At 65.9% G+C, this 115343-nt stretch carries 89 protein-coding genes and 1 tRNA gene (1 of these 90 only partly in view); 49 read left to right on the top strand and 41 right to left on the bottom strand.

Translation table 11 applies throughout. From position 1 onward, the window contains the following. On the bottom strand, positions 1–102 hold the 5' end (the start) of the coding sequence (locus ACWGIC_RS06215; RefSeq protein WP_452074827.1) for a nuclear transport factor 2 family protein. Its footprint begins 354 nt before the window's first position; 102 of the gene's 456 nt are visible here — the first part of the coding sequence; its start codon is at positions 100–102; the stop codon falls past the left edge of the window. A gap of 193 nt (positions 103–295) precedes the next feature. Between ACWGIC_RS06215 and ACWGIC_RS06210 the strand changes: the two genes are divergently transcribed. Further along, positions 296–787, top strand: coding sequence for an ATP-binding protein (locus tag ACWGIC_RS06210; protein ID WP_452074826.1), 492 nt, complete (start codon positions 296–298; stop codon positions 785–787). A gap of 138 nt (positions 788–925) precedes the next feature. Here ACWGIC_RS06210 and ACWGIC_RS06205 read toward each other — a convergent pair whose 3' ends face one another. Together ACWGIC_RS06205 and ACWGIC_RS06200 are read right to left on the bottom strand one after the other, a co-directional pair. Then, complete coding sequence (locus tag ACWGIC_RS06205) at positions 926–1552, bottom strand: DsbA family oxidoreductase (RefSeq protein WP_452074825.1); 627 nt, start codon at positions 1550–1552, stop codon at positions 926–928. Between the two features lie 23 nt (positions 1553–1575). Then, positions 1576–2433, bottom strand: coding sequence for an EamA family transporter (locus ACWGIC_RS06200; protein WP_452074824.1), 858 nt, complete (start codon positions 2431–2433; stop codon positions 1576–1578). A gap of 84 nt (positions 2434–2517) precedes the next feature. Between ACWGIC_RS06200 and ACWGIC_RS06195 the strand changes: the two genes are divergently transcribed. Both ACWGIC_RS06195 and msrA read left to right on the top strand, forming a co-directional pair. Beyond that, the gene (locus ACWGIC_RS06195; protein WP_452074823.1) at positions 2518–3405 is read left to right on the top strand and encodes a LysR family transcriptional regulator; all 888 of its coding nucleotides are present in this window, start codon (positions 2518–2520) and stop codon (positions 3403–3405) included. A gap of 38 nt (positions 3406–3443) precedes the next feature. After that, positions 3444–3944, top strand: a complete 501-nt coding sequence (msrA, locus tag ACWGIC_RS06190) for a peptide-methionine (S)-S-oxide reductase MsrA (RefSeq protein WP_452074822.1) — start codon at positions 3444–3446, stop codon at positions 3942–3944. A gap of 4 nt (positions 3945–3948) precedes the next feature. Here the strand turns inward: msrA and ACWGIC_RS06185 are convergent, their stop codons facing one another. Next, the gene (locus ACWGIC_RS06185) at positions 3949–5169 is read right to left on the bottom strand and encodes an MFS transporter (protein WP_452074821.1); all 1221 of its coding nucleotides are present in this window, start codon (positions 5167–5169) and stop codon (positions 3949–3951) included. 321 nt (positions 5170–5490) lie between these two features. On the opposite strand from ACWGIC_RS06185, the gene ACWGIC_RS06180 reads away from it, so the two are divergent. The 4 genes from ACWGIC_RS06180 to ACWGIC_RS06165 are packed head-to-tail and all read left to right on the top strand — an operon-like array spanning position 5491 to position 10431. Further along, the gene (locus tag ACWGIC_RS06180; protein WP_452074857.1) at positions 5491–7071 is read left to right on the top strand and encodes an ABC transporter substrate-binding protein; all 1581 of its coding nucleotides are present in this window, start codon (positions 5491–5493) and stop codon (positions 7069–7071) included. Next, positions 7068–8027, top strand: a complete 960-nt coding sequence (locus tag ACWGIC_RS06175; RefSeq protein ID WP_452074820.1) for an ABC transporter permease — start codon at positions 7068–7070, stop codon at positions 8025–8027. Before ACWGIC_RS06180 ends, ACWGIC_RS06175 begins: the two co-directional genes overlap by 4 nt. Then, positions 8020–8844: an ABC transporter permease gene (locus ACWGIC_RS06170; protein WP_452074819.1), complete on the top strand. Its 825-nt coding sequence runs from the start codon at positions 8020–8022 to the stop codon at positions 8842–8844. Before ACWGIC_RS06175 ends, ACWGIC_RS06170 begins: the two co-directional genes overlap by 8 nt. Before the next feature lie 3 nt (positions 8845–8847). Continuing rightward, positions 8848–10431, top strand: a complete 1584-nt coding sequence (locus ACWGIC_RS06165; RefSeq protein ID WP_452074818.1) for a dipeptide ABC transporter ATP-binding protein — start codon at positions 8848–8850, stop codon at positions 10429–10431. A 2-nt stretch (positions 10432–10433) separates the two neighbouring features. On the opposite strand, the gene ACWGIC_RS06160 is transcribed toward ACWGIC_RS06165, so the two are convergent. After that, positions 10434–11408, bottom strand: coding sequence for a quinone oxidoreductase family protein (locus ACWGIC_RS06160; protein ID WP_452074817.1), 975 nt, complete (start codon positions 11406–11408; stop codon positions 10434–10436). 95 nt (positions 11409–11503) lie between these two features. On the opposite strand from ACWGIC_RS06160, the gene ACWGIC_RS06155 reads away from it, so the two are divergent. Continuing rightward, positions 11504–12526 (top strand): LLM class flavin-dependent oxidoreductase, encoded by a 1023-nt coding sequence (locus ACWGIC_RS06155; protein WP_452074816.1) that lies wholly within the window; start codon positions 11504–11506, stop codon positions 12524–12526. 25 nt (positions 12527–12551) lie between these two features. Continuing rightward, positions 12552–13331 (top strand): nitroreductase/quinone reductase family protein, encoded by a 780-nt coding sequence (locus ACWGIC_RS06150; protein ID WP_452074815.1) that lies wholly within the window; start codon positions 12552–12554, stop codon positions 13329–13331. Here ACWGIC_RS06150 and ACWGIC_RS06145 read toward each other — a convergent pair. Continuing rightward, complete coding sequence (locus ACWGIC_RS06145; protein ID WP_452074814.1) at positions 13328–14188, bottom strand: aminoglycoside phosphotransferase family protein; 861 nt, start codon at positions 14186–14188, stop codon at positions 13328–13330. The two genes, ACWGIC_RS06150 and ACWGIC_RS06145, sit on opposite strands and share 4 nt — an antisense overlap. Before the next feature lie 142 nt (positions 14189–14330). Between ACWGIC_RS06145 and ACWGIC_RS06140 the strand changes: the two genes are divergently transcribed. The 3 genes from ACWGIC_RS06140 to ACWGIC_RS06130 all read left to right on the top strand — a co-directional run bounded on the left by ACWGIC_RS06140 (position 14331) and on the right by ACWGIC_RS06130 (position 17133). After that, complete coding sequence (locus tag ACWGIC_RS06140) at positions 14331–15446, top strand: LLM class flavin-dependent oxidoreductase (RefSeq protein ID WP_452074813.1); 1116 nt, start codon at positions 14331–14333, stop codon at positions 15444–15446. 16 nt (positions 15447–15462) lie between these two features. Beyond that, positions 15463–16785, top strand: coding sequence for an NtaA/DmoA family FMN-dependent monooxygenase (locus ACWGIC_RS06135; RefSeq protein WP_452074812.1), 1323 nt, complete (start codon positions 15463–15465; stop codon positions 16783–16785). Positions 16786–16863: 78 nt separating this feature from the next. After that, on the top strand, positions 16864–17133 hold the full coding sequence (locus ACWGIC_RS06130) for a hypothetical protein (protein WP_452074811.1): 270 nt from the start codon (positions 16864–16866) through the stop codon (positions 17131–17133). A gap of 36 nt (positions 17134–17169) precedes the next feature. On the opposite strand, the gene ACWGIC_RS06125 is transcribed toward ACWGIC_RS06130, so the two are convergent. The 5 genes from ACWGIC_RS06125 to ACWGIC_RS06105 are packed head-to-tail and all read right to left on the bottom strand — an operon-like array spanning position 17170 to position 21320. After that, a complete protein-coding gene (locus tag ACWGIC_RS06125) occupies positions 17170–18180 on the bottom strand; it encodes an amidohydrolase family protein (protein WP_452074810.1) in 1011 nt (336 codons plus the stop codon). Between the two features lie 2 nt (positions 18181–18182). Further along, positions 18183–18707 carry a 3-hydroxyanthranilate 3,4-dioxygenase gene (locus tag ACWGIC_RS06120; RefSeq protein WP_452074809.1) on the bottom strand — a complete coding sequence of 175 codons (525 nt, stop codon included), beginning with the start codon at positions 18705–18707 and terminating at the stop codon, positions 18183–18185. Continuing rightward, positions 18704–19129, bottom strand: a complete 426-nt coding sequence (locus ACWGIC_RS06115; protein ID WP_452074808.1) for a RidA family protein — start codon at positions 19127–19129, stop codon at positions 18704–18706. Before ACWGIC_RS06115 ends, ACWGIC_RS06120 begins: the two co-directional genes overlap by 4 nt. 2 nt (positions 19130–19131) lie before the next feature. Continuing rightward, complete coding sequence (locus ACWGIC_RS06110) at positions 19132–19866, bottom strand: 2-keto-4-pentenoate hydratase (RefSeq protein ID WP_452074807.1); 735 nt, start codon at positions 19864–19866, stop codon at positions 19132–19134. Continuing rightward, positions 19863–21320: a 2-hydroxymuconic semialdehyde dehydrogenase gene (locus ACWGIC_RS06105; protein ID WP_452074806.1), complete on the bottom strand. Its 1458-nt coding sequence runs from the start codon at positions 21318–21320 to the stop codon at positions 19863–19865. Before ACWGIC_RS06105 ends, ACWGIC_RS06110 begins: the two co-directional genes overlap by 4 nt. Positions 21321–21507: 187 nt before the next feature. On the opposite strand from ACWGIC_RS06105, the gene ACWGIC_RS06100 reads away from it, so the two are divergent. The 3 genes from ACWGIC_RS06100 to ACWGIC_RS06090 all read left to right on the top strand — a co-directional run bounded on the left by ACWGIC_RS06100 (position 21508) and on the right by ACWGIC_RS06090 (position 24023). Next, positions 21508–22344, top strand: a complete 837-nt coding sequence (locus ACWGIC_RS06100; RefSeq protein WP_452074805.1) for an alpha/beta hydrolase — start codon at positions 21508–21510, stop codon at positions 22342–22344. Between the two features lie 35 nt (positions 22345–22379). Further along, entirely contained in the window at positions 22380–23306 is a 927-nt protein-coding gene (locus ACWGIC_RS06095) for a LysR substrate-binding domain-containing protein (protein WP_452074804.1), read from the top strand. 72 nt (positions 23307–23378) lie between these two features. Beyond that, complete coding sequence (locus ACWGIC_RS06090; RefSeq protein ID WP_452074803.1) at positions 23379–24023, top strand: cysteine hydrolase family protein; 645 nt, start codon at positions 23379–23381, stop codon at positions 24021–24023. Here the strand turns inward: ACWGIC_RS06090 and ACWGIC_RS06085 are convergent. Next, entirely contained in the window at positions 24020–25183 is a 1164-nt protein-coding gene (locus ACWGIC_RS06085) for an FAD-dependent monooxygenase (protein WP_452074802.1), read from the bottom strand. The genes ACWGIC_RS06090 and ACWGIC_RS06085 overlap by 4 nt on opposite strands. 68 nt (positions 25184–25251) lie before the next feature. On the opposite strand from ACWGIC_RS06085, the gene ACWGIC_RS06080 reads away from it, so the two are divergent. Continuing rightward, on the top strand, positions 25252–25815 hold the full coding sequence (locus ACWGIC_RS06080) for a TetR/AcrR family transcriptional regulator (protein ID WP_452074801.1): 564 nt from the start codon (positions 25252–25254) through the stop codon (positions 25813–25815). Positions 25816–25860: 45 nt separating this feature from the next. On the opposite strand, the gene ACWGIC_RS06075 is transcribed toward ACWGIC_RS06080, so the two are convergent. Next, positions 25861–26538 (bottom strand): phosphonatase-like hydrolase, encoded by a 678-nt coding sequence (locus tag ACWGIC_RS06075; protein WP_452074800.1) that lies wholly within the window; start codon positions 26536–26538, stop codon positions 25861–25863. Continuing rightward, positions 26535–27524, bottom strand: a complete 990-nt coding sequence (locus ACWGIC_RS06070) for a phosphotransacetylase (RefSeq protein ID WP_452074799.1) — start codon at positions 27522–27524, stop codon at positions 26535–26537. Before ACWGIC_RS06070 ends, ACWGIC_RS06075 begins: the two co-directional genes overlap by 4 nt. A 208-nt stretch (positions 27525–27732) precedes the next feature. Between ACWGIC_RS06070 and ald the strand changes: the two genes are divergently transcribed. From ald to ACWGIC_RS06045, 5 genes are all read left to right on the top strand, one after another. Next, positions 27733–28848: an alanine dehydrogenase gene (gene ald / locus ACWGIC_RS06065; RefSeq protein WP_452074798.1), complete on the top strand. Its 1116-nt coding sequence runs from the start codon at positions 27733–27735 to the stop codon at positions 28846–28848. A gap of 92 nt (positions 28849–28940) precedes the next feature. After that, the gene (pdxR, locus tag ACWGIC_RS06060) at positions 28941–30404 is read left to right on the top strand and encodes a MocR-like pyridoxine biosynthesis transcription factor PdxR (RefSeq protein ID WP_452074797.1); all 1464 of its coding nucleotides are present in this window, start codon (positions 28941–28943) and stop codon (positions 30402–30404) included. A 96-nt stretch (positions 30405–30500) separates the two neighbouring features. After that, positions 30501–32165 (top strand): amidohydrolase, encoded by a 1665-nt coding sequence (locus tag ACWGIC_RS06055; protein WP_452074796.1) that lies wholly within the window; start codon positions 30501–30503, stop codon positions 32163–32165. Next, positions 32162–32410 carry a DUF3311 domain-containing protein gene (locus tag ACWGIC_RS06050; protein ID WP_452074795.1) on the top strand — a complete coding sequence of 83 codons (249 nt, stop codon included), beginning with the start codon at positions 32162–32164 and terminating at the stop codon, positions 32408–32410. Before ACWGIC_RS06055 ends, ACWGIC_RS06050 begins: the two co-directional genes overlap by 4 nt. Further along, the gene (locus tag ACWGIC_RS06045; RefSeq protein ID WP_452074794.1) at positions 32404–33840 is read left to right on the top strand and encodes a sodium:solute symporter family protein; all 1437 of its coding nucleotides are present in this window, start codon (positions 32404–32406) and stop codon (positions 33838–33840) included. Before ACWGIC_RS06050 ends, ACWGIC_RS06045 begins: the two co-directional genes overlap by 7 nt. Here ACWGIC_RS06045 and ACWGIC_RS06040 read toward each other — a convergent pair. The 3 genes from ACWGIC_RS06040 to ACWGIC_RS06030 are packed head-to-tail and all read right to left on the bottom strand — an operon-like array spanning position 33837 to position 37313. Further along, the gene (locus ACWGIC_RS06040; RefSeq protein WP_452074793.1) at positions 33837–35513 is read right to left on the bottom strand and encodes a cobaltochelatase CobT-related protein; all 1677 of its coding nucleotides are present in this window, start codon (positions 35511–35513) and stop codon (positions 33837–33839) included. The two genes, ACWGIC_RS06045 and ACWGIC_RS06040, sit on opposite strands and share 4 nt — an antisense overlap. Continuing rightward, entirely contained in the window at positions 35510–36454 is a 945-nt protein-coding gene (locus tag ACWGIC_RS06035; protein ID WP_452074792.1) for an AAA family ATPase, read from the bottom strand. Before ACWGIC_RS06035 ends, ACWGIC_RS06040 begins: the two co-directional genes overlap by 4 nt. 13 nt (positions 36455–36467) lie before the next feature. Then, positions 36468–37313 (bottom strand): IclR family transcriptional regulator, encoded by an 846-nt coding sequence (locus ACWGIC_RS06030; protein WP_452074791.1) that lies wholly within the window; start codon positions 37311–37313, stop codon positions 36468–36470. A gap of 145 nt (positions 37314–37458) precedes the next feature. On the opposite strand from ACWGIC_RS06030, the gene xsc reads away from it, so the two are divergent. The 5 genes from xsc (at position 37459) to ACWGIC_RS06005 (ending at position 44457) form a co-directional block, all read left to right on the top strand. After that, positions 37459–39297, top strand: a complete 1839-nt coding sequence (gene xsc, locus ACWGIC_RS06025; protein WP_452074790.1) for a sulfoacetaldehyde acetyltransferase — start codon at positions 37459–37461, stop codon at positions 39295–39297. 200 nt (positions 39298–39497) lie between these two features. Beyond that, entirely contained in the window at positions 39498–40862 is a 1365-nt protein-coding gene (locus ACWGIC_RS06020) for an aspartate aminotransferase family protein (protein WP_452074789.1), read from the top strand. Between the two features lie 295 nt (positions 40863–41157). Beyond that, positions 41158–42522 carry an amino acid permease gene (locus ACWGIC_RS06015; RefSeq protein ID WP_452074788.1) on the top strand — a complete coding sequence of 455 codons (1365 nt, stop codon included), beginning with the start codon at positions 41158–41160 and terminating at the stop codon, positions 42520–42522. Positions 42523–42944: 422 nt separating this feature from the next. Further along, a complete protein-coding gene (locus ACWGIC_RS06010; protein WP_452074787.1) occupies positions 42945–43691 on the top strand; it encodes a sulfite exporter TauE/SafE family protein in 747 nt (248 codons plus the stop codon). A 46-nt stretch (positions 43692–43737) separates the two neighbouring features. Continuing rightward, positions 43738–44457: a sulfite exporter TauE/SafE family protein gene (locus tag ACWGIC_RS06005; protein WP_452074786.1), complete on the top strand. Its 720-nt coding sequence runs from the start codon at positions 43738–43740 to the stop codon at positions 44455–44457. Between the two features lie 694 nt (positions 44458–45151). Here the strand turns inward: ACWGIC_RS06005 and ACWGIC_RS06000 are convergent. The 3 genes from ACWGIC_RS06000 to ACWGIC_RS05990 form a co-directional block, all read right to left on the bottom strand. Then, positions 45152–45769, bottom strand: a complete 618-nt coding sequence (locus ACWGIC_RS06000) for a transposase (RefSeq protein ID WP_452074785.1) — start codon at positions 45767–45769, stop codon at positions 45152–45154. 397 nt (positions 45770–46166) lie between these two features. After that, the gene (locus ACWGIC_RS05995) at positions 46167–47330 is read right to left on the bottom strand and encodes a HigA family addiction module antitoxin (RefSeq protein WP_452074784.1); all 1164 of its coding nucleotides are present in this window, start codon (positions 47328–47330) and stop codon (positions 46167–46169) included. Next, positions 47327–47584, bottom strand: coding sequence for a hypothetical protein (locus tag ACWGIC_RS05990; protein ID WP_452074783.1), 258 nt, complete (start codon positions 47582–47584; stop codon positions 47327–47329). Before ACWGIC_RS05990 ends, ACWGIC_RS05995 begins: the two co-directional genes overlap by 4 nt. A gap of 295 nt (positions 47585–47879) precedes the next feature. On the opposite strand from ACWGIC_RS05990, the gene ACWGIC_RS05985 reads away from it, so the two are divergent. From ACWGIC_RS05985 to ACWGIC_RS05970, 4 genes are all read left to right on the top strand, one after another. Then, positions 47880–48881 carry a CBASS oligonucleotide cyclase gene (locus tag ACWGIC_RS05985; RefSeq protein WP_452074782.1) on the top strand — a complete coding sequence of 334 codons (1002 nt, stop codon included), beginning with the start codon at positions 47880–47882 and terminating at the stop codon, positions 48879–48881. Positions 48882–48883: 2 nt separating this feature from the next. Next, the gene (locus ACWGIC_RS05980; RefSeq protein ID WP_452074781.1) at positions 48884–49402 is read left to right on the top strand and encodes an HORMA-1 domain-containing protein; all 519 of its coding nucleotides are present in this window, start codon (positions 48884–48886) and stop codon (positions 49400–49402) included. A 16-nt stretch (positions 49403–49418) separates the two neighbouring features. Then, a complete protein-coding gene (locus ACWGIC_RS05975; protein ID WP_452074780.1) occupies positions 49419–50342 on the top strand; it encodes an AAA family ATPase in 924 nt (307 codons plus the stop codon). Between the two features lie 70 nt (positions 50343–50412). Beyond that, a complete protein-coding gene (locus tag ACWGIC_RS05970; RefSeq protein WP_452074779.1) occupies positions 50413–51654 on the top strand; it encodes an SAVED domain-containing protein in 1242 nt (413 codons plus the stop codon). A gap of 59 nt (positions 51655–51713) precedes the next feature. Here ACWGIC_RS05970 and ACWGIC_RS05965 read toward each other — a convergent pair whose 3' ends face one another. Both ACWGIC_RS05965 and ACWGIC_RS05960 read right to left on the bottom strand, forming a co-directional pair. Then, positions 51714–52019, bottom strand: a complete 306-nt coding sequence (locus ACWGIC_RS05965) for a hypothetical protein (RefSeq protein WP_452074778.1) — start codon at positions 52017–52019, stop codon at positions 51714–51716. Between the two features lie 161 nt (positions 52020–52180). Next, positions 52181–52339: a hypothetical protein gene (locus ACWGIC_RS05960; protein WP_452074777.1), complete on the bottom strand. Its 159-nt coding sequence runs from the start codon at positions 52337–52339 to the stop codon at positions 52181–52183. A 1519-nt stretch (positions 52340–53858) separates the two neighbouring features. On the opposite strand from ACWGIC_RS05960, the gene ACWGIC_RS05955 reads away from it, so the two are divergent. After that, positions 53859–54260: a hypothetical protein gene (locus ACWGIC_RS05955; protein ID WP_452074776.1), complete on the top strand. Its 402-nt coding sequence runs from the start codon at positions 53859–53861 to the stop codon at positions 54258–54260. On the opposite strand, the gene ACWGIC_RS05950 is transcribed toward ACWGIC_RS05955, so the two are convergent. Further along, positions 54242–54325: transfer RNA gene (locus tag ACWGIC_RS05950), tRNA-Leu, on the bottom strand. The genes ACWGIC_RS05955 and ACWGIC_RS05950 overlap by 19 nt on opposite strands. A gap of 439 nt (positions 54326–54764) precedes the next feature. Here ACWGIC_RS05950 and ACWGIC_RS05945 point away from each other — a divergent pair. Further along, positions 54765–55145, top strand: a complete 381-nt coding sequence (locus ACWGIC_RS05945) for an XRE family transcriptional regulator (protein ID WP_452074775.1) — start codon at positions 54765–54767, stop codon at positions 55143–55145. Between the two features lie 1100 nt (positions 55146–56245). Here the strand turns inward: ACWGIC_RS05945 and ACWGIC_RS05940 are convergent. Together ACWGIC_RS05940 and ACWGIC_RS05935 are read right to left on the bottom strand one after the other, a co-directional pair. Continuing rightward, complete coding sequence (locus tag ACWGIC_RS05940; protein ID WP_452074774.1) at positions 56246–56536, bottom strand: hypothetical protein; 291 nt, start codon at positions 56534–56536, stop codon at positions 56246–56248. A gap of 114 nt (positions 56537–56650) precedes the next feature. Next, the gene (locus ACWGIC_RS05935) at positions 56651–57646 is read right to left on the bottom strand and encodes an ornithine carbamoyltransferase (RefSeq protein ID WP_452074773.1); all 996 of its coding nucleotides are present in this window, start codon (positions 57644–57646) and stop codon (positions 56651–56653) included. A gap of 1147 nt (positions 57647–58793) precedes the next feature. Here ACWGIC_RS05935 and ACWGIC_RS05930 point away from each other — a divergent pair. The 5 genes from ACWGIC_RS05930 to ACWGIC_RS05910 all read left to right on the top strand — a co-directional run bounded on the left by ACWGIC_RS05930 (position 58794) and on the right by ACWGIC_RS05910 (position 65081). Next, positions 58794–61145 (top strand): AfsR/SARP family transcriptional regulator, encoded by a 2352-nt coding sequence (locus tag ACWGIC_RS05930; RefSeq protein ID WP_452074772.1) that lies wholly within the window; start codon positions 58794–58796, stop codon positions 61143–61145. Positions 61146–61457: 312 nt separating this feature from the next. Further along, a complete protein-coding gene (locus tag ACWGIC_RS05925) occupies positions 61458–62513 on the top strand; it encodes a hypothetical protein (protein WP_452074771.1) in 1056 nt (351 codons plus the stop codon). Positions 62514–62590: 77 nt separating this feature from the next. Beyond that, positions 62591–62980, top strand: coding sequence for a cobalamin B12-binding domain-containing protein (locus ACWGIC_RS05920; protein WP_452074770.1), 390 nt, complete (start codon positions 62591–62593; stop codon positions 62978–62980). Further along, positions 62977–64278, top strand: a complete 1302-nt coding sequence (locus tag ACWGIC_RS05915) for a methylaspartate mutase (RefSeq protein ID WP_452074769.1) — start codon at positions 62977–62979, stop codon at positions 64276–64278. Before ACWGIC_RS05920 ends, ACWGIC_RS05915 begins: the two co-directional genes overlap by 4 nt. After that, a complete protein-coding gene (locus ACWGIC_RS05910) occupies positions 64275–65081 on the top strand; it encodes a thioesterase domain-containing protein (RefSeq protein ID WP_452074768.1) in 807 nt (268 codons plus the stop codon). The genes ACWGIC_RS05915 and ACWGIC_RS05910 overlap by 4 nt, the downstream gene beginning before the upstream one ends. A gap of 51 nt (positions 65082–65132) precedes the next feature. On the opposite strand, the gene ACWGIC_RS05905 is transcribed toward ACWGIC_RS05910, so the two are convergent. The 10 genes from ACWGIC_RS05905 to ACWGIC_RS05860 form a co-directional block, all read right to left on the bottom strand. Next, positions 65133–68273, bottom strand: coding sequence for a non-ribosomal peptide synthetase (locus tag ACWGIC_RS05905; protein WP_452074767.1), 3141 nt, complete (start codon positions 68271–68273; stop codon positions 65133–65135). Then, on the bottom strand, positions 68270–68395 hold the full coding sequence (locus tag ACWGIC_RS05900) for a hypothetical protein (RefSeq protein ID WP_452074766.1): 126 nt from the start codon (positions 68393–68395) through the stop codon (positions 68270–68272). The genes ACWGIC_RS05905 and ACWGIC_RS05900 overlap by 4 nt, the downstream gene beginning before the upstream one ends. 215 nt (positions 68396–68610) lie before the next feature. Further along, on the bottom strand, positions 68611–69645 hold the full coding sequence (locus ACWGIC_RS05895) for an isocitrate/isopropylmalate dehydrogenase family protein (protein WP_452074765.1): 1035 nt from the start codon (positions 69643–69645) through the stop codon (positions 68611–68613). A gap of 4 nt (positions 69646–69649) precedes the next feature. Next, the gene (locus ACWGIC_RS05890; RefSeq protein WP_452074764.1) at positions 69650–70828 is read right to left on the bottom strand and encodes a pyridoxal phosphate-dependent aminotransferase; all 1179 of its coding nucleotides are present in this window, start codon (positions 70826–70828) and stop codon (positions 69650–69652) included. Then, a complete protein-coding gene (gene leuD, locus ACWGIC_RS05885; RefSeq protein ID WP_452074763.1) occupies positions 70825–71460 on the bottom strand; it encodes a 3-isopropylmalate dehydratase small subunit in 636 nt (211 codons plus the stop codon). Before leuD ends, ACWGIC_RS05890 begins: the two co-directional genes overlap by 4 nt. A 9-nt stretch (positions 71461–71469) precedes the next feature. Beyond that, complete coding sequence (gene leuC, locus ACWGIC_RS05880) at positions 71470–72870, bottom strand: 3-isopropylmalate dehydratase large subunit (RefSeq protein WP_452074762.1); 1401 nt, start codon at positions 72868–72870, stop codon at positions 71470–71472. Next, positions 72867–74033 (bottom strand): LeuA family protein, encoded by a 1167-nt coding sequence (locus ACWGIC_RS05875; RefSeq protein ID WP_452074856.1) that lies wholly within the window; start codon positions 74031–74033, stop codon positions 72867–72869. Before ACWGIC_RS05875 ends, leuC begins: the two co-directional genes overlap by 4 nt. A 114-nt stretch (positions 74034–74147) precedes the next feature. After that, positions 74148–80480 carry an amino acid adenylation domain-containing protein gene (locus ACWGIC_RS05870; RefSeq protein WP_452074761.1) on the bottom strand — a complete coding sequence of 2111 codons (6333 nt, stop codon included), beginning with the start codon at positions 80478–80480 and terminating at the stop codon, positions 74148–74150. 19 nt (positions 80481–80499) lie between these two features. Beyond that, entirely contained in the window at positions 80500–83811 is a 3312-nt protein-coding gene (locus tag ACWGIC_RS05865) for an amino acid adenylation domain-containing protein (RefSeq protein WP_452074760.1), read from the bottom strand. 10 nt (positions 83812–83821) lie between these two features. Next, positions 83822–84043 (bottom strand): MbtH family protein, encoded by a 222-nt coding sequence (locus ACWGIC_RS05860; RefSeq protein WP_452074759.1) that lies wholly within the window; start codon positions 84041–84043, stop codon positions 83822–83824. A gap of 271 nt (positions 84044–84314) precedes the next feature. Between ACWGIC_RS05860 and ACWGIC_RS05855 the strand changes: the two genes are divergently transcribed. Beyond that, positions 84315–84911 carry a helix-turn-helix domain-containing protein gene (locus ACWGIC_RS05855; protein ID WP_452074758.1) on the top strand — a complete coding sequence of 199 codons (597 nt, stop codon included), beginning with the start codon at positions 84315–84317 and terminating at the stop codon, positions 84909–84911. Between the two features lie 633 nt (positions 84912–85544). On the opposite strand, the gene ACWGIC_RS05850 is transcribed toward ACWGIC_RS05855, so the two are convergent. Further along, entirely contained in the window at positions 85545–86648 is a 1104-nt protein-coding gene (locus ACWGIC_RS05850; RefSeq protein WP_452074757.1) for an inosamine-phosphate amidinotransferase 1, read from the bottom strand. Between the two features lie 332 nt (positions 86649–86980). On the opposite strand from ACWGIC_RS05850, the gene ACWGIC_RS05845 reads away from it, so the two are divergent. From ACWGIC_RS05845 to ACWGIC_RS05830, 4 genes are all read left to right on the top strand, one after another. After that, positions 86981–90262 carry an amino acid adenylation domain-containing protein gene (locus tag ACWGIC_RS05845; RefSeq protein ID WP_452074756.1) on the top strand — a complete coding sequence of 1094 codons (3282 nt, stop codon included), beginning with the start codon at positions 86981–86983 and terminating at the stop codon, positions 90260–90262. A 665-nt stretch (positions 90263–90927) separates the two neighbouring features. Continuing rightward, entirely contained in the window at positions 90928–91986 is a 1059-nt protein-coding gene (locus ACWGIC_RS05840) for a pyridoxal-phosphate dependent enzyme (RefSeq protein ID WP_452074755.1), read from the top strand. Next, positions 91983–95174: a non-ribosomal peptide synthetase gene (locus ACWGIC_RS05835; protein WP_452074754.1), complete on the top strand. Its 3192-nt coding sequence runs from the start codon at positions 91983–91985 to the stop codon at positions 95172–95174. Before ACWGIC_RS05840 ends, ACWGIC_RS05835 begins: the two co-directional genes overlap by 4 nt. A gap of 18 nt (positions 95175–95192) precedes the next feature. Further along, positions 95193–96134 carry a TauD/TfdA family dioxygenase gene (locus ACWGIC_RS05830; protein ID WP_452074753.1) on the top strand — a complete coding sequence of 314 codons (942 nt, stop codon included), beginning with the start codon at positions 95193–95195 and terminating at the stop codon, positions 96132–96134. A gap of 748 nt (positions 96135–96882) precedes the next feature. On the opposite strand, the gene ACWGIC_RS05825 is transcribed toward ACWGIC_RS05830, so the two are convergent. Further along, the gene (locus ACWGIC_RS05825; RefSeq protein WP_452074752.1) at positions 96883–98142 is read right to left on the bottom strand and encodes an MFS transporter; all 1260 of its coding nucleotides are present in this window, start codon (positions 98140–98142) and stop codon (positions 96883–96885) included. A 632-nt stretch (positions 98143–98774) separates the two neighbouring features. On the opposite strand from ACWGIC_RS05825, the gene ACWGIC_RS05820 reads away from it, so the two are divergent. The 6 genes from ACWGIC_RS05820 (at position 98775) to ACWGIC_RS05795 (ending at position 105835) form a co-directional block, all read left to right on the top strand. Then, positions 98775–99893: a hypothetical protein gene (locus tag ACWGIC_RS05820; RefSeq protein ID WP_452074751.1), complete on the top strand. Its 1119-nt coding sequence runs from the start codon at positions 98775–98777 to the stop codon at positions 99891–99893. A gap of 453 nt (positions 99894–100346) precedes the next feature. Beyond that, positions 100347–101459: a thiamine pyrophosphate-dependent dehydrogenase E1 component subunit alpha gene (locus ACWGIC_RS05815; RefSeq protein ID WP_452074750.1), complete on the top strand. Its 1113-nt coding sequence runs from the start codon at positions 100347–100349 to the stop codon at positions 101457–101459. Continuing rightward, complete coding sequence (locus ACWGIC_RS05810; RefSeq protein WP_452074749.1) at positions 101456–102430, top strand: alpha-ketoacid dehydrogenase subunit beta; 975 nt, start codon at positions 101456–101458, stop codon at positions 102428–102430. Before ACWGIC_RS05815 ends, ACWGIC_RS05810 begins: the two co-directional genes overlap by 4 nt. Continuing rightward, the gene (locus ACWGIC_RS05805; RefSeq protein ID WP_452074748.1) at positions 102430–103170 is read left to right on the top strand and encodes a ferritin-like domain-containing protein; all 741 of its coding nucleotides are present in this window, start codon (positions 102430–102432) and stop codon (positions 103168–103170) included. Before ACWGIC_RS05810 ends, ACWGIC_RS05805 begins: the two co-directional genes overlap by 1 nt. A gap of 202 nt (positions 103171–103372) precedes the next feature. Further along, positions 103373–105187 carry a RiPP maturation radical SAM C-methyltransferase gene (locus ACWGIC_RS05800; RefSeq protein WP_452074855.1) on the top strand — a complete coding sequence of 605 codons (1815 nt, stop codon included), beginning with the start codon at positions 103373–103375 and terminating at the stop codon, positions 105185–105187. A 12-nt stretch (positions 105188–105199) separates the two neighbouring features. Continuing rightward, positions 105200–105835, top strand: a complete 636-nt coding sequence (locus ACWGIC_RS05795) for a DUF5825 family protein (protein ID WP_452074747.1) — start codon at positions 105200–105202, stop codon at positions 105833–105835. Positions 105836–105837: 2 nt separating this feature from the next. On the opposite strand, the gene ACWGIC_RS05790 is transcribed toward ACWGIC_RS05795, so the two are convergent. The 4 genes from ACWGIC_RS05790 to ACWGIC_RS05775 form a co-directional block, all read right to left on the bottom strand. Then, entirely contained in the window at positions 105838–107046 is a 1209-nt protein-coding gene (locus ACWGIC_RS05790) for an MFS transporter (protein ID WP_452074854.1), read from the bottom strand. Between the two features lie 2007 nt (positions 107047–109053). Beyond that, the gene (locus ACWGIC_RS05785; protein WP_452074746.1) at positions 109054–110100 is read right to left on the bottom strand and encodes a GNAT family N-acetyltransferase; all 1047 of its coding nucleotides are present in this window, start codon (positions 110098–110100) and stop codon (positions 109054–109056) included. A gap of 39 nt (positions 110101–110139) precedes the next feature. Further along, positions 110140–111054 carry a sporulation-delaying protein SdpB family protein gene (locus ACWGIC_RS05780; RefSeq protein ID WP_452074745.1) on the bottom strand — a complete coding sequence of 305 codons (915 nt, stop codon included), beginning with the start codon at positions 111052–111054 and terminating at the stop codon, positions 110140–110142. A gap of 11 nt (positions 111055–111065) precedes the next feature. Next, positions 111066–111479 carry a hypothetical protein gene (locus ACWGIC_RS05775; RefSeq protein WP_452074744.1) on the bottom strand — a complete coding sequence of 138 codons (414 nt, stop codon included), beginning with the start codon at positions 111477–111479 and terminating at the stop codon, positions 111066–111068. 619 nt (positions 111480–112098) lie between these two features. On the opposite strand from ACWGIC_RS05775, the gene ACWGIC_RS05770 reads away from it, so the two are divergent. Beyond that, complete coding sequence (locus ACWGIC_RS05770; RefSeq protein WP_452074743.1) at positions 112099–115200, top strand: BTAD domain-containing putative transcriptional regulator; 3102 nt, start codon at positions 112099–112101, stop codon at positions 115198–115200. Positions 115201–115343: the final 143 nt, after the last annotated feature.

The following is a 115343-nucleotide window of genomic DNA, read 5'->3' as shown; positions in this document are numbered from 1 at the left end:
GCGGAACAACTCGCCCACCCCGGCCAGATCGCCCGCGTCGATGCGTGCCGCGTAGGTCATGATCAAGTCCTGGATGGCCCACCGGGCCGATTCTGCCGACACCCGGCCAGCATAGGAGTTCCACTGTGGACCCGTCCCGGCGAAGAGCCCCCGCTCCGCCCGAAAACCCGCCCGGACCTGTGACCTGCGCTTCTCCCGTACACCGCCCTCCCGCCGAAACCCGGCCCGGCGGCGGTGGCATGATGCCCGCACGGTCCCGGCCGATCGGACCGCTCGCCGAGGAGGAGGGTGACGCTTGAGCACGCGCACTACCCAGGTGGACGACCTCCGGCTGGTGGCGCAGCCGAGCGCGGTCCCGTGCACCGAGCTGTTCGTCCGGCTGATCCTGACCGACTGGTCCCTGATGCCGATGCTGGACCAGGTCACCAACGCCGCGGTCCGGCTCGTCGGCGACGTCGTCGACCAGAGCAGCCCGTCCGCGCCCGCGTTCGTGACCGTCCGGCTCCAGCTGCGCGGCGACCGTCTCGTGGTCGAGGTGGACGACGACCTCGTCGCCCCGGCGCCGCCGCGAGACGAGCGGATCGGCGTGCGCCCCGGCGACCGCGGCGGCCGCACCACGTGGTGCGAACTCCCGCTGCCCGGCGGGATTTCCGCGGGACAGGTCCGGCTGCCGCGCCGAGGCGACCGGCGCACGCTGGTGGACGAGCCCGTCTCCGGCGAACCGGTCACCGCGGACCCGCAGGTGCTGGAAAAGCTGCTCAACCGCCTCAGCACCTGGTCCGACTGACTGTCGTCGCAGGCGGACTGTCCCCCTGCCGGTGAACCCGGACCGCCTCACGCCAGCGAGTCCGGGAACTTCCCCGGCAGCAAGCGAAAACACGGCCGCAGCAACCGCCGAGCGCACCCCAGCAGCCCACCCCGGCGATCACCCGGCAGAAGCCTCCCAAGCCTTCTCCAGCGCCTGCGCGAAAACCTCGACAGACTGCCCACCAGACACCCCGAACCGCCGCCCCAGCACGAAAAACGGCACCCCGCCCGCACCCAGCTCCGCGGCTTCCCGCTCCTCAGCCCGGACCGCGTCCGCGTACCGCGAAGAATCCGCCAGCACCGCTTCGGCGTCGGCGCGCGGCAATCCGGCCTCCTCGGCGACGTCCGCCAGCACCTCGCTGGTGAACACCGCGCGGGCCTCGGCGAAATTCGCGCGGAACAGCGCCGAAACCATCTCGTTCTCCAGCCCCTTTTCGCGAGCCAGGTGCAGCAGGCGGTGCGCGTCGAAGGTGTTGCCGATTTCCCGGTCCGTCCGGTAGCCGAGGCCCTCCGCCTCCGCGAGCCCGGCGACCCGCTGCTCCATCTCCCCGGCCTGCGGCCCGTATTTCGCGGTGAGCATGTCCAGCAGCGGCTCGGTCCCGGTGCGCCCGGGGTCCAGTTCGAACGACCGGTACGTCACGGTCACCTCGTCCCGGTGCGCGAACCCGGCCAGCGCCTTCTCGAACCGCGCCTTGCCGAGGTAGCACCACGGGCACACGACATCGCTCCAGATCTCTACCTGCATGCCGCCAGCGTAGATCGCGCCGGCTAGACGGCGGTCTTCACCGGCTCCCGCGCCCCGGTGCGCTCCGCGCCGATGCCCGCGGCCACCACGAACGCGATCCCGGCCACCGCGGCGGGATTCGGCACCTGGTGCAGCACGATCAGCCCGAGCACCAGCGCGATCGCCGGTTCCAGGCTCATCAGCGTGCCGAACGCGGACGCCGTCAACCGGCGCAGCGCCATCATCTCCATGCTGAACGGCACGACCGGCACGAGCACCGCGAGCCCGAGCCCGGCGAGCACCAGCGGCCACGTCACCTGGCTGACGACCGCCGGGGCGTGCACGACGGTCGCGACCAGACCGGCCACCGGCATCGACACCGCCAGCCCGCGCAGGCCGGACACCTCGTCCCCGACTCGTTGCGTCAGCACGATGTAGGCGCCCCAGCAGACCGCCGCCGCGAGCGCGCAGCCGAGGCCGATCAGGTCGGTCCCGCCCTGCCACGGTTGCGTCAGCAGCACCACTCCGGCCGCGGCCAGCACCGGCCACACCCGGGTTCCGCTGCGGCCGCGCACGATCGCGACGGTCAGCGGGCCGAGGAATTCCAGCGCGCTCGCCGTGCCCAGCGGCAACCGGGTCGCGGCGACCATGAACAGGATCGTCATCCCGGCTGTCGCGAAACCGAGCACCACGCAGGTCAGCAACGCCGGGCGGCGGAAAGCCGACGGGCGCGGCCGCACGAGCACCAAGAGCAGCACGCCGGCCCACGCGAGCCGCAGCCACGCGACGCCGGTCGGCCCGATCTGATTCGCGAGACTGACCGAAACCGCCATTCCGAACTGGACGGACAGCATGGCGCCGACGGCGAGGGCGACACCGGTCCGGGGAGTGGAGGGAAGCACGCTGACCAGGAGAACGCATCCGGACCGTTCGTGTCCACGTGCCAATCCTGGACGTACCGTCCGGATATCCTGGACAATCAGTGGATGGAGACTCGCAGGCTGCAGTTCCTTCTCGAACTGTCGCGGCTCGGTTCGATGCGCGCGGTGGCGGACGTGCTCGAAACCACAACGTCGACCGTCTCGCAGCAGATCTCGGTGCTGGCCAAGGAAACCGGCGTCGCTCTGCTCGAACCAGACGGCCGCCGCGTCCGGCTGACTCCCGCCGGGCGGCGGCTCGCCGAGCACGCCGTGACGATCCTGGCCGCCGTCGAGGCCGCCCGCGTCGATCTCGACCCCGAAGCCGAACCCGCCGGAACCGTGCGCGTCGCCGGGTTCGGGACCGGGGTCCGGCACGCTGTGCTCCCGATCGCGGGTCTCCTCGCGCAGCGGCACCCGCAGGTCCGCGTGGTGATCAGCGAGCACGAACCCGCCGAAGCCCTGGCCCAGCTCAGGACCGACGACATCGACCTCGCGCTCACCTACGACTACAACCTCGCGCCCGCGACCGCCGATCCGTCGCTCGCCGTCCGTCCGCTGTGGGCGGAGCCGTGGGGCCTCGCGGTGCCGCGGGCAGACGCGAACCGCCTGCGGGGCAACGGAACCCTGGACGTGTTCGCCGCGTTCCGCGATCGCGACTGGATCGGCAACTCTCGCAACGGCGCGGACGAGACGGTCGTCGGGACGCTGGCGTCGATGGCCGGGTTCTCGCCGCGGTTCGCCCACCGCGCGGACAACCTGGACCTCGTGCAGGACCTGATCGCCGCGGGCGGCGGGGTCGGCCTGCTGCCCGAATCCTGGCCGACCCGGCCCGACGTCGCCGTCCTGCCGCTCACCGGCCCCGACGTCCGGCTGCGGGCCTTTGCGTGCACGCGGCGCGGGCGGGACGCGTGGCCGCCGCTCGCCCTGGTCCTCGGGCTGCTGCCCGGCGACTAGCATGGCAGTCGAAGCGGTTCGAGCACGGAGGAGGCGAAATGGCCACGGAGAAGGCGATTCTGGCCGGCGGGTGTTTCTGGGGCATGGAGGAGCTGTTCCGCCACCAGCCCGGCGTCACCGCCACCCGCGTCGGCTACAGCGGCGGCGACACCCCCAACGCCACCTACCGCAACCACGGCTCCCACGCCGAAACCATCGAAGTCACTTACGACCCCGAAAAGACCGACTTCCGCGCACTGCTCGAGTTCTTCTTCCAGGTCCACGACCCGAGCACGAAGAACCGCCAAGGCAACGACATCGGCACCAGCTACCGCTCCGCCATCTTCTACACCACCGACGAGCAGAAGCGGATCGCCGAAGACACCATCGCCGATGTGGACGCCTCCGGACTTTGGCCCGGCAAGGTCGTCACCGAAGTCACCCCCGCCGGAGACTTCTGGGAGGCGGAGCCGGAGCACCAGGACTACCTGCAGCACTACCCCAACGGCTACACCTGCCACTTCCCCCGTCCCGGCTGGAAGCTGCCGAAGCGCGCCTGACGCGTCAGCGCGCCATCGCGGCTTCCGCGTCCCGGAAGGCCGCCGGGGACAACTGCCGCCACACCAGCGAGGTTCCGAGCAGCTGGACCGCCGCGGCCATCACCCATACGCCGCGCAAGCTCCAGTGCACCGCGACGAACCCGCCGGCGAGCGCGCCCAGCGGCGTCAGCCCCCAGGCCAGCGCCCGATGGCTGGTCAGCACCCGCCCCAGCAGCTCGGACGGCGTGAACCGCTGCCTGCTGGACTGCGAGCAGACGTTCCAGATCAGCGTCGTCCCGGTCAGGAAGATCAGCACCGCGCCGACCAGCGCCGGCCACGGCGGCACGATCGCGATCAGCAGCTGGCTCAGCACCGCGCACGCCTGCGCGATCCGCATCGACGTCGAGTAGCCGAACCGCCGCACGAACCGGTCCACGAAGAACGACGACGCTACCCAGCCGACCGCCAAGCAGGCCAGCAGCACGCCGTACCCGAACGGCGAAAGACGCAGTTCCTTCGTGGCGTAGAGGACGAGCATCGAGTTGCCCGCGGCCGCCGCGAACGATCCCAGCGCGACCGTGACGGTGATCGACCGCAGCAGCGGCGTGCCGACCAGATAGCGCAGCCCGGCTGTCACGTCCTTCAGCGGATGTGCGGGCGTGCGCACCGGCTTGGCCGACGGAATCCCGCGCGCTAGCAGCAACGCGACGAGCGCGGCGACGGCCGCCAGCCACGCGGGCAGTCCCGCGCTGATCCCGATCAGCAGCCCGGTCGCCGGGGGCACCACGAACTGGACCATGCCGCGGTCGATCACCTGCAGACGGGAATTCGCCATGTTCAGCTGATCCGGTGCGACGACTTCGGGGACCAGCGAACCCGCCGCGCCGTCGCCGAAGACCTGCGCCGTCGTGAGCACGAAGGCCACCACAAGTAGCGCGGGCAGGCTCAGCGAACCGGTGGAACCCAGCAGCGCCAAGGAAAGCGCGGCGACGATCTGCACCGCGTACGCCGAGGCGAGCACCGTCGTGCGCCGGACCCGGTCGATCACCACTCCGGCGAACAGCGAAAGCAGCAGCCACGGCGCCTGCCCGGCCACGTTCACGAGCGACACCGCACGCGGGTCGGTGGTGATCGAGACGGCCAGCAAAGGCAGCGCCGCGAGCAAAAGCCCTTCACAGGTCGAACCGGACACTGCCACCGCTTGCAGCCGGACCCAAGCCGACCCGCTCCCACCCCGCCCCGCCATGTCCGCCAGTGTCTCGGACCGCGCAACCGGTTTTCCCCAGCACACCGCCGCTCGCTCTCGCTCTCCGGACCTGCTCGCCGAACAAAACGCCGCCGGTTATCACGCGGGCGCGAGCCACGCTTTCCCTTGTCCGTCAACCGGAATCCACGCGCCCGGCCGGATCGCGGGACACCGGTTCACCTGCTGGGACGGGCTTCAGCGAACCGCCGCGAACGGTTGAGCTGACCGCATCCGATCCGTCCCCGCTGGAGGAACTCCGTGCCCCGCCACACCCCGCCCCGACCCGGCCGCCCTGCCCGCGCGCGGTCCCGTTCCGCCCTCGTGCTGGCCCTTCCGCTGCTGCTCGCCGCCTGCGGCACGGCGGGCGGGGCCAGCCCGCAGGACGCCGGTCCCCCGCGTCCGGGCGGGACGCTGCGGCTGGGCATCTCGTCCAATCCGGACTGCATCGACCCGCAGCAGGTCAGCACCAACGCCTCGGTGAACGTCGGGCGCCAGCTGGTCGATTCGCTGACCGACCAGGACCCGAAGACCGGCGCGATCACGCCGTGGCTCGCCGACCGCTGGACGGTCAGCCCCGATTCGACGAGCTTCACCTTCCACCTCCGCGCCGGCGCGACGTTCTCCGACGGGTCCCCAGTGGACGCCGCCGCGGTGAAGACCAGCTTCGACGGCCTCAAGGCGCTCGGCGCGAAGGCGCTGCTCGGGTCCAGCTACCTGGCCGCCTACCGCGGTGCGACGGTCGTCGACCCCGCGACGGTCCGGCTCGATTTCACCCAGCCCAGCGCGCAGTTCCTCCAGGCCAGCTCCACGATGTCGCTGGGCGTGCTCGCGCCGGCCGCGTTCCGGCACACCGCCGAGCAACGCTGCCAGGGCACCGGCCTGATCGGCTCGGGCCCGTTCGTGTTCACCAGCTTGAAGCCGAACCAGAACATCCTGCTCAACAAGCGCACCGGCTACCGCTGGGGTTCGCCGTTGTGGCGGCACCAGGGCGAGGCGTACGCCGACAAGATCGACTTCCGCGTGGTGCCGGAGCCCGGCGTGCGGTCGGGCAGCCTGACCTCCGGGCAGCTCGACGCGATCACCGACGTGCAGCCGGTGGACGAACCGCAGTTCTCCGGCAATGGGTTCGCCGAACCGGTGCGGCCGAACCCGGGCATCGTGTTCAACCTGCACGCGAACGTCACCCGCGGCGTCCTGGCCGACCAGAAGGTGCGCCAGGCGGTGTCGAAGGGCGTGAACCGGCCGGAAGTCACCAGTACGGTGCTCACCCCGAACTACAAGCCCGCCACGAGCATTCTGGGCTCGGCGACGCCGCTGTACACCGATCTGTCCAAGGAACTCGCCTACGACCCGGCGGGCGCGCAAGCCCTGCTGCAGTCCGACGGCTGGCTTCCCGGCCCGGACGGCATCCGGACGAAGAACGGCCAGCGGCTGACCGCGTCCGTGCTGTTCTCCCCGGTGTTCAACCAGAACCAGAGCGTGCTGGAGCTGATCCAGCAGCAGCTGCGCAAGATCGGCTTCGACCTGAAGATCCAGCTGCACACCAACGCCGAGGTCACCCGCCTGCAGCAGGCCGGCGACTACGATTTCCTCTGGTACAACGTCACCCGCGCCGACCCGGACATCCTGCGCCAGCAGTTCTCCACGAAGGCGAACAACCGGAGCAAGCTGTCCGCGGACAATCCGCTCGACGCGTCGCTGGCCGAACAGTCCGCCACCGTCGACCCCGCGAAACGCAAGCCCGCAGCGGAAAAGGCGCAGCGGACCATTGTGGAGCAGGCCTACTCGATCCCGGTGTTCGAGCTGACTCAGGTGCTCGGCGTGGGCCCGAACGCGCACGACGTCGGCTTCGAGGCTTCCTCGCGGCTGCAGCTGTTCGACGCCTGGGTTTCGGCCTCGTGAACGGCTTCCCGCTGCTTCGCCGCATCCTCCAGGCCGTAGTGGTGCTGTGGGCGGCGTTCACGCTGTCGTTCGTCATCCTGTACTTGCTGCCCGGCGACGCGGTGCTGACCAAGCTCGGCTCCGCCGAGGGCGGGCCCAGCGCGTCGCCGGAGCAGATCGCCGCCCTGCGCGCCGAGTACGGGCTCGACGATCCGGTTCTCGTGCAGTACGGCAAGCATCTCCTCGCCGCGCTGCACGGCGACTTCGGCACCTCGGTGGCCACCGGCGACGACGCGACGCACCAGGTCCTCAGCGCATTGCCGCCGACGCTCGCGGTCTCCGGGCTGGCGCTGGTGCTCGCGATCGTGTTCGGCGGCGGGATCGCGGTGCTGGGCACCTTCACCCGCACCCGCTGGGTGAGCCAGCTGCTGCTTTCGCTGCCGCCGCTGGGAACTTCGCTGCCGACGTTCTGGGTCGGGCTGCTGCTGATCCAGTTGTTCTCGTTCCAGTTGAGGTTGTTCCCGGCACTCGGGTCGACCGGCTTCGCGTCGCTGATCCTCCCGGCGATCACGCTCGCCCTGCCGACCGGCGCGATCATCGCGCAGGTTCTGGCGAAGAGCCTGCAGACACAGCTCGCCGAGCCGTACATCGAGGTCGTGCGGGCGAAGGGCGCTAGCCGTCGTCGAGTCCACTTCGGACACGCGCTGCGCAACGCCGGGCTGCCCGCGCTCACGCTGGTGGGCGTGGTCGCGGGCAACCTGCTGGCCGGTTCGGTGGTGACCGAAACCGTGTTCTCGCGAGACGGGCTCGGCCGGGTGACCGCCTCGGCGGTGACTGCGCAGGACGTGCCGGTGGTGCAGGCGGTGATCGTGCTCGCCGCGTTCTTCTTCGTCGTGCTCAATCTGGCCGTCGACCTCGTCTACCCGCTGCTCGACCCGCGGGTGTCCGTCCGCAAGGAGGTGCCCGCGCATGTCTGAAGCTGTTTTGCCGCAACGGTTTCTCGTCCGGCGGCCCGGCCTGGCGCTGTCCGGGCTCGTGCTCGCCGCGGTGCTGATAGCGGCCTTCGGACCCGCGCTGTTCACCAGTCAGGACCCGATCACCGGCGTCCCGTCCGAACGGCTCCAGGGGCCGTCGCTCGGGCATCTGTTCGGGACCGACGAAACCGGCCGGGACGTTTTCGCCCGCGTCGTGCACGGGGCCGGGCTGTCCTTGCGGGCGACCGTGCTCGCCGTCCTCGTCGCGTTCGCCGCCGGTTCCGCGCTGGGGCTGCTCGCCGGATTCCGCGGCGGCTGGCTCGACGCGGTCGTGATGCGGATCGTCGACGTCCTCCAGGCGGTTCCGGCGATCCTGTTGTCGCTGGCGCTGGTGACCGCGCTCGGGTTCGGCACCACGAACGTCGCGATCGCGGTCGGCGTCGCGAACCTCGCCGCGTTCGCCCGGCTGATGCGCGCCGAGGTGCTGCGGGTGCGTTCGGGCGTGTTCGTCGAGGCCGCCCGGGCGTCCGGGGTGCGCTGGGGCGCGGTGCTCGGGCGGCACGTGCTGCCCAACGCGCTCGGGCCGGTCCTGGTGCTGGCCACGGTGACGGTCGGGACCGCGGTGCTTGAAGTGTCCGCGCTCAGCTTCCTCGGCTTCGGTGCGAGCCCGCCGACGCCGGAATGGGGCGCGCTCGTGGCGGGCGGACGCAATTTCCTGGCCACCGCTTGGTGGATGACCACGTTCCCGGGCTTGACCGTCGCGGCCGTCGTGCTGGCCGCGAACCGCGTGTCCCGGGCTCTCGACAGCGAACGGAGCTGACAAGTGCTGGAGATCAGCGAGCTGGCGGTCTCGTACCGCACCTCGGGCGGCGTGGTGCCTGCCGTGCGGGACGTGAGCCTGCGAGTCGGGGCGGGCGAGATCGTCGCGGTGGTCGGCGAATCCGGTTCCGGCAAAAGCACCACCGCACACGCCGCGATCGGGCTGCTGCCGCGCGGCGGGCTGGTGCGGCGCGGACGGATCACCTTCGGCGGACGCGACCTGACCACACTGTCCGAAAAGGACTGGCGGCAGGTGCGCGGCACCGGCATCGCGCTCGTGCCGCAGGATCCGACGGTGTCGCTCAACCCGGTGCGGCGGATCGGCGAGCAGGTCGCCGAGGTCCTGCTGATCCACCGCCTGGCCGCCCGCGGCGATGCCGCCGCCCGCGCGGTGGAACTGCTGCGCCGGGCTGGCGTCGACCGGCCGGAGCTGCGCGCGCGGCAGTACCCGCACGAGCTGTCCGGCGGCCTCCGGCAACGGGTGCTGATCGCCATCGCGCTCGCGGGCAAACCGCGGCTGATCATCGCCGACGAACCGACCAGCGCGCTCGACGTGACCGTGCAGAAGGAAATCCTCGACCATCTGGCGGGACTGGCCGCCGACGACGGCACCGCGATCCTGCTGATCACGCACGACCTCGGCGTGGCTGCCGACCGGGCCGGGCGGATCGCCGTGCTGTCCGAAGGACGGCTGGTCGAAGAAGGACCGGCCCGCGAACTCCTCGCCGCTCCGACGCAGGCGTACACGCAACGGCTGCTCGCTGCCGCGCCGAGCCTCAGCCGCGAACCGCTCCGTCCCCGCCGCGCCGAAGGCCCGGAAGTCCTGCTGTCCGTGGACTCCGTCTCGAAGACCTTCGCCTCGTCCCGGGCCGGTTCCGTCCGTGCCGTGGACGACGTGTCGTTCCAGCTCACGCGCGGCCGAACCCTGGCGCTGGTCGGCGAATCCGGCTCCGGCAAGACGACCACCGCACGGATGGCGGTCGGGCTGGAGACCCCGACCGCGGGCACGGTCAGCTTCGACGGCCAGGACCTCACCCGGCTCCCAGCCGCCGAATTGCGCCGGCTGCGGCGTCGGTCCCAGCTCGTCTACCAGAACCCGTACGCTTCGCTGAACCCGCGGTTCTCCATCGCCGAGGTGATCGGCGAACCGCTGCGCGCGTTCCGCGTCGGCGGCCGGGCCGGACGCGTCGCCGAGCTGGCGGACCAGGTCGCGCTGCCGTCGTCGGTGCTGCGCCGGAAGCCCGCCGAACTGTCCGGCGGGCAGCGCCAGCGCGCGGCGATCGCCCGTGCGCTGGCGCTGCGCCCGGATCTCGTCGTGCTGGACGAGCCAGTGTCCGCTTTGGACGTTTCGGTGCAGGCGCAGATCCTGAACCTGCTCGTGGAACTGCAGGACGGACTCGGCCTGACGTACCTGTTCATCACGCACGACCTGGCCGTGGTGCGGGAAATCGCCGACCAGGTCGGGGTGATGCGGCAGGGCAGACTGGTCGAATTCGGCCCGGCCGACGACGTCCTGCTGCGGCCGCGCGAGCAGTACACCCGCGACCTGCTCGCCGCGATCCCGGGCGGCGAGCAGGTGCGCGCGTGAGGTCAGGAGTTGGCGAGCACCAGCCGTCCGACCGCCTCGCCCGCGTCCATCCGGCGGTGCGCCTCGCGCGCCTGGGCCATCGGCAGGACGGTCACCGGCAGCCGGATCCGGCCGTTGGTGTACAGCGGCAGCACGGCCTCCGCCGCGGGACGAGCGGGCGCGGGGTCCACGGCCAGGAAACCGCCCACGTTGAACCCGACCACCCCGATGTTCTTGCCCCAGACCGCGTTCGAGTCCACCAGCGGCGCGGTCTCGCTGCCCGCACTGCCGACGACGAGCATCCGGCCCATCGGCGCGAGCAGGTCCAGCGATTGGATCCGCAGGTCCCCGCCCACCGGGTCGACGACGACCTCGAACGGCTTGTCGCGCAGCTCGCCGAGTTCCCCGGACAGCACGACCCGATCGAAGCCGAGTTCCTTCGCCGCCTCGACCTGCTCGGGACGCCGGACCGTGCCGACGACCTCGCGCGCACCGAGAAGCCGCGCCACTTCGGGATACACCGAGGCGAGACCGCCGAGCGCACCGTGCACGAGCACGCGCGCGTCCTGCGGCAGCCGCACTGCCTCGGTGAGCGAGAGGTAGGCCGTCACGGTGTTCGCCAGTCCGGCCACGGCCTGCGCGCGCTCCACTCCGGTGCCGGACAGCGGCACGACGAGACCGGCAGGCGCGAGCTTGACGTCGGCATAACCGCCCATTCCGGGCAACGTGAGCGTGACGACCTCGTCCCCGACCGAGAAGCCGCTGTCCGGCCCGGCCGCGCGGATCGTCCCCGCGACCTCCAAGCCGGGCACGAGCGGCGGCTTCGGTGCGTAGTCGTACTCCGCGAGCGTGCCGCGGCGGATCAGCGCATCGATCAGCCCGACGGAGGCGTGCGAGACCGTGATGGTCACTTCGCCCGGCCCCGGAACGGGTTCGGGCACCTCGATCTCTTCGAGGACTTCGGGACCGCCGTAGCAGGTAATGGACAAAGCGCGCATCGTGCGTACTCCCCAGTGTTCTGTGTCAGCGAGCCGGAACAACCTGGGCCTGCCCGGGGTTATTCCGGCCCAGTTCACCCGAGGAAGGAACTTCCGTGCCGAGCGAAACAAACCCCCTGCGCAAACTGGGTTTCCTGACGATCGGCCTGTTCGACGGCGACGACCCGCGGCCGGGGCACGAGTCCACGCTGCGGGTGCTCGAACTCGGCGAGCAGCTCGGGTTCGACAGCGCCTGGGTGCGCCACCGGCATCTGCAGTACGGCATTTCCTCGCCGGTCGCGGTGCTCGCCGCGGCCACCCAGCGCACCAGCCGGATCGAACTGGGCACCGCGGTGATCCCGCTCGGCTGGGAGAACCCGCTGCGCCTGGCCGAGGACCTGGCGACCGTGGACGTGCTGTCCGGCGGACGGCTCAACCCGGGCGTCAGCGTCAGCCCGCCGATGCACTACGAGGACGTGCGCGGTGCGCTGTACCCGGACACCGGCGACCGCGAAGACTTCGGCTACGACCGGGTGTCGCGGCTGTTGTCACTGGTCCGCGGCGAACGAGCGTCCACGTTCAGCGGGGTCGAAGGCATCGAGACGTTCTCCGACCGCGTCCAGCCGCATTCGCCCGGCCTTGCCAGCCGCCTGTGGTACGGCGGCGCGAGCACCCGGTCGGCGACCTGGGCCGGGCAAGCCGGGATGAACTATCTGACCAGCAGCGTCGTCCGGGCCGAGGAGGGCTCGACGGACTTCGAGAAGATCCAGCTTTCGCACGTGCGAGCGTTCCGGGAGCATCACCCGGACGGCGCGCAGGCCCGGGTTTCGCAAGGCCTGGTGGTGATTCCGACCGACAATGCCACCGCTGAACAGCGCGCGAAGTATGAGGATTACGCAGCGAAACGCCTGCCCCGCACGAAAAAGCCGCAAGGCTCGGGCGGTTTGCTGTTCTCGCGCGATTACGTCGGCACTTCCGCCGAAATCGCCGAGCAGCTGTACCGGCACGCCGCGTTCCGCGAGATCGACGAGGTAGCCTTCGCCTTGCCGTTCACCTTCGAGCACGAGGATTACGTGCAGATCCTCACCGACCTCGCGACCCGGCTGGGCCCGGAGCTGGGATGGAAACCGGCGTCCTGACCGCCGCGGGTGCTACCGTGGCGGGGTGCCGGATTTCACGTCCACAGTGGACATTCCCCGTCCTGCCGGAGACCAGCGCGACGCCGTGGCGTGGGCCCGGGCGGTCTGGGAGGAGGCCCCGGCTCCGCTGCGGGCCTTCCTGCGCACCGGGTGGCTCGGCCTGGGCCTGACCACCCGGCTGTCCCCGGACCGCGTGCTGGGCTGGGAGATCGCTTCGGCCGAGCCGGACCGGGCCGTGCTCGAAGCACCGTCGCCGCTGATGACGACGCGCAACATCGTGCACCTCGACGAGCACCGGGTGTACTGGACCACCGAAGTCGGCTACGACCGGTTCCCGGCCCGCCAGCTGTGGGCCCTGGCCCTGCCGATTCACGAGCTGGTCGTCCCCGCCCGGCTGCGGCAGGTCGCCGGCCAGGCCCGGCCCGGCGACCTCCAGCACCAGCTCGTCACGACGTTCCAGCGGCGGCTCGGCAACCCCGTGCTGTCCCGGCTCCCCGGCCAGACCCTGCTCGAAACCACCGGCCGCAACTCGGGTCTCCCCCGGCAGACCCCGATCGGCGGTCGCCGGACCGGCCGGGAATTCTGGCTGGTGTCCGAATTCGGCGAGCGATCGCAGTACGTGCGCAACATCCAGGCCGACCCGCGCGTCCGGCTGCGGCTGCACGGCCGGTGGCTGCGCGGGGTCGCGCACCTGCTCCCGGACGACGATGCCCGGGCGCGGCTGAAGTCGTTGCCCCGCTTGAACAGCACGGCGGTCCAGGCGTTCGGCACCGACCTGCTGACGATCCGGATCGACCTCGACTAGCCGCCGGCCAGCACGGCCTCGATCGTGCGCCGCGCGTTCGCCGCCAGCACCGGATTCGTCTCGCGGTAGTACGGCAGCTGGATCAGCGCGATCGACAACGCCCAGCCACGGCCGCGCTCCCACGTCGCGTCGTCGACCTCCACCGCCTCCCGGAACACCTCCCGCTCAGCCGCCGCGAAGGTGTTCCACGCCGGGATCACGTCGACCGCCGGATCTCCGATCCCCACTCCCGCGAAGTCCAGCACCGCGCTCAGCCCGCCGTCGTCGACCAGCACGTTCCCCGGTGACAGATCCGCGTGCAGCCACACCGGCTTCCCGGTCCATTCCGGTGCCGCGAGCGCCTTCTCCCAGGCTTCGAGATACGCCGGATCACCGCCGAGCTGCGCGATCGCCTCCCGCGTCGACGCGTCGCGAGTGCGAAGCGGCCGTCCCCGGCTGATTTCCGGCGCGCCGGAGATATCGAGGCGGCGCAACGCTTTCACGAACGCACCCAAGTCGCGCGCGACCTGAGCGTCGCCGAAGTCCGGGTTGACGCCGGGCAGCCAGCGCAGCACCGTCCAGTCCCACGCGAAGCCCTCGCCCGGCCGTCCTTCGGCCAGCACCTCCGGCACCGCGACCGGCAGCCGCGGCGCGAGCCAGCGCAGCCAGCGTTGCTCGTGGCCGATGTCGGCGGCCCCTCGTTCCAGCCGCGGCAACCGCGCCACCAGTTCGCCGCCGAGCCGGAACATCGCGTTTTCCGTCCCCGACGAGGCGACCCGCGAGACCGCCAGCCCGGCCCACTGCGGAAACTGGGCCGCGACGAGGCGACGGACCAGGTCGTCGTCGATTTCCGCTTCGTCCGCGTGCATCCGTTTCATCGACATCGAGCAAACCGCGTCCGTGCGACGCCGGGCAACCGGTTTATTCCCGCTCCCGCCGACTGTCCCAGACGCTGGTTACCGTCGCCCCGGCCCCGGCTTCCGCGCCACACTGCTGGCATCCACGGGGAAAGGACGCAGCATGACAGGGCTTACCGGACCACGGCTCGCCGTCGCGCTGGAAGGCGCCGGCTGGCATCCGGCCGCGTGGCGCGAACCGGACGCCCGCCCGGCCGACCTGCTCACCGCCGGATACTGGACCGGACTGGTCCAGGAAGCCGAAGCCGCACACCTGGACTTCGTCACCTTCGAAGATTTCCTCTCCTTGCGCGATCCCTCCGAGCCGGCGGCCCGCGCCGACCGCGCGCAAACCCGGCTGGACGCCGTGCTGCTCGCCTCGCGGATCGCGCCCCTGACGTCGCGCATCGGCCTGATCCCCACCGCCGTGGTCACCCACACGGAGCCATTCCACCTGTCGAAGGCGATCGCGACGCTCGACTACGTCAGCACCGGCCGCGCGGGCGTCCGGGTGCAGGTTTCCGCTCTCCCGGAAGAATTCCGGCACTTCGGCCGCCGCACGCCGCCCGAGACGGCCGAACTGTTCGACGAAGCCGCCGATTACGTCGAGGTGCTGCGCCGGCTGTGGGACAGCTGGGAGGACGACGCCGAGATCCGCGACGTCGCCACCGGCCGGTTCATCGACCGGGAGAAACTGCACTACATCGATTTCGAGGGCCGCTGGTTCTCGGTCAAGGGCCCGTCCATCACGCCGCGCCCGCCGCAGGGCCAGCCGATCGTCGCCGCCTTGGCGCACGGCCCCGACGCCTACCGCCTCGCCGCCCGCCAGGCCGACCTGGTGTACGTGACCCCGAACGACCGCTCGCATGCCCGGTCGATCATCGACGAAATCGGTGCCCCCGTTCAAGTTTTCGCCGACCTCGTGGTCTTCCTCGACGAAACCGAACAAGCCGCGGCCGACCGCAAAGCCCGCCTGGACGACCGCGCCGAGTTCACCTCCGACGCGCACGTCTTCACCGGCACCCCGGCTCAGCTGGCAGACCTCCTGCTCGACTGGCACGCCGCCGGCCTGACCGGTTTCCGGCTGCGCCCCGGCGCCGTGCCGCACGACCTCGCCGCCATCACCCGCGCGCTGGTCCCCGAACTGCGCGACCGGGGCGCGTTCCGCTCCGGCTACGAGGCCTCGACCCTGCGCGGGCTGCTGGGCCTGCCCCGCCCGGCCAACCGCTACGCCGCCTGATTCCCGGGAGATCCCCATGACTGCCAAGCAAATCCACCTCGCCGCGCACTTCCCCGGGGTCAACAACACCACCGTGTGGAGCGATCCCGAAGCGGGCAGCCACATCGAGTTCAGCTCGTTCGTCAAGCTGGCCCAGACCGCCGAACGCGCGAAGTTCGACTTCTTCTTCCTCGCCGAAGGCCTGCGGTTGCGGGAACAGAACGGCGAAATCTACGACCTGGACGTTGTCGGCCGCCCGGACACCTTCGCCGTGCTGTCCGCGCTGGCCGCCGTCACCGACCGCCTCGGCCTGGCCGGGACCATCAACTCGACCTTCAACGAACCGTTCGAGGTAGCCCGTCAATTCGCCTCCCTTGACCACCTTTCGGCCGGCCGCGCCGCCTGGAACGTCGTCACGTCCTGGGACGCCTTCACCGGCGAGAACTTCCGCCGCGGCGGCTTCCTGCCGCAAGACCAGCGCTACTCGCGCGCCGAAACCTTCCTGCGGACAGCGTGGGAACTCTTCGACTCCTGGCGCGGCGACGAACTCCTGGCAGACAAGGAATCCGGCCGCTTCCTGGCCGACGGCGGCGCCTTCTCGCACCACGACGCCCACTTCGACATCTCCGGCCGCTTCCCGGTCCCGCGCAGCCCGCAAGGCCGCCCGGTCACCATCCAAGCGGGCGACTCCGAAGAGGGCCGCGAATTCGCCGCCGCCACCGCCGACGCCATCTTCACCCGGCACGGCACTCTCGAAGCAGGCCAAGCCTTCTACGCGGATGTCAAGGGCCGCCTGGCGAAATACGGCCGCTCCCCGCACGAGCTGGTCATCCTGCCCGCCGCCACCTTCGTACTGGGCGACACCGACGCCGAAGCGCACGAACTCGCCCACGAGGTGCGGTTGCAGCAGGTCAGCGAACAGACCGCGATCAAGTTCCTCGAACAGCTCTGGAACACCGACCTCAGCGACCACGACCCGAACGGCCCGCTCCCGTCCTCCGACCCGGTCGTCGGCGACCTGATCTCGAAAGGCCGCGCGAGCGTCCGCATGCACCGCGACCCGATCGCGACCGCCAACGAATGGCGTCAGCTGGCCGAGGCGAAGAACCTGTCGAGCCGGGAGCTGATCATCGAGGTCACCGGGCGGCAGAACTTCATCGGGTCCGCGGAAACGGTGGCGTCGACGATGAACGAACTGGTGCAGGCGGACGCGTCGGACGGGTTCATCCTGGTGCCGCACGTGACGCCGGGCGGGCTGGACCGGTTCGCCGACGAGGTGGTGCCGAGGCTGCAGGAGCGCGGGGTGTTCCGGGAGGACTACAGCGGGCCTACTCTGCGGGACCACCTCGGGTTGTCCTGACCTGCCGGTTAGGCAACCTGGCGGCGGGAACACCCCTTCTGCACGGAGGAAGAACGGAAGGACTTCGACAACGTCGGCATGCTTGCCTGTGTCCTGGGCTGCGACAGCCTTTTCGAACGGGGCTGTATTTCGGTCGGCGAGAACGGCGAAATCCTCGTCAGCGGCGTCGTGGCCGACTCCTCCGTCGTCGCCGAGTTCGTCCGCAACCGACTCGAGGGCCGCATCAGCGCGTGGTGGAACACTGAGCGAGACAAGTACTACGCCTGGCACAGACAGCACGTCTTCGTCGCGGTCCACAACGGCACCGCACCCCGTCCCGCACCTGCCGACTCCCCGACCTCGGTCTAAGCAGCGCCAGGATCACCTACGCCGCCGCAACGGCCGTCACCCCTGCCCGGAAGAAGAAGCGGCCGCCGAGTCGCCTTCCAGGAACCGCTCCGCATTCCCCCGCAGCAACAACTCCCGCTCCGCCTCGTCCAGGAACTCCGCCCGCCGAACCACCCCGCCAGCGGGCCGCTCCCCCAGCGGATACGGATAATCACTCCCCACCATCACCTGCCCCGCCCCCAGCGTATCGACCAGATTCCGCAACGCCTCCTCGGTGAACACCACCGAATCGACACTGAACCGCCCGACATACTCCGACGGCGGCAGCTCCGACGTGGCAATGATGTCCGCCCGCTGATGCCAAGCGTTCTCCAGCCGCCCCAGCCAAAACGCGAACGACCCGCCCCCGTGCGCGAAACAGATCCGCAAACTCTCCGGCACCCGATCGAACACCCCGCCGAGAATCATCGCGATGATCGACAGATGCGTCTCCGCGGGCATCCCGGTCAGCCACCGCGCCATCCACCGATCGAGCCGAGGCGCCAGCGGCATGTCCCACGGGTGCACGAAAACAGGCACCCCAAGAGACGCCGCGTGCTGCAAGAACGTCACCACACCCGCGTCGTCGAGATCGCGGTCGCCGACGTGATTGCCGATCTCCACCCCCCGATGCCCAGCCGCGACGGCGCGATCCAGCTCGCGGCAGGCGGCGTCGGTGTCCTGCAACGGAACCTGGCAGAACGGGATCAGCCGCTCCGGCGCGGGCGCGCAGATCTCCAGCGCGAGGTCGTTGAAGACCCGGGCGATCTTCTCGCCCTGCCCAGGGCTGGTCTCGTAGCCGAAGAACACCGGCGTCGGCGACACGACTTGGGCCTCGATGCCGTCGGCGTCCATGTCCCGCAGGCGGACGGAGGTGTCCCAGCAGTCGGACCGGATCCGGCGGAACTCCTCCGAGCCGACCATGATCATGGCTTCACGTTCGGTTTCCGCGCGTAGCCACGGCATTCCCTCGCCGAGGTCGGGCCAGCCATGCGGGACGAAATGGCTGTGGACGTCGATCGCGCGCACGCTCAGCCCTTCCCCGGGTGCAGCGTCCCGCAGCTGCCGCAGGTGCGGGCTTTCTCGGACGAGTAGAACTGCTCGAACACCGGCGGCAGGTCGTCGACGATGTCCCGCACCTGCAGTTCCACCTCGTGCACCTTCGCGTCGCACTCCAGGCAGAACCACACGAACTTCTCGAGCGTCCCTTCCTCCCGGATGCGCTCGATCACGATCCCGATCGACCCTTCCTGCGGCCGCTGCGGCGAATGGTGCACGTTGCGCGGCAGCATCCACATCTCGCCCTCGCGGATGTCGACCCGCCGCGGGCCGTCCTCGGTCATGAGGTTGACGTGCATGTCGCCCTTGTACTGGTAGAACCATTCCTCGTACGGGTCGAGGTGGTAGTCGGTGCGCTGGTTCGGCCCGCCGACGACCTGCACGATGAAGTCGCCCATCGGGGCCCACATCTGCTTGTTGTTGACCGGCGGTTTCAGGTCGTCCTCGTGCTCTTCGATCCACGCGGCGAAATCGAACACGGGCGGGATGGCGGTCATCGTTCCTCCTTGCCGGGGATCCGGGCGATCGCCTGGATCTCGATGAGCAGATGCGGATGCGGCAGCTGGTGCACCGCGACGGTCGTGCGCGCCGGGCCGGTCTCGTCGAAGAACTCGCCGTAGACCTCGTTGTACCCGCCGAAATCGTTCATGTTGACCAGGAACACCGTCAGCTGCGCGAGGTCTTCGAGCCCCGCGCCCGCCGCGGCCAGGATGTCGCGGATGTTCTCGAGCACGGCGCGCGTCTGCGCCCGGATGTCCAAAGCGGTCACACCGAACTCGTCGGCCTCCGCTCCGGCGAAGGTGTTGTCCGGACGGCGGCTGCTGGTGCCGGAGACGAACACGAGGTCCCCGACGACCTTGACGTGCGGGAACCGCCCGCGCGGCGTCGCCTTCCCGGCGACGACATGGGCTTCAGCCACGCTCATCCCTCCTCAGTGCGAACAGAAACCGAACCGAGCCCGGCGACCCGCGCCTCGACGTGCGTTCCCGCTTTCAGGGCAACGGCCGCGGTCGCCGCCCCTGCCAGAAGCACCTGCCCGTCGACCAGACGGTGCCCGTACGCGGCGGCCATCCGCTGCGCCGCGGGGAGCGCCCGCAGCGGGTCGCCGAGGATGTCGGCGGTCGATCCGGACGCGACGATTTCGCCGTCGAAGAGCAGGTCGACGGCCAGCGCGTCCACCTGGCCGATCGGCGTCCACGGCCCGAGCACGAAGGCGGACGCCGAGGTGTTGTCGGCGACGACGTCGGCCAGGCTGAACCGGAAGTCCCGGTACCGGCTGTCGATGATCTCCAGCGCTGGCGCGACGGCGATCAGCTCAGCGTCCGGGCCGAGCCGGAAGGCAACCTCGGGTTCGATCCGCGGATGCACGCCACGACTGACGTCGAACGTCCCGCCGTCCTCGATCCGCATGCGGTCGGTCAACGAGCCGATGATGACGTCGGAGACGCCCATCTGCTCGGCCTTCGCCTTGCTCGTGAAGCCCAGTTTGACGCCCGCCAGCCGCTCCCCGCGCCCTTCCCGCAGCGCGATTCCGGCGTGCTGCACGGCGTAAGCGGTCTCCAGGCTCATCGGCTCCTCGCTGGTGAGCTGCGGAATCGCCTGTCCGGTGGCGATCGCCTGGTCAAGCAGCGCCGCGCGGTCCTCAACAGTGGTCATAGCTGCACGCACACATTCGTCGGCTGGGTGTAGAAGTGCATCGAATGCACGCCGCCCTCGCGGCCGATGCCGGAAAGCCCGACGCCGCCGAAAGGCGAGCGGAGATCGCGGAGATACCAGGTGTTGACCCATGCCATCCCCACCCGCATCTGCTGGGCGACGCGATGGCCGCGTTCCAGGTTCGTCGTCCACACGGCTGCGGCGAGCCCGTAGTCGGTGTCGTTCGCCAGCCGGACGGCTTCGTCCTCGGTGTCGAACGGGATCAGCGCCGCGACCGGCCCGAAGACCTCCTCGCGCACGACTCGCGCGGAGTTGTCCAGCCCGGTCCACAGCGTCGGCTCGATCCACGAACCGCCCGCGAGCTCCGGCCCGAGGTCCGGGACCGAACCACCGGTCAGCACCGTCGCCCCTTCGGCCACCGCGAGGTCCAAATAGGACTGGACTTTCTTCCGGTGCTCTTGGGATATCAACGGCCCCGTCGTGGTATCAGGATCGCCCGGCCGGCCCAGCCGCAACGCCGCCGCCCGTTCGGCGAGGCCGTTCGCGACCACGTCGAAGACCGGCCGCTCGACGTAGACCCGCTCGGTGCACAGGCAGACCTGCCCGGTGTTCAGGAAAACCGACCGGGCGAGCCCGTCGAGGGTCTTCTCCAGGTCGCAGTCCGCGAACACCACCGCCGCGTTCTTTCCGCCCAGTTCGAAGGAAACCGGCCGCACCGACGGGGCGACGGCGCGCATGATCGCCGAACCGGTCCGGGATTCTCCGGTGAACGTCACGCCGTCGATGCCGCGGTGCGTCGTGAGGTACTCCCCGGCGGAGTCCGGTCCGAAGCCGTGAACGACGTTATACACCCCGGCCGGCGCGCCGGCCTCCGCGATCACCTCGGCGAGCAGCGTGGCAGTCGACGGCGTCTCCTCCGACGGCTTGACCACCACCGCGTTGCCGCACGCGAGCGCGGGCGCGACTTTCCAGGTCAACAGCAGCAGCGGCAGGTTCCACGGCACGATCACCGAGACCACGCCCAGCGGCTTGGGCACCGCGTAGTTCAGCGCCTTCCGGCCGTCCGCCAGTTCGGTCAGGAAGGAGTCGAGACCGGCCGCCGCGATCGTGTCGGCGAAGGAGCGGAAGTTCGTCGCCGCACGGGCGACGTCGAGGTCGCGCGCCAGGTGTTCCGGCTTGCCGGTGTCGCGCACCTCGGCCGCGACGAAGTCCTCGAACCGCTCCTCGATCCGGTCGGCGATCCGGCGCAGCAACGCGGTGCGCTCCGCCACCGAGGCGCGTCCCCACGGACCGTCCAGCGCGGCGCGCGCGGCAGCGACCGCGGCGTCGACCACGTCCGGCCCGGCCTCGTGGACGTGCGCGACGAGCGACCCGTCGACCGGGTCGATCTTCTCGAAGGTGCGCCGCCCGGCGACCCGGGTCCCGCCGACGACGTTGTGGAGTTCCGCAGCCATGAACCTGACCGTAGGGACGCCAGGAATGCCTGGCCAATGCTCTTTGCCGCCGCTGCCATGACCGTCCGGGCATAGCTGGTACTCATGCTCATTCCGGCATGGCTCTCACCGGAATGAGCATTGGCCAGGCATGGCCGCCACTGCGCAAGATGGCTCATTCAAGCCGTCCGAGCAGGAAGGAAGGCCCGTGACCCCTCCGGACACCGATCGGGACTACAGCGCGCAAGCCACCGTCACCGAGGCCGAGTTCGACGCCGTGATGGCCCGCTACCGGTCCGCCTCCGAATCCGCCACAGCCAGCCTGGACGGCCGCCCCGGCCTGGCCTTCGACCCGCTGAGCAACGAGCGGCTGGACGTCTGGGGCAGCTCGCCCGGACAGCTGCGTCCCGTCGTCGTCGCCATCCACGGCGGCTACTGGCGGATGCTCTCGCGGCACGACACCGCTTTCATGGCAAGGGTTCTGGCCGACGCGGGGATCGCCACCGTCGTGCCCGACTACACGCTCGCGCCGACGGCACCGTTGGAGGAGATCGTGCGCCAGGTCCGCGCCGCGGTCGCGTGGGTGTACTGCCACGGCGCCGAGCACGGCCTCGACCCGGACCGCATCCACGTCGTCGGCAGCTCAGCCGGCGGGCATTTGACGGCCATGACCGCCGTCGCCGGATGGCAGCGCGACGCCGGCGTGCCCGGAGACGTCGTCAAAGGCGCGATGACGATCAGCGGACTCTTCGACCTCCGCCCCCTGGTCGGCTCGTTCGCCAACGCCTGGCTGACCCTCGACGCCGCCCGCGCGGAAGCCCTCAGCCCGATACTGGCCCCGCCAGGCACCGCGCCCCTGCACGTAGCGGTCGCCGAGCACGAGGCAGCCGGATTCCATCGGCAGAGCAAGGCTTTCCACGCGCACTGGCCCGCTGCGCGATCTTGGACCGCCGTGCCCGGCCGGAACCATTTCGACGTCTTCCTCGACCTCGCCGACCCCGGCTCCGCGCTCAGCCGCGCTCTGGTCCGGCTCGCCCTCTCGTGACGCCGGAATCCACCCCGGACAGTAATGTCGCCGGAATGGAGATGCCCCGCCTGCTCGACGGCCGCCTCAAGCTCAGGCACCTCGTGCTGGTGGACACCCTCACCGAGCAGGGCAGCGTGGTCGGCGCGGCCGCCGCCCTGCACGTCACGCAGCCAGTCGTCACGCGCGGCCTGCACGACCTCGAAGCCATCCTGGGCGTGCCGCTCTACGAACGCGGCCCGCGCGGGATCACGCCCACCGAGTTCGGGACCGCGTTCACCGAGCACGCGCGCGCAGTGCTCGCCCAGCTGACCCACGCGGCCCGGCACGTCGTGGAGATCGCCGACGCGACACGCGGCCGGGTCGTGGCGGGCATCCACCTCGCGGGCTCGAATCTGCTGCTGCCGCGAGCGATCGCGCATCTCAAAGAAGACCATCCGCTGGTCACCGTCGTCGTCCGCGAAGGAACACCCGAATCGCTGCTCGTGGAGCTGACCGCGGGGCGGGTGGACGTCATCGTCGGCAGGCTGAGCGGCCCCGGCACGGAAGGCACCCGGCGCCAAGCGCTGTACCAGGAGTCGATCCGCGTCGTCGCCGGCGCGCATCATCCGCTCGCCGCGCGCGAGACCGTTTCGCTGGAGGATCTGACGGAGTTCCCGTGGATCGTGCCCGGCACCGAAACGATGCTGCGCCAGGAACTGGAAAGCCTGTTCGCCCAGCACGGTCTCGACCTGCCCGCCAACCGCGTGGAGGCGACATCGTTCCTCACCGTGCGGCAGCTGCTCACCGAAACCGCCATGGTCGCCGCACTCCCCGGGCTCCTCGGCATGGACGATCCCAGGCTGGTCACGCTGCCGACGCCGCTGGAGAACATCGGGCACAGCGTCGGCCTGACGCTCGCCGCCGGACGCAGGCTGAACCCGGCCACGCAGGCGCTGATCGGGTCCCTGCGCACCGTCGCCGCGCAGATCGAAGACGCCTGACGCTTTCTGTCGTTTTCTTGACGACCGGCGTCAAACCGTGATACCTCATTGCCTCTGCGGAGGGAGCGTTTCATGGGTTACCGCTTGTCCACCGTCGATCCCGCCAGCACCGCGCTGGTCGTCATCGACATGCAGCACGACTTCCTGGCCCCGGACGCCCCGCTGGAGTCCCCGGCCGGACGCGCCATGGTCCCCGTCCTCAACGACACCGTCCGGTTCTGCCGCGACGCGGGCATCGCCGTGTTCTTCACCGCGCACGTCCATCGCCCGGACGGTTCCGACATGGGCCGCTTCGCCGACCTGTACCCGCCGATCGCCCAGGGCCAGGCGCTCATCGACGGGACCCCTGGCGCCGCCCTGTATTCCGAAGTGGACCGCCGCCCGGACGAACCGCTGATCCCCAAGCACCGCTACAGCGCGTTCTTCGGCACCGACTTCGAGATGCAGCTCCGCGGACGAGGCGTGGACACCCTGATCGCCACCGGAGTGACCACTGAGGACTGCGTCCACGCCACCATCCGCGACGCGATGTTCCGCGACTTCCGCACCGCGGTGCTGTCCGACGCCTGCGCCACCTACGACCATCCCGACCTCGGCCACGGCGCGATGTCCGCCGCCGAGGTGCACGCCGCCACGCTGGTCGTCCTCGCCCAGTCCACTGCGGACGTGATGACGAGCGCCGAATTCAAGGCCCTCGCGGAAAAGAAAGCCGCTTAGCCCCGCCCCGCCACCGCCAGGGCGTCATGCGAGTGAATCCACTCCAGCGTCTCGCCGATCCGCCCCAGCGCGGCGTCCCTCGCGGCCGCCGCGGGACCGTCCGGCACGTGGAGCAGCGCGTTCGCCACCCACGAACTCCGCTGAACCGCACGGGTCCTCGGCCGCCGAAGCCTCTCGTACCGAGCCAGCGCCGCCTCGCACGACTCCCGCGCCAAGCACTCCGCGAGCGTCACCGCGTCCTCGATCGTCTGGTTCGCGCCCTGCCCGTGATGCGGCAGCATCGCGTGCGCGGCGTCGCCGAGGAGCACCACTCCGCCGCGATGCCAGCGGTTGAGCGGATGCTGGCCGAACAACCCCCACCGCTGGTGCAACTTCGTCGCGCCGACCATCTCGCGCACCGCCGGATGCCAGCCCTCGAACGCCGCGCCGATCCGTTCCCGGGGGATGTCCTCCGTCCAGGACTCCCCCTCCCAGGCGTCCGGTTCGTCCAGCACCGCAAGGAAATTCACCACCGACCCGTCGCCGATCGGGTAATGCAGCAGATGCCCGCCCGGCCCCATCCAGAACTGGATCGCCCCCGCGTCCGGCAATGCCGGCAGCTGGTCCGCCGGCACCAGCCCGCGAAACCCGCTCGCCCCCGAATACCGGGCGAGCGGCGCGTCGTCCACCCACCGGCGAACCGTCGAATGCACCCCGTCCGCACCCACCACCACATCCGCGGTTTCGCTTGTCCCGTCAGCGAACTCCAGCCGATACCCCGCGCCCTCCGCGACCAGCCCGGTCGCCCTCCGGCCAAGGTGGACTTTCCCGAAGGCACCAGCCAGGATCCGCTGCAAATCCGCCCGATGCACCCCGAAATACGGCCCGGCGAACCGTTCCTCGTACGCCGCCCCGATCGGATACGCCGCTATCCGGCGCCCGCCCCGCCAATGCCGGTAAACCAGCTCCGTCGGCACCGCCGAACACGCCGCCAGCTCGTCCCGCAACCCGAGCCGCTCCAGCACCCGGGACCCATTGGCGGACAACGCGACCGCCGCCCCGATTTCCCGCAGCTGCGCAGACCGCTCGTACACCTCCGCCCCGATCCCGCGCTCCCGCAACGCGAGCGCGAGCGTCAGCCCGCCGATCCCGCCGCCGACGATCGCCACCTTGCCCGCCATCCGCCCCCCTCCGCCGCGTACCGATCGGTACATGGACCGTACGGCGTACCGATCGGTACAGTCAAGAGGTGGACTCCGGGACCGGCCGCCGCGCCGAACTGCTGCAGAAAGCCGTGGACTACCTGGCGGCGCACGGCATCGCGGACCTGTCGCTCGCCCCGATGGGCGAGGCGCTGGGGACGAGCAAGCGGATGCTGCTGTACTACTTCGGCAGCCGGGAAAACCTGATCACCGAAGCGATCGCCGCGAGCCGCCCGGACGTCACCGAACTGTTCCACGCGGTGCATGACGAGGAATCCCTCGCCGCCGCGGCCCACGCCCTGTGGAACGCGATCACCCGAGGCCGCCAGCAACGGCCGATCCGCATCCTGTTCCAGGTGCTGGCCCTGGCCCCGACCCAGCCGGAGCGTTACCTGACGGTCGCGCGGGAAGCGATCACCGCGATGGTGGACCCGCTGGTGCCGGTGTACCGGAAACTGGGCTACGCCGAACCCGAGGCGGTCGCGCGGGCAAGTCTGCTGATCTCGGGTTTGCGCGGGCTGTGCCTGGACCGGATCGTGAGCGGGGACGAGGAGAGGATCGAGATCGCGGCTCGGGCGTTGATCGCCGCCGCGGTCGCGCCGCCGGGCTGACCGCAATTCCCGTGGCCAGCACGCCTGGCCGTAGCTAAAAACTCCCTAGCCTTCAAGCACTCCCGGCAACTCCGCCACCGACCCCAGCACATGCGTAGCCCCATGCGCCCGCAACGTCGCCTCGTCATGCGCCCCGGTCAGCACCCCCGCCGCCACCGACGCCCCCGCCCTTCGCCCGGTCAGCATGTCGAACCCGGTGTCCCCTGCCACCGCGACCGCCCGCACGTCGCTGATCCCGAGCTTCAGCACCGCAGTCAGCACCATGTCCGGAAACGGCCGTCCCCGCCCGCCAGCATCCGCCGGGCACACCACCAGATCCGCCAAATCCGTCCACCCGAGCCGTCGCAGCAACGCGTCCCGGGTCGCCGCCGAGAACCCCGTGCTCAGGCACACCCGACGCCCCTGCGCGCGCAGCTTGTCGATCGCTTCCTCCGCCCCGGGAAGCGGCGCAGCGACCTCTATCGCCTGCGAAGCAAACGCGGTCTCGAAAACCCGATTCGCCTTCTCCGCAACCCCTTCCGCGGGAAACAGCGCCCGGAAAACCTCGATCTTCGACTGCCCCATGGTGTCGCGGACATAGGCATCCACGTCCTCGCGCTCCGGAGAGTCAGCAGGCACCCCCACTGCCTCCAGCGCCGCGGAGAACGCCGCCTCCACCGCGCCGTCGTCACGCACCGTCGTGCCGGCCATGTCCAGCACGACCAGCTCCACCCCTCGCGTCATCGGACCCCCTCCACTTCCCGACCGGTCACCGCGTGCACCGCGCTGATCAGGGCCATCGTCTCGATGTCGCCCGCGCTGCAGCCGCGCGACAGGTCGTGCAGCGGCGCGGCGACGCCCTGCAGGATCGGTCCGAGCGCGGTCGCCCCGCCCAGCCGTTCGGCGATCTTGTAAGCGATGTTCCCCGCGTCGAGATTGGGGAACACCAACACATTCGCCCGCCCAGCGACAGTCGAAGACGGCGCCTTAGCCTCCCCGACGGCGTCCACGACAGCGGCGTCGAATTGCAGTTCGCCATCAACATCCACGCCAGGCAACCGTTCCCGCACCAGCGAAGTCGCCTGACGGACCTTGTCCACTGCGGAATGCTTGGCACTGCCTTGCGTGCTAAAGGAAAGCATCGCCACTACGGGCTCACTTCCGGTAAGTGCGCGATGCGTGGACGCCGCACCAACGGCGATATCGGCCAGCGCGTCCGCGTCCGGCTCCGGAACCACCGCGCAGTCGGCGAAAGTGAGCGACCGGCCGTCCTGCAACAACATCAGGAAACAACTGCTGAGGGTCCGCACGCCGGGAGCGAGGCCGACGATCCGCAGTCCGGCCCGGAGGACATCGGACGTCGGCCGCGTCGCACCAGCCAGGCACGCGTCCACCCGGCCCAGCGCGAGAAGGGCCGCGGAGAGAGCGACCGGGTCGTGGCGAACAGTCTCCACGCGGTCCGGGAACGCAGTAGCCAGCCGTGCGAGGACAGCGTCGTCGGCAGACAGGGCGGCAGTGTCCAGGAAAGGCGGAACAGCCAAACCCAGCTCCGCCGCAGCAGAAGCGATCTCCGCCGAAGGCCCCACCAGCACCGGTTCGATCTCGCCGTGGTCGGCCAGGCGCGCGGCGGCAGTGACTGCGCGCGGATCGGCGCCGTCGGCCAGCGCGATCCGCGGCCGGGCGTCTCCGACGCGCTCCCGCCAGGTCTCGGCCAGAGGGGCCATGGTCATCTCGCAACTCCTCGCGGACGGCGGACGGCAGTGCTCCTCGTGAGGATGGCGAGCCCTGGCCCCAAGGGACAGAGCCAGAACAGTCCCCGATGACAGGTCCAGAAGGCCCCGGTTCTGGACCCCTCGGCCGAGCGGTTTCTGGCACTTTCGCCGTGGCCAGTCCTCCCGCACTCTCGGTCGGACCAGACACGGCAGATGGGAGCAGGCGATGAGGATCGGTGTGCCTCGCGAGGTCAAGAACCACGAATACCGGGTGGCGGCGACGCCGGCCGGAGTGCACGAGTTCGCCTCGGCCGGCCACGAGGTCTTCGTGGAACGCGGCGCGGGCGAGGGCTCGTCCATCCGCGACGAGGACTACGCCGCGGCCGGCGCTAAGCTGCTCGACCACGCGGACGACGTGTGGGGCACCGCGGAAATGGTGCTGAAGGTCAAGGAGCCGGTCGCCGAGGAGTACCACCGGCTGCGCTCCGGCCAGCTGCTCTTCACCTACCTGCACCTCGCGGCGAGCGAGCCCTGCACCAAAGCCCTCCTCGACGCGGGCACCACGGCCGTGGCCTACGAAACGGTGCAGCTGCCGAACGGCTCCCTTCCGCTGCTGTTCCCGATGAGCGAGGTAGCCGGACGGCTGGCCCCGCAGGTCGGCGCGCAGACGCTGATGCGCGTCAACGGCGGACGCGGCGTGCTGATCGGCGGCGTGTCCGGAGTCCCGCCGGCCCGCGTGGTCGTGCTGGGCGCGGGCGTCGCCGGGATGAACGCGGTCGCCGTCGCGGCCGGGACCTGGGGCGACGTCGTGCTGTTCGACAAGAACGTGGACAAGCTGCGCGCCGCCGACCGGATGTACCAGGGCCGCATCCGCACCGCCGCCGCGAACGCGTACGCGATCGAGCAGGCGGTGCTGGAAGCCGACCTGGTGATCGGCGCCGTGCTCGTCCCGGGCGCGAAGGCCCCGAGCCTGGTGTCCAACGAGACGGTCTCCCGGATGAAGCCGGGCAGCGTGCTGGTGGACATCTCGATCGACCAGGGCGGCTGCTTCGAGGACTCGCGCCCCACGACGCACGCCGACCCGACCTTCCGGGTGCACGAATCGGTGTTCTACTGCGTCGCCAACATGCCCGGCGCGGTCCCGCACACCTCCACGCACGCGCTCACCAACGTCACGCTCCCCTACGCGCTGGAAATCGCGAACAAGGGCCTGCGGACCGCGGTGCAGGACACGCCGGAACTCCGCGGCGGCGTGAACACTGTGGACGGCAAGCTGACCTACGAGCCGGTCGCCACGGCGCACGGGCTCCCGGTCACCGACGTGGCCGAAGCGCTGGCCTGAGCCGACCGGCGTGGCGCGGGGTGGGAAAAGCGGCCACTGCGAGTTACGTTTCAGCCCACCCCGCTGCACGCCGGCCACTTGGGAGAGCGCACTTGCCACGCACGTTGATCGAGATCGACCGCTCGTCGGACGAACCGCTGTACCGCCAGGTCCGGCGGGCGATCGAGCACGGGATCGCCATCGGCACGTTCGACCCGGCCCGGCGGCTGCCCAGCTCGCGGGAGCTGGCCGTCGAACTGGGCGTCTCCCGGAACACGATCAACCTCGCCTACCAGGAACTGGTCGCCGAGGGCTACGTGGAAAGCCGCGAGCGCAGCGGATTGTTCGTCAACGGCGAGATGCGCCCGCACTGCGCGGTGGAGGAACGGGACACCGAATCGCGGATCGACTGGGCCGCCCGGGTCCGCCGCTTCCCGGACGCCGAGGTCGCCCACATCGAGAAACGCACCGACTGGGCGAGCTACCCGTACCCGTTCCTCGCCGGGCAGGTCGACATCACCGCGTTCCCGGCCCGGTCGTGGACGCGCTGCCTGCGCGACGCGCTCTACCGGCCGCACGTGTTCCACAGCCTCCAGGACAGCGTCGGCTCCGACGATCCGATGCTCGTCGAGATGGTGTGCCGCCAGCTGCTCACCACTCGCGGCATCGAAGCGGACCCGGACGAGGTGCTGATCACCGTCGGCTCGCAGCAGGGCCTCGACCTGCTCGGCCGGGTGCTGCTCGGCCCGGACCAGGTCGTGGCCATCGAAAACCCCGGTTACCTCGACGCCCGGCACATCTTCCTCCGCACCGGCGCGCAGGTGACGGGGATCGACGTCGACTCCCGCGGCCTGCAGCCGCCCGAATCGCTCGACGGCATCGACCTGCTCTACCTCACCCCCAGCCACCAGCACCCGACCAACGCGACACTCGGCATCGGCCGACGCCGCCAGCTGCTCGCGCAAGCCGCCGCGTCCGGCACCGTGGTGGTCGAGGACGACTACGACAGCGAATTCCGCTATCAAGGCAGCCCCACCCCGGCGTTGAAGGCGCTCGACAACACCGGCGACGCCGTCTACCTCGGCACCTTCTCGAAATTCCTCTCCCCCGGGCTCCGCCTCGGCTACCTGGTCGGCCCGCGCGAACTGGTGCGCGCGCTGCGCGAGGCCCGCAGATACGTCCTGCGCCACCCGCCGGGCCAGTTGCAGCGGGCACTGGCGCTGCTCATCGAAAGCGGCGAGTACCACCGCTCGCTGCGCCGCTACCGCACGAAACTGATGCGCAAGTGGACCGCCACCTGCGCCGCGGTCACCGAATACCTGCCGTGGGAGCACAGCCCGTACCCGCCCGGCGGCGTCAGCCTCTGGATGACCGGACCGTCCGAACTGGACTGCCGGGTCCTGGTGGAGCGCGCGGAGGAACTGGGCATCCTCATCGAACCCGGCGACATCTTCTTCCTCGGGGACGACCCGCCGCGCAACCACTTCCGCATCGGCTTCTCCGCCACCCCGCCGTCGGCGATCGAACCGGGCATCCGGCTGCTCGGCGACGTCTGCCGGGAGCTGCTGGACAGCTGACTGGACCCACGCGCGCGTCGCTTTCTGGACCTGTTCGCGGGCCAGCTCCCCCGGCACTGTCTGGGGGTCAGGACACGTGGACAAGGAGGTCCCATCGTGGGCGAACCCGCCGCATCCGCTCGTCCGGCCCCCGACCTGGTGGTGCTCGGGGGCACGGTGCTGACCCTGGACCGAGGCGGGACGCGGGCGTCCGCGCTCGCCGCCCGCGACGGCCGGATCACCGAGGTCGGCGGCGACCGCGCGATCGCCGCGCTCGCCGGTCCCGAAACGACAGTGCTCGACCTGGCCGGGCGCACCGTCGTCCCGGGCTTCGTGGAATCGCACAACCATCCGTCCTTCTTCGGGATGGCGCTGGCCGCCCCGGTCGACGCGGGCAGCCCGCCCAACGACCGGATCAGCGACATCGCCGACCGGGTCCGGCAGGCCGCGCGCGATTTCGGCCCCGGCGAATGGATCAAGGGTTTCCGGTACGACGACACGCTTCTCGCCGACAACCGGCATCCGACCCGGCGCGACCTGGACCCGGCTTCGCCGCGCAACCCGGTCCTGCTCACCCACGTGACCGGCCACTTCTCCGTGGCGAATTCCGCCGCGCTGCGAGCTGTCGGCATCACCGCTGCCACTCCTGATCCGCCGGGCGGCGCCATCGCCCGCGACGAACGCGGCGAACCGACCGGTCTCCTCATCGAAACCGCTGCGTTCCTGGTCAACTCCGCGATGCCCTCGCAAGGCCCCGACGAACTGGCCAACGCGCTCCAGCTGGCCGACGCCGAGTACCTGCGGAACGGCGTCACTTCGGTGCACGACACCGGGATCGGGCTGATCGGCGGAGAACAGGAACTCGCCGCGTACCGGATGCTGACCCGCGCCGGGAAACTGCGCACCCGCATCCACGGCTACCTCTTCCACACCCTCCTTCCCGGCCTCGCCGAGGGCACCCCCGAACCGCCGGACAAGTCGAATCCGCACGGCTTCACCATGAACGGCATCAAAATCGTCGCGGACGGCTCGATCCAGGGCCGCACCGGCTGCCTGGCCGAGGGCTACACCTGCGACCCCGACGAACACGGCATGATGCTGCTCGAACCGGGCGAGCTGTCCCGCCGGATCGCCGCGCTCGACACTGCCGGTTGGCAGGTCGCCGTGCACGGCAACGGCGACGCCGCGATCGACGCCATCATCGACGGCTACGCCCGCCTCGGCGCACCGGAAGGCACCGGCCGCCGCCACCGCATCGAACACTGCCAGACCGCCCGCGAAGACCAGCTCGACCGGATGGCCGAACACGACGTCGCCGCGTCGTTCTTCATCAAGCACGTCTACTACTGGGGCGACCGGCACCGGGACGTTTTCCTCGGCCCGGAACGGGCTCGCCGGATCAGCCCGCTCGCGTCGGCGCGTTCCCGGGGAATCCACTTCGGACTCCACTCGGACACCCCGGTCACCCCGGTGCCGCCGCTGGAAGGCATCTGGTGCGCCGTCGCCCGGCAGACGAGCAGCGGCCAGCTGCTGGGACCGGAACAGGCGATCGACGTCGAAGCCGCCCTGCGCGGGTACACGATCGACGCGGCCTACCTGGCCGGCGAGGAAACAATCAAGGGAAGCCTCGAAGTCGGCAAGCTCGCGGACCTCATCGTGCTGTCCGAGGATCCGACCACTGTGGACCCCAGCCGGATCCGGGACCTGAAAGTCGACGCCACGGTGATCGGCGGACAGCTGGTCTGGCAACGCGATCCCGTCGCGACCGGAGGCGTCCGATGATCCGCAGCTGGCCGAGCCTGTGCATCGGGCTCGGCATCCCCGCGGTCGCGATCCTCGGCGGCATCCCGCTGGTGGCGGGCTCGGCGGCGACCGTCGCCGGGTTCCCGCTGGTGTTCTTCTGGATGTTCCTCTGCTTCCCGCTGACCACCCTGTGCCTGTGGATCAGCTGGCGGTTCTTCGACCGCCGGCACTATCCAGCCGACACCCCCGGCAAGGCAACCGCGAAGGAGGACCAGTCGTGCTGATTCTCATCGTCGCGGCAGTGATGGTGCTTTCGATCCTGCTCGCGCTGTGGGCGGGCCGCTCGTCGCGCGGCGGCGGGATCTCCGAATTCCTGGTCGGCGGCCGTTCGTTCCCGCCGTGGCTGCTGTATTTCCTGGCGGTCGGCGAGGTGTACAGCATCGGCACGATGATCGGCTTCCCCAGCGGGATCTACGCGCACGGCGCGAGCTACGGGATCTGGTTCCTCGGCTACATCCTGCTGGCCTACTCGCTGGGATATTTTCTCGCCCCACTGGTCTGGCGCGCGGCCCGCAAACACGACGCGATGACCGTCCCGGACGTCTTCGGCCGCCACTACGGCAGCCGGACGCTCGAACTGATCACGTGCGTGACGATGCTGATCGCGCTCGTTCCGTGGGGCCAGTACCAGTTCATCGGCCTGCAGGTCGTGCTGAGCAACCTCGGGCTGACCCTGACGCCCGTGCAGTGCGTCGTGCTGGCCGGGATCATCGCGTTCGCCTACATCGCCGTCTCCGGCATCCGCTCCCCCGCGTTCGTGTCGATCCTCAAGGACGCGTTCATGCTGCTCGGCGTGGTGCTCGTCGGCCTCGCCGCGGTGCTGGTCGCCGGCGGGACCTCCGGGGTCACCGGGCCGGAGGCACTGGCCAGGGCGCACACCACGATGGGCGGCCAGGACCTGTGGTTCGCGATGACCACGATCCTGTTCCAGAGCGTGGTTTTCTACCTCGGTTTCGGCGGCGCGTACGTGTTCCCGGCGCGTTCCGAGCGGGCGGTGAAGAGTTCGACGGTGTGGATGCCGCTGTACATGCTGATCTACCCGTTCCTCGTCTTCGCCGCCTACTACGGCCTGAAGCAGCACCCCGGGCTGAAGAACCCGAACACCGTCTTCATGGTGACGGCGAAAGGCCTTCTCCCGGAACCGGTTCTGGGCCTCGTGGCCGCCGGCGCCGCGTTGTCCGGCGTGCTGGTGCTGTCGGCCACGGCGCTGGCGATCGGCGGCATGGTCAGCCGCAACCTGGCCCCGAACGTCCGCCCAGCGGCTCAACGACGCTGGACGGTCGTGGCGGTGGCGGTGTTCCTGGTGCTCGCCGCGGTGCTGACGCTGACCGCCTCGACGCTCATGCTCACCGTGCTGAACCTGACCTACAACCTGCTCGCCCAGGTCGTGCCGGGATGGCTGGCGATCCTGTTCGCCCGGCGGGTGCGCACGGCCGCGATCGCGACGGGCATGGTCGTCGGAGTGGTCACCGCGGTCGTCCTGTACGCCACCGGCGTGACTCTCGGCGGTCTCAACACCGGTCTGGTGTCGATGGGCGTCAACCTGGTGATCGTGTTCGGCTGGAGTTTGCTTTCCCCGGGCCAGCGGCGGTCGCCGATCGCCTTGGAGCGCACCGAAACGCCCGCGTCGCTCGCCGCGCAGCCAGCGGGCTAGCGCGCGAGCAGGCCGAGGATCTCGCGGAAGGCACGGAATCCCGTGCCTTCCGCGGCGTCCAACGCCAGGCTGCGCCGGTAGTACGCGCTGAGATCGAGCCCGACCCCGATGCCGTACACCTCAGTCTCGCTCCGCTCCAGCCCGTCGGCCACCTGCACCAGATGGCGGTCGAGGTAACGTTCCTCGTTGGCCAGCGCGGTCGCACCGTCCATCGGGCTTCCGTCCGACAGCACGAAAACCAGCCGCCGCCGAGCCTCCCACGCCCGCGCCCGCTCAGCTGCCCACGCCAACGCCTCGCCGTCGAAGCCTTCGCGGAACAGATCGGCCTTAAGCAACGCCGCCACGTCCCGCCGAGCACGCCGCCAGGGCGTCGCAGCGTCCTTGAACACCAGGTGCCGACGCTCATTGAGCCGCCCCGGCTGTTTCGGCCGCCCAGCACGCATCCAGTCCCGCCGCGCCCGGCCACCGTGCCACGCACCGGTGGTGAAGCCGAGGATTTCGCAGCTGGCACCGGCGAGATCGAGCGCACGAGCGAAGAGATCCACCAGCACCGCAACGGTTTCCCGGTGCGCCTTCATCGAACCCGAGCAGTCGATCAGGAAGGTGACCAGCACGTCCGCGACCGGTTCGGTCCGCTCGACCCGGAACACCCGGTGATCCGCAGGCGCCGCGATCAACCGCGCGAGTGCCCGGCCGTCGATCTGCCCTTCCTCCTGCGCGCCGTCCCAACCGGACCGCTGTGGTTCAGCAAGCACTGCCGTGAGTTCTCGGGCGAGCCGAGCCACGTTGACGCCCTGCTTCGCAACCCGAGCGTCCAGCCGTTCGCGCAGTTCCCGCAACAATTCCGGACGCACCAGCGGACCGGCCCGGTCCTCGCGGTCGTAAGCAGTGGTGAACACCCGATACGATCCGGCCGCCACCGGTCCTTTGTGGTCGCCGAGGCCCGCGGTACCGCCGTCCTCACTGCCGTTTTCGTCGTCGAAATCCAGCAGCAGCGCGAACTCCGCCGCTTCCGTTTCGTCCTCTGGGTCCTCGGGCTTCTCCGGCTCCAGCAACGCGGCGACCGCCTCCGCCAGCACCCTCGCGTGCTCGGCGAACGCGGCCTGATCAGTGCGGTGCCGCCGAAGCCCGGCCAGCTGCACACCGAGCATCGGCGCGATCGCCGCCCGGGTCGCCTCGATCAGGTCCTCGGTCTCTTCCACGACCGGCTCGCCGGTGATCCGCGCTCGCGCGACCTGCGCGACGGTGTAGAGCAGCAAGCCCCGCGCGGTCTCGGTCAGTCCACTGTGGTGCGCCGAAAGCGACCAGCGTTCGTGCCTCCGCCGCAGATTCGCCGTCACGCCGGGAAAACCGGCCGGGACCAGCGACTCCACCCGGAACTGCTCAAGCAGTTCGAACAGCAGCCGCTCGACACCGCCCTCGGGCCGCAACCGCTGGTGCAAGTCCCGATCAGACCGGCTCAGGTGCAGCGCCATCCCGTCCGCCGCGCCGCGGAAGGACCGCACGTCCTCGTCGCCGGCCCGCAAATGCGGCGCGGGCATCGGGGCCGGACGGGTGCCGCGATGCAGGCGCCCGCCCCGGAAATGCGCGTCCGGCGATCCGCTGACCGCCCGGATCGCCGCCGCGGACAGCTCCTCGACTTGCTGGCGCCGCCGGGTTTCGGGCGTGCTCACGCCGCGGCCAGCTCCAGGTCGAAACAGCGCTGGAAGTACTCGGCGACGACCGGACGCTCGGCCTCGTCGCATTTGTTGAGGAACGTCAGCCGGAACGCGAGCGCCGGATCGGTGAAGATCTCGCAGTTCTCCGCCCAGGTTATGACCGTGCGCGGCGACATCAGCGTGGACAGATCGCCCGCCCTGAACCCTTCCCGGGTCAGTCCGGCGACCGCCACCATCGCCTCGATCAGCTGACCGGACAGCCGCGGCACGCGCGCCCGCACGATCGCGGCCTCCTCCTCCGGCGGCAGGTAATCCAGCGCCGCGACGATGTTCCACCGGTCGATCTGCGCGTGGTTGAGCCGCTGGACGCCGTGGTAGAGCCCGTTGAGATTGCCCAGCCCCACCGTGTTGGCGGTGGCGAAGAGCCGGAAGCCCGGATGCGGGCGCAGCACGGTGTTGCTGTCGATCAGCGTGAATTTGCCGTCCCGTTCGAGCAGCCGCTGGATGACGAACATGACGTCCGGCCGTCCCGCGTCGTACTCGTCGAGGATCAGCGCCGTCGGCCGCCGCAGCGACCACGGCAGGATGCCTTCGCGGAATTCGGTGACCTGCTTGCCTTCGCGCAGCACCACCGCGTCCTTGCCGACGAGGTCGAGCCGGCTCAGGTGGCCGTCGAGGTTCACGCGCAGGCACGGCCAGTTCAGCCGCGCCGCGACCTGTTCGACGTGCGTGGACTTGCCGGTGCCGTGCAGGCCCTGCACGAGCACGCGGCGGTTGTGCGCGAACCCGGCCAGCAACGCGAGCGTCACGTCCGGGTTGAACCGGTAGGCCGGGTCGGTCTCGGGCACGTGCTCGTCCGGTTCGGAAAAGCACGGGACTTCCATCGCCGAGTCGAGACCGAACGCGTCGCGCACGGCGATCCGGGCGTCGGGACCGTTGCCGGACAACGGGTTCATCAGGGGACCTCCGTCAGGACGGGATGCTGTCGGCGTCGTCGGCCGACCCCTCGGCCTCGACCTCCTTGATCGCTTCGGCGGCCCGCTGCAACGCGGGAAGCGCCTGCAAAGCCTTGTCGGCGGTGAGCCGCATGACCGGGGCCTGCACCGCCACCGCCAGGTTGGACCGCCCGGTGCGGCTGGGCACCAGCACCGCCACGCACACCAGCCCGGGCAGGAATTCCTCGTCGTCGAGCGCGAAGCCGTCGCGCCGGATGCGGGCGAACTCCTCCTCCAGCGCGTCGAGGTCGGTGACCGTTTTGGCGGTGTACTGCTTGAGCGGAGCGTGCGCGAGGAGCTTGCGCCGCTGCGCCGGGCTCATCTGGGACAGGATCATCTTGCCGCTGGCCGAGCAGTGGATCGGCACGCGCGAACCGGGCCGCAGGTAGAACCGCAGCGGCTCGGGCGTCTCGACGCGGTCGAGGTAGACGATCTCGCTGCCGGACAGCGCGGTGATGTTGCAGCTCTCCCCCAGCTCGTCGACCAGGTGCTTGAGCACCGCGCGCCGCGCGCCGTGGTGCGTCGCGTTGAGCAGCAGGTTCTCCGCGAGTCGGCGCAGCCGGTCGCCGGTGCCGTAATGCCGCCCGTCGGCCTGGCGCACGAGCAGCCCGGCGCCCTCCAGCTGCTGCAGCATCCGGTGCAGCGTCGGCTTCGGCAGGCCGGTCTCCTCGACCAGGCTCTGCAACGTCACCAGCTGGTCCTTCGCCGCGATCAGCTCGAGCAGCGAGAACAGCCGCATGGTCGGGGTGTCTCCGTCGAGGCCCGCGCCGTCCGGCTCGCGCACGAGTTCCACGGCGCTGGTCTTCCGCAACTCACTCACGTTCCGAAAACTAGCACATCTTGTCTCGTTTTCCATCAACTGCCGGTTGACCTCCCGCACGCGGCGTCCTATCGTCCATCGAGTTCAGCTTTCACGAACCTCACGTACCGAAAACCAAGACTTTCAGCGTCGAAGGAGTTCAACCATGGCGGAGAGGAAGACGGGCGACGGCCGCACCGTCGTCAGCGGGCCGGCGAAGATGACCCCGTCGGAGGCCTTCGTCGAGACGATGGTGGCCAACGGCGTCACCGACATCTTCGGCATCATGGGCTCGGCGTTCATGGACGCGATGGACATCTTCGCGCCGGCCGGCATCCGGCTCGTCCCGGTCGTGCACGAGCAGGGCGCCGCGCACATGGCCGACGGCTACGCCCGGGTCAGCGGGCGGCACGGCGTCGTCATCGGGCAGAACGGCCCGGGCATCAGCAACTGCGTCACCGCGATCGCCGCGGCGTTCTGGGCGCACAGCCCGGTCGTGATGATCACGCCGGAGGCGGGCACCATGGGCACCGGGCTGGGCGGCTTCCAGGAGGCCAACCAGCTGCCCATGTTCCAGGAGTTCACCAAGTACCAGGCGCACGTCAACAACCCGAAGCGGATGGCCGAGTACACCGCGCGGGCCTTCGACCGGGCGCTGTCGGAAATCGGCCCGACCCAGCTGAACATCCCGCGCGACTTCTTCTACGGCGAGATCGAGACCGAGATCCCGGAGCCGCAGCGGCTCGACCGCGGCCCCGGCGGCGACAAGAGCCTCGCCCAGGCCGCCGAACTGCTGGCCACCGCCGAGTTCCCGGTGATCATCTCCGGCGGCGGGGTCGTCATGTCCGACGGCGTCGAGGAGTGCAAGGCGCTCGCCGAACGCCTCGGCGCGCCGGTCGTCAACAGCTACCAGCACAACGACAGCTTCCCGGCCAGCCACCCGCAGTGGTGCGGCCCGCTCGGCTACCAGGGCTCCAAGGCCGCGATGAAGCTCATCTCGCAGGCGGACGTGGTGATCGCGCTCGGCACCCGGCTCGGCCCGTTCGGCACCCTGCCCCAGCACGGCATGGACTACTGGCCGAAGAACGCGAAGATCATCCAGATCGACGCGGACCACAAGATGCTCGGCCTGGTCAAGAAGATCACCGTCGGCATCTGCGGCGACGCGAAGGCCGCCGCGGCGGCGCTGACCGACCGGCTCGCCGACCGCACCCTCGCCTGCGACGCCACCCGCGGCGAACGCGTCGCGCGCACCAAGGCGGAGAAGGACGCGTGGGAGGAGGAGCTCACCGCGTGGACCCACGAGAAGGACCCCTACTCCCTCGACATGATCGCCGAGCAGGAGCAGGAGGAGGGCAACTGGCTGCACCCGCGCCAGGTGCTGCGCGAACTGGAGAAGGCCATGCCGCCGCGCGTGATGGTCTCCACCGACATCGGCAACATCAACTCCGTGGCGCACAGCTACCTGCGCTTCGAGGAGCCGCGCTCCTTCTTCGCGCCGATGTCCTTCGGCAACTGCGGTTACGCCCTGCCGACCATCATCGGCGCGAAGGCCGCTGCGATGGACCGGCCGGCGATCGCGTACGCCGGTGACGGCGCGTGGGGCATGAGCATGGGCGAGGTGATGACCGCGGTGCGGCACGACATCCCGGTCACCGCCGTCGTGTTCCACAACCGCCAGTGGGGCGCGGAAAAGAAGAACCAGGTCGACTTCTACGACCGCCGGTTCGTCGCCGGCGAACTGGAAAGCGAGAGCTTCGCCGGGATCGCGCAGGCGATGGGCGCGGACGGCATCGTCGTCGACAAGCTCGAGGACGTCGGCCCGGCGCTGAAGAAGGCCGTCGACGCGCAGATGAACGAGGGCCGCACCACGGTCATCGAGATCATGTGCACCCGCGAGCTGGGCGACCCGTTCCGCCGCGACGCGCTGTCGAAGCCGGTGCGGTTCCTGGAGAAGTACCAGGACTACGCTAAACCGCCTCTGGAGTTTACAGGCCGGATCTAACGGGCAGCAACACTCACGAGAACCCCACCGCCCCTTTGCTGCACGCCCCCGCCCGGCCCGGCCCCGCGCCCGGCCGGGCTTTCGCTTGCCCCGCCACGAATCTGGCACCGGTGATCGGCCGCTTTCTGGCTCTGGGCGTGGGCCAGAAAGATTGCGATCGTCGACACATCCCGTTCTCGCCACACACAGGAGGTCGCCAGGTGAACGTCACGGAGCTGCGGGCCACTGCCCGCCGACACCTCGGGCCGCACTTCACGCGCAAGGACACCTGGCAAAGCGACTTCCCGGTGTTCGTCCGCGGCGAGGGCAGCTATCTGATCGACACCGAGGGCCGCCGCCACCTCGACGGCCTCGCCGGGCTGTTCTGCGTCAACATGGGCCACGGCCGCGCGGACATCGCCAAGGCCGCGGCCGAGCAGGTCGGCACCCTCGCCTACGCCAGCAACTGGGGCTCGGCGCACCCGCCGTCGATCGAAGCGGCCCGGATCATCGCCGACCTCGCCCCCGGCGACCTCGGCACCACGTTCTTCGTGAACTCCGGTTCGGAGGCGGTCGAAACCGCGCTGAAGTTCGTCCGGCAGTACCACCGCAGCCAGGGCGCCCCGGAGCGGACGAAGATCATCAGCCGCGAAATGGCTTACCACGGAACGACCATGGGCGCGCTGTCGGTCACCGGCCTGCCCAAGATCAAGGAGCCGTTCGGCCCGCTGCTGCCGGGCATCCGGCACGTGCCGAACACCCTCGGCTTCACCGGCGACTGCGGCCCGGCCGACCAGCTGGACTGCGTCCGCGCGATCGAGGCGGTCATCCTCGAAGAAGGCCCGGAGACGGTCGCCGCGGTGTTCGCCGAGCCGGTCCAGAACGGCCGGGGCGCGCTGGTCCCGCCGGAGGGCTACTGGCCGGCGCTGCGGGAGCTGTGCGACAAGTACGGCATCCTGCTGGTCTCGGACGAGGTCATCTGCTCGTTCGGCCGCCTCGGCCACTTCTTCGGCCACGGCCTCACCGGCGTAGTCCCGGACCTGATCACCTTCGCCAAGGGCTCCACCTCCGGCTACGCCCCGCTCGGCGGCGTGATCGTGCGCGAACAGCTGGTCACCGAGCTGTACGACTCCCCGAAGGGCGGCGTCTTCACCCACGGCGCGACGTGGGGCGGCCACCCGGTGTCGACGGCCATCGCGGTGGCCAACATCAGCGCGATGCGCGACGAGGAGGTCCCCGAACACGTCCTCGCCGAAGGCCCGAAGCTGCACGCCGCGCTCGAGTCGCTGAAGGACGCGCACCGGTGCGTCAAGGACGTCCGCGGCACCGGCTTCTTCTACGCGATCGAGCTGATGGCCGACCGCGACGGCGGCCGCGAGCTGACCGACCAGGAGTCGCTGACGGTACTGCGGGAGGTGCTGCCGGAGTCGTTCCGCCGCACCGGAGTCATCCTCCGCGGCGACGACCGGGGCGCGACCATGCTCATGATCTCGCCGCCGCTGGTGGCCGACACGGACGTGCTGGACGAGCTGCTGCACGGCGTCGACGGCATGCTCACCGACGTGGAGAAGGCGATCCAGCCCTGACGGATGGGTTCGACGGGCGCTGGGTACCCCTTTGTTCCGAGGGGGCCCGGCGCCCGTCCTGCTGTCCGGGATCGGGCCGTTCTGGTACCGGAGCATGGCTAGCATCTGGCTCTCGCGGCGGGGCCTGTTCCTTCTTACGGTGACGGGAACCACACAGCAGCTCTCAGCGACATCGCGGCGGCGGCCGGCGCGGGGACATCGAGGTCCCCCGGCGCCGCCGGAAGGAGGAGACGTGGGTTCTGCACCGGAAACAGCCGCTCAGAGCGGCCTCAAACCGGGTCTCAAGCAACGCCACATGAATCTGATCGCACTGGGCGGCGTGATCGGCGCCGGCCTGTTCGTCGGAAGCGGCGTGGTCATCCAGTCGGCCGGGCCCGCGGCGGTGGTCTCGTTCTTCATCGCCGGGCTGATCACCGTGCTCATCATGCGGATGCTGGCCGAAATGACCGTCGCGCGGCCCGCGCTCGGCTCGTTCTACGTCTACGCCAGGGAGGCGATGGGCAACCGGGCCGGCTTCACCGTCGGCTGGATGTACTGGTACTTCTTCGTGATCGTGGTGGCCGTCGAGGCGGTCGCCGGCGGCCGGATCCTGCAGCTGTGGCTGCCGAACGTGCCCCTGTGGGTGCTCAGCCTCGGCTTGCTCCTGCTGCTCACCGCCACGAACCTGGTCTCCGCGCGGTCGTACGGCGAGTTCGAGTACTGGTTCTCCTCCATCAAGGTCATCGCGATCCTGGTGTTCCTGGTGGTCGGCGCGCTGTATCTGTTCGGCGTCTGGCCCGGCTCCCACGGAGGCGTCAGCAACCTCGTGTCGCACGGCGGTTTCGCCCCGATGGGCATCGGCGCGGTGCTGGCCGCGGTCGTCCCTTGCGTCGGCTTCTACACCGGCGCGGAAATCGTCACCATCGCCGCGGCCGAATCCGCCGAACCGCGACGCGCGATCGCCAAGGCCATGCGCTCCATCGTGTTCCGCGTCGTGCTGTTCTACGTCGGCTCGGTCTTCGTGGTGGTCGCGGTCAAGGCCTGGAACTCGCCCGACACGGCGGTCAGCCCGTACGCCGCGGTCCTGGACGTGCTCGGCATCCCCGCGGTCTCGACGATCATGAACGCCATCGTCCTGACGGCAGTGCTGTCCTGCCTGAACTCCGCCCTGTACACGTCATCGCGGATGCTGTTCGCCCTGACCCGCAACGGCGACGCCCCGAAGATGTTCACGAAGCTGTCCCGCAGCGGCGTGCCTCGCCGGGCCATCATCGCCGGGACCGTCATCGGCTACGTGTCGGTCATCGCCGCCTACACCTCGCCGAACCTGATCTTCCAGTTCCTGGTGAACTCTTATGGAGCGGTCGCGCTGTTTGTGTACCTGGCGATCGCGCTCGCCCAGGTCCGGCTGCGGAAGCGGCTGCAGAACACCGACCCGGGCGCGCTGAGCCTGAAAATGTGGCTGTTCCCCTGGCTGAGCTACGCGACGATCGCCCTGATGGCGGCGGTCATCCTGGCCATGGCGTTCCTCCCGTCGACCCGCTCGCAGTTCTGGCTGAGCGCGGTGACTTTGGCGCTGATCCTGATCGCGTACCAGTTCCGGAAGCGGCGTCCGGCCGGTCCCGCCGTCGCTGAGGAAAAGGACGCCACGCGGGGCGAGGCCGGGGTGGCTTCGACCTGACCTGAATCCTTGCTGGGCCGCTTCCGGCCTCGCGACCAGGGCAGTTCTACCACGGCCGGTCCTTCCCAGGACCGGCCGTGGCCCCCGCTGGCGGCGCCTCCCCTCGCCGCTCTGTCTCCGCCGCTCTGGGCTCGCCGCTTTCGCCCTGGACCGCCAGGCCTCCGGCGAGCCCTCCCTGCGGCTTTCACCCTGGCTTTCGGCAAGCCCTCCCCACCGCTTCCGCCCTGGCCTCCGGCTTGCCGTCGCCGGACCAGTTCCAGCAGTCCCGGTTCAGCCGACCCTCCCGGCTGCCCCCTGGTACCCCGCGATGCCGCGATTCTGGACCTACCGCCGCGACCAGCCGTGCCCCAAGGTGAATCCGTCCGCCCGCGTCGTGGAGGTCCGATGCCGCACCCGTCCCGGGTCCCCTCCCCGGCCGTCCGATGACCTTCTGGCAGCTGTCCCCGGCGGCGATGGCGTTCGCCGTCGCCGCCCTGCTGGCCGGAGGCCTGATCCGCGGCTACTCCGGCTTCGGCGCGTCTCTGGTGTGGGTGAGCTGCCTGTGCCTGGTCCTGCCGCCGCCAGCCGTCGTCCCGAGCACCCTCCTGCTCGAAGTAGCCTCCAGCGTGACCCTGCTCCCCAAAGCCTGGCCCGACGCCCACCGCCCGTCCGTACGCTGGCTGATCACCGGCGCACTCCTCGGCCTGCCAGCCGGAATCTGGCTCCTCGCTGCACTGCCGGAGCGGGCCACAAGACTGACCATCGGACTCGCAGTAGGAATCTCCGCACTAGCCCTGGCCATCGCCCCGCGAACCCGCCGCCTGCCCGGCCGCGCCGGATCCGCCGGCGTAGGCACCGCCTTCGGCGTACTCAACGGCGCCTGCGGAATGGGCGGCCCGCCAGTCGTCCTGATGTACCTGGCTTCCCCGCTGCCAATGGCCATCAATCGCGCGAGCCTGGTCGTCTTCTTCCTAGCCGCCGACCTGATGACCGTCTGCACAGCCGGCGCCGGCGGCCTCCTCACCAGCGAAGTCCTCCTGCAAACCGCACTCTTCCTCCCCATCGCGCTAGCCGGGATCGCCGCCGGAACCCACCTGTACCGCCACGGCGGCGGCGATGTCCGCCGGATCGTGCTGGGAATCCTCGCTGTGCTGTCTCTGGCGCTGGTAGGCCAGGCGGTAGTCGCATGACATACGCCTTTCCCCCAGCCACCTCTGCCTCCCAGGCGGCGGCCGCATGATCCTCGGCGCACTAGCCGTCGCCTTCGCAGGCTTCATCGGCGGCCTCACCGGATTCGGCGCATCACTGGTCGGCACTCCCCTGCTGCTGCTCATCGGATTGCCGCTGCCGCAAGTCGTGGTGATCAACCTGATCACCACCATGATCACCAGACTCGCTGTACTTCACCGGGAACGAGACCACATCGCCTGGCGCCGAGTAGCCGTCCTCGGCGCAGCAAGCCTCCCCGGAGCCGCGGCCGGCGCACTCACCCTGCACCTGCTCCCACCACACGCCCTGCGCATCCTGGCAGGCACCGTCGTCATACTTTCCGGCCTACGCCTGCTGCTCCGCCCCACCCGCGAAGCCCACCCCGCAACCCCGATAAAGCAAACTGTCGCCGGCCTACTGGGCGGCTACCTCTCCACCACGACTTCGCTGAACGGAGCACCCCCAGCCGTCCTGCTCGCCTCGGCAAAAGTCCCGCCAAGAACCTTCGTCGGCGACCTCGCGGGCTACTTCGTGGTAACCAACTGCCTGTCCCTGCTCCTCCTGGTCACCGCAGGCCAGTTCGACACCACCGACCTGGCCGCCCGCCTGCCGGTCCTGGTCCTGGCCGCCCTAGCTGGCAACATCCTCGGCGGCCGTCTCATCGGCCGAGTCCCCCGCGCACTGTTCGACCGGGCCATCGTCGGCTTGATCGTGGTGTCCGGGGTCGTGACGATGATCAGCGCCTGACCCCAGCCTCCAGGATCGCCTCCATCGACAGGATCCAGCCCTCCGCATACGCCTAGGGCATCCGAAATCAGCTCAGACCGGTGCCGGGCTACGCAGCAGAGAGGACACGTCGGAGCTTCGATGGCCGGCAAGCCCGACCGCTGAGCTCATGGACGCCACTCTGTGCTCTGACTTGCCCAAAGGATACCCTGCCGAAAAACAAGAAAGAGGCGGTCTCGATGACCGCCTCTTTGTCTGTTACCTATGTGTACGAGGACGATCTTGCTCGCTAGCCACACGCCTACAGTTGCCCGGCTGACGATGCGCGATACGTAGCACACGCCCACATGAGTGGAGTTGCCCCATGGAGCAGACACGGGTTTTAGGCAGCGTGGGTTGAGCGTAGTAGGTGCTTCGTGCTTCGGCCGGGCGTTCTGGCCAATAGCCTAGTGCAGCCTTTGTGGTTGTAGTAGCCAGCCAGGTGAACACGTCCTGCCGGGCTGCAGCCCTGGTGGGCTAGGCGGTGGTGCCGATCTCCGGTTTTGCGGGTGGCGAAGAAGGCTTCAGTGCCGGCGTTGTCGTAGCTGGACCCGACCCGCCCCACGGGCACCCGGATGCAGTGCTCGGCTAGGGCGGCTCGGAACTGGCTTGAGGTGTACTGGGGATGTCTCCGACCACCCGTTGCCCCGGTTCTCGGCCGTGAAGTCCCGGCGGATCAAATCAGCGACCGGAACGACCGGGCCGGCCGCAGGCCGGGTGTTCGCGTAGCGGCTGCGGCGGGGGGGGGGCTCCCGGCCAGGCCGTGTTCGCGCATCAGCCGCTCCGCCCGCTTGTGATTCACCACGATCCCGGGTCGGCGCGGTTCGGTGGCAATGGTGGACGCGGTCTCCCGCCACGCCCACGTAGTCAGGCCACGGGCGAACAGCAGCCCGAGGTAGTAGGTGGCGACGCGCATAGCGATCTCGCGCAGCTTCAGCTCGCCGATAACAGAGGTCTGCCAGATGCCTTCGAGGTCGCGTGCCGGTGTCTTGATCCAGTCGAAGGCCAGGGTGGAGGCAGTCCATTCGGTGAACCAAACCGAGAACCCGACCGCGTACTTGCCGAGGGCGAAGCCGATGTGGCCCAGCCACAGCGGGATCGCCGGAATCGGGCTGTCCAGCAGCGAGGGCAGGTGGCGAACAGGTCGTAGTTGTGCAGGTCTCGGCCGTAGCGGTCGTCGATGCTGAGGCATCCCGCCGAGTTGAATGTGATGGCCAGGATTGTCTTGCAAAGGCAGTGGCGGCGCGTCGGGATCCGGCTTCGCCGGCACCGGCTGGTTGCTGAGAATCCACAAGCAAGTCGGATAGGGCTCATACGGATTCGGTACCGTCTACGCCGCAGCCTTCCCCGGAGTCAATAACGCGATCATGGTGATGATCGCCAGCGCCACTACCAGCTTCATCAGCCCTACCCGCAGCGCCATCGCGTCTCAGACACGGCGCATGCGAGGCGGCTCTATACAGGTCGGAGGCAGTTTGCACAGGAAGGCGTAGACAGCGGCCGCGCCGTCAGCCGACGCTGATCGACTCCGGCAGGCACCGACGCTTTCCCTTGTCGGGTGATCTCTTGGCTTTGAATCGACGGCTGGTCGTGCCGTTTGAGAACGTTTACCTCCGCAGGCCGCTCCGCTCACAACATCCCGAGCGCACTGCCCACAGTCCAGCGCTAAATCTATTTTCCATCACAACACATCAAATAGAATCAAAACGCACGACAGTCTTCAATTTCCTCCCAAACGACCAAGGTACAACGCCTTCATGCTGAAGGCGTCCGACAACAACGCTCGGCGCGACGCCTATTTCGTGCGCGAACACCCTGATAGCCTGCTCTGCCACCGCAGCAGAGGAGTCGAGGAATTTCTGCAGCTTTTGTTCAGGAATCAAAGAATTTTGAGCAAACCTGTCAGCTTCCCTTTCCGACTCACTCGAAGCACCCGGAACTTTGGAGTCCCCATGCAGGAACATCGGCGACAAGTCAACCTCGTCAATGTCGCCGGGCTCCATTCCGTGATCTAGAAAGGTCAATCTCTTGCCGTGCAGTAAGACATGGGCCAACTCATGGAAGAACGAGAACCAGAACGTATCGTCGGTCTTGAACCGATCACTGAGCCCGATCATCACTTTGTCAGGCGAAAGCCAACGCGTTACACCCGATAGGTGAGTATTCTTCAGTGCCGGAATGAATACGAGCGCTATACCAAGAGTCGAACACAGTCGCGGAAGCGCGACCTGCCAGGATGCAGGCTCCTGCAGCGTAAGCTTCCGCATCTGAGGTATCGACGCAATGAGTCGCTCGCGATTAAATGGATCACATTCGATACCGCGCGCCCTGACTTCGCACAACCTGAGCCATGTAGCGATCGAGTAGCCATCACCTTCGACAAGCTCAGAACGTCGGAATGCGAGTCGATACTCCCGCCAAGCCCGTTCTGCGACATCAGGTGTAGCAACTCCGAAAAAACTCAGTATCAGCTGCAGGTTGATCAATGACTGTTCAGTATCGCGGAGCACTCCCATTTGCTTGAGGAATGCCAGCGGAAATTTGCTGACCCAGCCGATTTCGCCCGCAAGTTTCCGCTGGTCCTCGACAGCAGTTTGATGGGTTTGCCAGATCGCTTCCAGCTGATTCCAGGTTTCGGCAGAAATTCCGGTCGCGCGTTCGAGTCGCACCGCGATGTCAGGACTCAGGGCTACAACCCCCTGGACTATCTGGTTGACATGCTTTGTGGACAGGCCGACGCGGCGCGCAAGATCAGCTTGACTTACCCGCTGTTCATCGAGTTGCTCTTTCAGGATTTCACCCGGATGCAGCGGCGTCTCGGGACGATAGAGGTATGTGCCCGCAGGTGATGTCATCGAAGGCTCCCCTTGTACTCGAGGGATGAAGCGTCGGAGCACCGACCGGGGTGTTCCAGCCCGACAGGCAGGACGTCGACAACGATCACCGACGTCACGGTTGCCTCGTCAGCGAGTTTCACACTGTCGTCGGCACCCTGCACGACCAACTCGAACTTGTGACCGGCCGAGATGAACACGGCTGCCCGCTGGGCGATCACCCCCGAGCGCAGTCGCACCGCCGCGAACTCGCGCATCTTGGCCAGATTGGCCACTCCGCACAGCTGCCCAAGTCGGACCCGGATCAGCCGAGCCGACTCCTTACCGTAAGCGGATACTCGCGCTCGATCACTATTGCAGGCGCGCGCCAGCTCCTGAGAGCCGAACCAGACGTTCATTCGCCACCTGGACCCCGTTTTGGTTTACCCGATCAGTGCATGCTACCTTCGTCCGCCATCAGGTCGATCTTGTTTACCGATCTGGTGCATACAACTTCAGCAACACGAGCGAGAGCCGCTGCGCAGAGGTCCATGGGGAGCACCGGCGAAGCGGAACGTGAGGGAGATTCAGATGTCCGACGAGACTCATGTGACCCACGCTGTCCTGCAGCGGTTCGCCGAGAACCGGGTCAACGTCGCCAAGGAACAGGCGAAGCGGCGCCGCGAGCAGGTGAACTACCTGAAGGCGCGCCTCGAGGTACACGTCGCCGCAAACCCGGGCTACGACCTGGTCAAGCTGCGCGCCTCGGGCAGCACCGCCAAACACACGGCGATCAGCAGGCGGCGCGGTGAGGGATCGGACGCAGACGTCGCCGCGTACCTGCGCTGCGCGGATCCGGACATCGACGAGGCGAAGCTGCTCGAGTGGCTCTGCGAGCGCTGCCAGGAAGTCTACGGCAAGACGAAGGTCGCCGAGGACTTCGTGATCTCGCAGCACGCGGTCGGGATCACGCTGCGCGGCTCGGGACTGAAGATCGATGTCGCGCCGGTCCTCTACTCCGGCGAAGCGGACGACAAGGGGTTCCTGGTCACCCGTCAAGGCCAGCGCGTCCTCACCTCCGTCACCTTGCACCTGCGCTTCATCCGCGACCGGCGGAAGGCCGCCGGGCCGGGCTACACGGAGCTCATCCGGCTGCTCAAAGCCTGGATCCGCGAGGCGAAGTCCCGGGATCCGCACCTGCGGTGCAAGAGCTTCCTGCTCGAGCTCGTCGTCGCGCACCTGTGGGACACCGGGTGGCACGGTGCCGGACTGCAGGTCGACGACTACCCCGCAGCGTTCGAACAGGTGCTGGCCTACATCACGACCACCGGCCTGCAGACCCCGATCACCTTTAGTGACTTCTCCACCGCCAGCGCCGAGATCACCGCGAATACCGACCCGATCCAGATCTGGGACCCGGTGAACCCGGAAAACAACATCGCGTCCAGCTATACCGACGCCGACCGGAAGCGTCTCGTCGAGGCCGCGGCCTCAGCTCTCGATTCGGTGAGCTGGGCCGCCACGGCGCCCACCCAGGGCACCTCCTACGACGCTTGGCGCGAGCTGTTCGGCCCGTCCTTTCCAGGGGAATGAGCATGACCCTCTCCATGACCCGATCAGGTTCCTTCACCATCACCGACGCCCGGTACGTCGGCGCGAAGATCGGTGCCGACCTGCGCCAGCTACGCGCCCTGTACGGGGAACCTGAGAGCGCCACGATGATCACCAACTACGTCGAGGAGGTCGCCCAGCTGCTCAACCACGGCTACCTCGACTCTGTGTCCTACGGGTTCCGCGACCTAGACACCAACCTCTGGAAGCTCCGGCTCCGCTATCGCGCCACCCTCGGCGGCCACCTTCTTGATGACGGTCCCGGCCGCCTGCCGAGGACGGCACCTGTCGACGGCCTGCCGTTCCACTCCTTCCTCAACTACTCGACCAAGTTCCACAACCTGCCGCAGGCCAAGCGCACCGCCTTCAAGAGTGCGCTTCCCGTCACCCGGACCACCGGCACCGAACCCGCGACCGGTGCCGGCGCAACCACGCCCGGCCACGGCTACGGCCGTAACGGCACCGGAGTCACCCGCGACGTGTTCGTCGCCCTCGACGACTAGCCCCAAGGAGAACACCATGAGCAGTCAAGACGACCTCTTCCACCTGGTCGTTGAGCTTCCCGAACCGGTGCGCCAAGCGCGCTACGACCGGCTCGTCGGCCTCGACGACGTCAAACGCCGCCTTCGCAAGGAGGCGGCGCTGCTCGCGACGCCCGACCTCCTGAAAGCCTGGGCCGCCACACACCACCCAGGAGGCGAGATTGCCGCGCTTCCCCTGTTCACCGACCGCGCCCCGCTGTTCGTCTTCGCCGGCGACGTCGGTTCGGGCAAGTCCGCGCTCGCCGAATCCTTCGGCTGCGACCTCGCCGACCAGCTCGAACTCCCCGTCTTCCTATACCGGCTCAAGCTGTCCACCCGCGGAAGCGGCCTCGTCGGGGAGATGACCACCCTGATCGGCAACGCATTCACCCACCTCAAAGCGCAGGCCGCCGCAGCCCGGACCGGCGACCGAACCCGGCGGGTGCTCGTGTTCGTCGTCGACGAAGCCGACGCCCTGGTTCAATCACGAGAAGCACAGCAGATGCACCATGAGGACCGCGCCGGCGTCGATGCCTTCCTCGCCGGAATCGACAGCCTCGCGGGGACGAATCTGCCGGTCCTGGTGGTCTTGTGCACCAACCGCGCCGGTGCCCTTGACCCGGCCGTCATGCGCCGAGCGGCCGCGACGTTCACCTTCACCCGGCCGGACACCGAGCAGCGCCGAGCCATCCTCGCCGACGCGGTGCAGGGACTGGGCCTCCGGCCGGACACCATCGAGAAGCTCGTCGAGCTGACTGGCCCGACCGGTTCCCGTGCCGGCTTCACGAGTTCCGACATCACGCAGCGCTTGGTGCCGGCCGCCGTCGTTGATGCTTTCCCCGAGCGCCCGGTCCGCGACGAACGCATCCTGACCATCGCCGCCGAACTCACCCCGAGCCCGGTCTTCGTCGAGCAGAACTAGAACGCCCGCGCGGAGGTTTCGACCGGCGGCCGCTCCTCGATTCGTCCCAACCCTGCATAGGAGGTTGCAGATGCCCCAAGTACACGACCTGGACCCGATCTTCCTCAGCTATCGACACTCGGACGGAGACGAGCTAGCTGACCGCGCCGCGTGGGTGCTCCGCGCCCACGGCGTCCCCGTGTGGCACGACCAGACCCACCTACCACCGGGCCGCTTCCAGCGGCGACTGCAAGAAGCCCTCGACTCAGGGCTGTCCGGAGCCGTCCTCCTCGTCACCGAAGACATGACGCGCTCTAGCTACGTCCGCGAACTGGAGCTACCCGAACTTCTCCGGCTGGAAGGCGACTCGGCCTTCACCTTCGCCATCGGTAACACCGTCACGGGCCCAGACGGCCGGCTGGACTACGGTGCCCCCGACCGTCTGCTCCCTCAGGAACTCGCCATGCTGAGCGACTTCGACCAGTTCCCGGTGCGCGACCACGCCGAGCTCGCTCGGCTGGCCGGTGAGATGGCGATCCGCCGCGTCCGCCGCGCGGCCGTCGATGATCGGCTGCATCTCGACATCCAAACCCGGACCCCCGCCCTCGGAACCCGGAAGGTATCGCTCGCGCCTCGGACCCGCCCGCCTCTGCCCGGTACCAGCGTGCCGCCCGCCGAGGCTTGGGAAGACTTCGCGCCGTTCCTCGGAGACCTCCCCCGCATCGTGCAGTCGGCTGGCGTTCAGCACCTGCACATCACCGGCGGCGCACACCTGAGCATGGCCTTCGCGCTCGGGGCCGCGTTACCGACCACGACCGGGTTGACGATCACCATCACCGACCAGGACGGAAACCAATGGAGTGGAGCCGAAACCCGGACTGTGCCGCTCGTACAAACCGCGATCCCCCTCGACGGTCCTCCCCAGGGACCCGTCGCCGTGTACCTCGACCTCGTACCCGCACCGCCCAACAAAGAATTCCGCCGCTACGCCGAAAGCCACCCCTACGCTCACGCGGTCGAGATCGCCGCGGCGCAACGCGCACTCATCCCCGCCGACGCGGCCCCCGCACTCGTCACTGAACTGCGCCGACGCATCGGTGAGATCGCGGGCAACCGGCCCGTGCACCTGTTCATGCGAGTCCCGTTCCCCCTCGCCGTGATGCTGGGCCGCGCCTGTAACACGCTGCGAGTCACCCTCTACGAGTGGGAACGGGAAGCCGAGCCCCCGACCTACCTCGAGATGGCCACTGTGTCGGCAGGCCGCAGTGGCGGGCCCGTGGTGTCGTTTACGACCGACCGGTTTCCCGCGCACGCCGAAGTACACAGCGCGTAGACGGACCCCCAGCAATGCGACCGAAGGCGCCATGGGAGCGCGGTTGCCCTGTGTCAGGGCTAATCGCGGTGCCCACGAGTGACGATCGGCGTGGTGAGCACGGCCGTGGACAACGACCGATACGGCTGAGTCATGATCTTGGCCTTGCCGATTCGTCCGCTGTGATCGCGAACGAGGAACTCACCCGGACGCGACGCTCCTCCTCGCCGCCCGCCGGGCTCAGTGGCGAAGGTCTTTGGTGACGATCTTGTGTAGCGGGCGTCGGAAGGGTTGATGCCGAGCCAGACTAGGCCGCAGCGGGCGAGGCCGTCGTCGCGTTGGCGGCCGAGGAACCGCGCCGCGATCAGTCCGCGTAGGACGATCATCGTCGAGGTCTTGCGGCACGTAGGAACTGAAGGCGGCGTCGGCACCGTGCTTGCGGCCGTCGCGGACGAATTCCAGCGTGCCCTGCTGGCCTTCCGGGGGTACCGATGACATTGTATGCCTCGTCGCAGTAGACAGCTGAAGCCACGATGATGTCGGAGATTCATTCGAGTTCGAGCTCCGGTTCGATCTCGGACAGAAGCTCGAGTTGAGCACACAGCTCTGCATACAGCGGCAAGTTGTCCTCCAACACTTCCAGCACCAACGCCAAGCCGCATGGGATCGGTTCGTCACCGTACGGCCAGCGATAGGTGTTTCGCACGACCATGACGATCTCGGCGTGCTCCTGGCTCCACGGATGAGTCCAGTCAGCCCGTGCAGCTTGGTTCGCTCCTTTGAGACGAACGGCATCAGAGGGTTGCAGGTCGACCTTGTGCCTGCCGGGGCAAGTCGGGCACGTCTTCGACTGATGTCGCGAACTTCGCACGGGTTTCGTCCATGTCCAGCCCACGGCAGATGTGGAGTGATATGCGACTGGACAAGTATTTCAGCCGAGTTACCCTGGTCGGCGGATTGAAGGCGAGACCGACGGAGATCGAATTGGCACCCCGGCGGAAGAATGCTTGCGGGACTCTGACTGTTTAGACAGTGTACCTGGTCGGACTGCAATGTCTCTTCGCTGAACAGTACTGCTCGATGATCGGTTGAAAGCTCCGCATGTTCAGCGTTCACTCGTCCGAACCCTGCGAGGCGGCGATCCGCGGCGCGTGTTTCTTGCTCAGTGTCTGCGTCGAACAGCGGTTCGGTGGGTATCGCCGATGCGAGCAGAAGCGCTCGGAACAAAGGCTTCGGCCTGCGGACCGTAGTGTTCCCTCGGGCATCGAGCAACTTCTCTAGAGGAAGCGCCGCGTGATCATGGCGCAGCGCCATGATTAAATCGCACGAGGAGCGCTCACTCACCGCTTCGAAAAGGCATGTGTTCGTTTAAACGACTTACCGACATACGCCATCTCTTAGCTCGCAGACATAGTTACGATGAGTGCATCTTTCGAGCTACCTGGCTCAGGCAACCATATTTTGATCAGACATCCCGCAGGACACGCGCCTGCCAAGGTTAGCCATCTTTACATCATCGTTTGAACTTGCGCTCCGCGCCGAATACCCCGTCAGCCTGCGCCTGGCCGCTGGGAACATCTCGGCGCAGCGCAAGCCAAACCCTACGTGTGATCAGTCACATCTTGGAGACTACCGAGATTCGACGGACTTCGGGTAGCCGCAACCCACTCGGCACTCACACTAAGTGACGCGGTTGGAGCAGGCAGCGAGAACGCTGGGTGGTTGCTGCGCCGTAGACGGAGCGCACGTTCAGATTGAAAGCCACGCTTCGCCGTGCGGGACTGGAAGGCTTCAAGGCGGATCCTCAGCACGATCGCACCGTAGCGGTCTCGGCGGCCGTGGCTCGTCACCTGAGCACCGGTGCCGCCAGCCGAACACCGTCACACACGTCCGCGCGTTTGTCGTACTGCCACGTTCACGGTGACGGCCAAAAGTTGATTGACCAGCGGTTTTCCGCTTGTGACGGCCGTGACGTGCCCAGATGTGGCCGTCACAGCCGTCACGCATGCCCCCCCAGCACCGGATTCGAGACAGCGGCAGTTAACCGGTCACATCCCGCGGCCTACTACCGGTGGATGTGACCGGATGTTGACAACTGGATCACCTGCGCTGGAGAGCCATCCGAAAACGGTCAATCTGCGCGAAGGCGTCGTGATGCCCGCGTTGAACGGCTGACTGTGTAGGTATTCGACCCGGCGAACCGGGATGAGACAGTCGCCGCGCTGGTGGCCTCGCAAGGCGGAACGCACTCGACCGGCAGGGAGTCGGCGGAGAAGCGGCTGGCTGATGCGGAGTCGCGGTTGCGCAGACATCGAGCAGCGATCGAGGCGGGCGTAGATCCGGCGGCAGTGGTCGAGGCGATCAACACGGCGCAGGCGGAGCGGGAGGCAGCTCGCGCCGAGCTGCAGCACTTGCCTAAGTCGACCGTGATCGAGGCGGCGGAGGTGTACGCGCGGTTGGACTCGATGGACGACTTGGCCCGAGCACTGAACTCGCGGACGCCGGAGCGGATCACGCAGGTCTACCGGGATCTCGGCGTGCAGCTGAGCTATGACAATGAAAAAGAGGCGGTCGTAGTGACCGCCTCTCCCCGTGTGTCTAACGTGTGTGTCCGAGGGGGGACTTGAACCCCCACGTCCGTTAAGGACACTAGCACCTCAAGCTAGCGCGTCTGCCATTCCGCCACTCGGACTTGCTGATGAAGAGAGTATACGACGGTCGAGCACCCCTTTTAAGGGGGGTACGAAAGGTTGCCGCATCTCCGCATGATATCCTCATATGTTATCGACATTCCAACTTCCCTGAACGTATATGCAGGTCAGCGCCATTTTGGTCGCATCCAAGCCTCCGCCGAGCCCAGCTGTCCCCCGTCGCGCCAGCCTTGCCAGGCCGACGAGCTGACCCGAATATCGGCAGCGAAGGCCCTCGCCAGTCAACTCAGCGCGTCCCTGACTGCTTGCCGCCACCGCGCCCTCGGCCAAGCACCTGAAGGCCGTCTCTGCGCTCGCTCACACCGCCCGCCGTCGGGGCCTGCCTTCCTCGCCGACCAGTCGAGCAGCGACATCCCCATAAACCGACGGCAAGCTTCGAACTTGCACAACCGCGTGAGGACTCAAGCTTCAGAGCGGGCGGTGTCGGAGGATTGGGCAGTGGTCGCGAAGGCGATCGACATGCGCGTGCACGAACTCGGCGGGCGACAGCGAGAGCTGGCGGAGCGGTCGCACGTGTCGCAGGCGATCGTGCGCGAGCTGCAGCACCACACGGTCGAGCGCCGACGAAGCGCGCGCACGCTCGAAGCGCTGTCGACCACGCTCGGCTGGCACCCGCAACATCTGCAGGCCGTGCTGCAGAACCGCACGCCGCCGCACCCCGACGAGCCGACCGACGACGGCGGCGAACTCTCGACCCGTCTCGACGCGCTGGAGCAGCGCCTGGACGAGATCTTCGACCGGCTGGACGACGTCCAGACCAGCCTGGCGACCGTCGTCGACCACGTGCAGAAGAAGCGCTGACGGCTTGCGCTTCGGGCTGATGAACCAGGTGATTTCCATACCCCGAATTCAAGGCCGAAACAGCGACCGTTCCCATGCATCGCCAGTGCATGAGCAGTGCACGACTAATGCAGCTTCCAATTCGGAAAGCGCGCGCCGATGAATCCGGCCGACGAATGGACCGGCCGCACCGCATCAGCGCTGCAAGCCGCTCTCCGAATGAGCAACGAGGGTTTCGCCGCGCACCTCGGCGTCGGCGTACGAACCGTCGCGTCCTGGCACCAAAAGCCCGACCTGCGCCCGCGGTCGGAGATGCAACAGGTGCTCGACCGCGCGTATGAACGCGCTGGTGAGGCCGAGCGCGCCCGCTTCGCCGAGCTGACCGGCACAGCATCGGCCGAGGCACCCGGAGATCCCCGCCTAGACGACGATCCGAACATCGCGTCCGCGCTCGAATGGATCGACCAGCACGCACACCGGTCTCCAGGAGCCGCGCGCCGCGCAGCCGCCGCCACAGCGACGCAAGCTGGACACCCAAGCCCTGCGCGACCGCAGCACTCGCCACAGCTGGGTCACCCAGCGCGACACCGCCGACGCGCTTGCTGCCTACTACGGCAGCCGAACCGGCAACCACGGCCTGTACACCGCGCGCGCCAGCACAGAACTCGTGAACACCAGCGCGAACTGGGTGGATCTCGACTGCGAGCTACGCCCCGCATCAGACCGATTCAGCGTTGCCACCGCGCAGCCAGAGGCAGACCTGGCCCTCGACGCTCGTCAACTCCCGTTCGAGCAAGTCGGCCCCAATGCGTACTCCATGAACGAAGCCTTGCCGACCGTTCCATCGACGTGGCCGGCGCGCACCTCGACGCCAAGCAGCCGGTCGGCACTCCGGACTTGCCTTCGCAGCCTCCGCCAGCCGGGCCACCGCGACGTCCGTGGCCGGAAGTTATGGCGCAGCCTTCACGCGCGTGTCGATCTTGAGTGCGTCGTGACCTGCATCTAACGAACAGCGGCGATCTGTCCAGCTCAGCTTGGTGACCACGCTTGTGGTCACCAAGCTCCGCAGAGAAGTAGCAATGCGTGCCGTCCAGCGCGCGCCGTAGTACTGCCGAAGCACGTCAACCTCCGCCGACCAGGTTGATCCTGACGGCCCGGCGTTGTTCGCTCGGCGCGCCGAGCAGTTCCCGCAGCCCACCCGCTGGCTTGTCCAGCCAAACGAACGCCGACGTAAGCGCGGAGCTGGCCGTCTCGGACAAGCTGTCTCCGAAGAACGCCCGCACATCCGCGATCGGCCGGGCTTGGGAAACAGTCCGGCTGCCGCTTGAGCGGACGACAACGCCTACGCATATCCGGCGATCATCTGGGGCGATGCCGCCAGCGAATCGCAGGTCCCGCGCGTCGTTCAGCACAGCTACAGCGTGACTGCAACGCCAACGGTCTGATCCTCGCAGTCCAGGATCTTTTCCATAGGCATCACGGCGCGACGAAGCCGCCCGGGCGTCAACCGTCCTTCGTCAGCTCGCCTAGTCGTCGCCTTCTGTGCCGTCCGAACCGGCCCAACACCACTCCAGCACAGCCATCGCACTGTAGATCTTGTTCTCAGCTTGACGAAAGGCGATGCTCGCTGGTCCATCAAGCACTTCAGCAGTCACTTCATCACCACGGTGCGCTGGCAGATCATGCATGAACACCGCCTTGGGACTACCCGCCCAGAGCCATTGCCCCACTTGAAAGGGCCAGAAGGACTCCCGCCAAGCGGGGTCCTCTTTCGTCGTTCCCGTTGTCTGCCAGCGAGTCGTGTAAATCACGTCCACTTCAAGCGGCAGATCCTCCATATCATGCCGCTCGACGATTTCGGCACCAGACTGCTCGGCCACTGCCCGCGCGGCAGACAACGCCGGCACGGGCATCCCGTAACCAGGCGCAGTCCGTAGCTCTAATCGGGCTCCGGGAAATCGAGCGAGCGCAAACGCCAGCGCAGTCGCGGTGTTATTCCCCTCTCCTATGTAGAGTATCCGCAAATCGTCAATTCTGCCGAACTGCTGGTACAACGTTGTCAAGTCGGCCAGCGCCTGAGTCGGATGTTCCTCCGAACTCATCGCATTCACCACGGCCACCTGACCGTGTGCTGCCCAATCTCGCATCATGTCCGAGCCTTCAGCAGTCCGCGCCACCAGGAAGTCCAGCATTCCGCCGAGCACTCGCCCTGTATCCTCCGCGGTCTCCCCTGTATTGGTTTGCAAGTCGTTCGGCCCGAACGAGACGACTCCAGCACCCAGACGAAGCGCTCCCGCAGAGAAAGCTGTGCGCGTCCGGGTCGAGGTCCTGGCGAAGTAGGTGCCGACCACCGTGCCATCCAACGGTCGCGCGCGACCACCTTCAGCAAAGTACAGGCCGCGATCGACGATCCTTCGGATATCCTCCATCCGCAGGTCCAGGATGGAGATAAGACTCTTTGGAGGCAACGGCGATCTTGTCATTCCGTTCTCTTTTCTTATGGTCAACGAGATCAAAGACATGCCACGAACCAACTATTTTGGACTGCGAGCAATAGCTATCACGATTGCTCGCGGCACCACCGACAGCCATGTCACTGCTTGGACAACGGAGCACACGTACGTCGATCTGCCATCAGTGTCAACTCGACGACACCGAATCTTCCCCGCATCGGTCGGCACAATCGACAGGTACTTCTCCGGCCCGACCTCACCGCATTCCGCACAGCGAGTCAGCCGAACGAAGCTCAGCGCAGCGTGACACCTCGCCAGCGTCCCGATCGCCTATCCAGTGCCACCCTCGTCGACAGTGACCCTCCCGACCTTCGCGCAGGTACCCGCCAAGCCTCCGACCACATACAGCGAACCAGCGAGGCACCACACCGACATCGACGGCCGTTACAACGTCCACACCCCACTGCAAGAGCCAGATTTACGCACCCTCAGCCATACACCCCTTGAAACAAAACGCTTACTTACCAGCGGTCGCAGCTGGGGGCCACCACAGATGGCGATATGCGCCTATGCTCCCACCCAAAACAACAAAGTCAACACCGGATCCACATATTGGACCAACCTCCCCCGAATGGCGCATAACTTTCGACTAGATGACCTCCGATAGAGAACAGGTAGAGCCAGGTAGGACACTAGGTGCACGCAAGTAGAAGCCTGCGACAGTCTGTCACGGGCAGGCATTATCGACAAACGGCAAGAACGGGAGACTCCGAAAGCACGACAGTGACCCTGAAGCCCTAAATATTTATCAAATCAACCTTGCCGCCAATACTCGAATCACCCTGACACTCACTTCGTACCGAACAATTCCTGCCACCACTCTTTACCTATTCAATCTTTTCGAACAGCCCCGAATAGATCCCGAACAAATATCGAGCACAGTAATGCGAATATCGCGAAGCCGATGTGCAACATCGCAGGCGCGCAGGAAATTAACCCGTCGATCCGACCATCGATCGGCGACGACATAACCGACGTCCGGCACCTCACGCAGCCGCCAGAGGATCGGCGGTCACGTGAACCTGCACACCGGGCCGCCCCGGCGTTCACGCGTTCAACCTCGAGCAGGCAGCCAAAACCCCGCTCAACCCGTACCCGATAACCGACCCCTGGCGGACGCGCCGGATCACGAGGGCTCAGAATGGATAGGTCACCAGTGGAGTTCCACTTCCTCGGACCCGTCGAGGTCACCGCAGGCTCGAAACAACTTCAAATAGGCGGAATGCGCCAACAAATCACCGTCGCAACGCTGATGCTCAGCGCAAACAGAGTTGTCACAATGGACAGACTGTTGGCGGCAATTTATGGCGACAATTTGCCGCCAACAGCTCGATCCCAGGCACAGATCGGCATATCGTCAATTCGTCGACTCTTCGCATCGTGCGGCCATCCAGAAATTATATCCACGCATCCGAATGGCTATTCCATAACAACTGACCCTTTGCATCTCGACGCCCATCGGTTCGAGCACCTCGTCGCCGTCGCCCGTGCTGCCAACGAGCCTGAGCAGGCTGTCGCGAGGTATCGTGACGCACTCCGACTATGGCGGGGCCCTGCCCTCCACGGCATAGACAGCCATCTGATAAGAGTCGCTGCCGGCCGCCTCGACGAACTACGCCTGTCAGTCATAGAAGACCGCATCGAACTCGAACTCAGGCTGGGAAGACATCACGAGTTGGTGGGCGAGCTCACCGAACTCGTCGACGAAAATCCGCTGCGCGAACGCTTTCAGGGGCAACTCATGCTTGCCTTGCACAACTGCGGCAGGACGGCCGAAGCATTGCAAGCTTACTGGCACGCTCGGAAAACCATCGTCGACGAATTAGGCATTGACCCGGGAGAAAGACTCCAGCGGCTCCAGCGGGCGATCCTCGCCTCCGACCCAACCCTCAGACCACAGATTGAGCCGGTCAGGGTCCATGCCGCAAAGCGCCAGGTTCCGAGGCTGCTTCCCATCGACATCGGGGACTTCATCGGCCGGGAGCAACAGGTCGCCGAGATCCGGCAGCGCTTGGCCCAGGAACGCCCGGAAGACCGCTCCGCGGTGCCTGTCATGGTGATCACGGGCAAGCGCGGAACGGGCAAGACATCCCTTGCGGTCCATGTTTCCCACAGCATGAAGGATCGCTTCTCCGGGGGACAGCTGTTCGTCGACCTCCACGGCAGCTCCACGAGACCTCTCCACCCGAACGACGTGCTCGAACGGTTCATCCGCTTGCTGGGCGTATCCGCCTCGGAGATCCCTGCGAGCCTCGATGAACGTGCGGAGACATACCGCAATATCCTCGCGGACCGCCAAGTCTTGATCACTCTCGACGACGCGGCCGACGAGAGCCAGATCACGCCGCTGCTTCCCGGCAGCGCTACAGCCGCCGTCGTGGTCACCAGCACCAGGAGGCTCACCGGCATCCCCGCCGCACGGCACGTCGAGGTAGGGGTCTTCAATGATCGCGAGTCGCTCGACTTACTCAGGCGTATCGTCGGCACCGCGAGAATTCTCGCCCAGCCTGACGCAGCCGCAGCAATTGCCAAGGTCTGCGGCCATCTCCCGTTGGCTCTGCGAATTGCCGGAGCTCGCCTCGCCGCCCTTCCGAACTGGAGCATCCAACGGCTGCTCGACCGGTTGACGGACGAAACGAGACTCTTGGACGAACTCAGGCACCGCGATCTGGACATTCGGTCGCGGATCTCACAGACTTACGAAAGCATAAGCGAAAACGCGGCCTGTATTTTCCGACGACTGGCCCTCCTCGATACACCGACGTTCACCAGTTGGATCGGAGCCGCGCTCATCGACCGTGATATCTACTATACTGAAGACATCTTGAACGACCTCGTCGACGCAAGGCTGATCGAGGAGGTCGATACCGGAAGGAGCACGGCCGGCCGGTATCGCTTCCACAATCTGACCCGAGCGTTCGCACAAGAACGCCTGGAAAAGCAAGAAACTCAGGCAGAACGCGAAAACGCACTTGAACGTGCTGTCGGCACCCTGGTCGCCCTCGCCGAAGAGGCGTCCGCTCGTTTCTTCGGCGAGGACCGGATCTGGATGCCCCGCGCTGCACCGCGATCGCCGCTGCCCGAACGCCTGGTGGATCGATTGGTGGCGGATCCCCTGGCCTGGATCGAACACGAGCGGCCCGTCCTTGCGAGAGGGATTCGACAAGCGGCAGCGCATGGGCTCGTTGACCTGTGCTGGCGTCTGGCATTCAGCGTCCTGCCGCTCTGGGAAGCACGGCAACGCACCGACGACGGGCAGGATGTCTTCGAGATCGCGCTCGAAGCCGCAACGAAGTCGCGAAATCTCCGAGGTCAGGCAATGATGCTCTACTGCGCAGGGGCACTTCACAAATCTCAGCAGCGGTTTGAACTGGCTCACCGAGAGCTCACCCAGGCGGCCCAGGAGTTCCAGCGTCTGGCCGATGCCCAGGGGGTGGCACTCGCACAACGCCACATTGACGCTCTGCGGCGCAGCGTAATGCCGCAGCGGCGCGCCCTGGCAGGCTAACCTCGCGGAGGTGCCGGCGCGACGCAACTTCGGCAGCTCATGCCGCCAGATTCCGGACGCAACCCGGCGACCGCAGATTCGTCCTTTGCTACACAAAACTATGTCGATCTCATCGGCGGCAGCACCATTCCCGCCACACCGTTCCCGCTCACGGGGCCTTTATCGCGATTTCGACGGAACCCTGGCTCGCCGGGCTCTGGCCCAGCGAAGATGCGAGCAGCCAAAGAAGCGCTCGTTGCTCGCACAAGCACCTTCGGTGCGTTATCTTGCGAGGAAATGATGCCGATAGAGCACACGGGAACGATCGCATGCATGGCCGATGACGAACTTCTGGCGGCAACAGGCAATCAGGTCGCCACTGCTTTGTCCGGTCACCACCAAGCTGCCCCAAGCGTGCTCCGATCCGCATACCAGGTACGTGGACGACAACGTGATGCATTGCCCCAGGAAAGCATTTCACGGTTTTCTGACCAGTCGCAAGATCGGATCATCGCGCAGCCCGCTCAGATCGACACCGAAGAACGCATAGCCGAACTTAAATGGATATACAGCTTTACGCTGGACACTGGTCTTGGCTCCGAGCGCGCATCCGCGGTGATGGTGCTCAACTCGACGGCCAACGCCCGGGCGACCGCAATCCTGGAAGGATCGGCGATCAGCGCGAAACTCACAGAGGCCAACGCGGCGCTGGCCTCGGTTGCGGCGCGCCGCACACGGCAGCCAAGCATGCTCGAACTGGCAGAGTCCGGACTGATCGATTACGAGGCCCTCCACTTCTTGCTGGAATTCGAGCCGGCCATCGAATCGATAGTTGTCTACGACAGCGACGTGATCCGTACTGAATCCTTCATCCGTCGCGACGGCAAGACGGTGCCACCTGGCGAAGTCAAAAAAGCAAGGGACATCAACGACCTCCTCGCGGAAACGTCTCTTATCTCCTTTGCCACCACCGCGCCCGAGCCTCACGTCACCGATTTAAGCATGTTTCCCCGAGGAATCATGATCCTGCACATCTCGCCAGAGGACATCGCACGACAGGCAATACTCGAAGTCGAGAACATCGTCGACGCTCCGGATCACGCCTGCACAGCACGAAGGTCGGTGCATCTCGCCGAACAGAACGTCGGCCATCGAGATCTCGTCCGGACGACAATCTGCAACGTGCTGTTCGGACGCGTCGCCTCTCGCGGCGACGACGCGACGCCACTCGTCCTCTCGCCTTTCCAACTGGGCGCGGTCGACTTCGTCCAGGTCGACAGGGTCAAGGAGACCGTTCAGGCAGACGCCCTGACTCTGAAAGACTTTTGGCCTGCACCGCGGCTGTCGGGCTCGCCGGGAGCGGGCCCCGTCGACCGGCCCGCACGATGAGAAATCTCAACGAGGTCTCCCTTCCTCAACACCCGCTCGTCCGTCAGCAGCGGAGGACCGCCATCGTCAGCGGCCTGATGTCCGACGCCCACACCTGGAACCTGGTGTTCCTCCAGCTGCTGATCGAGGAACTCGGACTCGATGTGGTCAACCTCGGGCCCTGCGTTCCCGTCGAACTCCTGGTGCGCGAATGCCACGTGCGACAGCCTGCGTTGATCGCACTCAGCAGCGTCAACGGCCACGGATACCAGGACGGGCTCCAGGAGATTGCCGCGCTACGAGCTTGCGCGGCACTGACCGACACTCCCATTGTGATCGGCGGAAAACTCGGAGTGTCCGACATCGGCCGAACCGACCGCGCGATCGAGTTGCTGAAAGCGGGCTTCGATGCCGTATACGACGACCACGCCGACGATGCAGCGAGATTTCGCAGCCTCGTCTCCTCACTGGCGGTGATCGAGTCGTGAGCTTCGGAGATTTCGTTCGGCGCCAGCACGAGGCAGGCACCTTGGTCGTGCAGCCTCGGATGGGTCTCCCTGACCCGTTCCTGATGCGGCAGGGCTTGGTCGCGACGAATCAGGCCGCGGCCACCACCGTGGGCACCATCACACTCGACAGTTACACACGGGTTGGAGATTTGGAGTCAGCAGCCCGAGCGGTACGCGACGGCCTCGACCTCAACGGCTATCCGATCATCACTCACGGCCCCCACGTGACGCGGGATATGATCGAGGACATCGGTACGGACGAATTCCCTATTCAAGTCAGGCACGGCTCCGCAAAACCCGTGGGGATTGTCGACGCAATGCGCCGATCCGGACTGAACGCCACCGAGGGTGGACCGGTCTCCTATTGCCTGCCTTACGGCCGCACAGGACTCGACGAATCGCTCCGCGAGTGGACCCGGGCCTGCCGAGCTTTGATCGAAGTGCGCAGCTCAAGCGTCGAACCTCACTTGGAAACCTTCGGCGGATGCATGATGGGGCAGCTGTGCCCGCCGAGCCTGCTGATAGCCATCAGCGTGCTGGAGGCACTGTACTTCCGATCTTTGGGCTTCAGGTCAGTATCAGTCAGCTACGCACAGCAGACCAACGCTGAGCAAGACCGTGAGGCGATCTCCTCGCTCCGGAAGCTTTGTGCCGACTTGTTGCCGGACGTCGAATGCCATACGGTCATCTATGCCTACATGGGCATGTACCCCCGTACCGCATCCGGAGCACGGAGCTTGCTGGCCAACGCAGCCCGCCTCGCCGTCGTCACGGGCTCAGAACGACTGATCGTCAAAACTGTCGCCGAGGCGCACCGCCTGCCTACTGTCGCAGAGAACGTCGACGCCCTTGAGCTTGCAGCCGCCGTGGCCGCGGGCCGCATGGACACGGCCGCTACTGGTTCCGGCTATGAACTGGGCGAGGTCTATCACGAGGCGTACGCACTGGTCGACGCGGTCCTCAACATCGGACCCGACATAGGCCGGGCTTTGGTGACCGCAGTCAAGCGCGGCCTGCTGGACGTCCCATACTGCCTGCATCCCGACAACGCCGGGCGTAGCCGAAGCTACCTCGACAGCGATGGACGCCTCAGATGGGCAATGCTGGGTGCAATGCCATTACGTCATCTCGTAAGCCTTCCGACGGAACAGCAAGCTACAGCGGCGAGCCTCATCTCAGCGCTTTCCTACATTCAACGAACCTTCGACGCGGCCGCGATCGAGGGACGAGGTGATGCCATAACCATGCACCGGCTCACGAAAGACAGCCAACAATGACGCCAACAAAGCGACTCGCCGACCAGTCCGCGAGTCTTTGCGCACTCCCGTTCCAACACGTCGATCTCCCCGACCTGTTCTACATCCATGAGATCAGTGGCTCTGTCCTCCATTTCTCTTCGATCGCTCGCAGCCTGGCTAAGCACCGCAATGTCATCGGCATACAGTGCATCGGGCTCAACGCCGGCTTCACCGCTGACCGGACGATCGAGGAAATGGCCGATCGCTACCTGACCGTGCTCGACCGTCGAGGTTCCTCATCCTCATACGACATCGTCGGCTACTCGATGGGCGGGCTCATCGCTTGGGAGATGGCTTGCCGGCTGCTCGAGGCAGGGAAACCTGTTCGGCTTCTGGGCCTCGTCGATCCGCCGGTCCCCGGCTCGCTGGGCCCTCTTGACGAGGCACGCGTGGTGCGGATGATGGCCCGGACGCTGCGGGTCGGAGCCGTCCTCACCGCGGAGACTGAAGACGCCAACGAACTCCTGGCACGCCTGGTCGCCGGAGCCCGGTCCGCAGGAACGGTCCCGGCCAGCTGCACCGTCGACGACTTCCGACCCGCCGTCGCCCTTCAGTTGATCAACGGCAGGGCTGCCGAGATCTACCGGCCCAGAAAGATCTATCCCGCGGACATGCGGCTGCTCAGTGCTGGGCTGGATACGCTAGCCGACAAAGTCGATGGCTGGAAACCATTCGTCGCAGGACACATTGAGGGCGAAGCAATAGATGCCGACCACTTCTCTCTTTTCCACGGCGAAGGCATGAAAGCGCTGACATCTGCCATCGAACGATGGGTGTGCTGAGGCCGCTTCCGACTCACGAACGAAGGACCGATGCCAAGATCTAACCAACCATCACGCTGTTTCCCCGGCGAGATATTCAGCCAAGTCTGCCGGAGTCGGACGCTGAAACACCACTCCGGCTGGGACGTCGACGCCCCAGACATCTCGGATACGGCTGAGCAGTCTGGCGACGACGAGAGAATGGCCGCCCAGTGCGAAGAATCCGTCGGTAGCTCCGACTTCGGAGATACCGAGCAGCTCCGCGAATACTTCACACAGAGCCTCTTCGTCACTGTTTCCAGGAGGCCGTCCTCGTGTCGCCGCCGGCTCGGGGGCAGGAAGGGCACTGCGGTTCAGCTTGCCGTTCGGCAACAGCGGCAAAGACGGGAGGGGGACGACTGCCGCGGGCACCATGAATTCCGGCAGGACGTCTGCGGCGAGGCGGCGCAACGCCGTCGCGTCGATCTCTGTGTCCGAAGCTGCGACGACATAGGCCACGATCTTCTTTTCGCCGGGCAAGTCTTCTCGGACAGTCGCCACCACTTGGCGCACAGCGGTGTCGCGAGCCAACGCCGCCTCGATCTCGCCGAGCTCTATCCGGAACCCGCGTATCTTCACTTGTCCGTCGCTGCGGCCCAGGAATTCAAGCTGCCCGTCGACCCGCCACCGTACGAGGTCGCCTGTGCGGTACATCCGCGAACCCGGCGCGCCGAACGGGCAGGCGACGAAACGCTCGGCCGTATGTGCGGGCATTCCCAGATACCCCCGCGCCAGCCCAACGCCCGCTAAGTACAACTCACCCGCGGCACCTGGCGGCATCAGCTCCAGACTGGCTCCGAGTACGTAGACCGAGGTCCCGCCGACCGGGTGTCCGATCGGTACCTGTCGCATGTCGTGAGACCCCGGCAGAGGCTCGCTCAGGGTGGCCGCGATCGTAGCCTCAGTCGGCCCGTAGCCGTTGACCATTCGTCGGCCCCGCGCCCAGATGGCCGCCTGCCGAGGCGGGCATGCCTCCCCTCCGGTGACAATCGTCAACCCTGCGGGCAGCTGTCCGGGGTCCAGCGTCGCAAGTACGGCTGGCGGAAGGTATGCGTGGGACACCCGTTGCCGGGCGATGACTTCGGCTATTGGCGCACCGGCCCGCAATCGGTCGACCGGAGCCAGGACCAGCGCTGCGCCGGCCGCGAACGCCTGGCAGAACTCGGCGACCGCCGCGTCGAAGCTGATCGTCGCGAACTGGAGGACACGCGACCGAGCCGTGATTCCAAGAACGCGGACCATGGTCTCGGCCAGAGAACTGATCCCGGCGTGCGAAACGACCACCCCCTTGGGGGTGCCAGTGGACCCGGATGTGTACACGACATAGGCCGTGTTCCTGACTTCCGGCGAGGAAATCCTCTCGTCGTCGGACAGGTTGCGATCGGCATGTTCCGCGAGCTCGGCCTTCTGCGACATGTCGTCAAGGGCAAGGAACGACGCCCCGGAGTCCATCGAGGCGGCCTGTGCGCGAGTGGTCACCTCAAGCACAGGACGGGCATCCCGCAACACACGGGAGATCCGCTCTTCCGGATGCGTCGGGTCAAGAGGCAGGAATGCCGCACCCGACTTGGCGATCGCCAGTACCGCGATCACCAGCTCCGCGGACCGCGGCACTCGCAGTGCCACCAGCTGTTCGGGTCCACAGCCCCGGGCTACCAGCTCGCGGGCCAGCCGATTCGCCTCGGTATTCAGTTCCGCATAGGTGAGCGACTGGTCCTCGAGGACGACGGCCGTCGCCCCCGGTGTGGCGGCCGCGCGGCGCTCGAACAGCTCATGGAGAAGGCATGGCTCTGCACCTGGGGCGACGCCCTGCCACTCGATCAATAGCCGGCGGCGTTCAGCAGCGGAGAGGACATTCAAGGTCTTTAGCGGTCGATCCGGGTCCGATAGCGCGTCTTCGAACAACCGAACCAGGCGGAGCAGCATAGACCGCGCGGTCTCCCGGTCGAAGAGGTCCGTCGCGAATTCGAGTTCGAAATCCATGCCCGCAGGCGCGCCGTCACCGGTGCGCGCTTCCCGGTAGTCGAAGAACAGATCGAACTTCGCGTTACCGCTGTATTCATGGTCAAGCCGAGCGACCAGCCGTCCGAAGTCCGGAACAGCGGGCAGCTCTCTGCCCGATCCCACTGATACCCGGAACAGCGGGTTCGAGAAGTGCGTGCGCACCGGATTGACGATTTCGACCACGCGCTCGAACGGCACATCCTGATGGGCGTAGCCGAGTAGATTGCGGTGCCGGACCCGGCCGACCAGTTGCCGAAACGTCGGATCGCCTGCGGTGCTGATCCTTACGACCAGGGTGTTGACGAAGAAGCCTATCAATTCGTGGAGGCTCTCATCGGATCGGCCGGTGATCGGCACGCCGACGGGGATGTCCGTCCCGGCTCCCAGACTCGTGAGAAGCGCCGCCACTCCTGCCTGGACCACGACGAACACCGTAGTGCCTTGCTGCCGAGCCAGGGCGACGAGCCGCCGGTGCAGCTCGGTGCCGCCCGTGGTCGACACCAGGTCTCCGCGGCGGCTAGGAACCGCGGGAAGGGCGCGGTCCGCAGGGAGTTCCAGATGTTCAGGAACTCCGGCCAGCGTTTCTTTCCAGAATCCAAGCTGCTTGCTGATCTCGCTGTCGGGATCGTCTTGCGAACCGAGCACGTCCCACTGCCATACCGCGTAGTCGGCGTATGTCACCGGAAGAGGCTTCCAGGTCGGCTTCGCGCCGCGACAGCGGGCAGCGTAAGCGGTTCCGAGGTCGCGGAGCAACAGACGGGTCGACCAGCCGTCCACGGCGATGTGGTGCAACAACAGGACGAGGACGCTCTCCTGTGGGCCAACTCCGAACAACCACGCCTTGAACGGGTGTTCGGCAGCCAAGTCGAAGACGTACTTGATCGCCGAGGCGATGGCGTCCGGCACCTCGCTGGGCGGACAGCTCACCACTTCGATGTCAGGCTTCGCCGTTTCGGCGTCGACTATGTGCTGGTACGGCTCCCCGTCTTTCTCAGGGAGCAGAGTGCGGAGGGGGGCATGCCTGGCTACTAGATCGGCGAGGGCATCATCCAGCGCGGCAAGATCGATCACCCCCGTCAGGTGGATGCGGAACGGGACATTATAGACGGAACTCGGCTCAGCTCGGTTCAGGAACCACAGCCGCTGCTGAACGGGAGACAGAGGAATCACGGGTTGTCCTCGTCTGTCATCGGAGGACTCGCGCCCTCCGCGCTGAATGCCACGTCGGCGTTCCTCGTCATCGCCGTCGACAGCGGGAGGATCGCCAGCTCGCCTGCCATGAACTGCAGCATCAGGTCGAATACACCCCACGGCGTCGGGGTTCGGGCATTTCTAGCCAAGGTACTGATCACCGCGGATCGTCGCGCCTGCGTCGTGCCGGGCGAACCACCGCGAGTACATGGGTTCAGCCCCCTCCAGGGCCCCGAAGCAGGGCCTCGCTGCGAGCCTCTGCCAGCGAGGTCCCCGATTTCCCATATGCAGAGCCGAGAATCACCCCCTCGCACGGTCACTGGGCGCCTAGCTCGGCGCGGATCGCGCTTCCCGCGTCGGCGGTCGACAGCGTGCCGCCCAGATCCGGCGTGCACCTGCCGCTGAGTGTCGCGGCCTCGACGGCTTTGCGCACGGCTGCGGCTTCGGCCAGGTGGCCCCGGCGTTCCAACAGGAGCGCACCGCTGAGCACGGCGCCGACCGGATTGGCGGTTCCCGTGCCTGCGATGTCCGGAGCCGCCCCGTGAACCGGCTCGAACAGCCCGGCGCCGCTGAACGGATTGATGTTCGCCGACGCGGCGGTACCCAACCCTCCGGCGATCTCGGCAGCGATGTCGCTGAGGATGTCGCCGTAGGAATTGTTCGTGACGATGACATCGAACTGGGCAGGGTTCGACACCAGCTTCATCGCGGCAGCATCCACGTACTCGTGTGTGGCCAGAACGCTCGGGTGCCGTTGCTTCGCCTCGGCCCAACAACGTTGCCATAGCTGTCCGCCGAACCGAACCGCATTGGACTTGTCGACCATGCACACGCCGGTCCGCGCGATGGCGAACGCGTAGTCGAGGGTCCGCGCCACGCCATGGCAGGTGCTCACCTCCACGTCCATCGCGACTTCCTGCCCAGTACCGGCCCGCAGCGTTCCGCCGACCCCGGCGTAGAGCCCTTCGGTGTTCTCACGTACGACGACGCAATCGATATCCCGGGACATCCCCGCGTGGAGGGGGCTGAGGCGTTGGTGGAGCAGACGGGCAGGCCGGTGGTTGATGAAGAGGTCCAATTCCGTGCGCAGGCGCAGCAGGACACCGCGCGCGTACGACGTCCCATCAGTCCTCGGATCACCGATTGCGCCGAGCAGCACCGTGCCGCTGTGGCGGATCCGCTTCAAATCGTCGTCGTCCAGCGATGACCCTGTCCGCATAAATGCCTCGGCGTTGATATGGTCGAATTTCTCGAAGGAAAGACCTACGCGCAATGCATCGAGTGTCGCAACAGCTTCATCAGTCACTTCGGGTCCGATGCCGTCGCCCGGAATGACGATTACCGGTTCCATCCGTCTACTCCTTGCCGGAAAGCTGCTCGGAAGCGGCCCGGATAGTCTGCAGGGAACGATTGAAGGCGACACGCACGTAGCGCCGTCCTCGATCGAGATCGGAGAAGAACGCTGTCCCCGGTACCACCAGAACGCCGTTATGGTCCAATAGCTGGCGGCAATAGGCTGGGCTGTCGAGTTCGGTGGCATCGGAGATGTCAGCGAACACGAAGCAACCGCCGTCAGCGGGTCGGAATGTCAGGCCGAGGTCTCGCAGCATCTGCTGGACGAGGTCCCTGCGCTGGGCTAGACCAGCCGCCGGGTCCCACTCGGAACTGCCGAGAATCCCGGAGGAACCGACAGCGCGCTGGAGCGGCGCGGCAGTGCCGTTGGTCGTAACCTCGTGGACGCGCCGCAGAACCGCCGTCCGTTCGGCATCGGCACGAAGGTAGCCGACTCGCCAGCCGCTGATCGCCAAATTCTTCGACAATGAACCGACGACGATGCTGTGCTGACGCAGGCTCAGCCGATCGGCAGCGGACACGTGCTCCCGTCCGTCGAAGGTCAGGCCGGCATAGCATTCGTCACTGATCACGGTGACGCCCCAACGTTCGACATGTGTGCCGATCTCGTCGAGTTCTTCGGCGGTGAACATCCTGCCAGTCGGATTTGACGGGCTGTTCAGCATCACCGCACGGGTGCGCGGGCCGAAAGCCGCCGCCAATTCTCCCGGGTCCCAGCTCCAGTCTCCAGGTCGCAGTCGCACGATCCGAGGCGTCCCGCCTGCCAAGGCCACCGCATCCGCGAAAATCTCGTAGAAAGGTTCCAGCAGAACGACTTCGTCGCCGGGATCGACGACCGCGAACAGCGCCACGCACAAGGCCTCGGTGGCGCCGGCAGTGACGGTCACCTCCGTCTCCGCGTCAGTCTGCACTGCGAAGCCACGCGCTATCTCCTCGCGCAGCCTCAGGTTTCCACGAGGATCCTCATATTGATTGTGGGGCCCGAACAGCATGCGGGCTGCCTCGTGAAGCAGCGCGGGAGGCGTGTCGGGATAAGCGGGACTGCCCACCGCCAGGTCGACGGCACCGATCCGGCGGGCCATCGAGTACAGTTCGGCCAGCGCACTCCCGCGAAGCTTCTCCGCACGACGGGACGAGAACACAGTCTGGCTCCGGTTCTTCCCCTGCACCGCGGCGATCACGTCTCCGCTCCGGCCGTGGCGGAGGACAAGCCGCTGAGACATCCCGGGTGGAGTTTCGGGAGCCATTCCGCACGTGTCTTCTCATGCGCGACGATCGCAGTCTCGTCAGCGAGGGTTTCGGAGATCTCGTCGCGGCCGTTGAGCAGCAATCGGCGCGCACGTTCATCAACGTCGAAGGAAAAGGCGCGGCCGCCCGCGGCCAGCTCGCACTTCTCCAGATCCACGGCGATCCGGAACTCCGCATCGGCCTCGACACGGCAAGTCAGCCATTCAAGCTCGTCCAAGGGCAGCGCGATCGCCATCAGGCCGTTCTTCCAGGCGTTACGCTGGAAGATGTCGCCATAGCTCGCCGCGACGACGACGTCGAAACCCCAGTCGCGCAGAGCCCAGACAGCGTGCTCCCGCGAGCTGCCCGTACCGAAGTTGCGGGAAGCCAGCAGTGTCGATGCTCCCGCCGCGGCGGGAGTGTTCAGCACGAAACCCGGTTCGGTGCGCCAGTGCGCGAACAACGCATCGGCATAACCCGATTTGGTCAGCCGCTTGCAGTACTCCGCCGGAATGATTTGGTCTGTGTCGATGTCGCTCCGTCCCAGGACGACGGCGCGACCCTCGTGTCGGACCACGGGGATCATAGAATCTCCTCAGGAAAGATCGTTCCTTGCCGACAGCCGCCCGTTGACAGCAGTGGCGGCCGCGACTTCGGGCGACACCAGGTGCGTCCGGGCGTTCGTTCCCTGGCGCCCCTCATAGTTGCGGTTCGACGTCGAAGCAACCCGCTCACCTCGCTGGAGCCGGTCCGTGTTCATGCCCATGCACATCGAGCACCCGGACAGGCGCCACTCGGCACCCGCGGCGAGGAACACCTCGTGCAGGCCCTCGGCTTCTGCGACCGCACGGACCTGCATGGAACCGGGCACAACCAGCATGCGCAGGCCCTCCGCGACCTTGCGACCGCGCATGACGTCCGCCGCGGCCCGCAGGTCCTCCACACGGCCGTTGGTGCAGGAGCCGAGGAAGACGACGTCGATGGGGACGTCGCGCATCTCAGTACCCGGTCGCAGCTTCATGTACTCCAGTGCCCGGCGTGCAGCCGCCCGTTCCGCGGGATCGGCGAACCCGTCCGGGTCCGGGACCCGCCCCTCGATCGGCACGGCCTGGCCGGGATGAGTGCCCCACGTGACGAAGGGTGTGAGTTCGGAGACATCGAGCGTCACTGAACGATCGAACGACGCGTCAGGTGCGCTTCTCAACGAGCGCCAGTATTCGACGGCGGCGTCCCATTGGCCGCCCACCGGGGAGCACGGCCGGCCCCGAAGGTACTCGAAGGTGACGTCATCGGGGGCAATGAGCCCCGCTCTGGCGCCCGCCTCGACACTCATGTTGCAGATCGTCAACCGCCCCTCCATGGTGAGCTGCTCGATAGCCGCCCCGCGGTATTCGATCACGTGACCCTGCGCACCGTTCGCGCCTATCCTCGCCACCAGCGCAAGGACGATATCCTTGGCGGTGATGCCAACCGGACTCGCTCCGGTGAAGTCGACAACCATTGTGCGAGGCCGACGAAGCGACAATGTCTGTGTGGCCAGGACATGCTCGACATCGCTTGTACCGACGCCGAAGGCGATCGCGCCGAACGCGCCGTGCGTCGAAGTATGGCTGTCACCGCAAACTACAGTCAACCCCGGCTGCACCAGCCCGAGTTCGGGAGCTACGACATGGACTATCCCCTGGCGCTCCGCACCGTGTTTCAGGTGCTCGATACCGTGCCGGTCGCAATTGCTGCGAAGTGCTTCGACCTGTGCACGGCCGAGTTCGTCTCGGAGCAGCAGACCGTCAGTCGGGACATTGTGGTCTTCCACGGCGAGCGTCAAGTCCTGACGACGCACTCGACGGTTCATCAGGCGCAAACCGTCGAAGGCCTGTGGAGAGCTGGCCTCGTGGATCAGGTGCAGGTCGACATAGAGGAGATCGGAGCCCTCCGCGGACCGGCTGACGACGTGGCTGTCCCAGATCCTGTCGATCAGTGTGCGTCCGGCAGTCACCGGGCCGCCTCCACGAGACGTTTTTCGATGACCGTCCGCAACTCGTCCAGTTCGATGCATTCGCCGCGGACCTGCTCAGCGATGTACGTCCGGTAGATCTCCTCCAGCAGCGGGTCACCTGCTTCCGCCGCAAAGCCGAACTGTTCCAGCACGTGCCGGACGATATTCCGCCCTGAATGCCGTCCGACCATGATCCGGCGCTCACGACCAAATAAAGAGGGCTCGACGAATTCGTAGGTTATCGGGTTGCGCAGAAGACCCGCCTGATGGATTCCTGCCTCGGTCGAAAAGGCGTTCTCACCGAAGATCGCTTTGTTCCGCGCCGCCACCGGACCAATCGCGGCACACAGCAGCTCATATACCGCGTACAGACCCTGCGTTTTGATTTCGCACGAGACGCCGAGTTGCTCGCCTTTGTATGCCAATACTGCAGCCAGCTCCTCCAGAGCTGTGTTGCCGGCGCGTTCGCCGATGCCAGCCAGAGTGGCCTGAACCTCGCCTGCCCCCGCGGCTATTCCGGCAAGGGCGTTCGCGAGAGACAAACCGAAGTCGTCATGACAATGCACGGAAACCCTCGCGGAACCGCCTGTCCAGTCCTTCACGCGTGCCACCATCCCGCCGAACTCCGCCGGATGCATGCAGCCCGTCGTGTCCGCGAGCACAACAGTGGCACCGCCCTCGCTGAGAGCCGACTCGATCAGCGATCGGAGCAAGTCGTCGCTGCCGCGGGAAGCGTCCTCGATGCCGAGGGATACGTCGCTGAAGCCTAACGAGGCCGCGAACCGGAAGCTGTCGGCGATCTCGCGGACCGCATCTCGCCGGGTTATGCCGCGCTTGTGCTCCAGGTGGATGTTGCTGCCGGTCGCCATGACTTGCAACTGGTGGTTGTCAACACCTCCGGCCTCGGCCGCAGCTTCAATATCGCTGCGCGTCGCCCGATTCAGGGTGGCGAACTTCGCGGAAGTGAGCGCCTTCGAGATCAGGCGGACCGACTCGAAGTCACTCGGGGACGACGCCGGGAAGCCCGCTTCGACCGTGGTGACGCCGACAGCTTCCAGCCCCCGGGCGATGGCGAGTTTCTGCTCCGGCGACATCGTGTTGCCCGGTGCCTGCTCGCCGTCCCGAAGCGTCGAATCGAAGACAGATATTCGTCGCAGATCCATGATCACTTATTCTCCTGTCGCATACTCGGCCGAGCAGTCCGCTACCAATGAAGGATATTCGCGAGCTCCTTCGATCGGTTATCCCGCACAGAAGGGCCTCGAATATTCAAGAAGTCAACTGCGATTCCTGGCCTCAAGCCGAGGACGCCGCCGCTTCGAAGTTCTTGAATCAGATTCAATATGAGCAGCCAAAGACGCGACAGTAGGATTCATGAACAGACTGGTGAGGTTGACGTCACTGTCGAGTTCCGCACACACTTTGGCCATCAGCCGGATAGCGAGAAGAGAGTGACCGCCCAACTCAAAGAAATTATCGTTGACTCCCACACCCGGATTGCCGAGCACTTCGGAGAACAGTTCGCGGAGAATCTTTTCGTTGGCGTTTTCAGGAATGTCCGCCTCGGAATTCGGCAGATAACGAGGACGAGGCAACGACCTGCGGTCGAGTTTTCCGTTGACCGTGCGCGGAAATTCTTCCAGAAACATGAAGGCGGCTGGGATCATGTAGCCAGGAAGCCGTTCGGCCAGGTGCCGCCGCAGCGCCTCGGCGTCCGCTCGCCGGCCGGGCGGGCAGACGATGTAGGCGACGAGCCTCTGGTCGCCCGGCTCGTCCTCACGCAACAACACGGCAGCCTGCAGAACAACCGGGAGGGTCGTCAGCATCGCCTCGATCTCGCCCGGCTCGATTCGGTAGCCGCGAAGTTTGACCTGCGCATCAGCGCGGCCGGCGAATTCGAGCAGGCCCTCGCCGGTCCACCGCACCAGATCGCCAGTACGGTACATCCGCGACCCGTCAGACCCGAACATGTTCGCGACGAAGCGCTCAGCGGTCGGCCCTGGCCGACCGAGGTAACCTCGCGCCAGCGCTACGCCAGCGACGTAAAGTTCACCCGGAACACCGGGCGGCACCGGGCGGAGCCGACTGTCCAGGACGTACACCTGCGTGTTCCAGAACGGGCGACCGATGGGAACAGGCCCGGCCTTCAGAACTGAGCCGGGCTCTACCTTGAAATCAGTACAGTTGACCGTCAGTTCAGTCGGCCCGTAGGCGTTGATCACGGTCGCCCGAGGATGACGTACTCGCCAATCGCGGATCGCCTCGCCGACAAGGTGCTCGCCTCCGAGAATGAGCATTCCGGAGGGGGAAGCAGAATCCGGCAATGCGTCAAGAACCGCCACCGTGCTAGGAGTCGCTTTCATGAAACTGGGTTGCGGAACACCCTTCAACGACTCCTCGTCGAGACCCGCCAAAGTAACATGACCGCCATTAACCAACGGAGTGAACAACGCGGTGACCGTCAAATCAAACGACAACGAAGAATGCACCACGGAACTCCCGGACGTATCAGGATAGACCGACCTCGCCCGAACCAGATACGCCCCCACCGAACGATGCTCCACCACCACGCCCTTGGGACGCCCAGTCGACCCCGAGGTGTAAATAACGTACGCCGCGGCACCCAGCGCGAACGGCGCGACCCGGTCACCCTCCCCCGGGTTCGCCACAGAGCGCCGCTCCAGATCACGCAGAGTCTCCGGCGCGTCCAGACACACCCCGACCCCGCCCAAGACACCCCCGCGCAGACCCACACTCGTCAGAACCAGCCGCGGCGCCGCATCAGCAAGCATGTACGCAACCCGATCAGCCGGATACTCCGGATCAATCGGAACATACGCCCCACCAGACTTCACCACCGCCAACATCGCCACCACGGCGTCGATCGACCGAGGCAACACAATCGCGACCAACTCTTCAGGACCCACACCAGAACCAATAAGAAACCAAGCCAACCGATTGACCCGGCAATTCAACTCCGCATAACTCAGACTCTCACCATCACACGAAATCGCCACCGCATCCGGACTCGACGCCACCTGCGCCTCAAACAACTCCCCCAATCCCACCTCATCCACCGCACGCGCCGTCTCATTCCACAACTCAACCACCCGCCGCCGACCCTCCGGGAGCAGCACGTCCACGTCGGAGATTCGGCTGTGCGGGACATCGACGAATGCATGCAGGACCTCGAGCAGTTGATCGGCGAGCGACTCAGCAGTGCCAGGGGCAAACAGGTCGGCGTTGAACTCCAGGACGCAGTCCAGCCCCCGGCCCGCGTTCGGCGAATCGCCTCGCTCGACGAAGCGGAACAGCAAATCGAACTTGGCCATCGCACTGTCGATCGTCTCCTCTGCGACCGTCACACCAGGCAGGGCGCCCAGTGCACGCACCGCGGCGCGCTCTTTGTCTTCGTTGAAGACGAGCCTGACCTGAAAGAGCGGGGTCCGGTTCGGAATCCGAGGAGGATTGAGCGCATCGACAACCGCCTCGAAGGGAACGTCCTGGTTGCTGTATGCGATCAAGTCGTCCTCTCGCACCCGTTCCAACAATTCGACCAACGTCGGATCGCCGCTCACGTCAGTGCGAAGGACAAGCGAGTTGATGAAATACCCGACAACATCGGCGAGTGCCTCGTCGGTGCGGCTGGTGACCGGGATGCCGAGCGGAATGTCGGTACCCGCGCCCAGCTTCGACAGGAGAACCGCCAGCCCTGCCTGCACCATCATGAACGGTGTAGCACCATGCGATCGAGCCAGGCTGATCATGCGCAAGTGCAGACCGGACGGAACTTCGAAGCGCACGGATCCGCATTTCGAGGCTGGTTTCTCCGGCCTCGCGAAGTCTCTCGGCAGTCGGATCTCTTCGGGGAGGTTCGCAAGAAGCCGCTTCCACGTGGCGAGCTGGCGACACATGAGGCTGCTCTCGTCCTTCTCGTCGCCCAGCACCTTCCACTGCCACAGGGCGACGTCCGGGTACTGAACAGGCGGCGAGGCCCATTCCGGCGCGGTTCCCCGGACTCGGGCCGCATAAGCTTCGGCCAGATCCTTGGCCGTCACGAGCATGGACACGCCGTCGCTGTTGATGTGATGAATCAGCAGCAGCAGGACGCACTCCTCCGGGGACACGACGAACAGCCAGCCGCGCGCCGGCAACTCGCTGCTCAAGTCGAACGCGTGCTCAGCGGCCGCGTTCAACTGGGCCGACACGCGCCCAGGACTGCTGTCCACGATCTCGAACGCCACATCCAGCTCTTGCGGATCAAGCACGGCCTGCCATGGTCCTTCGCTGTCTTCCACGATCATGGTGCGCAGGCTCTCGTGCCTGGCCACCACATCAACCAGCGCTTTATTCAGCGCGTCGTGGTCGAGCGGGCCAGTCAGCCGCGCAGCCAAGGGCACGTTGTAAGTCGGGCTGGGTCCAGTCGCCTGCTCGAGGATCCACAAGCCACGCTGGCTTGGGGAAAGCGGCAGGCGTGATCCTCGTTCTTGCGCCGTCACCGGTATCCGCGCCGCGCTCGCGCGCTCGAGTCTAGCCGCGAGCCCCGCGACCGTCGGAGTGTCGAAGAGGTTTCGCACCGACAGTTCGCGGCCGAAGATCGACCGAGCCCTGCTGACGAGGCGGATAGCAAGCAGAGAGTGTCCGCCGAGGTCGAAGAAGTTGTCGTGAACATCGACCTGGGGCAGGTCGAGGACTTCGGCGAACAGTCCGCAGAGGAGTTCTTCCCTTTGCGTTCGCGGTTCACGGCCGCCGGAATCGTGGAGGTACTCCGGAGCGGGAAGCGAGCTCCGGTCGAGCTTGCCGTTGGCAGTACGAGGCAACCGGGCCAGCACGACGATGGCCGCGGGGACCATGTAGTCGGGTAGCTGCGTGGCCAGATACTGCCGCAGGGCCCGAGGCTCGGGGACCCTGGCTGACGCCGCGACAAGGTAGGCAACCAGCCGTTGGTCCCCCCGGCGCTCTTCCCGCAACACAACGGTCGCTTCGGCGACATCAGGGTGCCCGGTGAGCATCGCCTCGATCTCGCCCGGCTCGATCCGGTGACCTCGGACCTTGATCTGCGCGTCGGCGCGGCCGGCGAATTCGAGCAGGCCCTCGCCGGTCCACCGCCCCAGGTCGCCAGTACGGTACATCCGCGACCCGACGGCGCCGAAAGGGCTTGCGAGAAAGCGCTCCGCGGTCAGACCCGCGCGTCCGAGGTACCCCCTGGCAAGCTGGACGCCGGCTAAGTAGATCTCTCCCACCACGCCCGAGTGGACCGGTCGGAGCCACCTGTCCAGGACGTACACCTGGGTGTTCCAGAACGGGCGGCCCACAGGCAGCTGGTCGTCGTCGAGAACCTTCTCCGGCGGCACCCAGTACTCAGTGCTGTTCACCGTGGCCTCGGTCGCCCCATAAACGTTGAGAACGGTCGCCCCCGGATGGTTCGATCGCCAGGATCTCAACATCTCCCCAGTCAGCGTCTCGCCTCCGAGAATCAGCATTCCGGAGGGGGAAGCAGAATCCGGCAATGCGTCAAGAACCGCCACCGTGCTAGGAGTCGCTTTCATGAAACTGGGTTGCGGAACACCCTTCAACGACTCCTCGTCGAGACCCGCCAAAGTAACATGACCGCCATTAACCAACGGAGTGAACAACGCGGTGACCGTCAAATCAAACGACAACGAAGAATGCACCACGGAACTCCCGGACGTATCAGGATAGACCGACCTCGCCCGAACCAGATACGCCCCCACCGAACGATGCTCCACCACCACGCCCTTGGGACGCCCAGTCGACCCCGAGGTGTAAATAACGTACGCCGCGGCACCCAGCGCGAACGGCGCGACCCGGTCACCCTCCCCCGGGTTCGCCACAGAGCGCCGCTCCAGATCACGCAGAGTCTCCGGCGCGTCCAGACACACCCCGACCCCGCCCAAGACACCCCCGCGCAGACCCACACTCGTCAGAACCAGCCGCGGCGCCGCATCAGCAAGCATGTACGCAACCCGATCAGCCGGATACTCCGGATCAATCGGAACATACGCCCCACCAGACTTCACCACCGCCAACATCGCCACCACGGCGTCGATCGACCGAGGCAACACAATCGCGACCAACTCTTCAGGACCCACACCAGAACCAATAAGAAACCAAGCCAACCGATTGACCCGGCAATTCAACTCCGCATAACTCAGACTCTCACCATCACACGAAATCGCCACCGCATCCGGACTCGACGCCACCTGCGCCTCAAACAACTCCCCCAATCCCACCTCATCCACCGCACGCGCCGTCTCATTCCACAACTCAACCACCCGCCGCCGACCCTCTTCGTCCAGCAGGTCTATCGATGCGAGCAGGCAGTCTGGGTCATCCGTCACCCGGTTCAGCAGGGTCTTTATCCAGTTCGCCCAGGCCTGCGCCAGGGAAGCCTCGAGGAGATCCGGTCGGTAGTGCAGCCGAAGCTCCAACCGGTCCCGGGGATCCACTACAAGGGTCAGCGGATAATGCGAGGCGTCCCGGTACGAGAAGTCCTGGAATTCCAGATCCCCGGTGTCGATCCCCAGGTCGTAACCGTTCATCGGGAAGTTGCCGAACGCCACGTTGGTGTCGAATAACGCGGACGGAGAACTCGCGAGCCGCTGAACGTCGGCCAGGCCGAGGTAGTCGTGCTCCGACAGTCCGGCTCGTTGCTCGTGAATACGGATCGCGAGGTCACGAAACGTGTCGCCGGGCTTGAGCTCCGCACGAACCGGCACCGTGTTGATCAGCAGTCCGATCATGTCCTCGACGCCCTCGAGCTCCGGCGGCCGGACCGTGACCGTGGTGCCGAAAACAACGTCGTCCCTGCCAGCATATCGGCTTAGGGTCAATGCCCACGCCGCCAGGATCAACGTGTTGACCGTGCATCCGTATGTTCGCGCCAGCCGCCGGAGTGCCGCGGTCGACTCCTCGGTCAGTTCCGCGGTGGCATCCGCCGGCTCCACGTCCCGGCGCTGTCCCCTGCCGGACACCACGCAGGTGGGCTCGTCGAAGCCCGCCAAGGTCTCCAGCCACAAAGCATCAGACTCGGTCCGGTCCCTGGTTCGGATCCAGTCCAGGTATTCGCGGAACGGCCGGGCCGGCGGCAGCTGGGCGACCTCGTTCGAGGCAGAGTAGAGCTGCACGAGTTCACGCATCAAGAGCATCTCCGACCAGCCGTCCATGAGGAGATGATGCGCAGTGATCAGCAAGACGTGACGTCGCTCGTTCTCCCGGATGAGCGTGAACCGCATCAGCGATTCACCGCCGATTTCCATCCCGCGCCGCCAGTCTTCCTCGATCACTCGCGGCGTCCCGCCCGCTTCCTCCGCCGTCACGATCGTCCATTCGGGAGGCACGGCTCGGCGGATCACTTGCACCGGCTCTCCCGATTTGCGGTACCGGAAGGTTGCCCGCAGGTTCGCGTGCCTGGCGAGCAGGGTGGCTGTCGCGTTCTCCAGCCGGGGCTGGTCGAGGTCTCCCACGAGGCGCACTGAGGTCTGAGTCAGGTACAGAGATCCGGACTCCTGCTCGTACAACGAGTGGAACAACAGGCCCTCCTGCAGCGGAGACAGCGGCAGGACTTCCTCGACAGGTGACGGTTGCATCGCTCTCTCCCTGAGTCGGTCAGAATTCCCTGAATTCGGACTCGATGTCCTCGATATTTCCTCTCGCAGCGACCGCTTGTGACACTTTTGCATGCACCGGCGTATTTGCATTCGCCTCGCCCGCATAATCGGCGATACGAGCGAGCATCGCGAACCACAACGCCGCGAGACGCCCTACCGACTCTCCTCCGAGCAGGGAATCATCCCATTTCCAGACGGCGCTCAGAACCAGCCCGTCGTCCTGGCGCATCGCCAGAGAGTTCACCTCTACAGCATGGACCGATGGCATGGAATCATCGGACTCGTCCATCGCCACGTCGTGGTCCGCGTCGAATGCCCAGTCAGAACGATCAGCCTCGGAGAAGCGGCCCAGGTAATTGAAGAGGACGCCCGGCTCCTCGGTCGCGGTGAGCCGAGGCGCCGTTTCCGGATTCTGATAGCGCAGCAAGCCGTAGCCGAACCCTTTGTCGGGAATCGCGGCCAATTGCCGCCCGATCTGGTCGACGGCCCGGCGGAGAGCAGACTCCGAGGGGCCGCCGGGCTGCGTCTCGATCCCGTCCAGCCGAAGACGCACTGGGAACAAGCTGGTGAACCAGCCGACCGTGCGGACGGGATCCGCACCGGGGAAAACTTCTTCCCTGCCGTGGCCTTCCATCGCGATGCGAAATTCTCGGTTTATCATTGGAGCCACCGGATCCTGCCAAGCGGCAAGCGCGAGCGCCAACCCGGTTAGGAGAAGGGTGTTCACATCGGAGCCGAAGGCCGAGGGTGCCTGGTTCAAGAGCGACTCCGTCGTCTCCGCCGACAGATCGAGACGCCGCGAGGACAAAGTCGCGGTCACCGACGGCCGACGTCCGGTGGCATGCTCCGCCACCGGCGCTGAGGGCCCGGTGCTGGCTCCGATCCAGTGCTCCAGTTCCCTCCGTCGGCGGATGCTGCTCGATTCTTGGTCCAAGAGAGAAGCCCAACGCCGGAACGACAGCGGAACTGGTGCGACCCGCGGCGTGCCGGTCAGTCTGAGCGACTTCCACGCCTCGGCCAGATCGGCTCGCAGAATCCGCAGCGAGACGCCGTCGACAACCAAGTGGTTGACGAGCACCGCCAGGCGCCCTTGCCGCGATGGTCCCCCACGGAACCAGAGCGCACGCAGCAGCTTCGGAGCGGCTATGTCGAGTTGAGACCGGGCCCGATCGAGACCGGCCCGGACAAGTGGCGGAAGGTGGCGCTCTTCGATGTCGGCGACATCCACGGTCTCGAGGCAGCTCGCGGCTGTCACAGCCCCGACCTCAGAGATCTCAGGCTGCCGAGCTCCCGAACTGTCCGACTTGAACCGGGCTCGCAGCACGTCGTGACTGTCCAACAATGCCTGGAGACAGGTGAGAAGCTCCGGCTCCTGGGCGTCTGCCGGTGTCCGGAGCACCATGGACTGGCTGAAGCTGTTTACCTGCCCGCCCAACTCGAACAACCGTCGCATGATCGGGGTCAGTGGAAACCGGCCCACGCCGTCGCTGGCCGCTGACTCAGCCGTCCGCGACACCCGTCGAGTGATGCGAGCCAGGTCGCCGAGGCTGTTGTGCCGCAGCACATCACCCGTGGAGACCCGCAGTCCGGCTTGCCGGGCCCGACTCGCGAGCCGGATGGCGGAGATGCTGTCGCCGCCGAGCCCGATGAATGTCTCGGTCAGGGTCGCGTGCCTGACGCCCAAAACCTCGCGGACGAGACCGAGCAACGAGTTTTCGACGTCGTCCGCCGATAGCTCGTCCGCGCCGTCGGCCTGCGCAACGTGATCGTCGAGGCATGGCGTCGGAAGAGCCGCCCGGTCGAGCTTCCCGTTGGGCGTGAGCGGCAGCTCGCCCCGGAAGACGATTGCCGACGGAACCATTGCTTCCGGCAGCGAGCTCCGCAGATAGTCACGGATCGCCCCGGACGTGATCGTGCTCCGGTCCGCCACGACCACCTGGGCGATGAGCCGCTTATCCCCCGAGGCACCCGGAACCGCCTTCACGGCGGACTGAACCACCGAGGGGTGGCGCGCGAGGGCAGCTTCGACCTCGGCGGGCTCGACTCGGACCCCTCGGATCTTCACCTGAGCATCTGCTCGCCCGATGAACTCGAGAACCCCGTCGGGCCGCTTCCGTCCCCGGTCCCCTGTCCGGTACATACGCTCGCCGGGTGCGCCGTGCGGGTCGGCGACGAAACGCTCGGCAGTCATGCCCGGCCGGCCGAAATATCCTCGGGCCAGCTGGACCCCCGCCAGATAGATCTCACCGGCCTTCAATGCAGGCACGCGACGCAACTCTGCATCGAGGACTTCGATCCGCGTGTTCCGCGCAGCGTTTCCGACCGGAACGCTGGTGGCGCCGGGTTCTGGCACGCAAGACCAGTGCGAGACATCGATTGTCGCCTCGGTCGGGCCGTACGTGTTGACAAGGTCAGCATCAAGTCGTCGCCGGAAACGCTGCTGCACCCCAATCGACAGGACATCGCCTGCCGAATACACCCGGCGGAGCGTCTTGCACAGCGGTGCGAGTTCGTCGTCAAGGAAAGCCGGAAGCATGGACGGTACGAACTGTGCGATGGTGACCGCTCGCTTCGCGATCAGTTCCGCGAGGTACTCCGGCTCCCGATGGCCGCCTGGCTTCGCGAGGACTATCGCGGCACCTGCGCAAAGCGGCATGAAGAACTCGACTACGGCCCCGTCGAATCCGGTAGGAGCCTTCTGCAGCACCCGGTCGTCCGGAGTGACCTCGTATTCTTCCAACACCCACGTCAAGCGGTTGACGATGGACCGATGAGAGACGACCACTCCCTTGGGCCTTCCTGTGGAGCCCGATGTATAGATCACGTATGCGGCCTCGTCGGCGTGAACGGCCCAGATGGGAGGCTCAGACCGGCGCGCCGCGGGAGCGGGCGGCGCTTTCTGGCCCGGATCGACGATCATGCAGCGGCCCCGCAGCCGGGTCGCGAGGACCGAATCGGCGAGCACGCACGCGGGATGCGCGTCTTCGAGCATGAAAGCGATCCGGCCGGCAGGGTAGCTGGTGTCGACCGGGAGATAAGCCGCACCGGCTTTGAGGACCGCCAAGATGCTGACCACCAGGCCAAGCGATTTGTCCAAGGCCACAGCGACCAAATCGGTGGCTCCGACGCCTCGGCCTCGGAGCTCACGGGCCAGTTCGGCCGCGCGCGAGTCAAGTTCCGCATAGGTGAGGCTCTCGTCCTCGAACACGACCGCGGTCGCTTCCGGGGTGCGCGATACCTGCGCCTCGACCAACCCGTGCAAGGTAGGGGACACGCCGTTTTTTCCGGTATACGAGTTCTCGGCTGGCACGTGGTTCCTCTCAGCGAGCAGCCTGCCGCTCCATCGCGTCGATGAGGCTCTTCGGACGCAGATCGGTCCAGTTCTTGTCGATGTAAGCGAGGCATTCGGCTTTGTTGTCTGCACGGAAGACCTCACTCCACCCGGCCGGCACGTCGACGAAGAGCGGCCAGAGAGAGTGCTGTCCTTCTTCATTGACAAGAACGATGTACGCAGCTTCGTCGTCCTCGAACGGATTCGTCACCGTGAGCTCCTTCGATGATGGCTTGTCGATGCCGCGGGAGCAGTACCACCGCAGATCAGCAAGGTAGCCAGAGCCGGCTTCAGCTCGGTATCACACGGGGAAGGCGCAGATGGATCAGCTCTTCGCTCAAGGTCGGAGCTCCGCTGCGCAAGCGGCGCTACGCATCTAAAATCGAAACATGCGTTCCGACTGTTCTGGAAAGCCCTGCCCCGCCGACGGATCGGAGGCAGCGCCGAGCCAACAGCCAGGATCGGCTGCGGGTGCTCGTCAAGTGACTGATGCCAAGGCCATGCGAGCGCTGGCCCATCCATTGCGTCTGGAGCTGCTGGAACATCTGGCTTTGGCCGGTACGCTGACTGCGGCCCAGGCCAGCGAGCTCGTCGGGGAAACGCCGGCCAACTGTTCCTTCCATCTGAGAACCCTCGCCAAGTACGGATTCGTCCAGCAAGCGGAGGGCGGACGAGGGCGAGAACGTCCCTGGAGGCTGATCCCCGGCGGCATCGGAACAACGGAAGTACGAGACGACACCGAGACATCGGCCAATGCCCAAACACTCACCGATGTGATCGTGAACCGGCACCTGGAGACGATCAGAACCTACCGAGCCTCTGTCCAGCCCAGCTTGCCGCCTGAATGGCAACAATTGAGCGGCCACATCAGCATGATCACGCACCTTACCGTCGACGAGATGCGCCAGCTCCGTACCGACATCCTCGCTCTGCTGACGCAGTTTGCGGATCGCGGTGTCAGGCCCTCTCGACGACCGCCTGGCTCCCGTCCAGTCCAGCTCTTCGCCTTCACGATGCCAAGACCCCCCACGTCGGCTAGCGGGGCCGCGCCAGACCATGACGATAGTACGAGGGCGTAATGTGACGATACCGCGCGCCGGTGAGACAGCGGCACGGTGGCCGCACGGGCGGCCTAGACCCTGACGCCAGCGCTCTGGATTCGGCTCGCCTACCCGAGGCACCTTCGAGCTGCGGCGGATCGTGCGTGCCGTCGCAGCCGGATGGTTGCCGCGGGAAAACCCGGCACAAGCGACGCGGGTCATCCTCTGACGCAACGGCCCGGGGCCGGAATTCAGGACGCTCGGGTCTGTGAACGGACGTCATTCGCCTGCATGGCAGTCCGCGTCGGCTACCGGCTCGCCGGCGCGATCAGCCCACCGCGTGGCAGGGCCTGCTGTGCGATTCCGCGAACCTAGAACGGGGTCTGCCCGACGAGAGCGAGGCCGACGCACGGACCCTGCCGCCGAGTCGCACATCGCCAGAATGCTCCCCGCTCGGCTCGATCGGTATTTCTCCCGGATCTGCGCTCGACCAGCCTCGTGTGTCGGCGGTCCGGGTGCAGGCCGTCACGTGGCCAACGCGGTCCAGCGGCGATTGCCGGATCTTGTTCTGCTCCTCGTCAGCGCGTACAACCGCCACGCCGATGAGGTCCGGCGCAGCCCTGGCGGAGAGCTTCCGGTTACGGCGTCGGATCCGCTTGGTCGCCCCGATGCTCAGCCGGTGTAGTCCTCCAGGCCGCCGTCCCGTACAACGTCCAATGTCACACAGTGGAATCCGCCGCCAAGGACACGGGAATGCCGCAGCTGCAGAGGGATCACCGTGATACCACGCCGTTCGATGGCAGCGATCAGCTCGGGCTGGCCGGAATCGACAATCGCCACGTCCGGACTCACCATGAGCAGATTCATCCCGAGCCAAGGAGCACTCAGCGGCGGCTGGACGACAGTCGGGACATCACGGACGGGGGGCGACCACAGCACGTCCCAGCCACGGAACGGCGCGGGCACCGTGTCCGGGCTGAGGCGGTCCGGGTTCAGCAGTACGAGACCGGGGCGCAGCAACGTGATTGTCGTGTCGATGTGCGTGTAGCCGTAAACACCGCGGACAGCGTGCACTCGGAAGTCGCCGACCAGCCGGAGCATGGACTCGAGCCATTGCCTCCCCATTTCGTTCCCGCTGCGGGAAACTTGGTAGACGATGTCGCGACCGATCCGCAAGGTGTTGGCGGCGTCGAAAACCGGCTCCTGTTCGCCGAGCAGCGGCAGGCCGTGCTCGTCGAGCGAGAACAGTTCGTCGCCCAGCCGCGGTTTCGGCGCGGCCAGCCAAGTGGCACCGCGCAACATGTACTCCTGGAACAGTTCGCGCATCCCGAGCAGTTCGAAATAGCGCGCTCGCATCGGGCTCGGAGTCTCGACGATGGTTGAGCCGAGGACCATTGTGATGTCGCGCGGGCAGTAAGACAAGTAGCCGTCGCTGCTCCAGTCCGGCGTCTTGAACCGGATGGAGTGGTCAGGTGCGGCCGGTTGCCGGACAACCACGCCTAGTTCACGGAGGGTGTCGACCAGTATCGCGAGGTCTTCCTTGGTCTCATCGATGACCTGCGCGGGGAACCGGCCCACCGAAACCCGCTCCAGTTCCGCTCGGGTCAGAGTCGGATAACAGGCGAGCCACGCGGACAGGTCGGTCATCGCGGGAAGCCGGGCGTGCTCGACGTCACCGACGATCACTTCGCGCAACTGAGTGAACTCGTCCCAAGAGTTGACCGCAGGCCGGGCGGTCGCCTCGGCCACCGCTCGCTGGTCCGCAATAGTCGTCATAACCGGTCTCCTGTTTCTGTTACGCGGTCGTGAATCCGGCCCAGCATGCTGGCGCGGATTTTTCAATGGTTATCCAGCAGCGAAGGGCGGCGAATAGCCCACCGGACGAAACTCGCAGGACCTGCTCGACGCGCTTGCCCGGCTCCGCTTGTCCCTGGAAACCCAGAGCAGGCACCGCCCCCTTGGACAGCACCGGATCGCGACCGGACCGGATGAGCCTCGGATAGGCCGAGACCGACGCACTGACCACGTCGACCGAAACCGCCCGATGTCGCCTCGCCGAGGCGACATCGGGCGACCAACGACTTATGCGGCCCCGAGGAGTCGACACCGTGCCCACAGCGGACGTTCACCGATTGCAGAATCCGGTTTCCGGCCTCCATGGCTTGTTCGAAGCTCAGGTGTCGCGCTCTCCGGAGGCCGTCGCGCTGCTGGGCGAGGGCGGCCTTCGGCTGACCTATGCCGAATTGGAGGGCCGCGCCAGCCAGCTCGCCCGGCAGCTGGTCGACCGGGGAATAGGACCTGCAGATCTGGTGGCAATCGCGCTGGACCGGTCGCCGGACCTGATTGCCGGTCTGCTGGCGATCCTGAAGTCCGGAGCGGCCTTCCTGCCGGTGGACACCGGGTACCCGGTCGAGCGAATCGGATACCTGTTCGCTGATGCGAAGCCAACACTGGTGCTCACAGACTCGGCCACGGCCACGACCCTGCCACCGGCACCGCTCCTGCTGACCGACGCCGGCGAAACAGGCCGCCTCGACCCGGATGAGCCCAGGCGGCCCGGCCGGACCGTCCTCCCGGACCAGGCGGCATACGTGGTCTATACCTCGGGCTCCACCGGCAGCCCGAAGGGCGTGGTGATCCCCCACAAATCCATCATGAACTACCTGGCCTGGATGGCGGACGAGTATTCGCTGACCGCAGAGGACCGGGTACTGCAGAAGACCCCCGCCGGCTTTGACGGTGCGATGCTGGAGTTCTTCCTGCCGCTGACTGCCGGGGCCGCCATGGTGCTAGCCCGACCGGGCGGGCACCGGGAGCCGGAGTACGTCGCCGACGTGATCGCACGACACCGTGTGACGATCGCGCAGTTCGTTCCGTCTTTGCTGCCGGTCTTCCTGGACGACGAGCTGGTTGGACTGTGCCGCAGCTTGCGCCGTGTCTACTCGGCCAGCGACGCGTTGCCGGTGGCGGTGCAGCGTCGTTTCCACCAGTGCCTGAACGCGGAGCTGGTCAACCTCTACGGCCCTACCGAGACGACTGTCGACACCGCGCACTGGCGATGTTCCCCGGATCCGGACGCACGCTCCGTGCCTATCGGCTCGGCGGTCCGAGGAATGCGGCTGGAAGTGCTGGACGTGCGCCTCGGCCGCGTGCCGGCGGGAGAGACCGGAGAGATCTACGCGGCCGGCGTCCAGCTTGCTCGCGGGTACCTGGGGCAACCCGCGCTTACCGCGCAGAGATTCGTTGCCGACCCGTACGGATCACGAGGGGAACGCCTTTACCGTACCGGCGACCTGGGACGAAAGCGGGCCGACGGCATGCTGGAGTTCGTCGGCCGGGCAGACGGGCAGGTGAAAATCCGCGGCGTCAGGGTAGAGCCCGCCGAGGTCGAGGCCGCACTCGCCGAGCACCCTTCGGTCCGGCAGTCCGCTGCGAAGGCCCTCGCCCGGCCGTCTGGCGAACAAATCCTCGTTGCGTACGTAGTTTTGCAACAAGGCACGACATTCCACGCTGAGGAGATCCGGGAGCATCTGCGCCGCTCCTTGCCGGATGCGATGGTGCCATCTGCGGTGGTTTTCCTGGAGGAGCTGCCGACCACGCCGAACGAAAAGCTGGATCGTGCAGCGCTGCCGGTACCCGACTTCGGGCCCGCGGTGAACGCCCAAAGCACACCAACCGATTCGGCAGACGGCCTTCTATCACTGGTACGCAACGTGTTGGGGATCAGCCAGGCGAGCGCCGCGGACAGCTTCATCGGTCTCGGCGGCGACAGCATCTCGGCGATTCGGATGGCCAGTCTCGCGCGGCAGGCCGGCTGGCGGATCAGCACCGGCGACGTCCTTCGGCACCAGACCCTCGGCGCGTTGGCTGCGACGGCAGCTCGGATCGACCGGATGGAAAGACCCGCCAAGGTCGCGCAGGACGGGATCGGGCCGTTCGCGTTCACCCCGATCATGTGCTGGCTGCGCGCTCTCGGCGGTCCCACCGACGGATTTGGCCAGTCGGCGGTCCTTCGCACCCCGGCCGACCTGGGCGCGCCGGAGCTGCTGTCCTGTCTACAGGCGCTACTGGACACACACGACATGCTGCGAGCCCGATTTCCCGACGTCGGCGCAACCGGCGCGAAGCAACCGGAGACCAAGCCTCCCGGATCCGTGCTCGCGAAGGACTGTCTGGAAGTGGTCGACGGCACCGGGATAGACGACGACGATCTGTTCGCACTGGCGCGAAACGCGCTTGACCGTTCGAGAACCCAGTTAAGGCCCGGATCGGCCCGAATGCTGCGCGTAGTCTGGATCCGCCGCGACAAGGGCAAGCAGGGCCGTCTCGCGTTGATGGTGCACCATTACGCCGTCGACGGAGTGTCGCTGCGCATCCTGCAATCCGATCTGGCCGAAGCTTGGAAGTCATTGCGGCGCAACGGAACACCACGCCTGGAGCCAGTGTCGCTTCCGTACCGACGGTGGGCTGAGCGAGTGCGGAGAGACGCGCTCAGCCCCCGCAGGCAACGCGAGCTGGCGTACTGGCAGGCGGCCACTGGCGGCCGGCCGACTCCGCTGGCGCGCCGATCTGTCGATCCCCGGCTGGATACTGGGGTGACCGCGGGGACCCGCAGGTTCGAGCTGCGGCCGGAACAGACCGAACTGTTGTTGAACCGGTCGCCAGAGGTGTTCGGCGTAGAGGTGAACACCGTATTGGTGACGGGCCTCGTGCTGGCGCTAGCTCATTGGCGCGGGACAACAGATGGAGACTTTCTTCTGAATATGGAAGGACACGGTCGCGCAGAACTGGTCCCAGGCGACGACCTGTCCCGCACCGTCGGCTGGACCACCGATCTGTTTCCAGTACGAGTCAGGTTAAGCGAGGCACCATCGCTGGAGGCGTCGGCACCGGGCGACGGATTGCGCCGCGCGGTTCGGGAGATCGAGGCGCAACTCGCCGCCATTCCGGACCGCGGGTTCGGATACGGCGCATTGCGACACCTCAACCCGGTGACCGCGACGCAGTTGGCCGCCGGCGCACACCCGGAACTGCTGTTCAACTACCTGGGCAGATTCCCCGAAGCGGATGGCGACGACTGGTCGTTCGACAACGAACACGACGTCGCGCAGGACGAGTCGGATCCCCGTCTCCCGCTCGGACACGCCCTCGAAGTGAATGCACTGACGATGCGCCGGGACGGAGAACCCGTGCTCGGCGCAGTCTGGCAGTGGGCACGCTCGCTGTTCAGCACCGACGAAGTGGCCCGGCTGGCGGAGTTGTGGTTGCGCGCGCTGACCGCGATCGCGGAGTACGCGGCACGGACACCTGCGATGCCGTCCGTCAGTCTTGCCGCACTGCCCGCGGCCAGCACGAGCGACGACCTCGAATCCGAGTTCCGGGCCTTCTGACCGACTGCGGGGAGACGCACAATGGACAAGTCACCGGTCGGCCGCACCGCGAACGCGCACGGACGTTTTCGTTCTCGGGACTCCGGCGTGCCGATGCCGACACTCAGCCAGGGCCAGAGCGCGGAGGATGCCGCGCTGGCCAGTGTCGTCCGCTCAGTGGCCGAACGACGCCGGCAACGAAACCATCCCGTTACGGCACGGTGCAGCGTCAACGGGTCAGCCGAAACGATGACGAACCACGCGAAATTGCATCAGCAAGAATGGCACGCCAGAAAACACTCGCCGACGATAGCCGGGCTGTCGTCGTGGACTGCGCCAACGGCTGTCCGAGCGGGATTTTGCCGTGGGCAGTATGCGCGACACGAGCGGGCAGCAAGCGGTCCGCGGTTCTCCTGCTGCTCGAGAGCAACTGACCAGCCCCTCTTCCGAGATCCTCGCCACTCTCGTGGTCGCCATCCGGCTGTTCCGCCCGGGGTACGTGAAACGGGCAATCCTGCAGAGGGGCAGCGGTGCTTTCCGGACAGCCATGGATCGGAAATCAGTCGTGCCTGTCCTCCCCCAGTCCAATCCGGGCCGAGTGGCCGCGCTGCGCCGATGGACGAAACCTATCCGCGTCGGGCTTCGAGTGCTCGCGCCACGACGCGACCACAGCTCCGGTGGACGCGATGAGCCCGCGAACGACGTCTGGTTCGCTGCGGGAACGCGTGCTGACCTATGCCAGGGATACGATCCGGCAGACCCCGCCCACCCCGGTAGCCGAAGTCACTGCTCTGGTCGCCGGACGGCCGCGCAACCTTCTGCTGAAGCTTGACGGACGGTCACGCTGGGGGTCGCTCAAGGGACGGACCGCGCTCGGCCTGCTGACCTCCGTCGCCGACGAGCTGGCCGACGGCTCTGAAGTGGTCGAGTCCACCTCGGGCAACCTCGGAGTAGCGCTTGCGGGAATCTGCCGGGAGCTGGGCATCCCGTTCACCGCGGTAGTGGACGGGCGCCTGCCTCCGGCGATGGCCCGGGCGATCCGCCAGTACGGCGGGCACCTCGTCGAAGCGAAGCCTGGCGACGACCGCCTCCGGCTGCAACGGCGAATCGCCGCCGTCCAGGAGATACTGGCCGCCAATCCACGCGCCGTATGGACCAACCAGTACGAGAATCCGGCCAATGCCGCTGTGCACCATCTGTGGACTGGCCCGGAACTCGAGCAGCAGCTCGGTCCGGAACCCCGAGTGCTGTTCGCCCCCGTGTCCACCGGCGGGTCATTCGCCGGATTGTCGAGCCACATGGCGGAGAAACGACCGGAGATCGACTGCGTCGCCGTCGACGTGGCCGGTTCGACGATTTTCGGCGGGCCGCCGGGCTGCCGCCTGCTCACCGGGATCGGTGCCAGCAAACCCTCGAACTTCCTCGGCGCGACCAGGCCCCCGCACATAGTCGTCACGGATACCGACGCGATCGCCACCTGCCGGACACTGGAACTCGACGCCGGAATCGGCGTCGGCGGATCCAGCGGAGCAACCATCGCAGGATGCCTCCGGTATCTCGCACGGCATCCGGATGTCACCGGAGCCGTCTGTTTGTGCCCAGACCTGGCGTCGAACTACCGGGAGACGCTCTACAACGACGCTTGGCTGCTCCAAGCCGACGCGGTGGACTCCCTGCTCCGCCCAGAGCTTGACGGAGCCTCCGTTCGATTCGATTCCGTGACTCGCAGTGAGGTAAGCCGATGATTCCGCTGGCTCCGGTCCAGCAGCGTCTGTGGTTCCTGAACCAATCGGAGCCCGGGACCGCCTATAATGTGACGCTCCGGATCCGGCTGGCCGGGATCCCGGATCCGGATGCCCTGAGCACGGCCTTGGCCGACGTGGTGGCCCGGCACGCGACGCTGCGCACCTCGTACCCGGAACAAGACGGCCGTCCATACCAGTTGGTCCATGCCGCGGAGTCGGCACGGCCCGACCTGGCCGTGCAGGACTGCCGGCCCGAGGAACTCCAGGGTGTCCTCGACGAACTTCGGGAGACGGTCTTCGATCTGACCGTCGACCTGCCGATCCGGGCCCGGTTACTGCGTCTGGAGCGAGACGAAAGCCTTCTTGTCCTGCTACTGCACCACATCGCGGTGGACGGCGGATCAACGCGGCCGATGCTGCGCGACCTCGCCGCCGCCTACACCGCTCGATCTCGGTCTGAAGCACCGGTCTGGGAGCCGCTCGCGGTCCAGTACGCGGACTACGCAGAGTGGCAGTGGGAAGTACTGGGCTCCGAGAACGACCCGGACAGCGTAGTCAGCGAGCAGCTGCGGTTCTGGTCGGAAACGCTCGCCGGTGCCCCGGAAAGCATCCGCCTGCCTGCCGACAGGCCGGTGCCAGCGGTGCGGACACACCGCGGCGGGATGGTCGCCGTGCCCTGTCCGCCGGCGTTCGGCGAGCAGCTCGCCGACCTCGCCAGGCGCGGCGGGACCACCATGTTCGTGGTGGTGCAAGCGGCCATTGCTGTTCTGCTGAACAGGTGCGGTGCGGGAACCGACGTCACCATCGGCATGCCGATCACCGGCAGATCCGACGAAGCGCTCGACGAGCTGGTCGGGTTCTTCGTCAATACGCTGGTGATCCGGATCAGCACCGCGGGCAATCCCGCCTTCCTCGACCTGATCGAGCAGGCACGCCTGAGCAACGCAACCGCCTACAGCCATCAGGACGTGCCATTTGAGCGGGTGGTCGAGCACCTGAATCCGGCGCGCTCCGCCTCCGCCAACCCTTTGTTCCAGGTGATGCTGGCACCGAGCGGCGACCAGCCGCTGGACCTGCACTTCGGCGAGCTGGACGCGGAACTGCGCCCTGGATTCAGCGGCACCGTCAAATTCGACCTGATCTTCGACTTCCGAGAGCAGCGCGACGCGGCTGGCGACCTTGCCGGGATCGAATTCCTGCTGGAGTACTCCAGCGACTTGTTCGACCCGGACACCGCGCAGACCCTCCTGGAACGTCTTGTGCGTGTACTAGAGGGAGCAGTCGCCGCCCCGGACCGACGGATCGACAAGATCGACGTGCTGACCGCAGTGGAACGAGCACTCCTGGCGAACTGGGGCACTGGTCCGGACAGCGTCCCCGCCCTCTCCCTGTCGGAGATCGTCGAGCGCGCTGCGGCCGACACACCGCACGCACCCGCGTTGTTGTTCGGGAAGCGCACTGTGACCTATGCCGAGCTGAACCGGCAGAGCAATCGTCTCGCCCGGGCGCTACTCGACCGCGGAAGCGGACCTGAACAGATCGTCGCGCTGCGGTTGCCACGGTCAGTGGAGATGGTGGTCGCGATCGTGGCCGTCGCCAAGACCGGTGCCGCATTCCTGCCGATCGACCCCGGGTATCCAGCGGAGCGAATCGTGTTCATGCTCCAGGACGCCGATCCGACGCTGGTGCTGACTACCGCGACCCTGGCGCGCGATACGCCGCACCAGGGCGTGCTGGCTTTGGACGATCCGAGGTTCGCCGCGGAAGTGGCCGGACAGGTGGACACCGACATGGACCGGATCGCCGCTTCCGATCCGCGCCACGCGGCCTACCTGATCTATACGTCTGGGTCCACCGGAAATCCGAAGGGTGTCGTGGTGCCGCACGGAGGCGTGCGGCAGATGGCAGCCGGTATGGCGCAGCCGACAGGCCTACAGCAGGGCGGCAGGGTGCTGCAGTTCGCGACTTTCGGTTTCGACGCAGCGGTGTCCGAACTGGCCCAGGCCTTCCATACCGGGGCGACGCTGGTGCTCGCGACTGCCGAGCAGGTGCTGCCGGGCGCATCTTTGACCGAACTGCTTCTCCGGCACCGAGTCACCCAGGTGATGCTGCCGCCGGGCGCGCTTGCCGTCCTGGACCGGGAGCGTATCCCGGCAAGCACAACGTTGGTCACCGCGGGCGAGGTGTGCCCGCCCGCGGTGGTCGACTACTGGGCAGGCAGCCATCGGCTGTTCAACGCCTACGGCCCGACGGAGATCACCGTCTGCGCCACGGTGGGCAGGTTGGCACCCGGACTGGGCGACGACCGTCCTGCGCCGATCGGGCAGCCAGTCGCTGGCACCCGGCTATACGTCCTCGGCTCAAGCCTGGAGCAGCTGCCTCCCGGTGCCGTCGGCGAGCTGTACATCACGGGTGACGGACTCGCCAGGGGCTACCAGCGGCGTCCAGGGCTGACCGCGGAACGGTTTGTAGCCTGTCCGTTCGGCCCGTCCGGCGCACGGATGTACCGCAGCGGAGATCTGGTGCGTTGGCGCGTCGACGGGAAACTGGAGTTTGTCGGGCGCGCCGACGACCAAGTCAAACTACGCGGATTCCGGATTGAACTCGGTGAAATCGAGGCAGTTCTGACCCGGCACAGCGAGGTCCGCCAGGCCGTCGCCGTGGTGCGCGAAGACCGTCCCGGCGACCGACGGCTGGTCGCTTACGTCGTGCCTGCTGGTCCAAGCGGTGCGGTTGACTCGCACACCGTGCTGGCACTGGCGAGGAGGGCGCTTCCGGACTACATGGTGCCGTCGGTCGTCGTGTCGTTGCGCTCACTGCCCCTGATGCCGAATGGAAAGCTCGACCGGCGAGCCTTGCCCGCACCCGACTACGGAGTGTCGGGCACCGGCCAGCCTCCGCGCACCGATGAGGAAGCCGTCGTCTGCGACTTGTTCAGCGAAGTGCTCGGCGTGCCCGAGGTAGGTGCGACTGACGGCTTCTTCGAACTCGGCGGGCATTCGCTGCTGGTCACCCAGCTCACTCGCTTGATCCAGAAGCGGCTCGGGGTCTCGGTGCCCTCGGCGACGGTTTTCCAGCTCCCCACTCCGGCCGCGGTGGCCGGTTACGTGGCAGAGCGAAGAAAGGACGCCTTCGGGCGGTCCGGTCCGAAGCGACCCGATCCCCCTTGGGGTCGGTCGCGAAGCTGAACGACAGAAGGGCCTGCGATGGACAACGACGCGCGCGAATGGCGGCCGCTGGAAATCACGCCCGCGGGCGACGGCGCGCCCGCGGACGTCTCCCAGCTGCTTACCCAGCTGGACTCACTCCCTGTGGACGACCTGCTGGCAGAACACCGGGCAATCCTCCTGCGCGGTTTCGCCGTGCCAGAAGAGGCGCTGGAGCAGGTCACCGGCAGGCTGCTGGCACAGCGGCTGGCCTACCTGCACGGCAACTCGCCGCGTACGAAGATCGGCGACAACATCTACACATCGACCGAATTCCCGCCGGAATACGACATCTCAATGCACAACGAGCTGTCCTATGCCCACGCCTGGCCGTCTCGGCTCGTTTTCTCCTGCGCTCTGCCTGCCGCCACCGGCGGCGCGACGCCGCTGGTGCACGGCGGACTCTGGCTGAATGAAATCGATGAAACGATCCGTGACGCGTTCAGCGGCGGAGTCCGCTACCGGCAGCACCTGCATGGCGGCATCGGGCTGGGCAAGAGCTGGCAGAGTACCTTCGAGACCGACGATCGAGAGGCGGTGGAGGAGTTCCTGGCCAGCGGCAATGCCACCTGGGAGTGGACACCAGCCGGCGGCCTGCGGATCAGCCAGACCCGGCCCGCGACGAAACGGCATCCGGTAACCGGTGAAGAGGTCTGGTTCAACCAGGTCGACCAGTGGCACATCGCGACCCTCGGCGACGACACCGTGCGCGACCTGTTGTCAGCCCTGCCCGAGGAAGACCTGCCGCAGTCGATAGCCTTCGCCGACGGCCGCCCCATCCCGGCTGAATACGCGCTGCGGGTCCGCGAGATCGGCTGGGAACTGGCGGTCGACGTGCAGTGGCGGCTTGGTGATGTGCTTCTGATCGACAATGTCGCGGTCGCGCACGGCCGTCGGGCGTACACGGGAAGTCGCCGAATCTTGGTCGCGATGTCCAGCTGAACGTCGGTCTGCCAACCGCGCGACAACGACACTCGCACTCGACGCCGACCTTCCGTTCATTCGCCCGCGGCCGAAGGACCGTCCGTTTGTCAGAGGTTCACGACCGCAACCGCGTTCTCGACCAGGTCGACCATTCGCGCAGCATCAAGGTCCCAACGTCCTTCGCGCAGAGGGACCAACTGGCCGGGGCCAGATCTCCGGGCGACGGGCGAGAAGTCCTACAGGCGCACATTTTCGTTCTGCCGGAACATGAAACCGTCTTCGGACGATGGGTTCACGGTGCTTGAAACCCTGCAGCTCCACGCCGAAGGGGCGATGCGCTCGTCTGAGAAAGGCGCGCACGTTCAGCGAGATCGGGGCTGGTCGATCTCGCTGACCGGCGGAGCCGCCGACAGGATCGCGAGACGCGAAGCGCACCGCCGATGTCTGTCCCGCGAACGTTAACCAGGCCAGCGCATGTCGGCGGCCCCAACCGCTCGAACTGTTCCTCGCCCACCTCGGGACGAATACGACGCTGTCGTCTGCCGACATCTCGTTACCGCAGACGAAGTTTCCTGCCGCTGCCGGCGCCCGCTGGCAGCGGCTAACCACGTCATGCTCGGGCTGCGTGATCACGTACCCGCGGTTGCCGAAACAAGGGCGCAGACGGTGCCCTTGTTTTCCGAAAGGCAATGGTGGCCGGACAGAATGACGTGATCGGCATGAATCCGTCGTTCGGCCGGGCTATCCGTGCCAGCGAACGCAGTGGTCACATCGTCCCCTCGATGTCGCCGTCGCCATGACGACGGGCTTGCTTGGCACCAGAGAGAAACAACCAGACGGCCGCCACGCAGGTAAGCACAGCGATAGCACCGATCAACGTGCGGTAACCAACCGCGTCGATCGCCAACGATCCGATCGCGATTCCACACGCTTGCGGTGTCCTGGTCAGCAGTCCTGCGGCACCGGCGGTCCGTCCCTGCATGTCAAGTGGAGTCAGGCGTTGCAGCTGGGTCTGCTGCGCGACCGCGACCCACGGCAGCGCGGCCCCGTACAGCGCGAACGCCAGCAGCACGATCGGCAGCGCGGGCACCGCCATCAGTGCGATCCCCGCGGCCGCAGCGACCAGAGCCGTTGCGACAGTACGCAGTTCGCCCAGCAATCGGATCACCTTGGGCGCACAAACGCCGCCGAACAGAGCTCCTACGCCCTGCGCGGTGAACAGCACCCCGATGAATTCCGGAGCGCGATTCAGACCAATGCTATTGACCGAATACTCCACGGGTGACAGAAATCCGAGTCCCAAGATCGCAACTGCACACGCGACCGCGACTCGACGCAGCGGTGCCGTCGTCATCAGGTGCCGAACTCCGGCACTCAGTGTCAACCAAGCGCCAGGGCGCGCCGTATCGTCCCCGGACCGCTCAGCCCGGAACCGGATCAGCGCGAGCGTTGCGGCCGCGAGCACGAAGGTGGCTGCGTCGGCAATGATCACTGGAGTCGCGCCGGAAACGGCGAACAGGCCGGCGCCCAGGACGGGAGCCACCAGGTTCATACCCTGTTTCGCTGTCGCGAGTACAGCGTTGATCCTGGGAAGCAGCTCGGTGCCGACCATCGGCCGGACCAACGCCGAAGAGCCCGCGTTGAGCAACGAATTGACCACACCGTAGAAGACCATCACCGGGTAAACCAGCCATACCTCCGACTCGCCGCGCACGAACAGCAGAAGCAGGACATCTGCCGCGCCCGCGAGGTTGACGCCGACCAGCAGCGGCCGCAACGGCAGCCGGTCGACCAGGACGGAAGTCACCGGACCGCTGAGCCCACCGAGCAAAAAAGCCATCCACACCAGTGCCGCAGCCGCGCTGCTGCCGGTCAACGACATCACCCAGATGCCCATAGCCAGCCACAACGCAGAGTCGCCCAGCATCGACGTGATCTGCCCGATCACGTAAAGCGAGGAGTCGCGATCTCCTAGCAGGCGTGTCTTGCCGCCCGCGGTTAAGGCCGGCTCGTGCACAGATCTCATCTGAGGCCACCACCATCCAGTATCGGACTGACGAACAAAGCGGTTCTCGACGAACTCCGGCCGAAAGCGATCACCGAGAGGGCCGCATCAGCCGAGCACGGCTCACCGCTCACAGGCAGCCCTCCTGTCCGATCGCTGCGAGAACGACCGATTGTCACCGGCAGACGGCCTGCGAATGTTTCCGTCGCTGTGTCGTGCCCGACCGGGTTTCGTTGCCGTACAGCTCGACGGCCGAGATCCCGCTCGACGTTCCTCGTTTCGGCCATATCCGGCCGCCAACAAGTTCGACGGATCAGCGCCTCGGCAGAGGAGGCGCGCGGAAACGACTGGAGGCCGAACAGCCCTCCTGCCGGCACTTCGGGCCGAGCCTCGGCGACAGCTCCGGCTAGAGCCTGCGGCCACGCCACTTCACAGCGGCTCGGATCGACCAGCGCACGCACGGCGCGCACGCGACGGGGCCTGCGCGTCGCCTTCCGTCCAGGTCGACCATCGAAAGACATGTTTCGATACTGCCGCCGACCCCGACTTCTGTCAACGTGCACCGGATGCGGCTATCGCCAGGCGACTGCGAAGAGATAGCCGCTGTTACTAGATTCCCACCCAGGCAGAGTGATCGACAGTGGAGGAACGGGATGTCGCTAGCACGGGCAGTACGCACATACCTCGACAACTCGGCCGACCGCCCTGTCGAGATCGCAATCGACGACGAGCTCAGCAACGAAACCCGCCCCAGCCTGTGGCCGTCGGTTGGCGAATACCCAGTCTACGACCCGTTCCTTTACTACCTCATGACGCACGACGACATTCGCAACAACTCGTTCCGCACCGCACTGCGGGCAGTGGCGGGCGGGCGTTCCGTCCTCGACATCGGAACTGGCCAGGACCTCAACTGGGCCCTGGAGGCCGTACGGAACGGTGCCCGGCGAGTCATCGCGGTCGAGCAGATCGACGAAAGCTACGCCGAAGCACGCCGACTGCACGCCGATCTTCCCGAAAGGGCCGCGATACAACTGCAGCACTGCACATCTTTCGAACTGATGCTCGACGACCCAGCCGAAGTATGCGTCGCTGAACTCATCGGCACGATCGCCAGTTCGGAGGGAATGCTCGCGACAATGGCCGACGCCCATGCCCGGTTGCTCCGCCCGGGAGCGACAGTGATCCCAGCCGCTTGCTCCACCATGGCCGGCGCGGTCTCGCTGCGGTCGATATTCCCGTCCGGGCTCGCGTTCGCCTCGCATACGTTGCCGTATCTCGACACAATCTTCGACTCGTACGGCCGGGCTTTCGACATCCGTTTGGCCATCGCCAACATGGACCCGAATAGCGTCGTCTCCACAACGGAACCCGTGGAGGAGCTTGTGTTCGACGGGTCATCACCTCTCGACGACGTCGTTGACACACGGTTGAAGATGCTCCGTGACGGGCAGGTCGACGGCATCGCGTGCTGGATCCGGCTGGATACCGGCAACGACAACCGGATAGTCGACTCACTCGTCGACCGGACCAACTGGATCCCGGTCTACTTCCCGCTGTTCGACATCCCGATCCCCGTCAGCGCCGGCGACGTTCTCGCCATCAGGTTCGAACGTCGGACCAGCGACGACGGCGTGCACCCGGACTATCTGGTGCACGGCGAACTGACGACCACGAGTGGAACCGCGTCCGGGTCGACCATCTCACGGCACCACAACGGTCCCCTCGGCGGATCCGCGGCCCACCGCGAACTCTTCTCCGTCCAGGCACGCTGATGGACCGGTCAGCCTGCCGAGTGAGGGCATCGAACCATATTCCGCCCGCACAGGGCGATTTTGTCCGACCGCAAATCTCGAGATGTTCCTCTGAGGTGCTCAGAGTTCCTCGCGGCCGCATGAAGCCAAGCCGACGCACATATCCTACGACCGCAAGACCTCGCCTGCTCCACGACAAGCCGTCAGCCTCCAGAGCACCCGAACTCCACCCAAGGAAACTGTCGCGGCCAGATTCGCGCAGACGCACTTCGCAAGCCGTCGGACCAGCGACGGCAGGCCCGCATCGCGTTTTCCTGAGCTCCACGTTCGCCCCGCTGGCGAGACACGACCTGAAATCCGGGCCGATCGTATCCTTCCCCGCCCAACGCATTTCCGAGCACGCCAGCGCTCTCATCCGCGGCCGACCTCCCGCCTCGAAGCGATCAACGTCGCCGCCTCGTCTCATGCGAAAGCATGCGTGTCACCAGAGCCAGGTTTACACATCAAAATCCAGCTCATACGTTAGCTCCCGCGACAAGTCCCCCGCAGGACTGCATTCGATGGGTTTCCAGCATATTTCTCGCAAACACCGAATCCGGCATAAATCGAGGAACCGTGGACGCATCAACCCTTCTCGAGTGCTACAGGACAATGACTCGAATACGCCTGTTCGAGGAGGAGGTGTTGAACCTTGCTTCCGAAGGCCTGATTCCCGGTTTCATACATCCTTGCACCGGACATGAAGCGATCGCGACAGGCGTTCTCCAAGCGCGAGATCCCCAGGAATGGGTAGTCACCTACTACCGCGGACACGGCCACGCATTAGCATGCGGCTGCGATCCAGTCTCCGTTCTCCGAGAGATCGCAACGCTCCGCAATGGCCTGTGCCAGGGAAAAGGCGGTTCCATGCATCTCGCCGACAGGTCCGCCCGCTTGCTCGGCGCGACGTCTATCGTCGCTTCACAGCTCCCGATCGCGGCCGGAGCAGCGATGGCGGAACTACGCAACGGCTCAGGTCGGGCTTCGCTCGCGTTCTGCGGCGACGGAGCATTCGGTGCCGGCCTCGCCTACGAAACGCTGACGATCGCGCGCAAGCTCATGCTGCCGCTTCTCGTCGTATGCGAGGACAATTCCTGGCAAGACCACACTCCCAGCAGTGAAGTACGCGCTGCTTCGCCCGCGCAATTGTGCACCGGACTGGGAGTGCCTTACGAAGAGGTGGACGGCAACGATGTGGAGTCAGTGACGATCGCAGCAACCGAAATGTTCGAATCCTGCAGATCAGCGCAAGGACCCCACGTACTCGTCGCGAACACCTATCTGCGGGATTTTCACGCTCAGTCTGGCCCTAACCGCCCGAAAGACTATAGACCAGCCGACGAGGTAGCGTACTGGCGTACGCGCGATCCGCTCGCGAGAGCAGCCGCCCGATTGGTCAACCTAGGAATCGACCCCGGACCGACCCAAGCGGAAGTCGCCGACGAAATTACCGAGATCGTCTCACTTGCACTGGCGGACCAGCCGGCTCGTCTCGCCGACGCAGCCGCACACATAACGGCAGCCGCGTGGCCGGAGCCGGCCCGATGACCCGTCGGCATCCGGTATCCCTGGCCATGCGGGCAGCCATGGAAGAGCACCAAGACTTGACCGTCCTGGCGACGTTCCACCCGCCCGCGGTTCGTGCAGAATTCGGCCCCGACCGCATGATAACCTTGCCGATCGCAGAGAACGCGATGGTCGGCATCGCCACCGGACAGGCCCTGGCCGGACAAAGGACAATGGTCAACATCGGCCGGGCGGCATTTCTTTACACCGCGATGGATCCAGTCGTCAACCAGGCGACAAAATGGAGATACATGAGTGGCGGACAGTTCCACGTTCCGCTCACCATTCGCGGACTCACCCGCGGCGGCGAGAACCTCGGCGCACAGCACGAACACGTGCCGCATGCACTGCTCAGCCAGATACCCGGGTTGGTCGTCGCGGTGCCCGCTTCTCCCAATTCAGCGGCCGGGCTCCTCACCACCGCTCTACGTCATCCGGATCCAGTCGTGATACTCGAGTCCCCGCAGTTCTACACATCGGGGTGGGAATCGCTGCCCGAACCGGAAGCAACACCCTCGCCCCTTCCGTTCGGAACGCCCAATGCAGTCGGCGACGGCCGGGATGTCATCCTGGTCGGCATCGGCAACACGGTGCGCCTCGCCATGACCGCGGCCGCGGCCCTCGGACGGCGGAATCGCTTCGCCAGAGTGATCGATCTACGAACCGCCGCACCGGTCGACATCGACCGGCTGGCAAGCGAGGTCGTACGCGCCAGCTGCGCAGTGCTGGTGGACGAGGCACCTCCGGCCTGCTCGTTGATGCGTGACATCGCGTGCCAACTCATGCTGCTGGGCGCAGTGCAACCCGACCGGATCCGAGTACTCGACGGAGCCAGTTGCCCAGCACCGGTGAGTCCGCATCTCCAAGCGCGACTCAGCCTCACCGCCGACCACGTTCTCCAGGCGGCACTGGACATCCTGCCGACAAAGAAAGCCCACAAAGGACGGGTGTGATGGGTCTATTACGACCGGATCAGCTTGACGCCGATCAGACCGCCTACCGAATCTTCGGGCTCGGCCGGGACTCGTCCCCGTGGAAAGCCAGCGATGTGATAGGCAACGGCCCGTTCACCGACGACGAGCGACTGGCCGAGCAGGCATGGAAAGTCTCGTCCCGAGGCTACTACGCCGAGCAGGCTGGATTGATCGCGGCGGCGACTCTCGCGACGCAGACCGAGGACGCGGCACTCCGGTTCAGTCTCGCGACAGCCGTGTCAGACGAGGCCAGGCACGCCGATGCCTTCTATCAGTATGCGCGGAAAATTGGCGGAGAGCCGGAAGAGTGCCAGGAACTGCTGGAACCACTACACCAAGAGCTGACAAGATTGCCTTACCTCGGAAAAGCACTTGTCCATACGATGCTCGAAGGAATCGCAGCCGACGAGTTCATAATTCTCAGCCACGCATTCGGCAGTGATCCGCTAGGCAAACTCTATCACCATGTCAGGCGCGATGAGATCCGGCATATCGCGATCGGGCTCAGCTATCTCGCTCGGGAATCCACGACCCCGGCCGGCCGTGATGCGTGGCACGAATACAGCGCACAATGGCTCGAGATCGGGGCCCGACTCACTGCCCTCGAAGGCCTGTCTGCGTGGCTGGCACAATTGACTGGCCGGGATGCGAATTCCCTGCAGCAGTGGTTCCTTCGCCGCCACAGGGCACGCCTCAAGGCCGCCGGTATCCGGATATGAAGGGAGGTGACAAGCATGACGATCACGAAGGTCGAGATCAAGCGGGCAGTGGCAGGCTCGTGCAAGTACAGCGCGACTGGAGACCCGCAAGCGCGGCGAACCAATAAGGATAAGTGACATTCCGGGTGGGGTCGTCGCAGCACGATCCCACCCGGACACAACGCAGGGAGACGTCATGCCCCGATCAGCATGCCTAGTGGCCATGCCGTGGCAAGCCATCGAGTCCCCGTCACTGCCGATCGGCCTGCTGCGTTCCGCTTGCGTCAGCAGCGGATTGGAACGCCCGCACACCTATCACGGCGGACTGCGCTGGACCGAGTTCCTCATCGAGGCGTCGGCCGGCGAGATCGGCGCCGCCGAGTACATCGAAATCGCAGAAAGCGGGCTTTTCCACGGACTCGGCGACTGGGTATTCAGCGGGGTCCTGCACGGCGACTCCGAGTTCGGCTTCGCGACACTACAAGATTACGCGGCTGACCGAGACCTAGATATCTCGTTGGCCATGCGAATGCGCGCGCATGCAGAGGAGTTCGTCGCGCTGGCTGCCAGTGAAATTTTGTCAAGCGGTTGTAACGTCATTGGATTCAGCACCACATTCATGCAGAACGTGGCCAGCCTGGCAGTTGCGCAACAGATCAAACAGCGCGCCCACCACGTAGCAATCGTGTTCGGCGGCGGAAACTGCGACGGATCAATGGGCGCCGCCCTCCAGCGGAACTACCCGTTCGTCGACTACGTAGTGCGCGGCGAGGGTGAAGAGGCCTTTCCCAAGCTGATCCGCGCACTCGACGGCGACGGATCGCCGACAGGCATAGCCGGCCTCTGCTGGTGGGACGGCGCTGTTCAACGCGTTAACCCCACCGAACCGCATCCGCTCCCGCCAGGGCGCATCCCGGAACCAGACTTCGACGATTGGTTCGACCACATCGACGGCTCAGTGGTCCGGAAGTACGTCGAGCCGAAACTGGTGATCGAGACCGCACGAGGTTGCTGGTGGGGCGAGGCTCATCAGTGCACCTTCTGCGGACTGAACGGAACACTGATGGAGTTTAGATCCAAACCGGCCGATCGCGTGCTCGACGAGCTGACCCGCCTGGTCGCGCGCCACCAGGTGCTGGACGTCATCGCGGTCGACAACATCATCGACAACAGCTACTTTCGGACCGTACTGCCGAAAATTGCCGAACTCGGGTGGGATCTGCGCCTCCATTACGAAGTGAAGTCAAATCTCAAAAAAGAAGATATCCAGGCATTGCGTGCAGCATCCGTGGCGCACGTACAGCCTGGTATTGAGTCGTTGATCAGCCGAATACTGTCAATCATGGATAAAGGTGTCTCCGGCATCCGAAACGTGCGCACCTTACGCGATTGCGAATCAGCTCAGTTGACAGTTTCCTGGAACTGGCTGTACGGTTTTCCCGATGAAACCGCGGGCGACTACGAAGAGGTTCTGCCACAGCTTCCGGCACTGAGTCATCTCCAGCCGCCGGTCGCCGCCAGCCGAATCCTCCTCGAGCGCTTCAGCCCCTATTTCGAGAACCCCGCACTCGGGTTCCCAGACCGGACGAGCGCGGAACTCTACCGGCACGTGTACCGGCTTCCAGAACATGACGTATTCGACATGGTGTACCTATTCGACACACAAGGGCGTGGCCTCACCGACGCTGAGGCTTGGCCGTTGCAAGAACAGGTAAACGCATGGAACGAACTTTACCCAGAAAGCACCCTGCGACGCATCGAAGTCGAGGACGCGATCGTACTGCAGGATCGCAGGGCCAATTGGCCACAGGAGGATCTCGTACTCGGCGATCCCGATCTCATTGCCGCATATCTCGAGCTGGAGAAGGGAAGGACACCGAATGCCATCCTCCGGCGCCTCCTCGCATCCGGACGATCACTCACCCCAGAAAAGCTGCATCGCTTTCTGAGCACCTTGCTCGAACGAGGTTTGCTTTTCACTGAGGGAGGCTCCTACCTTGCGATCGCGACAACCGCGTTCCCGGTCAAGATCGAATGAAGAGGCCTAAGAATGTCGAGGACGACTTCGGAATCTAGCGCCGATTTCCTCTCGGTCCTGCCCACGCATAACACCAGGTCCGGGAGTACTTTAGCCGCCGAGGACCTGATCGGCGCGGACCCGGCCGAACTCGCCGCAGAAGCCCACGAATTGATCCGAGTCAATGGGCCGGTAGTGCTGGGCGAGCAGATCGACGACGAACTGCAATTGGTTCGGTTTCTCCGAGAGGCGACCAGCCACACTCTCCGAATTGGGTGGGTTCTCGGTGGCAGGCCGCTGCTCGAGCTGAGAAACCTAAGTCAACTAGTGCCACCGGTATCGGGAGTGGATTCGGAGACAAACGCGTACGCAGCCTCATGGCGCACAGCATTCCGCTACGGAACATACTTCTACCGGAACGGACCCGAATTCGTTCTCGTTAAGGATGTCCGCCCGGATGGACCGGCGGCTCACCTGACGATCACGGGGGCCAGCTCGGCGCATTTCGCAGCCCTTGCCGAATCCAGTCGGCTCGCCGAACTCGATTCGGAAGAGATGTCAGCACTGGACGACGCTGTGCAGTTCGGGCTGGCCGTGCGCGGCGAGCAGCGATTCGTAACCCTGCCGTTCCGGATGCGGCATTGGCCGGTGCCGTTCCTCTCAGTGTGACGTTATCGCGCCGCCGATCCGGTCAGCCATGCGCCACGGCCAGGCAACCAATATACGGCGGCACCGAGCCCACCGATAATGATCCCTACAACGATCGCCCCGCTCACGCCAAGCGGCGATGTCGCCAAAGTCGCCGCGACAAGCGCGCCCAACGGAGCACCGAACGTCTGCCCGACGAGCATCACACTGAACACCCGGCCTTGGAGGTCCACACTGGTCCGCTGCTGCCGGAGGGTAGCGACGCAGACCCGGAAAACAGATATATTCAAACCGAATATGAGTTCGTACCCGGTCAGCATAAGCTGCGGAACGCCATGACGCGCAAGCGGGATCAGCACGAAAGACGCCACCGCGCAAGTAATCGTGATCGTGGCCGCACGACCAATCCCCAGCCGGTCGATCACGTGCTTCGCCGCAATCCCGCCGATCAGCAAACCCGCATTGCCTGTCATGACCGCGATCCCGATACGAGCCGGCGTGAGACTCAACTCCTGGTAGCCGAACGCAAAGTACAAGCTTCCGATCAGCCCGCCTCCTACCGAGAACACCGCGGTGCCGAAAAGCATCCGCACCAGCACCGGGTCCCGGACAACGACCCGGATCCCGTGCCGTACAGTCGACCGCCCGCGTTGAACCTTCTTGCAGGCTCTTGTTGGCGGCAGCAAGCACAGCAACAACGCCGCCGACACCAGTTGGCCGGCACCGTCGAGCATGAGCGCATTGCCGCTACCGAGCAATCCAGCAATCGCACCGCCTGCTCCAGGGCCGGCCATAGTGCCCAGCGACCGGCCAAAGACGAGGCTCGCATTGGCCGATACCATTCGTTCTTTCTCAACGAACAGCGGCAACAAGGCCTGCGTACCGACTTGCACCACAGTCGCGGTCAGGCCCGCGACCACTGCGACGAAGAAAAGCAACCCCGTCGACAAGACGCCGAGCGCGGCGGCAGCCGGCACGCAGAATGCGATCAAAGCTCCTGTTATCTGACTGAGCACGACGACTCGCTTCTTGTTCGCACCGTCGATCCATGCTCCAGCAGGCAGGCCTGCCAACGCCGCGGATGCGAATGATGTCGCGTACAACGCGGCGACCATTGCGGAGGACGTATGAAGCGTCGACAGAGCGACCAGCGGCAGCGCAAAGACCGTCACACTCGATCCGAACGACGTCACAGTATTGCTTACGATAAGACACCGTGTCGCACCGGGCATGCGGTGACCAGCAGAGAACGGAGCCAAAGAGCGCAGAGCACCTGCCGGCGTGCCACCTGAGAAGACGCCCCACCGGGCGGACTGTTTCGGGCCGGCATGCTCTTCCGCCTCGGTCGCACGCCCACTCAATCCCTCCGAGTCCTGCGAGCTGGATGTCTCCTCGCGGTCTGGCCTGGGCATCTCACGACCTCCTGCGCATCCGCCTGAAAACAAAAGCAAGCGCCACCCATACATAATGGTTCAATCACGAAACACCATGACCGGCTGTTACATATTGTCAGCCAGCGATCACCTCTTCGAACTGCATCGCTTCGCTGTCTGACTATTGGGCGGTCGCTGGGGAGTGCCGCTCGATCATCATCGCGTGCCGGGTCGAGGTCGGCCAACGGGTACATACCACCAGTCAGACCTCACGAGAACAGCGAGACATCCGTCGCCTACAAGCCGCTGCTGAACTGCTACGAGTTCTAGCTTTACCTGCTGTTCGCCTCGGACATCTGGACAACATCACTCCACCGCCCCCAGACTCTGCCACCTCGACAGAGGTTACATGCCAAGCTCCCACCTTGCCTTGCCACTCTGATCACCATATCGCGGCGGCCAGTCATCGCTCGCCTGCCGCACTACTCCGCTCTCAGCTCAAGCGTGTTCATTACGACTAAGACGTCCGGCTTCAGGCGGCCATGCAGGTGTAGGTCGCCATCGGCAAACCTCTTCGCGGGGCGCCGCCCCTCCGTCGCCCTGCCGTCCGGTTGCCCAACTGGACGCCCCAGCAAGCCGCGACCCGACACCGCCGCGGTGACCACGATCAGCAAGTCCTCGCCGCGCTCGCCCCAAAACCTCCAGTCGGGAGACAGGGCGCCGAATCATCGGCGAACATTCACCTCGCTATCCCACCGGCAGCTGCCGACTCCCGGTATCGAGTCCGAACGGCCGCCCGAGCCCCATCAGGCTGCTGAAGGTAGGATCACGGCGGCATAAACAATATTTTTGCCCGATGCGTCCGGAAGCGCGCGTTGACTATCCAATTTCGCGGTCCAGTCCTTGACCATCACCTTTGACATAGTTATGCCCTTTGCAGAAGCGGCTCTCCGCCGAGACTTTCTTTCTCTTACCTCACTTCACAGACGATTGCGTGATACGTTCTCTTACTGGCCCCGATCGAGCTCGAACTCCTGCTCCGACAACGGCAATGAAACGATCTCGGCATGATGCACTAAGCACGGCGTTGCTTCTGCCGAGCCCGCTCTTTCTGGCACTTGGCTCACAGTTCAGCACATTCTGACATTCTAGCCCGGCAACCTCGGTCCCGCGTTCACATAGGTGGCCCCAATCCACCTTTCCGCAGAGCAGATGGTCGCCCGGGAACGACGCTGCCGAACTGGGTATCACCCACCGACCCCATCCCACGTCTCAAACGCCAATCTGTGCAGCAAGCACGAGTCGACTCGTCTCATCAAGATCCACGAAGCACTTCCCGAATCGCCCAAAATGCCACGCCCGAGCGCCAGAGACCGCCGCTTCTCCCGCGGGAAAGTACTCGAAATTTACGAATCTGCACACCAGCAGACACGCCCCATAGCATTAACGGCCGCCGGCTGCCTCCCTCCTCAGATCTCGCAGGTCAGCGCGACAGTACCGGACAGCCTGTCAACCGACAGGGTCGGATGCTGGCCACACCTGAAAGGCTTGCAGACGTGCCTACCGGTACGGAACCCGTCGGCTACTCGTCAGCAGGCACCATGCGGAGCCTCCTCTGCCGCATTGAACTCCAGCAATCGATTCTCCAGCACGGGCACATCCACGCTGGCACCTAATCCGACTGTCGAACGATCCAAGCTAGCCTGGACAAGCAACCCACCTTGATCGGCGCTCCATCGGCTCGCCCGTTCACAACCTGCGAAGTCTCAAACACAAGCTGCTCAACTCCGAACTTCGGGTACCTCAATATATCGTTTCCAGATTCGGGGATAATAGAAATTTCGTTGCCAGCAGAACCTCCGCCCGTCAATCTGCACGTCTCCGATCACGATATCCAGCAAGGTAATCTTCCAGTTGGACCAACTCTTGCTGGACCGCGATGACAGTCCCAACCGTCTTATAACCGATTTCGGAATTCACGCGGATCATGTTGATGTTGTCGGCACCTGTCGCCGTGGCGATTCGCTCCAATTTCGGGTGATCGGCTGTCAACCATTCCGACATATGCGCTTTTAGGCATCGCCCCAAGGCCCGCCCTCGATGCTCGGACAGCACCGCGGTCTCGCGCTGGTTTCCCCAGTCCGGACGACGCGGGTGCACGACCACCTCGGTAAATCCCGCGACGGCGCTAGTCTGCTCGTGCACAGCTATCACGACACGCTGCTCGAACCCTTGCCTCCGCCACTCAGCTTCAGCCTCGCGCACCCGCTGCACCGTCCACTCCTGCCATCGGTACGCAGATCCATTCAATGGCGCGTCATGGATCGCATCGCGCGCGACCGAATAAGACTCGATCGCAGACTCCGGCGCAGCCCCGATCCATCGCTCCAGACGGTAGCCTTCAGGCAACTTCACATCCCAGAGCGACCTGTCGACCTCAGTGACGGCAAGCAACTGCTTTACCACAGTACGCACTACGCTAAAACCTAGCGACTCTGCCCACCACTGCCCGGCGGTTCCCGGGACCGCCCGCCATCCTTCAATCACATCACGGCCGCGCACCTTCAACTCAGGCAACACGGCCTCGAGCATGGCGGTACCGATTCCAGTTCGTCGACAGTTCGGATGTACGACGATGTCAGTTATCGCTGCCGCACCATTCTGCTCTTCGCTCAGAAACTGCACCTGCGCCACGGAGACGATATTATCACCTTTACTTCCCACCCAAAATGCGCTCTCTCCCCTGCCTGGAAGAGGGTTCTTGAGCTGCCCGATGGTTTCCTCGAGCGGAATACAAGGATCGCTCGGCCGATCCACAATCTGGCTGGCCATCACGACATTGTGATAGCGAGCGAAACCCGCGTCATCCTCTGCCTCGGGATAGAATCTTCTGACGACAATTCCGTCGACCACTGTTCTCACCCTTCCCGCGCACGACGGCGCACCACAGACTCATACCTTCCCGGAATTACTGATCCCGCCGTCGAATTCCGAAGGTTGCATGAAGCCCGCGGATCGCGACGAATACGAGACCGATATCAACAGTGCAATCATTGTCAACCCGAAACTCGCCAAGCCGAGCAGCACACCTATTGCCAAGTGCAGACACACGCCTAGAGCAAGAGCAAACTTTCGACAGCGGAACCCGAATAGTGCGGCAATCCCGATGGCGTACTCAATTAATATAACTCCCCAGGTAGCTATCGCGACAAGCCATGTAGATCCCAGTGCGGATCCCAGAACATGCCGAATTGTCACCGGCAACCCAAATTCGCCATCATACGCGAGTATGTACAGGGCGCGACCATTCCGCCACACCGGGTCGGTCAATTTAGAGCTGGCTGCCACAAGATAGATAACCGATACCTGGCACCGAAGGGCCAGGCAAGCGGCGAATGATCTACCCTTCCAGCGCGCTGGCAGACTGGAGCACGGAACAACCCATTGCCATTTCCGATCGTCACCGAGACACACTGGCACAAAGAGCATGGCAGCTATCTGCCCCGCCCGATCCCCGCCGTTGGCTAGGGACATATTCGCCGCAAGACTGAAGCTCACGTACCAGTGTGGAATGCACGTCCAGCGAGGCGACAGGCCTGACAAGACAACCACCAGTACGGCGACCGCCAGCAGACGTGCGACAACTAAATTCGAACCGGATTCGCCGTCCAGGCACCATAGTCCTGCCGACCGGATCCCCTCGCATCGCACGCCTGCTGACGATTCTGCCGAGCGGAAGAACAGTGCCGAATCAGAGTTCAACCCGAGGGTCATCAACTGCGCAGAAGCCAACAGACTCCGGCCTACAGCGAGCGATTTCGTCCTCGGATCGAAACCGACAATGATTCGAGTTATCTCCTCCCTCATGCAATTTATTTTCAACATTGCAAGTCGACGTCCGCTATTCGAAACGGGTACCAGGGGCCGTCAACGGAATCGCCGACAGACGAAAGACTTACCCGTTCGATCGCCAGAAACACCCGTCCGCACAGGCGAGGATCGGGCAATGTATTACTGAGCCGATAGGGGTGCCCCGAGTACGACGACTTGTCGCATTGCGCCGAGCCGACGTGCTCGCATAGGCCCCAATACTGGCCCGGAACCTGAAGCGCGATATTCCACGCTTCGCTCGCGTATGCCTCATAGCCCCGATTCAAGCCGCCGAGCTGCTCATCCCAGATTTGGCGTTCACGCAGCCGACCCAATCGACCACCAGGTTCGGCGCGGTATGCGACCACCTCATCCTTGTCGAGGCTCCGTACGAAAAATTTCCATTCTTCCGGCCACAGCATTTGATAAGTCGAATCTTCGGGGCGAACATCGCCCAGAGTCGCACTCGCACTAAACTGCGCCACACATGATCCAATAGACAAGCACAGTACAGATGCTCCGGTGGAAATAAATCCGTGCAATCCTCGCCGTGGCTCGCTAACCGCTTTCTGACGACGCCGAAAATTCAACCTTCTCCGTGCGCACAGGGCCAGCCCGCCGGAAAGGTTTACGCGCCTTACCAACCGTGATCGCCAGGGATCCTCGGCGAGACCAGTTCATTTCGAGACACCAAGGTCTGACCTCGCGAGCCGTCTGACAAGACACCGGGGCCGACCATGACCACCATCGCACCCGCTAGCAGCACTAAAAAAACCAAAGTCGCACGCATCGTTGCCTCCCCGCAAACCTGCAAGCGTCGAACTAGAATTGTCACCTTGAGTTTTAAGCACAGCATGTTAGCGAAACCAACACCGAGGCTAGCACGGCTGCTATCGAAAAGCTACCGGTCTACTACCCTTGGTAGGGTGCAGATGGCTGTCGGGCAACCGTCGGCCTCCTTCGGATAGGAGGCTGTCGTTGCCGCTACGCAGCGGCAACGACGCTCACGGGAGCGTGGCAGCCCCAGAGGAGGGGGAGGCCGTGGAGTTTCTAGTTCTAGGCCCGCTAGAGGTCCGCTTGTCCGGGCAGTCAGTCGGCATACCAGGAGCTCGGCAACAGAAGCTGCTGGCGCTGTTGCTCCTTGCCGCGAACCGTCTCGTGCCAGTCGAGAGGCTGGTTGAAGAGTTGTGGGACGAACCGCCGCAATCAGCACGGCAACAGATCCACAACGCGATCGGTTCTCTGCGCCGGCAATTGACCACTTCGCCACCTGATGTCCGATTAGAGAGCGACGGCTCGGGTTATCGTCTCGCTATCCCAATTTCGTCGCTGGATATGCATCAGTTCAATTCACATCTCCAGCTGGCCAGACAAGCTGAACTCAAAGGCAGGCCAAGAGAGGCCATCGAGCTCTTTCAGGCAAGTCTCGAGCTGTGGCGGGGCAGTGCTTTTTCTGGCCTTCATGCCAACGCGATCGACACTGCGGCCACAAATCTTGAAGAGCAACGAATGTCTGCCATCGAAGACCTGATGGCTCTCCGCTTGAAGCTCGGGCAGGCTCGGTCGATAGTCGGGGAGCTACGCCAACTGGTCACAGATAATCCTCTGCGTGAGTCGCTGCGAGGTCATCTCATGCTGGCGCTCCACGCCTGTTCGCGCCAGGCAGATGCCCTCGCCGTATACGAGGAGGGAAGAAAGATACTGGCTGACGAGCTCGGAATTGATCCGACTCCTCATATCCGCCAACTTCATTCTTCTATCCTCCGTGGCGAGATTCATGCCGATTCGAACCGGCCGACGCACCAGGTCGTCGACGAAACTCCTGCGGGGCCCAATCCTCGCCTTCCGACCAGAGAAAACGCATACTCTCGTCGTTCTTATCTTCCACGCGACATCATGGATTTCTCCGGCAGATCCGCTGAAATCAGTCAGCTTCTAACCGCAGTGCACAGCGCGGAGCCCACAGCACTCGTGATCTCCGCAATCGACGGGATGGGAGGGATTGGCAAGACGACGCTGGCTGTCCATCTCGCGTGGCATATCGCTGACGAGTATCCCGACGGGCAGTACTTCGCCGACCTGCATGGCTTCAGCCCGGGTCTGGATCCCGTAACGCCGGAACAGGCGCTTGACAACCTGTTACGCGACAGCGGCGTACCACCTGAGCTCATTCCGCCGACACTAGAGGCTCGTAGCGCACTGTGGCGGGCGCATTTGGCGAACCAGCGCGCGCTGGTCGTTCTCGACAATGCGATCGACGCGCACCACGTGAGACCGCTCCTCCCAGGCGCAGCCGACGTGCTGGTGCTCGTCACGAGCCGCCGCAAGCTCACGGCGCTCGACGGTGCCGTTCCGCTGTCGCTGGACGTCCTCCCCCAGGAGGATGCTGTCACAATCTTCAACCGAGTGGCCAACCGGAGCAGGCCGGACGAGGAATCCGATGCCGTTGCCGAGGTAGTCGATCTATGCGGCCGTCTGCCGCTCGCGATACGCGTCGCTGCCGCAAGGTTGCGCAACAGGCCGACTTGGAAGGTCGCGGACCTTGTCGACCGCCTCACGGACCACGCGAAGCGCATACGTTTCCTCGAAACTCGCGACCGAAGCGTTATGGCCGCGCTGAGGTTGTCCTATCGATATCTGCAACCAGATGAGCAAAAACTATTCCGCCTTCTCGGCCTGCATCCAGGAAAAGACTTCGACGCATACACGGCAGCAGCAATGACTGGCTTTTCAGTTGAACAGGCAGAACATTGCTTGGAGTCGCTCTACGACGACAACCTTCTAAGGCAACGGGTTGCTGGACGCTTTTACTTCCACGATCTCGTACGGGATTGCTCCCGGCAAATTTCGTTGGAATTCGAAGATCCCAGCGAGCGGAAGAAAACGCTTATGCGAGCACTTGACTACTACTGGAACTGTGCGGTTACCTGGAGCAAAGACCTTGTCAACCCCGTCCGCGACGCATTGCCGACAATTGATTCGACCGCACTGGGCACGACGAGAGAGGACTGCAATAAAACTCCTGCAGAGATTCTTAATATCGAGTACGAAAATCTAATGGGGATCGCACGATTTGCGTTCGAGAACGACCTGTACGAGCACGCCTGGAGGCTACCCTGCATACTATTTCCTCTATTTGCACAGAGGAACAACTATGGAGGAGAATCCTTTTCGCTGCTCCAAGGCGCCCTGGAGGCAGCTCGCGCGTTGGCAGACAAGCCCGGTGAGTCCGCCTGCCTTCAAGCTCTCGCAGAAGTCTGCCGCGAACGCAAGTCATTCACCGAGGCGAAAGCCTACCTTGATCAGTCTCTTGCCATCGCCAGGAGCATCGATGACCGTCGAAGACAAGCATCAGTGCTTGTCGCCCAGGGAACCCTGGCTGTTGATGAAGATCGCCTAGGCGAGGCACATACCGCCTACAACTCTGCCGAGGAGCTTCTGAAGAAATCCGACCCCGAAAGTCCAATACACACCTCCATCGCGAATAATCTCGGCGTCATTTGCCGAGACTTAGGAGATTTCGACGAAGCGCTGCGGTACCTCCACCGCTCCATACAAATACTTCCACACGGCGAGCACTCCCGTCGCAGATTGTCACGTCTGTGGTGCATCGCAACCGTGCTCCACTATCAAAGAAAACATCGAGAAGCAATCAAGGAATTCGAGCTCATTCTTAGCGAAAGCTCTTCGGAGGGCTACAAAAAGGGTCAAGCTCTTGCACTTCTAGGACTTTGCCAGGCCTACCGTTCTATCGGAAGATCCATGGAGGCCGTGGACTTCGGCCGACGTGCTTTGAGCACAGCGCGGGAATTCGGATTTCGAAAGATCGAGTGCGAATCACTTAATGCCCTCGGCGAGGCCAGCTTCGCCCTGAAAAAGATAGAGCATGCCGAGCAAGTATACGAACAGGCCAGAGAACGTGCGGTAGCCTATGAATCTAAGCGGTACGAGGCCAGGGCATGGGAAGGGTTCGCTCACATCGCCCTGAGCCGTGGACGCGCCGTCGATGCAGGTCAGCACTGGAGAAAGGCCGTCGAGCTGTATCCCGATAACATGATCGACGCCGATTTTGCTCGTCATCATCTCAGGTTTATCGACGATCGATCCACAATCTGCTTTCGTTGCATGCCGCATGACGAATAGCTTCCGAAGGTCCCCGTCGCAGGCATGCTGACGACGTTCGCAAGCCCTCACGGGCTACGAGGGGGGGAGCGGGGGGGGTGGGCAGGGGCCGCCGGGCTGAGAGCGCGGCCGTACCCAGAGAGTGTGAGATATAGAACAGGTGT

It is taken from the genome of Amycolatopsis sp. NPDC054798 (assembly GCF_053611505.1).
Note: the sequence above shows the minus strand (reverse complement) of the source record. Positions and strands in the feature narration are given on the sequence as shown.

Excerpts from the sequence above, each read along its gene's own strand:
- ACWGIC_RS06205 (WP_452074825.1), bottom strand. The coding sequence starts at position 1,552 with ATGCAGGTAGAGATCTGGAGCGATGTCGTGTGCCCGTGGTGCTACCTC.
- ACWGIC_RS06195 (WP_452074823.1), top strand. The coding sequence starts at position 2,518 with ATGGAGACTCGCAGGCTGCAGTTCCTTCTCGAACTGTCGCGGCTCGGT.
- msrA (WP_452074822.1), top strand. The coding sequence starts at position 3,444 with ATGGCCACGGAGAAGGCGATTCTGGCCGGCGGGTGTTTCTGGGGCATG.
- ACWGIC_RS06185 (WP_452074821.1), bottom strand. The coding sequence starts at position 5,169 with ATGGCGGGGCGGGGTGGGAGCGGGTCGGCTTGGGTCCGGCTGCAAGCG.
- ACWGIC_RS06170 (WP_452074819.1), top strand. The coding sequence starts at position 8,020 with ATGTCTGAAGCTGTTTTGCCGCAACGGTTTCTCGTCCGGCGGCCCGGC.
- ACWGIC_RS06160 (WP_452074817.1), bottom strand. The coding sequence starts at position 11,408 with ATGCGCGCTTTGTCCATTACCTGCTACGGCGGTCCCGAAGTCCTCGAA.
- ACWGIC_RS06145 (WP_452074814.1), bottom strand. The coding sequence starts at position 14,188 with ATGAAACGGATGCACGCGGACGAAGCGGAAATCGACGACGACCTGGTC.
- ACWGIC_RS06140 (WP_452074813.1), top strand. The coding sequence starts at position 14,331 with ATGACAGGGCTTACCGGACCACGGCTCGCCGTCGCGCTGGAAGGCGCC.
- ACWGIC_RS06135 (WP_452074812.1), top strand. The coding sequence starts at position 15,463 with ATGACTGCCAAGCAAATCCACCTCGCCGCGCACTTCCCCGGGGTCAAC.
- ACWGIC_RS06130 (WP_452074811.1), top strand. The coding sequence starts at position 16,864 with ATGCTTGCCTGTGTCCTGGGCTGCGACAGCCTTTTCGAACGGGGCTGT.
- ACWGIC_RS06120 (WP_452074809.1), bottom strand. The coding sequence starts at position 18,707 with ATGACCGCCATCCCGCCCGTGTTCGATTTCGCCGCGTGGATCGAAGAG.
- ACWGIC_RS06110 (WP_452074807.1), bottom strand. The coding sequence starts at position 19,866 with ATGACCACTGTTGAGGACCGCGCGGCGCTGCTTGACCAGGCGATCGCC.
- ACWGIC_RS06105 (WP_452074806.1), bottom strand. The coding sequence starts at position 21,320 with ATGGCTGCGGAACTCCACAACGTCGTCGGCGGGACCCGGGTCGCCGGG.
- ACWGIC_RS06095 (WP_452074804.1), top strand. The coding sequence starts at position 22,380 with ATGGAGATGCCCCGCCTGCTCGACGGCCGCCTCAAGCTCAGGCACCTC.
- ACWGIC_RS06090 (WP_452074803.1), top strand. The coding sequence starts at position 23,379 with ATGGGTTACCGCTTGTCCACCGTCGATCCCGCCAGCACCGCGCTGGTC.
- ACWGIC_RS06085 (WP_452074802.1), bottom strand. The coding sequence starts at position 25,183 with ATGGCGGGCAAGGTGGCGATCGTCGGCGGCGGGATCGGCGGGCTGACG.
- ACWGIC_RS06075 (WP_452074800.1), bottom strand. The coding sequence starts at position 26,538 with ATGACGCGAGGGGTGGAGCTGGTCGTGCTGGACATGGCCGGCACGACG.
- ACWGIC_RS06070 (WP_452074799.1), bottom strand. The coding sequence starts at position 27,524 with ATGACCATGGCCCCTCTGGCCGAGACCTGGCGGGAGCGCGTCGGAGAC.
- ald (WP_452074798.1), top strand. The coding sequence starts at position 27,733 with ATGAGGATCGGTGTGCCTCGCGAGGTCAAGAACCACGAATACCGGGTG.
- ACWGIC_RS06050 (WP_452074795.1), top strand. The coding sequence starts at position 32,162 with ATGATCCGCAGCTGGCCGAGCCTGTGCATCGGGCTCGGCATCCCCGCG.
- ACWGIC_RS06035 (WP_452074792.1), bottom strand. The coding sequence starts at position 36,454 with ATGAACCCGTTGTCCGGCAACGGTCCCGACGCCCGGATCGCCGTGCGC.
- xsc (WP_452074790.1), top strand. The coding sequence starts at position 37,459 with ATGGCGGAGAGGAAGACGGGCGACGGCCGCACCGTCGTCAGCGGGCCG.
- ACWGIC_RS06015 (WP_452074788.1), top strand. The coding sequence starts at position 41,158 with ATGAATCTGATCGCACTGGGCGGCGTGATCGGCGCCGGCCTGTTCGTC.
- ACWGIC_RS06010 (WP_452074787.1), top strand. The coding sequence starts at position 42,945 with ATGACCTTCTGGCAGCTGTCCCCGGCGGCGATGGCGTTCGCCGTCGCC.
- ACWGIC_RS06005 (WP_452074786.1), top strand. The coding sequence starts at position 43,738 with ATGATCCTCGGCGCACTAGCCGTCGCCTTCGCAGGCTTCATCGGCGGC.
- ACWGIC_RS05995 (WP_452074784.1), bottom strand. The coding sequence starts at position 47,330 with ATGACATCACCTGCGGGCACATACCTCTATCGTCCCGAGACGCCGCTG.
- ACWGIC_RS05985 (WP_452074782.1), top strand. The coding sequence starts at position 47,880 with ATGTCCGACGAGACTCATGTGACCCACGCTGTCCTGCAGCGGTTCGCC.
- ACWGIC_RS05980 (WP_452074781.1), top strand. The coding sequence starts at position 48,884 with ATGACCCTCTCCATGACCCGATCAGGTTCCTTCACCATCACCGACGCC.
- ACWGIC_RS05975 (WP_452074780.1), top strand. The coding sequence starts at position 49,419 with ATGAGCAGTCAAGACGACCTCTTCCACCTGGTCGTTGAGCTTCCCGAA.
- ACWGIC_RS05970 (WP_452074779.1), top strand. The coding sequence starts at position 50,413 with ATGCCCCAAGTACACGACCTGGACCCGATCTTCCTCAGCTATCGACAC.
- ACWGIC_RS05965 (WP_452074778.1), bottom strand. The coding sequence starts at position 52,019 with ATGATCGTCCTACGCGGACTGATCGCGGCGCGGTTCCTCGGCCGCCAA.
- ACWGIC_RS05935 (WP_452074773.1), bottom strand. The coding sequence starts at position 57,646 with ATGTCTTTGATCTCGTTGACCATAAGAAAAGAGAACGGAATGACAAGA.
- ACWGIC_RS05925 (WP_452074771.1), top strand. The coding sequence starts at position 61,458 with ATGGCCGATGACGAACTTCTGGCGGCAACAGGCAATCAGGTCGCCACT.
- ACWGIC_RS05920 (WP_452074770.1), top strand. The coding sequence starts at position 62,591 with ATGTCCGACGCCCACACCTGGAACCTGGTGTTCCTCCAGCTGCTGATC.
- ACWGIC_RS05910 (WP_452074768.1), top strand. The coding sequence starts at position 64,275 with ATGACGCCAACAAAGCGACTCGCCGACCAGTCCGCGAGTCTTTGCGCA.
- ACWGIC_RS05900 (WP_452074766.1), bottom strand. The coding sequence starts at position 68,395 with ATGCTGCAGTTCATGGCAGGCGAGCTGGCGATCCTCCCGCTGTCGACG.
- ACWGIC_RS05895 (WP_452074765.1), bottom strand. The coding sequence starts at position 69,645 with ATGGAACCGGTAATCGTCATTCCGGGCGACGGCATCGGACCCGAAGTG.
- leuD (WP_452074763.1), bottom strand. The coding sequence starts at position 71,460 with ATGATCCCCGTGGTCCGACACGAGGGTCGCGCCGTCGTCCTGGGACGG.
- ACWGIC_RS05875 (WP_452074856.1), bottom strand. The coding sequence starts at position 74,033 with ATGGATCTGCGACGAATATCTGTCTTCGATTCGACGCTTCGGGACGGC.
- ACWGIC_RS05870 (WP_452074761.1), bottom strand. The coding sequence starts at position 80,480 with ATGCAACCGTCACCTGTCGAGGAAGTCCTGCCGCTGTCTCCGCTGCAG.
- ACWGIC_RS05850 (WP_452074757.1), bottom strand. The coding sequence starts at position 86,648 with ATGACGACTATTGCGGACCAGCGAGCGGTGGCCGAGGCGACCGCCCGG.
- ACWGIC_RS05840 (WP_452074755.1), top strand. The coding sequence starts at position 90,928 with ATGAGCCCGCGAACGACGTCTGGTTCGCTGCGGGAACGCGTGCTGACC.
- ACWGIC_RS05835 (WP_452074754.1), top strand. The coding sequence starts at position 91,983 with ATGATTCCGCTGGCTCCGGTCCAGCAGCGTCTGTGGTTCCTGAACCAA.
- ACWGIC_RS05830 (WP_452074753.1), top strand. The coding sequence starts at position 95,193 with ATGGACAACGACGCGCGCGAATGGCGGCCGCTGGAAATCACGCCCGCG.
- ACWGIC_RS05825 (WP_452074752.1), bottom strand. The coding sequence starts at position 98,142 with ATGAGATCTGTGCACGAGCCGGCCTTAACCGCGGGCGGCAAGACACGC.
- ACWGIC_RS05820 (WP_452074751.1), top strand. The coding sequence starts at position 98,775 with ATGTCGCTAGCACGGGCAGTACGCACATACCTCGACAACTCGGCCGAC.
- ACWGIC_RS05815 (WP_452074750.1), top strand. The coding sequence starts at position 100,347 with ATGCGTGTCACCAGAGCCAGGTTTACACATCAAAATCCAGCTCATACG.
- ACWGIC_RS05810 (WP_452074749.1), top strand. The coding sequence starts at position 101,456 with ATGACCCGTCGGCATCCGGTATCCCTGGCCATGCGGGCAGCCATGGAA.
- ACWGIC_RS05805 (WP_452074748.1), top strand. The coding sequence starts at position 102,430 with ATGGGTCTATTACGACCGGATCAGCTTGACGCCGATCAGACCGCCTAC.
- ACWGIC_RS05800 (WP_452074855.1), top strand. The coding sequence starts at position 103,373 with ATGCCGTGGCAAGCCATCGAGTCCCCGTCACTGCCGATCGGCCTGCTG.
- ACWGIC_RS05795 (WP_452074747.1), top strand. The coding sequence starts at position 105,200 with ATGTCGAGGACGACTTCGGAATCTAGCGCCGATTTCCTCTCGGTCCTG.
- ACWGIC_RS05790 (WP_452074854.1), bottom strand. The coding sequence starts at position 107,046 with ATGCCCGGTGCGACACGGTGTCTTATCGTAAGCAATACTGTGACGTCG.
- ACWGIC_RS05780 (WP_452074745.1), bottom strand. The coding sequence starts at position 111,054 with ATGAGGGAGGAGATAACTCGAATCATTGTCGGTTTCGATCCGAGGACG.
- ACWGIC_RS05775 (WP_452074744.1), bottom strand. The coding sequence starts at position 111,479 with ATGCTGTGGCCGGAAGAATGGAAATTTTTCGTACGGAGCCTCGACAAG.